The organism is Williamsia herbipolensis (genome assembly GCF_036153515.1).
GTDB lineage: Bacteria > Actinomycetota > Actinomycetes > Mycobacteriales > Mycobacteriaceae > Williamsia_A > Williamsia_A herbipolensis.
Genome location: NZ_CP108021.1, coordinates 2,819,972 through 2,933,732 on the forward strand (window position 1 = coordinate 2,819,972; position 113,761 = coordinate 2,933,732).

111 protein-coding genes and 1 riboswitch (2 of these 112 cut by a window edge) are annotated in these 113,761 nt (G+C 69.0%); of the genes, 59 read left to right on the top strand and 52 right to left on the bottom strand.

All coding sequences use genetic code 11. From position 1 onward, the window contains the following. On the bottom strand, positions 1 to 285 hold the start of the coding sequence (locus OG579_RS12705; protein WP_328856219.1) for an LLM class F420-dependent oxidoreductase. It extends 525 nt beyond the left edge of the window; the window shows 285 of its 810 coding nt (coding positions 1-285); its start codon is at positions 283 to 285; its stop codon lies beyond the left edge, outside the window. Positions 286 to 372: 87 nt separating this feature from the next. Here OG579_RS12705 and dinB point away from each other — a divergent pair, with 87 nt between their 5' ends. Next, positions 373 to 1,623: a DNA polymerase IV gene (dinB, locus tag OG579_RS12710; protein WP_328856220.1), complete on the top strand. Its 1,251-nt coding sequence runs from the start codon at positions 373 to 375 to the stop codon at positions 1,621 to 1,623. 73 nt (positions 1,624 to 1,696) lie between these two features. Further along, on the top strand, positions 1,697 to 2,956 hold the full coding sequence (locus tag OG579_RS12715; protein WP_328856221.1) for a lipase family protein: 1,260 nt from the start codon (positions 1,697 to 1,699) through the stop codon (positions 2,954 to 2,956). 72 nt (positions 2,957 to 3,028) lie between these two features. Here OG579_RS12715 and OG579_RS12720 read toward each other — a convergent pair whose 3' ends face one another. The 4 genes from OG579_RS12720 to OG579_RS12735 form a co-directional block, all read right to left on the bottom strand. Beyond that, a complete protein-coding gene (locus OG579_RS12720) occupies positions 3,029 to 3,952 on the bottom strand; it encodes an NADP-dependent oxidoreductase (RefSeq protein ID WP_328856222.1) in 924 nt (307 codons plus the stop codon). Between the two features lie 4 nt (positions 3,953 to 3,956). Then, the gene (locus OG579_RS12725; RefSeq protein WP_328856223.1) at positions 3,957 to 4,511 is read right to left on the bottom strand and encodes a dihydrofolate reductase family protein; all 555 of its coding nucleotides are present in this window, start codon (positions 4,509 to 4,511) and stop codon (positions 3,957 to 3,959) included. A gap of 131 nt (positions 4,512 to 4,642) precedes the next feature. After that, complete coding sequence (locus OG579_RS12730; protein ID WP_045824844.1) at positions 4,643 to 5,740, bottom strand: inositol-3-phosphate synthase; 1,098 nt, start codon at positions 5,738 to 5,740, stop codon at positions 4,643 to 4,645. Further along, positions 5,733 to 6,329 (bottom strand): PadR family transcriptional regulator, encoded by a 597-nt coding sequence (locus OG579_RS12735; protein WP_045824843.1) that lies wholly within the window; start codon positions 6,327 to 6,329, stop codon positions 5,733 to 5,735. The genes OG579_RS12730 and OG579_RS12735 overlap by 8 nt, the downstream gene beginning before the upstream one ends. A gap of 218 nt (positions 6,330 to 6,547) precedes the next feature. Between OG579_RS12735 and OG579_RS12740 the strand changes: the two genes are divergently transcribed. The 3 genes from OG579_RS12740 (at position 6,548) to OG579_RS12750 (ending at position 10,874) form a co-directional block, all read left to right on the top strand. Next, a complete protein-coding gene (locus OG579_RS12740; RefSeq protein ID WP_045824842.1) occupies positions 6,548 to 6,952 on the top strand; it encodes a DUF5318 family protein in 405 nt (134 codons plus the stop codon). Positions 6,953 to 7,065: 113 nt separating this feature from the next. Beyond that, the gene (locus OG579_RS12745; protein ID WP_408068674.1) at positions 7,066 to 9,228 is read left to right on the top strand and encodes a transglycosylase domain-containing protein; all 2,163 of its coding nucleotides are present in this window, start codon (positions 7,066 to 7,068) and stop codon (positions 9,226 to 9,228) included. Positions 9,229 to 9,242: 14 nt separating this feature from the next. After that, the gene (locus tag OG579_RS12750; protein ID WP_328856224.1) at positions 9,243 to 10,874 is read left to right on the top strand and encodes a glycosyltransferase family 87 protein; all 1,632 of its coding nucleotides are present in this window, start codon (positions 9,243 to 9,245) and stop codon (positions 10,872 to 10,874) included. Here OG579_RS12750 and OG579_RS12755 read toward each other — a convergent pair. The 3 genes from OG579_RS12755 to OG579_RS12765 are packed head-to-tail and all read right to left on the bottom strand — an operon-like array spanning position 10,867 to position 14,933. Beyond that, the gene (locus OG579_RS12755; RefSeq protein WP_328859236.1) at positions 10,867 to 11,448 is read right to left on the bottom strand and encodes a GNAT family N-acetyltransferase; all 582 of its coding nucleotides are present in this window, start codon (positions 11,446 to 11,448) and stop codon (positions 10,867 to 10,869) included. The genes OG579_RS12750 and OG579_RS12755 overlap by 8 nt on opposite strands. A 14-nt stretch (positions 11,449 to 11,462) precedes the next feature. Further along, complete coding sequence (locus tag OG579_RS12760; RefSeq protein ID WP_328856225.1) at positions 11,463 to 12,887, bottom strand: hypothetical protein; 1,425 nt, start codon at positions 12,885 to 12,887, stop codon at positions 11,463 to 11,465. 3 nt (positions 12,888 to 12,890) lie between these two features. Continuing rightward, on the bottom strand, positions 12,891 to 14,933 hold the full coding sequence (locus OG579_RS12765; RefSeq protein ID WP_328856226.1) for a phosphotransferase family protein: 2,043 nt from the start codon (positions 14,931 to 14,933) through the stop codon (positions 12,891 to 12,893). Between the two features lie 195 nt (positions 14,934 to 15,128). On the opposite strand from OG579_RS12765, the gene rpsF reads away from it, so the two are divergent. The 4 genes from rpsF (at position 15,129) to rplI (ending at position 16,904) form a co-directional block, all read left to right on the top strand. Further along, the gene (rpsF, locus tag OG579_RS12770; RefSeq protein WP_045824837.1) at positions 15,129 to 15,413 is read left to right on the top strand and encodes a 30S ribosomal protein S6; all 285 of its coding nucleotides are present in this window, start codon (positions 15,129 to 15,131) and stop codon (positions 15,411 to 15,413) included. Positions 15,414 to 15,580: 167 nt separating this feature from the next. After that, positions 15,581 to 16,105, top strand: a complete 525-nt coding sequence (locus tag OG579_RS12775) for a single-stranded DNA-binding protein (protein WP_045824836.1) — start codon at positions 15,581 to 15,583, stop codon at positions 16,103 to 16,105. A gap of 68 nt (positions 16,106 to 16,173) precedes the next feature. Beyond that, positions 16,174 to 16,434, top strand: coding sequence for a 30S ribosomal protein S18 (gene rpsR, locus OG579_RS12780; protein WP_328856227.1), 261 nt, complete (start codon positions 16,174 to 16,176; stop codon positions 16,432 to 16,434). A gap of 17 nt (positions 16,435 to 16,451) precedes the next feature. After that, positions 16,452 to 16,904: a 50S ribosomal protein L9 gene (gene rplI, locus OG579_RS12785; protein ID WP_045824834.1), complete on the top strand. Its 453-nt coding sequence runs from the start codon at positions 16,452 to 16,454 to the stop codon at positions 16,902 to 16,904. A 96-nt stretch (positions 16,905 to 17,000) separates the two neighbouring features. Here the strand turns inward: rplI and OG579_RS12790 are convergent, their stop codons facing one another. Next, positions 17,001 to 18,050, bottom strand: a complete 1,050-nt coding sequence (locus OG579_RS12790) for a DUF3089 domain-containing protein (protein WP_328856228.1) — start codon at positions 18,048 to 18,050, stop codon at positions 17,001 to 17,003. A gap of 7 nt (positions 18,051 to 18,057) precedes the next feature. Then, positions 18,058 to 18,615: a hypothetical protein gene (locus tag OG579_RS12795; RefSeq protein ID WP_328856229.1), complete on the bottom strand. Its 558-nt coding sequence runs from the start codon at positions 18,613 to 18,615 to the stop codon at positions 18,058 to 18,060. A gap of 685 nt (positions 18,616 to 19,300) precedes the next feature. On the opposite strand from OG579_RS12795, the gene dnaB reads away from it, so the two are divergent. Next, positions 19,301 to 21,511: a replicative DNA helicase gene (dnaB, locus tag OG579_RS12800; protein WP_328856230.1), complete on the top strand. Its 2,211-nt coding sequence runs from the start codon at positions 19,301 to 19,303 to the stop codon at positions 21,509 to 21,511. Positions 21,512 to 21,519: 8 nt separating this feature from the next. Then, a complete protein-coding gene (locus OG579_RS12805) occupies positions 21,520 to 22,158 on the top strand; it encodes a GNAT family N-acetyltransferase (RefSeq protein WP_328856231.1) in 639 nt (212 codons plus the stop codon). Here OG579_RS12805 and OG579_RS12810 read toward each other — a convergent pair. Beyond that, entirely contained in the window at positions 22,155 to 23,627 is a 1,473-nt protein-coding gene (locus tag OG579_RS12810) for a lipase family protein (protein WP_328856232.1), read from the bottom strand. The genes OG579_RS12805 and OG579_RS12810 overlap by 4 nt on opposite strands. Between OG579_RS12810 and OG579_RS12815 the strand changes: the two genes are divergently transcribed. Next, the gene (locus OG579_RS12815) at positions 23,626 to 25,290 is read left to right on the top strand and encodes an ABC-F family ATP-binding cassette domain-containing protein (protein ID WP_328856233.1); all 1,665 of its coding nucleotides are present in this window, start codon (positions 23,626 to 23,628) and stop codon (positions 25,288 to 25,290) included. The two genes, OG579_RS12810 and OG579_RS12815, sit on opposite strands and share 2 nt — an antisense overlap. On the opposite strand, the gene OG579_RS12820 is transcribed toward OG579_RS12815, so the two are convergent. Beyond that, positions 25,185 to 26,348 (bottom strand): AraC family transcriptional regulator, encoded by a 1,164-nt coding sequence (locus OG579_RS12820; protein WP_328856234.1) that lies wholly within the window; start codon positions 26,346 to 26,348, stop codon positions 25,185 to 25,187. The genes OG579_RS12815 and OG579_RS12820 overlap by 106 nt on opposite strands. Positions 26,349 to 26,467: 119 nt before the next feature. Here OG579_RS12820 and OG579_RS12825 point away from each other — a divergent pair, with 119 nt between their 5' ends. Then, complete coding sequence (locus tag OG579_RS12825) at positions 26,468 to 27,943, top strand: flavin-containing monooxygenase (protein ID WP_328856235.1); 1,476 nt, start codon at positions 26,468 to 26,470, stop codon at positions 27,941 to 27,943. A 24-nt stretch (positions 27,944 to 27,967) separates the two neighbouring features. Here the strand turns inward: OG579_RS12825 and OG579_RS12830 are convergent, their stop codons facing one another. Further along, positions 27,968 to 28,333 carry a DoxX family protein gene (locus OG579_RS12830; protein WP_328856236.1) on the bottom strand — a complete coding sequence of 122 codons (366 nt, stop codon included), beginning with the start codon at positions 28,331 to 28,333 and terminating at the stop codon, positions 27,968 to 27,970. A 135-nt stretch (positions 28,334 to 28,468) separates the two neighbouring features. Here OG579_RS12830 and OG579_RS12835 point away from each other — a divergent pair, with 135 nt between their 5' ends. Continuing rightward, complete coding sequence (locus tag OG579_RS12835) at positions 28,469 to 28,927, top strand: MarR family winged helix-turn-helix transcriptional regulator (protein ID WP_328856237.1); 459 nt, start codon at positions 28,469 to 28,471, stop codon at positions 28,925 to 28,927. A 4-nt stretch (positions 28,928 to 28,931) separates the two neighbouring features. Here the strand turns inward: OG579_RS12835 and OG579_RS12840 are convergent, their stop codons facing one another. Next, positions 28,932 to 29,498 (bottom strand): DUF305 domain-containing protein, encoded by a 567-nt coding sequence (locus OG579_RS12840; RefSeq protein ID WP_328856238.1) that lies wholly within the window; start codon positions 29,496 to 29,498, stop codon positions 28,932 to 28,934. 119 nt (positions 29,499 to 29,617) lie between these two features. Between OG579_RS12840 and OG579_RS12845 the strand changes: the two genes are divergently transcribed. From OG579_RS12845 to OG579_RS12860, 4 genes are all read left to right on the top strand, one after another. Continuing rightward, on the top strand, positions 29,618 to 30,715 hold the full coding sequence (locus OG579_RS12845) for a TIGR03857 family LLM class F420-dependent oxidoreductase (RefSeq protein WP_328856239.1): 1,098 nt from the start codon (positions 29,618 to 29,620) through the stop codon (positions 30,713 to 30,715). Beyond that, positions 30,712 to 31,785 (top strand): phosphotransferase family protein, encoded by a 1,074-nt coding sequence (locus tag OG579_RS12850; RefSeq protein WP_328856240.1) that lies wholly within the window; start codon positions 30,712 to 30,714, stop codon positions 31,783 to 31,785. The genes OG579_RS12845 and OG579_RS12850 overlap by 4 nt, the downstream gene beginning before the upstream one ends. A gap of 88 nt (positions 31,786 to 31,873) precedes the next feature. Then, positions 31,874 to 32,395 (top strand): hypothetical protein, encoded by a 522-nt coding sequence (locus tag OG579_RS12855; protein ID WP_328856241.1) that lies wholly within the window; start codon positions 31,874 to 31,876, stop codon positions 32,393 to 32,395. Positions 32,396 to 32,451: 56 nt separating this feature from the next. After that, positions 32,452 to 34,323 (top strand): NAD-binding protein, encoded by a 1,872-nt coding sequence (locus tag OG579_RS12860; RefSeq protein ID WP_328856242.1) that lies wholly within the window; start codon positions 32,452 to 32,454, stop codon positions 34,321 to 34,323. Positions 34,324 to 34,373: 50 nt separating this feature from the next. On the opposite strand, the gene OG579_RS12865 is transcribed toward OG579_RS12860, so the two are convergent. Further along, a complete protein-coding gene (locus tag OG579_RS12865) occupies positions 34,374 to 35,123 on the bottom strand; it encodes a dienelactone hydrolase family protein (protein WP_328856243.1) in 750 nt (249 codons plus the stop codon). A 279-nt stretch (positions 35,124 to 35,402) separates the two neighbouring features. On the opposite strand from OG579_RS12865, the gene OG579_RS12870 reads away from it, so the two are divergent. Next, positions 35,403 to 35,888, top strand: a complete 486-nt coding sequence (locus OG579_RS12870; RefSeq protein ID WP_328856244.1) for an SRPBCC family protein — start codon at positions 35,403 to 35,405, stop codon at positions 35,886 to 35,888. 46 nt (positions 35,889 to 35,934) lie between these two features. Continuing rightward, positions 35,935 to 37,185, top strand: a complete 1,251-nt coding sequence (locus OG579_RS12875; protein ID WP_328856245.1) for an FAD-dependent oxidoreductase — start codon at positions 35,935 to 35,937, stop codon at positions 37,183 to 37,185. A 695-nt stretch (positions 37,186 to 37,880) separates the two neighbouring features. On the opposite strand, the gene OG579_RS12885 is transcribed toward OG579_RS12875, so the two are convergent. From OG579_RS12885 to OG579_RS12905, 5 genes are all read right to left on the bottom strand, one after another. Continuing rightward, on the bottom strand, positions 37,881 to 38,651 hold the full coding sequence (locus OG579_RS12885; protein WP_328856246.1) for an SWIM zinc finger family protein: 771 nt from the start codon (positions 38,649 to 38,651) through the stop codon (positions 37,881 to 37,883). Continuing rightward, on the bottom strand, positions 38,648 to 41,575 hold the full coding sequence (locus OG579_RS12890; protein WP_328856247.1) for a DEAD/DEAH box helicase: 2,928 nt from the start codon (positions 41,573 to 41,575) through the stop codon (positions 38,648 to 38,650). Before OG579_RS12890 ends, OG579_RS12885 begins: the two co-directional genes overlap by 4 nt. A 119-nt stretch (positions 41,576 to 41,694) precedes the next feature. Then, entirely contained in the window at positions 41,695 to 42,810 is a 1,116-nt protein-coding gene (locus OG579_RS12895; RefSeq protein ID WP_328856248.1) for a GmrSD restriction endonuclease domain-containing protein, read from the bottom strand. A 16-nt stretch (positions 42,811 to 42,826) separates the two neighbouring features. Continuing rightward, positions 42,827 to 43,588, bottom strand: a complete 762-nt coding sequence (locus OG579_RS12900; RefSeq protein WP_045824822.1) for an SDR family NAD(P)-dependent oxidoreductase — start codon at positions 43,586 to 43,588, stop codon at positions 42,827 to 42,829. Between the two features lie 48 nt (positions 43,589 to 43,636). After that, complete coding sequence (locus OG579_RS12905) at positions 43,637 to 44,782, bottom strand: acyl-CoA dehydrogenase family protein (protein WP_045824821.1); 1,146 nt, start codon at positions 44,780 to 44,782, stop codon at positions 43,637 to 43,639. 229 nt (positions 44,783 to 45,011) lie between these two features. Here OG579_RS12905 and OG579_RS12910 point away from each other — a divergent pair, with 229 nt between their 5' ends. Beyond that, the gene (locus OG579_RS12910; protein WP_045824820.1) at positions 45,012 to 45,224 is read left to right on the top strand and encodes a TOBE domain-containing protein; all 213 of its coding nucleotides are present in this window, start codon (positions 45,012 to 45,014) and stop codon (positions 45,222 to 45,224) included. A gap of 103 nt (positions 45,225 to 45,327) precedes the next feature. Here the strand turns inward: OG579_RS12910 and OG579_RS12915 are convergent, their stop codons facing one another. From OG579_RS12915 to OG579_RS12930, 4 genes are all read right to left on the bottom strand, one after another. After that, positions 45,328 to 45,621 carry a transcriptional regulator gene (locus tag OG579_RS12915; RefSeq protein WP_045824819.1) on the bottom strand — a complete coding sequence of 98 codons (294 nt, stop codon included), beginning with the start codon at positions 45,619 to 45,621 and terminating at the stop codon, positions 45,328 to 45,330. Then, complete coding sequence (locus OG579_RS12920; RefSeq protein WP_328856249.1) at positions 45,618 to 46,082, bottom strand: hypothetical protein; 465 nt, start codon at positions 46,080 to 46,082, stop codon at positions 45,618 to 45,620. Before OG579_RS12920 ends, OG579_RS12915 begins: the two co-directional genes overlap by 4 nt. A 79-nt stretch (positions 46,083 to 46,161) precedes the next feature. After that, positions 46,162 to 48,015 carry an MFS transporter gene (locus OG579_RS12925; RefSeq protein ID WP_082080490.1) on the bottom strand — a complete coding sequence of 618 codons (1,854 nt, stop codon included), beginning with the start codon at positions 48,013 to 48,015 and terminating at the stop codon, positions 46,162 to 46,164. 59 nt (positions 48,016 to 48,074) lie between these two features. Continuing rightward, positions 48,075 to 48,536, bottom strand: a complete 462-nt coding sequence (locus tag OG579_RS12930; RefSeq protein ID WP_328856250.1) for a MarR family winged helix-turn-helix transcriptional regulator — start codon at positions 48,534 to 48,536, stop codon at positions 48,075 to 48,077. Between the two features lie 146 nt (positions 48,537 to 48,682). Here OG579_RS12930 and OG579_RS12935 point away from each other — a divergent pair, with 146 nt between their 5' ends. After that, entirely contained in the window at positions 48,683 to 49,612 is a 930-nt protein-coding gene (locus OG579_RS12935) for an alpha/beta hydrolase (protein ID WP_328856251.1), read from the top strand. A gap of 73 nt (positions 49,613 to 49,685) precedes the next feature. Beyond that, positions 49,686 to 50,954, top strand: a complete 1,269-nt coding sequence (locus OG579_RS12940; protein ID WP_328856252.1) for an APC family permease — start codon at positions 49,686 to 49,688, stop codon at positions 50,952 to 50,954. A gap of 19 nt (positions 50,955 to 50,973) precedes the next feature. Here OG579_RS12940 and OG579_RS12945 read toward each other — a convergent pair whose 3' ends face one another. The 6 genes from OG579_RS12945 to OG579_RS12970 all read right to left on the bottom strand — a co-directional run bounded on the left by OG579_RS12945 (position 50,974) and on the right by OG579_RS12970 (position 55,410). Continuing rightward, positions 50,974 to 52,437 carry an SDR family oxidoreductase gene (locus OG579_RS12945; RefSeq protein WP_328856253.1) on the bottom strand — a complete coding sequence of 488 codons (1,464 nt, stop codon included), beginning with the start codon at positions 52,435 to 52,437 and terminating at the stop codon, positions 50,974 to 50,976. A gap of 61 nt (positions 52,438 to 52,498) precedes the next feature. Further along, positions 52,499 to 53,290 (bottom strand): putative protein N(5)-glutamine methyltransferase, encoded by a 792-nt coding sequence (locus tag OG579_RS12950; RefSeq protein WP_328859237.1) that lies wholly within the window; start codon positions 53,288 to 53,290, stop codon positions 52,499 to 52,501. A gap of 28 nt (positions 53,291 to 53,318) precedes the next feature. Beyond that, the gene (locus tag OG579_RS12955; protein WP_328856254.1) at positions 53,319 to 53,486 is read right to left on the bottom strand and encodes a hypothetical protein; all 168 of its coding nucleotides are present in this window, start codon (positions 53,484 to 53,486) and stop codon (positions 53,319 to 53,321) included. 99 nt (positions 53,487 to 53,585) lie between these two features. Further along, positions 53,586 to 53,849 (bottom strand): hypothetical protein, encoded by a 264-nt coding sequence (locus tag OG579_RS12960; RefSeq protein ID WP_328856255.1) that lies wholly within the window; start codon positions 53,847 to 53,849, stop codon positions 53,586 to 53,588. Between the two features lie 2 nt (positions 53,850 to 53,851). Continuing rightward, the gene (locus OG579_RS12965) at positions 53,852 to 54,472 is read right to left on the bottom strand and encodes an HNH endonuclease family protein (RefSeq protein ID WP_328856256.1); all 621 of its coding nucleotides are present in this window, start codon (positions 54,470 to 54,472) and stop codon (positions 53,852 to 53,854) included. Positions 54,473 to 54,672: 200 nt separating this feature from the next. Then, the gene (locus tag OG579_RS12970; protein WP_328856257.1) at positions 54,673 to 55,410 is read right to left on the bottom strand and encodes a hypothetical protein; all 738 of its coding nucleotides are present in this window, start codon (positions 55,408 to 55,410) and stop codon (positions 54,673 to 54,675) included. 148 nt (positions 55,411 to 55,558) lie between these two features. Here OG579_RS12970 and OG579_RS12975 point away from each other — a divergent pair, with 148 nt between their 5' ends. The 7 genes from OG579_RS12975 to OG579_RS13005 all read left to right on the top strand — a co-directional run bounded on the left by OG579_RS12975 (position 55,559) and on the right by OG579_RS13005 (position 63,352). Beyond that, a complete protein-coding gene (locus tag OG579_RS12975; protein ID WP_328856258.1) occupies positions 55,559 to 56,272 on the top strand; it encodes a response regulator transcription factor in 714 nt (237 codons plus the stop codon). Continuing rightward, positions 56,269 to 57,933, top strand: a complete 1,665-nt coding sequence (locus OG579_RS12980) for a sensor histidine kinase (protein ID WP_328856259.1) — start codon at positions 56,269 to 56,271, stop codon at positions 57,931 to 57,933. The genes OG579_RS12975 and OG579_RS12980 overlap by 4 nt, the downstream gene beginning before the upstream one ends. Before the next feature lie 148 nt (positions 57,934 to 58,081). Next, positions 58,082 to 59,347 (top strand): ergothioneine biosynthesis glutamate--cysteine ligase EgtA, encoded by a 1,266-nt coding sequence (gene egtA, locus OG579_RS12985; protein WP_328856260.1) that lies wholly within the window; start codon positions 58,082 to 58,084, stop codon positions 59,345 to 59,347. Beyond that, complete coding sequence (gene egtB / locus OG579_RS12990) at positions 59,344 to 60,690, top strand: ergothioneine biosynthesis protein EgtB (protein ID WP_328856261.1); 1,347 nt, start codon at positions 59,344 to 59,346, stop codon at positions 60,688 to 60,690. Before egtA ends, egtB begins: the two co-directional genes overlap by 4 nt. Before the next feature lie 3 nt (positions 60,691 to 60,693). Further along, positions 60,694 to 61,470 carry an ergothioneine biosynthesis protein EgtC gene (gene egtC / locus OG579_RS12995; protein ID WP_328856262.1) on the top strand — a complete coding sequence of 259 codons (777 nt, stop codon included), beginning with the start codon at positions 60,694 to 60,696 and terminating at the stop codon, positions 61,468 to 61,470. Positions 61,471 to 61,526: 56 nt separating this feature from the next. Next, a complete protein-coding gene (gene egtD / locus OG579_RS13000; RefSeq protein ID WP_328856263.1) occupies positions 61,527 to 62,510 on the top strand; it encodes an L-histidine N(alpha)-methyltransferase in 984 nt (327 codons plus the stop codon). 50 nt (positions 62,511 to 62,560) lie between these two features. Beyond that, the gene (locus OG579_RS13005; RefSeq protein WP_328856264.1) at positions 62,561 to 63,352 is read left to right on the top strand and encodes a crotonase/enoyl-CoA hydratase family protein; all 792 of its coding nucleotides are present in this window, start codon (positions 62,561 to 62,563) and stop codon (positions 63,350 to 63,352) included. Here OG579_RS13005 and OG579_RS13010 read toward each other — a convergent pair whose 3' ends face one another. Beyond that, complete coding sequence (locus tag OG579_RS13010; protein ID WP_328856265.1) at positions 63,353 to 63,934, bottom strand: TetR/AcrR family transcriptional regulator; 582 nt, start codon at positions 63,932 to 63,934, stop codon at positions 63,353 to 63,355. Between the two features lie 259 nt (positions 63,935 to 64,193). On the opposite strand from OG579_RS13010, the gene OG579_RS13015 reads away from it, so the two are divergent. Together OG579_RS13015 and OG579_RS13020 are read left to right on the top strand one after the other, a co-directional pair. After that, positions 64,194 to 65,471, top strand: a complete 1,278-nt coding sequence (locus OG579_RS13015; protein WP_045821022.1) for a cytochrome P450 — start codon at positions 64,194 to 64,196, stop codon at positions 65,469 to 65,471. Next, a complete protein-coding gene (locus OG579_RS13020) occupies positions 65,468 to 65,623 on the top strand; it encodes a hypothetical protein (RefSeq protein WP_203225391.1) in 156 nt (51 codons plus the stop codon). The genes OG579_RS13015 and OG579_RS13020 overlap by 4 nt, the downstream gene beginning before the upstream one ends. A 711-nt stretch (positions 65,624 to 66,334) precedes the next feature. On the opposite strand, the gene OG579_RS13025 is transcribed toward OG579_RS13020, so the two are convergent. From OG579_RS13025 to OG579_RS13035, 3 genes are read right to left on the bottom strand one after another with little or no spacing between them, the layout of a single operon-like run. Then, positions 66,335 to 66,958 (bottom strand): lipocalin family protein, encoded by a 624-nt coding sequence (locus OG579_RS13025; RefSeq protein ID WP_408068675.1) that lies wholly within the window; start codon positions 66,956 to 66,958, stop codon positions 66,335 to 66,337. A gap of 10 nt (positions 66,959 to 66,968) precedes the next feature. Continuing rightward, entirely contained in the window at positions 66,969 to 68,360 is a 1,392-nt protein-coding gene (locus OG579_RS13030) for an NADP-dependent succinic semialdehyde dehydrogenase (protein ID WP_328856266.1), read from the bottom strand. Further along, positions 68,360 to 68,548 carry a hypothetical protein gene (locus OG579_RS13035; RefSeq protein WP_045821024.1) on the bottom strand — a complete coding sequence of 63 codons (189 nt, stop codon included), beginning with the start codon at positions 68,546 to 68,548 and terminating at the stop codon, positions 68,360 to 68,362. Before OG579_RS13035 ends, OG579_RS13030 begins: the two co-directional genes overlap by 1 nt. Before the next feature lie 241 nt (positions 68,549 to 68,789). On the opposite strand from OG579_RS13035, the gene OG579_RS13040 reads away from it, so the two are divergent. After that, positions 68,790 to 69,752, top strand: coding sequence for an AurF N-oxygenase family protein (locus tag OG579_RS13040; RefSeq protein WP_328856267.1), 963 nt, complete (start codon positions 68,790 to 68,792; stop codon positions 69,750 to 69,752). Here OG579_RS13040 and OG579_RS13045 read toward each other — a convergent pair. Both OG579_RS13045 and OG579_RS13050 read right to left on the bottom strand, forming a co-directional pair. Then, positions 69,738 to 71,504 (bottom strand): DUF7800 domain-containing protein, encoded by a 1,767-nt coding sequence (locus tag OG579_RS13045; RefSeq protein ID WP_328856268.1) that lies wholly within the window; start codon positions 71,502 to 71,504, stop codon positions 69,738 to 69,740. The two genes, OG579_RS13040 and OG579_RS13045, sit on opposite strands and share 15 nt — an antisense overlap. An 81-nt stretch (positions 71,505 to 71,585) precedes the next feature. Continuing rightward, positions 71,586 to 71,951, bottom strand: a complete 366-nt coding sequence (locus OG579_RS13050) for a DUF4873 domain-containing protein (RefSeq protein ID WP_328856269.1) — start codon at positions 71,949 to 71,951, stop codon at positions 71,586 to 71,588. Between the two features lie 134 nt (positions 71,952 to 72,085). Between OG579_RS13050 and OG579_RS13055 the strand changes: the two genes are divergently transcribed. From OG579_RS13055 to nadB, 5 genes are all read left to right on the top strand, one after another. Continuing rightward, positions 72,086 to 73,093, top strand: coding sequence for a diiron oxygenase (locus tag OG579_RS13055; RefSeq protein WP_328856270.1), 1,008 nt, complete (start codon positions 72,086 to 72,088; stop codon positions 73,091 to 73,093). Positions 73,094 to 73,205: 112 nt separating this feature from the next. Continuing rightward, the gene (locus tag OG579_RS13060; RefSeq protein ID WP_328856271.1) at positions 73,206 to 74,192 is read left to right on the top strand and encodes an AurF N-oxygenase family protein; all 987 of its coding nucleotides are present in this window, start codon (positions 73,206 to 73,208) and stop codon (positions 74,190 to 74,192) included. Between the two features lie 108 nt (positions 74,193 to 74,300). After that, a complete protein-coding gene (locus tag OG579_RS13065) occupies positions 74,301 to 75,134 on the top strand; it encodes an SDR family NAD(P)-dependent oxidoreductase (RefSeq protein WP_328856272.1) in 834 nt (277 codons plus the stop codon). Then, positions 75,131 to 76,210 (top strand): ferredoxin--NADP reductase, encoded by a 1,080-nt coding sequence (locus OG579_RS13070; protein WP_328856273.1) that lies wholly within the window; start codon positions 75,131 to 75,133, stop codon positions 76,208 to 76,210. The genes OG579_RS13065 and OG579_RS13070 overlap by 4 nt, the downstream gene beginning before the upstream one ends. 88 nt (positions 76,211 to 76,298) lie before the next feature. Continuing rightward, a complete protein-coding gene (nadB, locus tag OG579_RS13075) occupies positions 76,299 to 77,945 on the top strand; it encodes an L-aspartate oxidase (RefSeq protein WP_328856274.1) in 1,647 nt (548 codons plus the stop codon). A gap of 29 nt (positions 77,946 to 77,974) precedes the next feature. Here the strand turns inward: nadB and OG579_RS13080 are convergent, their stop codons facing one another. Beyond that, positions 77,975 to 78,835 carry an alpha/beta fold hydrolase gene (locus OG579_RS13080; protein ID WP_328856275.1) on the bottom strand — a complete coding sequence of 287 codons (861 nt, stop codon included), beginning with the start codon at positions 78,833 to 78,835 and terminating at the stop codon, positions 77,975 to 77,977. A gap of 234 nt (positions 78,836 to 79,069) precedes the next feature. Between OG579_RS13080 and OG579_RS13085 the strand changes: the two genes are divergently transcribed. The 6 genes from OG579_RS13085 (at position 79,070) to OG579_RS13110 (ending at position 84,456) form a co-directional block, all read left to right on the top strand. Continuing rightward, positions 79,070 to 80,212 (top strand): acyl-CoA dehydrogenase family protein, encoded by a 1,143-nt coding sequence (locus OG579_RS13085; RefSeq protein ID WP_328856276.1) that lies wholly within the window; start codon positions 79,070 to 79,072, stop codon positions 80,210 to 80,212. Positions 80,213 to 80,315: 103 nt separating this feature from the next. Next, positions 80,316 to 80,471 carry a hypothetical protein gene (locus OG579_RS13090; RefSeq protein ID WP_328856277.1) on the top strand — a complete coding sequence of 52 codons (156 nt, stop codon included), beginning with the start codon at positions 80,316 to 80,318 and terminating at the stop codon, positions 80,469 to 80,471. Between the two features lie 160 nt (positions 80,472 to 80,631). Further along, positions 80,632 to 81,450, top strand: coding sequence for a hypothetical protein (locus OG579_RS13095; RefSeq protein ID WP_328856278.1), 819 nt, complete (start codon positions 80,632 to 80,634; stop codon positions 81,448 to 81,450). A gap of 125 nt (positions 81,451 to 81,575) precedes the next feature. Further along, entirely contained in the window at positions 81,576 to 81,869 is a 294-nt protein-coding gene (locus tag OG579_RS13100; RefSeq protein ID WP_045821124.1) for a metal-sensitive transcriptional regulator, read from the top strand. A 29-nt stretch (positions 81,870 to 81,898) separates the two neighbouring features. Further along, positions 81,899 to 82,114, top strand: coding sequence for a heavy-metal-associated domain-containing protein (locus OG579_RS13105; protein WP_328856279.1), 216 nt, complete (start codon positions 81,899 to 81,901; stop codon positions 82,112 to 82,114). Continuing rightward, positions 82,111 to 84,456, top strand: coding sequence for a heavy metal translocating P-type ATPase (locus tag OG579_RS13110; RefSeq protein WP_408068676.1), 2,346 nt, complete (start codon positions 82,111 to 82,113; stop codon positions 84,454 to 84,456). The genes OG579_RS13105 and OG579_RS13110 overlap by 4 nt, the downstream gene beginning before the upstream one ends. A gap of 70 nt (positions 84,457 to 84,526) precedes the next feature. Here the strand turns inward: OG579_RS13110 and OG579_RS13115 are convergent, their stop codons facing one another. The 7 genes from OG579_RS13115 to OG579_RS13145 form a co-directional block, all read right to left on the bottom strand. After that, a complete protein-coding gene (locus OG579_RS13115; RefSeq protein WP_328856280.1) occupies positions 84,527 to 85,099 on the bottom strand; it encodes an Asp23/Gls24 family envelope stress response protein in 573 nt (190 codons plus the stop codon). Beyond that, positions 85,096 to 85,836, bottom strand: coding sequence for a DUF6286 domain-containing protein (locus OG579_RS13120; protein WP_328856281.1), 741 nt, complete (start codon positions 85,834 to 85,836; stop codon positions 85,096 to 85,098). Before OG579_RS13120 ends, OG579_RS13115 begins: the two co-directional genes overlap by 4 nt. After that, entirely contained in the window at positions 85,833 to 86,219 is a 387-nt protein-coding gene (locus OG579_RS13125) for an Asp23/Gls24 family envelope stress response protein (protein WP_045821042.1), read from the bottom strand. Before OG579_RS13125 ends, OG579_RS13120 begins: the two co-directional genes overlap by 4 nt. Continuing rightward, a complete protein-coding gene (locus OG579_RS13130; protein ID WP_045821043.1) occupies positions 86,212 to 86,394 on the bottom strand; it encodes a DUF2273 domain-containing protein in 183 nt (60 codons plus the stop codon). Before OG579_RS13130 ends, OG579_RS13125 begins: the two co-directional genes overlap by 8 nt. Before the next feature lie 88 nt (positions 86,395 to 86,482). Beyond that, positions 86,483 to 86,800 carry a hypothetical protein gene (locus tag OG579_RS13135; protein WP_328856282.1) on the bottom strand — a complete coding sequence of 106 codons (318 nt, stop codon included), beginning with the start codon at positions 86,798 to 86,800 and terminating at the stop codon, positions 86,483 to 86,485. A 4-nt stretch (positions 86,801 to 86,804) separates the two neighbouring features. Continuing rightward, entirely contained in the window at positions 86,805 to 87,170 is a 366-nt protein-coding gene (locus OG579_RS13140; RefSeq protein ID WP_328856283.1) for a hypothetical protein, read from the bottom strand. Then, positions 87,167 to 87,649 carry an Asp23/Gls24 family envelope stress response protein gene (locus OG579_RS13145; RefSeq protein ID WP_045821128.1) on the bottom strand — a complete coding sequence of 161 codons (483 nt, stop codon included), beginning with the start codon at positions 87,647 to 87,649 and terminating at the stop codon, positions 87,167 to 87,169. The genes OG579_RS13140 and OG579_RS13145 overlap by 4 nt, the downstream gene beginning before the upstream one ends. Before the next feature lie 223 nt (positions 87,650 to 87,872). Between OG579_RS13145 and OG579_RS13150 the strand changes: the two genes are divergently transcribed. The 3 genes from OG579_RS13150 (at position 87,873) to OG579_RS13160 (ending at position 90,665) form a co-directional block, all read left to right on the top strand. Further along, on the top strand, positions 87,873 to 88,682 hold the full coding sequence (locus tag OG579_RS13150) for an RNA polymerase sigma factor (RefSeq protein ID WP_328856284.1): 810 nt from the start codon (positions 87,873 to 87,875) through the stop codon (positions 88,680 to 88,682). Next, the gene (locus OG579_RS13155; protein ID WP_328856285.1) at positions 88,664 to 89,134 is read left to right on the top strand and encodes a hypothetical protein; all 471 of its coding nucleotides are present in this window, start codon (positions 88,664 to 88,666) and stop codon (positions 89,132 to 89,134) included. The genes OG579_RS13150 and OG579_RS13155 overlap by 19 nt, the downstream gene beginning before the upstream one ends. Before the next feature lie 76 nt (positions 89,135 to 89,210). Then, complete coding sequence (locus OG579_RS13160) at positions 89,211 to 90,665, top strand: FAD-binding protein (protein WP_328856286.1); 1,455 nt, start codon at positions 89,211 to 89,213, stop codon at positions 90,663 to 90,665. A 205-nt stretch (positions 90,666 to 90,870) separates the two neighbouring features. Here OG579_RS13160 and OG579_RS13165 read toward each other — a convergent pair whose 3' ends face one another. Next, positions 90,871 to 91,548 (bottom strand): fasciclin domain-containing protein, encoded by a 678-nt coding sequence (locus tag OG579_RS13165; protein ID WP_045821045.1) that lies wholly within the window; start codon positions 91,546 to 91,548, stop codon positions 90,871 to 90,873. A gap of 290 nt (positions 91,549 to 91,838) precedes the next feature. Here OG579_RS13165 and OG579_RS13170 point away from each other — a divergent pair, with 290 nt between their 5' ends. The 6 genes from OG579_RS13170 to OG579_RS13195 all read left to right on the top strand — a co-directional run bounded on the left by OG579_RS13170 (position 91,839) and on the right by OG579_RS13195 (position 97,979). After that, entirely contained in the window at positions 91,839 to 93,365 is a 1,527-nt protein-coding gene (locus OG579_RS13170) for a molybdopterin-dependent oxidoreductase (RefSeq protein WP_328856287.1), read from the top strand. Positions 93,366 to 93,397: 32 nt separating this feature from the next. After that, complete coding sequence (gene sigK, locus OG579_RS13175) at positions 93,398 to 93,973, top strand: ECF RNA polymerase sigma factor SigK (RefSeq protein WP_065973455.1); 576 nt, start codon at positions 93,398 to 93,400, stop codon at positions 93,971 to 93,973. Continuing rightward, positions 93,963 to 94,838, top strand: coding sequence for an anti-sigma factor (locus OG579_RS13180; protein WP_328856288.1), 876 nt, complete (start codon positions 93,963 to 93,965; stop codon positions 94,836 to 94,838). Before sigK ends, OG579_RS13180 begins: the two co-directional genes overlap by 11 nt. Before the next feature lie 230 nt (positions 94,839 to 95,068). Then, on the top strand, positions 95,069 to 96,151 hold the full coding sequence (locus OG579_RS13185) for a Re/Si-specific NAD(P)(+) transhydrogenase subunit alpha (RefSeq protein ID WP_045821047.1): 1,083 nt from the start codon (positions 95,069 to 95,071) through the stop codon (positions 96,149 to 96,151). Continuing rightward, positions 96,151 to 96,456 (top strand): NAD(P) transhydrogenase subunit alpha, encoded by a 306-nt coding sequence (locus OG579_RS13190; RefSeq protein WP_045821048.1) that lies wholly within the window; start codon positions 96,151 to 96,153, stop codon positions 96,454 to 96,456. Before OG579_RS13185 ends, OG579_RS13190 begins: the two co-directional genes overlap by 1 nt. Then, entirely contained in the window at positions 96,453 to 97,979 is a 1,527-nt protein-coding gene (locus OG579_RS13195; RefSeq protein ID WP_328856289.1) for an NAD(P)(+) transhydrogenase (Re/Si-specific) subunit beta, read from the top strand. Before OG579_RS13190 ends, OG579_RS13195 begins: the two co-directional genes overlap by 4 nt. A gap of 73 nt (positions 97,980 to 98,052) precedes the next feature. On the opposite strand, the gene OG579_RS13200 is transcribed toward OG579_RS13195, so the two are convergent. Beyond that, the gene (locus OG579_RS13200) at positions 98,053 to 98,469 is read right to left on the bottom strand and encodes a hypothetical protein (protein ID WP_328856290.1); all 417 of its coding nucleotides are present in this window, start codon (positions 98,467 to 98,469) and stop codon (positions 98,053 to 98,055) included. Between the two features lie 83 nt (positions 98,470 to 98,552). Beyond that, the gene (locus tag OG579_RS13205) at positions 98,553 to 98,927 is read right to left on the bottom strand and encodes a VOC family protein (protein ID WP_328856291.1); all 375 of its coding nucleotides are present in this window, start codon (positions 98,925 to 98,927) and stop codon (positions 98,553 to 98,555) included. 130 nt (positions 98,928 to 99,057) lie between these two features. Between OG579_RS13205 and OG579_RS13210 the strand changes: the two genes are divergently transcribed. Further along, on the top strand, positions 99,058 to 99,486 hold the full coding sequence (locus tag OG579_RS13210; protein WP_328856292.1) for a hypothetical protein: 429 nt from the start codon (positions 99,058 to 99,060) through the stop codon (positions 99,484 to 99,486). A 92-nt stretch (positions 99,487 to 99,578) separates the two neighbouring features. Here OG579_RS13210 and metE read toward each other — a convergent pair whose 3' ends face one another. Next, on the bottom strand, positions 99,579 to 101,846 hold the full coding sequence (gene metE, locus OG579_RS13215; RefSeq protein ID WP_328856293.1) for a 5-methyltetrahydropteroyltriglutamate--homocysteine S-methyltransferase: 2,268 nt from the start codon (positions 101,844 to 101,846) through the stop codon (positions 99,579 to 99,581). A 170-nt stretch (positions 101,847 to 102,016) separates the two neighbouring features. After that, positions 102,017 to 102,232, bottom strand: a riboswitch (cobalamin riboswitch). A gap of 90 nt (positions 102,233 to 102,322) precedes the next feature. Here metE and OG579_RS13220 point away from each other — a divergent pair. Beyond that, positions 102,323 to 103,708: a DUF2252 domain-containing protein gene (locus OG579_RS13220; RefSeq protein ID WP_328856294.1), complete on the top strand. Its 1,386-nt coding sequence runs from the start codon at positions 102,323 to 102,325 to the stop codon at positions 103,706 to 103,708. 3 nt (positions 103,709 to 103,711) lie between these two features. Here the strand turns inward: OG579_RS13220 and OG579_RS13225 are convergent, their stop codons facing one another. From OG579_RS13225 to OG579_RS13235, 3 genes are read right to left on the bottom strand one after another with little or no spacing between them, the layout of a single operon-like run. After that, a complete protein-coding gene (locus OG579_RS13225) occupies positions 103,712 to 104,497 on the bottom strand; it encodes an MBL fold metallo-hydrolase (RefSeq protein WP_328856295.1) in 786 nt (261 codons plus the stop codon). A gap of 1 nt (position 104,498) precedes the next feature. Beyond that, entirely contained in the window at positions 104,499 to 105,242 is a 744-nt protein-coding gene (locus tag OG579_RS13230; protein WP_328856296.1) for a metallophosphoesterase, read from the bottom strand. A gap of 11 nt (positions 105,243 to 105,253) precedes the next feature. Beyond that, entirely contained in the window at positions 105,254 to 107,638 is a 2,385-nt protein-coding gene (locus OG579_RS13235; protein ID WP_328856297.1) for an ATP-dependent DNA ligase, read from the bottom strand. 84 nt (positions 107,639 to 107,722) lie between these two features. On the opposite strand from OG579_RS13235, the gene OG579_RS13240 reads away from it, so the two are divergent. The 4 genes from OG579_RS13240 (at position 107,723) to OG579_RS13255 (ending at position 111,292) form a co-directional block, all read left to right on the top strand. Beyond that, the gene (locus OG579_RS13240; RefSeq protein WP_328856298.1) at positions 107,723 to 109,882 is read left to right on the top strand and encodes an MMPL family transporter; all 2,160 of its coding nucleotides are present in this window, start codon (positions 107,723 to 107,725) and stop codon (positions 109,880 to 109,882) included. 33 nt (positions 109,883 to 109,915) lie between these two features. Continuing rightward, entirely contained in the window at positions 109,916 to 110,326 is a 411-nt protein-coding gene (locus OG579_RS13245) for a DUF302 domain-containing protein (RefSeq protein ID WP_328856299.1), read from the top strand. Positions 110,327 to 110,376: 50 nt separating this feature from the next. Further along, positions 110,377 to 110,646, top strand: a complete 270-nt coding sequence (locus tag OG579_RS13250; RefSeq protein WP_045821135.1) for a metal-sensitive transcriptional regulator — start codon at positions 110,377 to 110,379, stop codon at positions 110,644 to 110,646. Positions 110,647 to 110,734: 88 nt separating this feature from the next. Continuing rightward, positions 110,735 to 111,292 (top strand): TetR family transcriptional regulator, encoded by a 558-nt coding sequence (locus OG579_RS13255; RefSeq protein ID WP_328856300.1) that lies wholly within the window; start codon positions 110,735 to 110,737, stop codon positions 111,290 to 111,292. 25 nt (positions 111,293 to 111,317) lie between these two features. Here OG579_RS13255 and OG579_RS13260 read toward each other — a convergent pair whose 3' ends face one another. Then, positions 111,318 to 113,761 carry the 3' portion of a cytochrome P450/oxidoreductase gene (locus OG579_RS13260; RefSeq protein ID WP_328856301.1) on the bottom strand. It continues 4 nt past the right edge of the window, so only the last 2,444 of its 2,448 coding nucleotides appear in the window; its start codon lies off the right edge, out of view; the stop codon is at positions 111,318 to 111,320.

Genomic DNA, 113,761 nt, shown 5'->3' on the forward strand with positions numbered 1-113,761 from the left:
GACCGTGCGGGCCATGTCGGCGAGCAGCTCGGGATTGCGGTAGCTGTTGCACGTCACCAGGGCGCCGATCTCGATGTTCGAGGTCTGCTCGGCCCACGCCGCGAGCATCGTCCAGCACTCGAGATGCGAACCCTCGGGGTCGCCGTAGAGCGGGAAGAAGTGATCCCAGTTGAAGGCGACGTCGACCCCGATGTCCTCGGCGCGGCGTACCGCGTCGCGGATCTGCGAGTAGTCGCTGAAGTGTTGTGGCTGGAGCTGGACACCGATGCGCACCTTGTTTGCCATGCTTCAGTCATACCGGCTCCGCCATCAGCGCGCCGCTGATCGCGCGACCCGGGCCCGGGTGTCGGTGCCGGGTGCGAACATGTGTTCGTGAGGGAGCGTGTCTCGACCGACGGTGCGGCGTCGATCCTGCACGCCGACCTCGACTCGTTCTACGCCTCGGTCGAGCAGCGCGACGACCCACGACTGCGTGGTCGCCCGGTGGTCGTCGGCGGCGGGGTGGTGCTCGCCGCGAGTTACGAGGCGAAGGCCTTCGGCATCCGTACCCCGATGGGTGGCAGTGCCGCGTTGCGACTGTGTCCGCACGCGGTGGTCGTCCCGCCACGGTTCGATGCCTACACCGAGGCCAGCCGCGCGGTGTTCGACGTCTTCCACGACACGACTCCGTTGGTCGAGGGCATCTCGATCGACGAGGCGTTCCTCGATGTCGGCGGTCTCCGTCGGATCAGCGGGACCCCCGTGGAGATCGGCCGAAGGCTCCGTCACCGCGTGGCCGCCGAGGTCGGGTTGCCGATCACCGTCGGCATCGCCCGTACCAAGTTCCTCGCCAAGGTGGCCAGCGCGGTCGCGAAACCCGACGGACTGCTCGAGGTCGCCCCGCACGCCGAACTGGAGTTCCTGCACCCGCTGCCCGTCGAACGGCTGTGGGGCGTGGGCACGGTGACCGCGGCGAAGCTGCACGACAGCGGCGTCCACACCGTCGGCGACATCGCCGACATGGGTCACGAGATGCTGGGCTCGGTGGTCGGCCGATCGGCGGGCGCGCACCTCTACGCGCTGTCGCTGGCGCGCGACCCGCGGCCGGTCCACGTCGGCAAGCGCCGCCACTCGATCGGATCCCAACGGGCCATCGGGCGAGGGCCCCATGCGATGAGTGACCTCGAGGCGACGGTCGTCGCCATCGTCGACCGGTTGGGCCGCCGCCTCCGCCACGCGAACCGGGTGTGCCGAACCCTGGTGCTGCGGTTGCGATTCGACGACTTCACCCGCGCGACGCGCTCACACACGCTCGATGAGGCGACGGCCTCGACACAGATCATCATGGTCGGCGCCCGACGGCTGCTCGCGGACGCGTCCGATCTCCTCACCGAACGCGGGTGCACCCTGATCGGCATCTCCCTGGCCAACCTCGACGATGCCGACTCGGTGCAGTTGGCCTTGCCGTTCGGCGAGCAGGAGAAGCACCGGGAAACCACCAGCGGCGCCCAGGTCACCCTCGACACGTCGGCGCTCGACGCCGCCGTCGACGGCCTCCGCGAGCGTTTCGGTGCCGGCGCACTCACCCGTGGTGTGTTGCTCGGGCGGGCCGATCACGGTGAGGTGCCGAAACTGCCGGACTGACCGGTGATTGTGGGGCTCTCCAACTCGTACCCGGCAGTAACAAGAACGCGTTGCAGTGCCCTATGGTGAGTGCGTGAAGTCACAACTACGCGCGATCGCCGTTGCGATCACCCTCGTCGCCGGTGTCGGGACCGTCGCCACGGGAACCGCGTCCGCCGCTCCCGGAGACACGTTCTACACGCCGCCGTCGAACTATTCGTCGGAGCCCGGCTCGGTCATCAAGTCGCGAGGGACGCCGCTGTTCCTCCAGATCCCGGGCGTGCCCCGCGCGTTCCCCGGCAACGGCAGCACCATCATGTACACCTCGAAGCTGCAGGATGGCTCACCGACCGCGGTCACCGGGACGGTCATCGAGCCCTTCGCGCCGTGGCGCGGCAAGGGGCCGCGGCCGACCGTGGTCATGGCACCCGGCACCATCGGCCAGGGCGATCAGTGCGCCCCGTCGAAGTTGTTCGGCCTGCCGGTCTCCATCGACCTCGCCAAGCCCTCCCTCGGAATCAACTACGAGGGCCTTTTCGCCAATCTGCTTCTGTACCAGGGCTACCGGATCATGATGACCGATTACATCGGTCTCGGGACGCCGGGCGTCCACACCTACGTGAACCGGGTCGAGGAGGGGCACGCCGTCCTCGACGGCGCACGAGCGGTCCTCAACTTCGCGAAGCTGCCGAAGAACTCGCCCATCGGGTTCTGGGGGTACTCGCAGGGTGGTGGAGCCACTGCGTCGGCCGCGGAGATGGCGTCGACCTACGCGCCCGAGCTGAACGTCAAGGGCACCTACGCGGGTGCGCCTCCTGCCGATCTGGAGAGCGTGTTGAAGAAGGTCGACGGGACGTCGATCGTGGGGGTGATCGGCTACACCATCAACGGTCTCGTGGCCCGCTACCCCGAGCTGGGGCCGATCATCGACCGTGAGGCGAGCCCGGCCGGCCGGCAGATCCTGAAGACCCTGTCGACCGACTGCATCGGCGACACCTTCTTCCGCTATGGCTTCCGGAACACCAGCGAATGGACCACCTCGAAGCAGTCGCTGTTCCAGATCTCGCAGAAGTACCCGGTGATCCAGAAGGCGCTCGACGATCAGCTGATCGGGAAGCTCAAGCCGAGCGCGCCGGTGCTCGTCGAGACGGGCGTCAACGACGACATCATCCCGAACGCCCAGGTGATGACGATGGTCAACAGCTGGCGATCGAAGGGGGCGAACGTCGTCGTCTCGACCGACCGCACCCCGCCGATCCTGTCGCGGCTGGCGCTGAACCACGCTCTGCCGTACCTGTTCAGCACCGTGCCTGCCTACAAGTTCCTCTTCGATCGGTTCAACTCGCCGAACTGATCGCGGATACAGGCGACGCCGACGGCGCCGACCCCTCGACCGAGGGGCTCGGCGCCGTCGTGCGTCACACGGTCAGGGGATCAGGGCGACCTTGCCGCCGGGGTGGCCGTCCATGACGAAGGCCAGGGCGTCGACGGCGTCGGCCAGCGGAACGGTGCGCGCGATCGGTACGTCGAGATCGCCGCGACCGGCCATCGCGATGAGTTCGGCGCGAACGGCATCGCGGAACGCTGCACTGGCCGGCATGGCGCCGGCGATGGCGCGCAGGCCCTCCCGCTCGGCACGCGGCATGTTCACCACGGTGACGAACCGGTCGGGGTCGACCAGCGCGGCCGAGACGTCGAACGCCTCGTCGGTGCCCGCGGCGTCGAGCGCGGCATCGACCGGACCGATCTCCCGGACCCGATCGAGCAGGCCGTCGCCATAGGCGACCGCGACACCACCGAACCGGCGGACGCGCTCGGCCCCGGACTCGCCGGCCGTGCCGATGACGGCGATCCCCCGCGCGCGGGCGAGTTGGCACACCGCGACACCCACGGCGCCGGACGCGCCGTGCAGGAGCACCGTCTCACCCTCGGCGGCGCCGACCACATCGAGCATCTCCGCCGCGGTGGTCCCGGCCAACAGGAGGTTGGCCGCCTTCTCGAAGGGCACCGACGCCGGCTTGGCGAACACGTCACGTGCGGGGACGGTGATAGCGGTCGCATAGCCGCCCCGGATGCGGAAGGCGAGCACCTCGTCGCCCAGCGACACCGGCCCCGAACCGATCTCGGTGTCCGGACCGATCGCCGAGATCACGCCCGCGACCTCGTACCCGACCGGCAACGGGAACTGCGCGCCGTCGCGCATCGTGTGTTTCAGATCGGCGGGATTGACGCCCGCGGCCCGGACGTCGATGGTCACCTGACCCGAGTCCGGTTGCGGCACCGCGTGATCGACGAAGCGGAAGTCGTCGAGGCCGCCGCCGCCGTGTGCTTCCCATCGCTTCGCGGTCATGGTGTCAGCCCCTGTCCTGTAATTCGGGTTCTTGTCGCGGTACGTACCGCATCGCGACGGCGCCCGACTCGTACTCCTGACGCCCCACCCATTCCAGATCGAGCGGTGTGCGCAGACCGTCGAACAGGCGCGGCCCGTGTCCCGCGACACGAGGGTGCACCACAAATTCGTATTCGTCGATGAGCCCCAGTTCGGCGAGCGCCATCGGCAGCATCACGCCGCCCAGGTAGATACCGTCGCCGGGCTCGTCCTTGAGTGCGGTCACCGCCTCGGCGAGGTCGCCGCGGATCAGCTCGGCGTTCCAGTCCACGCTCGACAACGTCGACGAGACGACGTACTTCTTCGCGGGATCGATGACCGCGGCGAACGGGTCGGTGTCATCGTCGGGGCCGCGGAACGCCGATTCCATCATCTCGTAGGTGACGCGACCGAACAGCAGCGCGTCGGCCTGCGCCAGCCTCTCGGCGGCGCGCCGGTGGAGTTCGGCGTCGGGGGTGATGCCGCGATGGTCGCAGCATCCGTCGAGCGTGACGTTGATCGAGTAGAGGAGCGGGCGCATTCGCCCAGTCTCGCGCGGATCATGCCTCGACACGCCGCAGAACGCAGGCGAGCCCGCACCCGGAGTACGGGTACGGGCTCGCTGCGAGCAGAGATCAGATCAGGCGTCGGCTCCGATCCCGATTCTGCTCGTCAGGAATCGGCTCCGATGATGAACTCCTCGAGCTGGGTGCGCGCGACGTCGTCGGCGAGCTGCTCCGGGGGGCTCTTCATGAGGTAGGCCGAGGCCGGGAGGATGGGTCCGCCGAGGCCGCGGTCGAGCGCGATCTTGGCCGCCCGCACGGCGTCGATGATGATGCCCGCCGAGTTGGGCGAGTCCCAGACCTCGAGCTTGTACTCGAGGTTCAGGGGCACGTCGCCGAAGGCACGACCCTCGAGGCGCACGTAGGCCCACTTGCGGTCGTCGAGCCACGCGACGTGGTCCGAGGGACCGATGTGGACGTTCTTGTCCTCGATCTTGTTGGCCAACGAACCGTGCAGGTTCGAGGTGACGGCCTGGGTCTTCGAGACCTTCTTCGACTCCAGACGCTCACGCTCGAGCATGTTCTTGAAGTCCATGTTCCCGCCGACGTTGAGCTGGTAGGTGCGGTCGAGCGCGACACCGCGGTCCTCGAACAGCTTCGCCATGACGCGGTGGGTGATGGTGGCACCGACCTGGCTCTTGATGTCGTCGCCGACGATGGGCACGCCCGCGGCGCGGAACTTCTCGGCCCACTCGGGGTCGGAGGCGATGAACACCGGCAGGGCGTTGACGAAGGCGACGCCCGCGTCGATGCAGCACTGCGCGTAGAACTTGTCGGCCTGCTCGGATCCGACGGGCAGGTAGGACACGAGGACGTCGACCTTGTTGTCCTTGAGCGCCTGCACGACGTCGCCGCCCTCGCCGTCGGCCTCGGTGATGGTCTGGCGGTAGTACTTGCCCAGGCCGTCGAGGGTGTGGCCGCGCTGCACGGTCACGCCGGTGGGCTCGACATCGGCGAACTTGATGGTGTTGTTCTCCGAGGCGAAGATCGCCTCGGAGAGGTCGAAGCCGACCTTCTTGGCGTCCACGTCGAACGCGGCGACGAACTCGACGTCGCGGACGTGGTACTTGCCGAAGGTCACGTGCATGAGGCCGGGGACCGTGGCGGTCTCGTCGGCGTCCTTGTAGTACTGCACGCCCTGGACCAGGGATGAGGCGCAGTTACCCACACCCACAATGGCCACGCGGACTGAGTTTGTGTCACCCATGGTCGGGATCTCCTTCTTTCTGTGGTGAAACTGATGTTGTATCCGGTTCGAGCAGCTGGGAATCGGGCTCGGCCGCCGATTCGGCGGCGATGAGCTCGTTGAGCCAGCGGACCTCGCGTTCGCTGGACTCCAGGCTCAGCTGGTGGAGCTGTCGTGTGTAGCGGTCGACGGCCCGGTTGGACCGGCCCACCGCCTCACGCAGTCCTTCACGGCGTTCCTCGACCTGGCGTCGACGACCCTCGAGAATCCGCATGCGAGCCACGGCCGGCGTGCGGCTGAAGAATGCGAGATGCACCCCGAAGCCGTCGTCGGTGTAGTTCTGCGGACCGGTGTCGGCGACCAGTTCGGCGAAACGTTCCCGTCCCGCGGGGGTCATCTTGTAGACCCTGCGCGCACGTCGCTTGAGAGTTCCCTGCGGTCCGGCGTCCTCTTCGATGAGGCCGTCGGTCTGCATCCGGCGGAGTGTCGGATACAGCGAACCGTAGGAGAAGGCGCGAAATGCGCCCAGCAGTCCGGTGAGGCGCTTGCGCAGCTCGTAGCCATGCATGGGTGCCTCGAGGAGCAGACCCAACACCGCCAACTCGAGCATTGCGTGACCCCTTTCCCGACCTGTCGAACGAACGTGTGGCACTGACACTACCCGCAATGTATCGCGCCGATATAATCGGGATAGGAAACCGCGTGTGAACTGGGGTTTACCGCGACCGGGTGTGCGGGTGTCCGGCAAGGGTCGTGCCGGCCTCGTGGCCGGGTGCACCCGAACCCGTGGGCAGCCGCGCGGCTGCACGTACTCTTGAGATCGTGCTTGTGCAGAGACAGACGGTGGATTACGCGCTGCAGCGCAGATCCCTGCTGTCCGAGGTCTACGCCGGACGGACCGCCGTCGGCGCGGTGTGCGACGCGGACCCGTATCTGTTGCGTGCCGCCAAGTTCCACGGCCGCCCCAGCACCGTGCTGTGCCCGGTGTGCCGCAAGGAGCAGCTGACCTTGGTCTCCTGGGTGTTCGGGGACAAGATGGGTACCGTCAACGGCTCGGCCCGGTCGACCGAGGAGATCACGCGCCTGGCCGCGAGCACCGAGGAGTTCTCGGTCCACGTGGTGGAGGTCTGCCGGAGCTGCCGGTGGAACCACCTGGTGCAGTCCTTCGTTGCCGGGCTGCCCGTACGACCGCGCGCCCGCCGGTCGCGGCGGGTGGCCGGTACCGGCGAGTGACGCCGGAAACGGCCACGGTGACCCGAACGATGTGACCGCCGCGGGACGACCGCGGCGACCTGCCCGCCCCGACGTCGGTGGCGGGCTCGAACTATGAGTATGGAGACGGTGTTGTGAGCAACGGAACTGGCGCCCAGCCGCGCACGGTCCGCGAGAAGAAGCGCTCGCGGCTGAATGTCGTGGCATGGACCCTCGGAATCCTCGGCAGCCTGGTGCCCCTCGGGGTCGTGGTGATGGCCGTGGTGTTCCTCTTCACCTACCTTGGCGCCTCGGTGCCCGGTCCCGACTCGATCAAGCAGAACCAGGTCGCCACGATCCTCAACGCCAACGGCGGCGAGATCGCCCGCATCGTGCCGCCGGAGGGCAACCGCACCGACGTCACGATCGACAAGATCCCCAAGGCCGTGCAGGACGCCGTCATCGCGGCCGAGGACCGGCAGTTCCGCACCAACGCGGGGTTCTCGCCCACCGGTCTGGCGCGTGCGGTGATCGGTCAGATCACCAACAACGACGACGCCGGCGGCGGATCGACCATCACCCAGCAGTACGTGAAGAACGCGCTCGTCGGCGACGAGCGCAGCTACACCCGCAAGTTCAAGGAACTGGCGATCGCGACCAAGATGTCCAACGAGTGGACCAAGAACGACATCATGGCCGCCTACCTCAACACCATCTACTTCGGTCGTGGTGCCTACGGCATCTCCGCGGCGGCGCGGGCGTACTTCAACAAGGACATCACCCAGATCAACGTGCCCGAGGCCGCGGTGCTCGCGTCGTCGATCCGGTCGCCGTCCTTCTACGACCCGGCGACCAATCTGGCGGCCGCGCAGGCGCGCTGGCGCTACGTCCTCGACGGCATGGTCACCATCGGTGCACTCACCCCGAGTGACGAGGCGACGCTGCAGTACCCGAAGGTCGCCGCCCCGCGCGACTCCTCGGGCACGACCACGACCGGACCGAACGGGCTCATCAAGCAGCAGGTGCTCGCCGAGCTCAGCTCGTTGAACATCTCCGAGCAGGACGTCCAGACCGAGGGTCTGAAGATCACCACCACCATCGACCCGAAGGTGCAGCGGTCGGTCGTCTCGGCGGCCAACGGCCAACTCGAGGGTGAGCCGAACAACGTCCGCGACGCGGTCGTGTCGATCGATCCGAACACCGGCGCGGTGAAGGGCTACTTCGGCGGCAACAACGGTCAGGGCTACGACTACGCGCAGGCTGCACTGCAGACCGGTTCGTCGTTCAAGGTGTTCGCGCTGATCGCGGCGCTCGAACAGGGCGTGCCGCTGTCGAAGGTGTACTCCTCGGCGCCGTTCGACGCGCCCGGTGGCCTCACCGTCACCAACTCCGACGGCGAGAGCTGCGGCTCGTGCAACCTCGCGACCGCGTTGAAGATGTCGCTCAACACCGTCTACTACCGCCTGATGATGGATCTCGACGGACAGGCCCAGGCCGTGGCCGACGCCGCACACCAGGCCGGCGTCGCCGAGAGCTTCGGCGACATCAAGAAGACGCTGCAGAACACCGACGGCACCGGCGTCGAGGGTGGCGTGGTGCTCGGCCAGTACCCCTCGCGGGTGATCGACATGGCCTCGGCGTACGCCACCCTGGCCAACCAGGGCGTCTATCACGCACCGCACTTCGTGCAGAAGGTCGAGACCTCCGACGGGACGGTGCTCTACGAGCGCAAGAACGACAGCGGCGAGCGTCGCTTCTCCGCTGCGGTGGCCAACAACACCACCGCCGCGATGCAGCCGATCGCGGCGTACTCCAACGGTCACTCCCTCGACGACGGTCAGCGGCCGTCGGCGGCCAAGACCGGCACCACCCAGCTCGGCGACACCGGCCAGAACAAGGACGCCTGGATGGTCGGCTACACCCCGCAGCTCTCGACCGCGGTGTGGGTCGGTACCGACGCCGGTGTCGCGTTGAAGAACTACAACGGCGCGATCGTCTACGGATCGGGCCTGCCGTCGGACATCTGGCAGGCCGCGATGGACGGGGCGTTGGCCGACGAGCCGATCGAACAGTTCCCGACACCGGCCGCCATCGGTGGCGTCGCCGGCGTCCCCGAGGAGGCGCCGCGCACCACCGCCACGCGCCGGTCGCGGGAACAGGACAGCGAGACCACCGAACCGGAGGCGCCGGTCACCACCTTCGCGCCGCCGTCGGCCACGCTGGCCCCCGGTGTCACGATCCCGCTCCCCGGTCCGCCGACCGAGACCGTGATCACCCCGACACCGCAGGATCCCGCCGGCGCCGGTAACGGGCCCTGACGGGTCACCGGCCGATGGGCGATCGCGAGACCGATCCGAGGACACCGGAATCGACGGATCCCGACTTCTGGGATTCGCCGACCCGCCTGTCGGACGATCTGCGGGAGAACACCTCTCGTGATCTGCCGTCGCGGACCGACTCCGTCGCCCGCGAGGCCTCGATCGCCGTGGGCGGCCCGCTGGGGTTGCACGCGGTCGTCGGCAGGTCGCGCTACCTGACCCCGCTGCGGGTCATCCTGCTGATGGCCCTCGTGGCGCTGGCGCTGGGGTGGTACGGGAAGGCGGGGTGTCTGCAGCAGGCGCCCGTCGCCGGGTCGGCCGCCTCGGGCACCGAGCGATTCGAACTGGACTGGAGCAACCACCGGCAGTACATCGCGCTGTGCTACTCCGACACGATCCCGCTCTACACCGCCGAACGGCTCGACACCGGTGCGCTGCCGTACAAGTCGTCGTGGGAGCAGAAGCGTCCCGACGGCTCCACCGAGACGCGCTACATGGAGTACCCGGTGCTCACCGGCATGTACATGTACGCCGCGATGGAGGTCTCGCACGGCTGGCGGTGGGCCCACGACAACTGGGGCGTGCCCGGTGCGCTCGACGTCGTGCTGTTCTTCAACGTCGTCGCCCTTGGTCTGGCGCTGTTCTGGCTGTTGACCATCTGGGCGACCGCTCTCACCGCGGGTGTGCGGATCTGGTCGGCCGCCATCGCGGCGCTGTCGCCGTTGGTGATCGTGCACATCTTCACCAACTTCGACGCCATCGCCACCGCGCTGCTCGCGCTGGCGATGCTGGCCTGGGCGCGCAAGAACCCCTGGGCGACAGGGCTGTTCCTCGGGATAGGCGTCGCGGCCAAGTTGTATCCGGGTCTGATGATCATCCCGTTGGCGGTGCTGTGTCTGCGGGCGGGTCGTATCCGCGAGTTCGCGGTGACCGTCGCGGTCGCGGTCGCGGCGTGGCTGGCGGTGAACCTGCCGTTCATGGTGACCGTCCCGACGGGGTGGTGGGAGTTCTTCCGCTACAACTCCGATCGCGGCACCGACCCCGACACCTGGTTCACGGTGGTCAGCAAGATCAGCGGGTACGCGTGGGATGCCGACGCGAACGGCAGGTCCGACCTCGTCAACGCGATCTCCCTCGGTGCGTTCGTCGCCGTGTGCGTGGGTGTGGTGTTCGTCGGACTGCACGCCCCGAGGCGACCGCGCCTGGCGCAGTTGATGTTCCTGACCGTCGCGGGGTTCCTGCTCGTGAACAAGGTGTGGAGTCCGCAGTATTCGTTGTGGCTGGTGCCGCTGGCCGTACTGGCCCTCCCGCGCACCCGTCTGCTGGTCGCGTGGATGGTCCTCGACGCCCTCGTGTGGATCCCACGGATGGGTCTCTATCTCCCCGCCGACGTGAAATGGCTTCCCGATCAATGGTTCACGGGAGCCGTGGTGATCCGTGCGTTCGCCGTGATCGGACTGTGCGCGGTGGTGATCTGGGAGATCTACCACCCCGAGCGCGATCTGGTGCGCAGGGGACCCGACGGCGAGTTCTACGACGACCCGGGTGGCGGCGTCCTCGACGACGCCGTCGACACGATCAGTCTGCGGCCCCGTGCCGCGGCACCGGCCACCCGAGGCCGCGCGAAGGCCGACGCGGTCAGCTGATCCGGCCCCGCAGACCCGAGCGCGCGGTCGGCCAGTCGTCGTCGGTCATCGCGAACTGCGCTGTGGTGCGCCACGACCCGTCGGGGAGCGGGCGATGCTTGCGGAGCAGGCCCTCGAACTCGGCGCCCAGCTTCGCGATCGCCGCACGCGACTGGGCGTTGCGCTCGTCGGTGTGCCACACCACCCGCACGGCGCCGCACGTCTCGAAAGCATGCTGCAGCAGAAGCAGTTTGGACTCGGGATTGACCGTGGTGCCCTGGACGCGACGCGAGTACCAGGTGTAGCCGATGGCCACCGAGCGGTTGCGGGGGTCGATGTCGTAGAAGCTCGTGGTGCCGACGATCGCGTCGGTGCCGTCGAGGGTGTCGACCACCGCGAACGCCACCCGCGCGGGATCGGCGTCGGCGGTGGCGATGTAACCGTGTGCCGCGGGTTCGTCGCCCGGGACGGTGGTCCAGCGGAAGGCGTCGGGCTCGTCGACGGCCGCGGCCAGCTCTGCAGCGTCGTCGTCGGTCAACGGGCGCAACCGAACACGGGTGCCGGGCAGAGTCGGGGCGCCGATCCAGGTGGAGATGTCGCTGTGCGCAGTCACACGGCGACGGTAGCGGGGACCCGTTCGAGAAAGCCATCGGGTTTCGGCGCGCGTACCCGCAGCGGCGCGCGCACGAACGCGACCATGAGGATGGCCAGCAACACCGCGTGCGTCCACACCCCGAACTGCACGCCACCCATCACCCACCACTTCATCGGCGATCCCGAGGTGTAGATGCCGAAGAGCCGGAAGATGGTCAGGTCCAACGACAGATCCGCCAGCAGGTAGAGCGCGATGATCGGCCAGGCCACCCGCAGGAGCACGAAGAACGGCAGGATCCACAGCGTGTACTGCGGCGAGTGGACCTTGTGGAACAGCATGAAACCGGCCAACATCGCCGCGCTGACGCCGATCCACGGGTAGGCCTCACCGCTGCGCCACACCCGTACCCCGAGGTAGATCACGACGGCGAACGACGCCAGGATCAGCAGGGGTGACGCGACACCGACGATCGAGTTGTAGGTGGAGTTCATCCCGCCGGTGAGATGGCGGACACCCCAGTACCAGACAGAGTTGGTGTCGACGTCGGATTTGCGGCGCCCCTGGAACGACAGGGACGCCTTCCACCCGTCGAACCCACCGATCATGAACGGCAGCTGGATGGCCACCACGGTGACGACGGCGGCGCCGATGACCCATGCCGCCCCGACGCGGTCGAGGGCGCGACGGCCGAGCGCGGCGGCGTCGCGTGGTGTGCCCCGGGTCAGGACATACGCCGCGAGGGGGAGCACGAACAGGCCCGGATAGAGCTTGAGGCAGAAGCCGATCGCCAGCAGCACCGACGCGATCACGCTGCTCGTCCGCAACGACAGGCGTGGTGCGCCCGTCCGCGGGGAGGTCTGCGCGCCGAAGACCATCACCGCCACGGCGCCGACCGCGGTGGCGACCACCGGCAGTTCCCAGTTGTGGAACGCGTAGAGGATCAGCGGCGGCGTCGCGGCCCACAGCAGCGCCCACCAGCGGACCAGCAGGCCGAGCAGCACCGTCACGAGGATGCCGAACGGCAGCAGGATGAGCGCCGAGTGCATGAAGAACTGGGTGTCGGTGTGGGCGCCGATCGCACCGAGGTACATCAGCAGGCCCGAGAGCACCGGGTACTCCACGACCCCGCCGTACAGCACGCCGTCGTCGGTGATGCCGCCGTGGATGTAGGGGAACACGTGGTTGTTGATGTCGCGTCCGACCCACAGGAACTGCAGGTCCGAGTAGCACGGCATCAGCAGTTCGTTCTTGCCCACCGGCCAGTGTTTGCTGCGGCCGTCGGGGAAGTACGGCGCGCCGCCGCAGTCGAGTTTGCCGAGGTAGCCGAGCCACATGAACACCAGGCTGAGCACCACGAGGACGAGCAGGACGACCGCGAGGTTGCCCTTCGCGGCGTGCCATCGCAGGCGCCACCGATCGGACGTGGACATCGCGGGCATGGGCTACAGGTTAGGTGATCCCGTGTTCCACTCCACCCAACCGACTCCCCGGCGACCGTCGGACCGGGTGAACTCGCCCCACGCTCGGGGCATGACCGCGACCGCTCCGGACGTCTGGCGGAGCAGCTGCGGTCCCTGCCCGAGGGCGCGGAACGTGACCGTCAGCGAGCCCGGTTCGAGGGCGAACGTCATCGCGGTGATCGCATGGCCGTCGGTGTCGGCGTCCACCATCCGGCAGCTGTCGATCGCGACGATCGGTGCCCCGGGAGTCTGGAGGTAGCCGGTCGAGACCGGTGGGAGCCCGGGGAGCCGGATGTCGACGCCGTGCGCGTGGGAGCCGTCGTCGAAGCGGGCCGCGAGCCAGTACCACTCGGTGTGCCACCAGTTCTGCGCGTCCCAGGCGTGATCGCGCTGACCTGGCCCGTCGATGGCGATCGGGGTGTCGGGCAGTCCCGCGCCGCGCAGCGTGATCGATCCGGTGACCATGCAGCCGACCTCGTACACGCGGGTGAGGTCGTATTGATAGGGCCGCGCCGAGGTGTACCAGTGCAGGTCGAGCCGGACACCGACCTCGCCGCCGATCGTCGACCGGGCCACCGACGCATCGGGCACCACGTGTCCGACGCCGTCCACGCCGATGTGGATGTGCGCGAGCGGATCGACCACCGAGCAGGTCACCGTGCCGGGTGCACCGGCGAGCACCCGCCCGATGTCGATGCTCGGTTCCGACAGCGTGATGGTCGGCAGGTCGGGTCCGCAGACGGTGAGACTGAACCACCCGGTGGGGTTGTCGGGCCCCACACCGAACCGCATCGAGGCCCCGACACCGGCGGTCGGGTCGGCCACGTCGAGGTACCAGGTCTCGTTCCACCCGTCGCCCGGCGCCGGCGGGTGCGGTCCCTCGTCGACGGGGGACACGACGGTGTGCGAGTCCCCGTCGGCCCCGAACTCGTCGTCGGGCGGGACACCCCGGGGAGCCGGGTGACGCCGTGCGCCGGCCCGGGACAGATCGGTGGCCGCGGCGAGGGTCGCGGCGTGCGGACTCGTCGTCGACTCGAGATCGATGAGGTAGCCGCACGCCCGATGGAAATGGGTCAGCCAGAGGCGTTCGGTGTCGTCGGTGCGTGCACCGACCGAATCGGCCCACGAGGTGATGGCGTTGACGACGCAGTGGAACGCCGCGTCGCGCACGTCGCGCCGCAGCGCCTCGAGGTCGCCGCCGACGATCCGGTGGTAGGCCGACAGGAGGGTGACGCCGAACTCGCGTCGCATCCTCGGGTCGAGCGCCGTACCCAGGAAGGTCGACAGGTCGGTGGCGCGCGACCCCCAGTGCGCGTGCTGCCAGTTCACGATCGTGATCGGCCTCCGCGTCCCCGACCAGCCGAACAGGACGTTGCCGAGACGGAAGTCGCCGTGCACCACCGCCTGCGGGGAGGTCGACTGGCGCTGATGGGCGATCATCGACTCGACCGAGGAGACGACCCGGTTGGCGACGCCGAGCGCGTGGGGCGCGATCTGCTCGCCGAAGTTCTCGACGAACCGCACGTACAGCTCGCCGAGGCCCCGTCGATCGATCGGCATCGGCTCGGTGATGGTGCCGGGCACCACGGCGCGGTCGTCGAGGGTGGTGTGCACGTCGGCGAGCGCCGCGATCACCAGCTGTGCCTTGCCGCGGGTGATGCCGGCCAGTTCGTCACCGACGGTGGCCCGACCCGAGTCGTGCAGTACCAGCCAGAAGTCACCGGTCGCGTGGTCGAGTTCGGCGGCGAGGCACCTCGCCACCGTGGGGATCGCCGCGGTCCGGGGCAGCGTGTGGAACGCGACGAGCCGGCGGAAGGGCTGGTCGGTGCCCTGCCACGACGGTGCGGCCGCGACCACCAGGACCGATGCCGGCAGGTCCGGGGCGTCGGGGGCGTCGATCGCGACGCGCACGGTGACCGTGGCGCCGGAGCGGGCGAACGGCTCGACGTCGACACCGGCGACGGGGGCGCCCAGGGCCTCGGAGAGCCACGGGGCCGTCAGCTCCTCGATCCGCCACCACGCCATCGGTACGACTCTAGGAGTTGCCCGACGGTTGTCAGAGTCCGATTCGGATACGTCCGTGCATCGATTCCCACGCGACCGTCGACGATTTCGCTGGTCACGGGTGCCTGCGGTAGCCTGGGCCGGTTGCCGACGCAGGCGACCCTCCTGCCACGGACAGTCCGTGGCCGATCAGCCCATAGGAGGTGATGTGGTCTTATGCGTCATTACGAATTGATGGTGATCCTCGATCCGAACCTGGATGAGCGCACCGTTGCCCCCTCGCTCGACACATTTCTGAACGTTGTCCGCAAGGACGGCGGGAAGATCGACAAGGTCGACATCTGGGGAAAGCGCCGTCTCGCCTACGAGATCGACAAGCACACCGAAGCGATCTATGCGGTCATCGACATCGATGCCGAGCCCAAGACGGTGTCCGAGCTCGACCGACAGCTGAAGCTGAACGAGTCGGTGCTGCGCACCAAGGTCATGAAGGCCAAGTAGACACCCGACTCGGCAGCCTCGCGTGGCCGGTTCTCGTCTCGACGGAACCGGATCGCGCGAAGCCGCGTCGTATGTCGGTACCGATCAATAGGGTCGGCGTCATCACGACGCCACCGCGATCGGTGCGCATCGACTTCGACAACCACACTCACGTTTAGGGAGCAGACATGGCCGGCGACACAATCCTCACCGTCATCGGAAACCTGACGGCGGATCCCGAGCTGCGTTTCACCCCGTCCGGGGCTGCGGTGGCCAACTTCACCGTCGCCTCCACCCCGCGGATGTTCGATCGTCAGACCAACGAATGGAAAGACGGCGAAGCACTGTTCATGCGGTGCAGCATCTGGCGCGAGGCGGCGGAGAACGTGGCCGAGAGCCTGACCAAGGGCGCACGCGTCATCGTGTCCGGTCGGCTCAAGCAGCGCTCGTACGAGACCCGCGAGGGCGAGAAGCGCACGGTCGTGGAACTCGAGGTCGAGGAAGTCGGTCCGTCGTTGAAGTACGCCACCGCCAAGGTCAACCGCGCATCGCGCGGCGGCGGCGGGGGTGGCGGCTCGATGTCGTCGGGCGGTGGCGGTGGGAACCGCGGCGGCTCCGGCGGTGGCGGCGGCGCCGCGCAGAACGACGATCCGTGGGGCAGCGCCCCCGCAACCGGATCGTTCGGCGGCGGAGACGACGAACCACCCTTCTGACGAGTCGCCACCGGGCGGGACCTCGTCCCACCGGTGGTTCTCGGCAAGCGAGACAGCGGAGTACGTACATGCCCAAGGCATCGGGAGGCGGACGCAAGATCCGTCCCGAGAAGGACGTCATGGCCAAGGCCTGTTCCTTCTGCAAGGAGAAAGACACTCAGATCGACTACAAGGAGACGTCGTTGCTGCGTCGTTTCCTGTCCGACCGCGGCAGGATCCGTTCGCGTCGGGTTACCGGTAACTGCGTGCAGCACCAGCGAGACGTCGCTGTCGCAGTCAAGAATTCGCGCGAAGTGGCGCTGCTGCCGTTCACCTCGACGGCCCGCTGAGCGGAAAGGACAACACAATGAAACTCATCCTCACCACCGAGGTCGACAACCTCGGCGTCGCCGGCGACACCGTGGAGGTCAAGGACGGCTACGGCCGTAACCTCCTGCTGCCCCGCGGCCTGGCCATCCCGGCCACCCGTGGAGCCCAGAAGCAGGTCGACGGCATCCGTCGCTCGCAGGAGGCCCGTGCGGTGCGCGGCCTCGAGCACGCCAACGAGCTCAAGCAGGCCATCGAGGGCCTCGACGCGGTCACCCTGACCGTGAAGACCCACGATTCCGGCAAGCTCTTCGGTTCGGTCACCGTCTCCGACGTCGCCGACGCCATCCGTTCCGCGGGTGGCCCGGCCGTCGACAAGCGCTCGGTCGAGCTGCCCAAGGGACACATCAAGTCCACCGGCAGCTTCCCGGTGGTCGTGAACCTGCACCCCGACGTCTCGGCGTCGGTCGACCTCACGGTCGTCGCGGGCTGACCCCACGCACCACACGCCTCGGCCCCCGACACCTGGTGTCGGGGGCCGAGTGCGTTCTGTGTGGTGACTGTCGGCGCCGTGTCTCCCGATGCCGGGTCAGCGGGCGGCGAGGTAGGCGGCGGTCTGCGCACCCACGAGGTCGATCAGGTCGCGCTGCGCGAGATTGACGTCGAGCAGATGCGTGCCCCACGTCGGGTTGGGCAGTCGCGGCAGCGCAGAGGCGGGGATCGGCGCGGCGCCACTCACCTGCAGCACGTGCGGACCGGCCCCGGTGGTGCAGCGCGCCCGGTAGCCGTCGACCTCGCGCCCGGCGATCAGGCCGCGGATCGGTGCGGTCGCGGTGCTGCCCAGGGCGGCCGGGTTGGTGCACGCCACCGACAAGTCGGGGCCTGCAGGGAACGGCGCGCCGGGCGTGGGTGCGCTGCCTGTGGCGGGCACCCGGCCGTAGCGGGTGTCGGCGGGAGGCGTGTTGCCGAACGTGGAATAGGCCACCACACAGCCGAACTGGCTTCGTTCGGTGCAGAGCGGGATCGTCGAGAAGTCACCGCCGGTGGTCGCGCCGGAGCGGACGAGCACGTTGCCGCCGAGCAGGATCGCCGAGACGATGCGGTCGCGGGTGGCCGTGCCGTCGATGGACTCGCGCATGAGTGCACGCAGCATCAGGGTGCCCTGTGAGTGGCCGATGAGGACCACGCCCCGGCCGGCGTTGTGGTGGGCCAGGTAGTCCGTCCACGCCGCTCGGATGTCGGAGAACGCCACGGCGAGTGCGGCATTGCGCTGCGGACCGCTGCCGGCGGAGAAGAGTCCGCGCAGCGTGCTCTGGCGGTACATCGGCGCCCACACGTTGCAGCGGGCGCCGAACGGTGCGGCCTGCTCGGCGGCGATCACCCGTTCCTCCGGCCCGATCACGCGGTTCGCATTCTGGCCGAGCTGCAGGGAGACGGTGGGATAGACGTAGAAGCAGTCGATCGGCGCGCCCGATCGGCCGCCGCAGGCGTCGCCGGGCTGACCGGGACGACACAGCCACACCGTGGACCCGCTCGCGCTCGGTGCGGCCGCGGCGGCCCCCACACCGAGCACGGTGGCGAGCACTGCGAGCACCGCGACGATGCCGAACGACGAGCGGATCACACGCAGACGGGCCATCGGTCGATTAGACCGCACGCGCCGTGCGCGCCACCACCCCTTCGGCCGATGTGCGCGGCGGTGTGTCGCCGACCGTGCAGGGCACCGCGATGCGGTCGCCGACGGCGAGGTCCTTCGGGAGGGGTGCGGTGACCGCGGCGGTGTCGGTGTCGGCCGCGAGAGTGTGGGGCAGTCGTGAGTGCGTCCCGTCGCCCAGCAGCTGCACCCGGTGCTTGTGGGCCACCGACACCCGGCCGATGAGGCGCGCGTGATCCCAGGCGATGTCGATGACCGGCGCGTCGGTGTCGGTGGGGATACCGCGACGAACATCGCAGTCCAGCAACAGGATCGGATCCACCGGGTCGTCGAGGACTGCGCTCACCGAGCACACGATGACGATCGTCGTCGAGCGATCGTCGGTCGCCCAGCGCATCGGGCTGCCCAACAGCGCCGATGCGGTGGACAGGGAGAAGCCCTGTACCGCAACGTCATCGATCGTCACGGAGGTTCCCGGCGGCCACTGACGGAGGTCGATGGGATCGGGGATCGACATGCGCAACGTGGGCAAGATGTCGGTGAGTGTCACATCCCCCGGTGTACCCGCGTGCACGCGCCGGGCGGCCCGCGATGACGAGTTCTCTACGCGGTGACCTGCGGATGTTGACGAAAACCATACGGGCGTCACGGTTTCGGCAGCGGGGTTGCCGGATGCCCGCAGGACGCGCGTACTGTGTGGGAGAGGGGCCGTGACCGGCGATGTGTCGACCACCGTCGCGCAACCTGCCATTCGTGCACGGTTCACCCAATCGACCGACGCTCGCAGTTGTGTTTCGGCGAACACGCCCGAAAACGCGCAAATCGCGACACGCCGAAAAGAATTCGATCCACATGACCTGAGGGCCAAAAGTGCGCGATGACCAGCGCGGACCACAGCAGCGCCGTTCGTGTTCCCCAGCTCCATGCACAGGAACACGGCATCTATGCCCACTCGGTCCACAGGTAGTTCACAAGTTGGTCCACAGGCCGGTTTGTGGCCGGTCACAACCGGCCCTAATGTCTCTCACCGTGCCTGTAGCCGCTGTTCGCCCGCCCGCTCCGACCGCTTTCGTGACCCGGTCGACAGGGCTGGGGTGTTCTCCCGTGTGGAGCTGTCGGACCGGCGGTGTACTACTCACCCACAGGTGACCTCGAGGTGGGGGGCGACGATGATCGCCCACGGCGGGACCCCGCCGGTGTAGTGGTAGCGCAGTGAGACGTCGGGAGGATGAGTCGTGGCAGTAGTGGACGATCGCGGGCATTCGCCGCGCGACGAGCCGCCGCCCTCGGAGGACTTCGGCCGCCAGCCGCCGCAGGACCTCATGGCCGAGCAGTCCGTGCTCGGCGGGATGCTGCTGTCGAAGGACGCGATCGCCGACGTCCTCGAGGTGCTGCGTCCGGGCGACTTCTACCGCCCGGCGCACCAGGCCGTCTACGACGCCGTGTTGGAGCTGTACGGCAAGGGTGAACCCGCCGATGCCGTCACGGTCTCCGCCGAGCTCGAACGGGCCGGAGAGCTCCGTCGGGTCGGCGGTGCACCGTATCTGCACACGCTGATCTCCACGGTCCCCACCGCCGCCAATGCCGGCTACTACGCGCAGATCGTCGCCGAGAAGGCGATCCTGCGGCGTCTGGTGGAGGCCGGCACCCGCATCGTGCAGTTCGGCTACGGCGGTGACGACGGTCAGGACGTGGCCGAGGTCGTCGACCGCGCGCAGGCCGAGGTCTACGAGGTCACCGAGCGGCGTACCGCCGAGGACTACGTCCCGCTCGAGGAACTGCTGCAGCCCACGATGGACGAGATCGATTCCATCGCCTCCCGCGGTGGTATATCCATCGGTGTGCCAACGGGTTTCACCGATCTCGACGCCGTCACCAACGGATTGCACGCGGGTCAGATGATCATCGTCGCCGCGCGTCCCGGTGTCGGCAAGGCACTCGCCCTCGACACCCCGTTGCCCACGCCCAACGGTTGGACCACCATGGGTGAGGTGAAGGTCGGCGATTCGCTGATCGACGCGAGCGGCACGCCCACCCGTGTGGTGGCCGCGACCGACGTGATGACCGAACGTCCCTGCTACGAGGTCGAGTTCTCCGATGGTTCGGTGCTCGTCGCCGACGCCGAACACCAGTGGCTCACCGAGTCCGACGGTGTGCGCTCGGTACAGACCACCTGTGCGCTCATCGGTCAGATCGGCGCGGTGTCGGTGCGCAACGCCGAGCCGTTGGAGCTCCCGCGGCGCCGTTTCGGCTACGGCCCGTACACCGTTGCGGCGTTGGCGGGCATGGCCTTCGACGATCCCGAGATCGCGATGCGCATCGACGCCGAGGGCCCCGTCGATGTGATGGCGTTGATGTCGGATCTGGGTGGACGCATCCCCTACGAGTACCTCCGCGGCTCGATCGCCCAACGGCGGGCTCTGCTCGCCGGGTTGCTCGACGCCCGCGGCATCGTGGACGAGGACGGCTGGATCACCGTTCCCGCCGCCACCCAACACATGAGCGCGGTGATCGCCGATCTCGTGGCGGGGCTGGGCTACTCCTACCGTCGTGCCGCCACCGGGTGGTTGCGCGTCGACGCCGACGACGACGTCTTCACCGTGCACCGCAAGGCGATTCGCCACAAGGAGCTGCGCCGTCCGTCGGGTCTGCGCCGCATCGTCGACATCCGTGCCGTCGACAGCGTGCCGGTCCGGTGCGTGCAGGTCGACAACGACGCGCACATGTACCTCGCCGGTGAGTCGATGGTGCCGACCCACAACTCGACCCTCGCCATGGACTTCCTGCGCAGCTGCTCGATCGCGAACCAGATGACCTCGGCGATGTTCTCGCTGGAGATGGGCAAGACCGAGATCGTGATGCGCCTGCTCTCGGCCGAGGCGAACATCAAGCTGGCCGACATGCGTTCGGGCCGCATGACCGACGACGACTGGACCCGCCTCGCGCGTCGCATGGGTGAGATCAGCGAGGCGCCACTGTTCATCGATGACTCACCGAACCTCACGATGATGGAGATCCGCGCCAAGGCCCGTCGCCTCAAACAGCGTCACGACCTGCGGCTGGTGGTCATCGACTACATGCAGCTGATGACGTCGGGTAAGAAGGTCGAGTCGCGCCAGCAGGAGGTCTCGGAGTTCTCCCGTCAGCTCAAGCTGTTGGCCAAGGAACTCGAGGTTCCCGTGGTCGCGATCAGCCAGCTCAACCGAGGCCCCGAGCAACGCACCGACAAGCGCCCGCAGGTGTCGGACCTTCGTGAGTCGGGCTCGCTGGAGCAGGACGCCGACATGGTGATCCTGCTGCACCGTCCCGACTCCATCGAACGCGACGACCCCCGCGCCGGCGAGGCCGACATCATCCTCGGCAAACACCGCAACGGCCCCACCGCCACCATCACCGTCGCCCACCAGCTCCACCTGAGCCGTTTCGTGAACATGGCCCGCGGCTGACCGGTGTCGTGACCTCGGCGCTGCGGATCTCCTCGGGCGCTGTGCTTCTGCACCCGCCCACCGACGACGAGGTTGCCGAGGTGGTGCGTGCCGCGAGTGCACCGGGCGCGGTGTTGCCTCCCGGCGACGAGCACTTCGTGACATGGCTGGCAGGGCGTGACCCGGACCGTCTGGTCCGTGAGCGCGTTGCGCGGGTGGCTCGCAACCGTGATCTGACCCGACGTCCGCAGTGGACGCTGGACCTCGTCGTCACGGTGTCGGGCGTCGCGGTCGGACTGCAATCTCTGTCGGGACTGACCGGGTGGCCGACCCAGCGGATCGTGGGTACCACATCCTGGCTCCTCGCCGATCATCAACGCCGCGGGATCGGCACGGCCGCGCGCATGGGTGTCCTCGCGTTCGCGTTCGAGCATCTGAACGCCGAAGCCGCCCGCTCATGGGCGTTGGCGCAGAACCGCGCGAGCATCGCGGTGTCGGAACGACTCGGCTACACGCTTCGTAGTCGCCAGGAGATCGTGGAGGACGGCCACGTCCTCGACGAGTGTGTCCACGAGATCGACCGGGTCGCCTGGATGGGGTCGCGCGGCGACGCCGGAGCGACGGTGGTCGTGTCCGGAGCCGCCGACGCCGTCACCGCCATCGGTTAGCGGTCGAGTTCGGACAGCTCGCGGCGGCCGATCGTGCGTCCGGTGACGACGCGTGCCGAGATCGCGCCCAGGCGCAGCATGCCGCGGAAGGTGCTCGGGTTGAGCAGCGTCGGCCACGTGGTGCGCTGTCGGTTCTCGTCGATCGGACGTCCCTCGATGCGCTCACGCAGCCACCGCAGCGCGGTGGGCGCCGCCATCGGGTGCATCAGCATGTGCTCGCTGAACCGGTCGCGGTGGTAGGTGACGCTGGTGCCGCCCGCGGCGTATGCGGCTGCGAGCGCATCGATGTCGTCGACCGAGACGATGCGATCGTTCACGGCCTGCACGATGAGGACCGGCATGGCCGGTGCCGAACGGCCCAGCCGGATCTCGTCGAACACCGCACGCACCTCGGGCGTGGCAAGGATCTCCGCCAGCGGCCGGTCGAGCATGTCGTCCATGTCGGTGAACATGAAGCGCAGCACCGCCTCGACGGTGGTCGCGCGTTGCAGACGCGCCAGCGCGATCTTGCCGCGTGGTGTCGTGTGCCGGTCGATGATGCGCTGCAGATCGGGGTAGACGTGCTGCAGGGCCCCCACCACGAGTGCGGGCAACCCGGAGAACAGTCCGCCGTTGAGACGGATGTAGGTGTTGCCCAGATCTCCCACGGGCGAACCCAGTACGGCGCCGACGACGTTGAGTTCCGGCGCATGCTCGGCGTACATCTCGGCGGCCCACGCCGAGGCGAGTCCGCCGCCGGAGTATCCCCAGAACCCCACCGGCGCGTCGTGGCGCAGACCGAGCGGGGCGTGGTCGAGTGCCGCCCGGACACCGTCGAGCACGATGTGGCCGGGTTCGCGCGGGATGCCCCACAGTCCGCGGGGACCCTCGTGATCGGGGATCGACACCGCCCACCCCTCGGCGAGCAGCGCGGCGATGAGCAGGAACTCGAACTGGGGCAGAGCGCCCACGGCCCGCGCCCGCAGACGCAGCGCGTAGGACGGGAAGCACCGGCCGGTGATCGCGTCGATCGCGCACTGGTAGGACACGATCGGACACTCCGCATTCCGATCCCGTCCGGGCGGGAGGAGAACTGTCGTCACCGCGACCATCGGCTCGCCCTGGGAGTCGGTCGATCGGAACGCCAACTGGGTGGCCCGGATGCGCTGACGGACGACGCCGAGGAACGCGAGGGTCACGTCACGGGAGCGCAGAACGGTGCCCGGAACCGTGTCCTCGAACCCGCCGGAGGCGCGATAGAACGGGTCGTCGGCGGGCAACAGCGGCCTGCGGTGCGCTGCGGCGTCGTCGTGCGGGGCGACGAACGGGCGCTCGGGCGAGGCGGCGGCGGAATCGTGAACGGAGATGGGGACGTCCTCGGTGTGTATCGGACACTCGGTCGTGTCGGTTGTTCGACGGTAACCCACATCACGCCCCTGACCGCGATCGCTGTGTGATGTCCCGACGAACGGGTGTGAGGATGGGGCCATGACCGCAACGCTCGTCGCGAAGGACCTGGTCGGCGGTTTCGCCCATCGCACGCTGTTCGACGGCCTCGATCTCACGGTCGCCCCCGGCGACGTCGTCGGTGTCGTGGGCGCCAACGGCGCAGGCAAGAGCACCCTTCTGCGCATCCTCGCCGGAGTCCTCGAACCGCTGGAGGGCACGGTGAGCCTGGCCCCGGCCGACGCGTTCATCGGCTGGTTGCCGCAGGAGCACGACCGTGTCCCCGGTGAGACCGTGGCGGCGTACATCGCCCGCCGGACCGGCTGTGCCGAGGCGACCACGGCGATGGATGCCGCGGCCGCGGCGCTGTCGGACCCGGCCGCGGCGACACCCGGTGTCGACCCGGCCGATGCGTACGGGGTGGCGCTCGACCACTGGCTCGCCACCGGTGCCGCCGACCTCGAGGAGCGACTGCCCGCGGTGTTGGCGGATCTCGGTCTCGACTCGCACGCCGTGGATCCCGCGACCACGACCATGACCTCGCTCTCGGGTGGTCAGGCCGCGCGCGTCGGGCTCGCGGCACTGATGGTGTCGCGCTTCGACATCGTGATGCTCGACGAGCCGACCAACGACCTCGACCTCGACGGTCTCGAACGCCTCGAGACGTTCGTCCGGGAGCTGCGGGGCGGGGTCGTCCTCGTGAGCCACGACCGGGAGTTCCTCGCGCGCAGTGTGACCCGAGTGCTCGAACTCGATCTGGCCCAGAACACGACGACGGTCTTCGGAGGCGGCTACGACAGCTACCTCGAGGAACGCGAGACCGCCCGCCGGCACCGCCGCGAGGAGTACGAGGAGTTCGCCGAGAAGAAGGCCGACCTCGTCGATCGCGCACGGACACAACGTGAGTGGTCGAGCCAGGGCGTGCGCAACGCGATGAAGAAGTCGCCCGACAACGACAAGATCCGCCGCAAGGCCGCCGCGGAATCGAGCGAGAAGCAGGCGCAGAAGGTGCGGCAGATGGAGAGCCGGATCGCGCGCCTGGAGGAGGTCGCCGAACCCCGCAAGGAATGGGAGCTGCACTTCACCATCGGTGCCGCGCCGCGGTCGAGTTCGGTGGTCGCGACCCTCAGCGAGGCCGTGGTGCACCAGGGTGACTTCACCCTCGGCCCGTTGTCGCTGCAGGTCGACGCCGGCGAACGCATCGGCATCACCGGACCCAACGGGGCAGGCAAATCCACTCTCCTCCGTCTGCTCCTGGGCCGGCAGTCTCCCGACTCCGGTCGGGCGAGTCTCGGTGCGAACGTCGCGATCGGCGAGATCGACCAGGCCCGTGCGGAGTTCACCGGCGCGACGCCGCTGGTCGACCGGTTCGAGAGCCACGTACCCGACTGGCCCACCGCCGAGGTGCGGACCCTGCTTGCGAAGTTCGGACTGCGCGCCGACCACGTCGAACGCGCCGTCGACGACCTGTCGCCGGGGGAACGCACCCGCGCCGGCCTCGCACTGCTGCAGGCCGTCGGCACGAACGTGTTGGTGCTCGACGAACCGACCAACCACCTCGACCTGCCCGCCATCGAACAACTCGAGCAGGCGCTCGACAGCTATGAGGGCACTCTGTTGCTGGTCACCCATGACCGGCGCATGCTCGACACGGTGCGCTGCGACCGTTCGTGGTCCGTGCTCGACGGCCAGGTCAGCGAGCGCTGACCGGAGCCGGCCCCACGACCCCCGCCCCCACATCCTGCCTGCAGGTGGCGGTATGCCCTCGGGCTCATGCCCTTCCAGCGTCGGAACGCCTGGGAGAAGCTCGACACCTCCGCGTAGCCCAGCCGCCGTGCGGTCTCGGCGACCGACAGGCCGGTGACGCAGAGCAGCTCATCGGCCATGTCCTCGCGGACCTCGTTGACGATGCGCCGCAACGTGGTTCCCTCGTGCGCGAGTTGGCGGCGCAGGTGCCGCTCGGAGGTGTGGAGCTCGTGGGCGGCCCGGGACAGGGTGAGGGGTTCCGACGGCGCCCCCGACACCAGGTCCCGCACGCGCGCCGCCGTCCCCACGCGGACCCTGCGCTCCTGCAGGAGCGCTCGGCATTGTTCGTCGATCTCGGCGGCGACCAACGCGTTGGCCTGCGGCAGCGGCGTGTCGAGCAGCTCGGCGGAGAACCAGATCGCGTTCTCGGCTGCGTCGAATCGTGGTGTCACACCGAGGGCTGACTCGTAGGCGGAGGTGTCGGACGGCTCGGGGAAGGTGGACGTGACCTCCTCGGCGAGCAGTTCGCGTCCCATGATCTCGTGCGCGATGACCCGGATGGCGGCGATGTCGCGGTCGCAGACGATGCGATGGACCCGGTCGGGTACGCCGTGTTCGACGGTGAGGACCAATGCGGCGCGTCCGTCGGCGTCACGCAGCCGGATGTGGCAGAACGCAAAGGTGAGGTTGACCAGTCGGAGACCGACGGCGATGGCCTCGCGGAGCGTCGCGCTGCTGATCATGGCGAAGCCCCACAGCCCGTAGGTGGTGAGGTGGTAGCGCTGTCCGAGCAGGGCGCCGAGGCCCTCGACCGCACCGAGCCGGTCAGCGAGTGTGCCGAGCATCGACAGTTCCTGCTGGGCGGTGATCGCACCGACGACGTCGTCGCCGTCGATCCCGGCGGCGGCCAGCATCTCCTGTTCGCCGATTCCGTGCTCGGCCGCGAAGTCCAGGAGCAGCCTCGATCCCGGCGCCGACCTCAACACCGTCCAGGTGGCGTCGTCGGCGGGGCGGGTCATGGTGGTCAACTCTAGTAACTTCTTGGCCGCCAATCGCATGTTCGGGCGGGTCGCGGATGGCTAGCCTCGAAGGGGACATCGCACGACGCGGTGTCGTCTACGTGACGAGGTTGCAGCAGATGAGCGTTCGAGGACAGTCGGTGGCCATCATCGGGACCGGCTTCGCGGGCCTGGGCATGGCCGCGACCCTGCGCCGCGCCGGCCACGACGACTTCGTGTTGTTCGAGGCGGCCGACGACGTCGGTGGATGCTGGCGGGAGAACACCTACCCCGGAGCGGCATGCGACGTGCCCTCGCATCTGTATTCGTTCTCGTTCGCGCCGAGCGCGACGTGGTCGCGGCGGTTCGCGCCGCAGCCGGAGATCCTCGACTATCTCCGGTCGATCGCCGACACCTTCGCGCTGCGTCCGCACATCCGCTTCCGCAGTCGGGTCGCCGCGGCGACCTTCGACGACACGAGCGCGTCGTGGACCGTCCGTCTCGACGACGGCACCGAGACCGTGCACGACGTCGTCGTGTTCGCGTGCGGACAGCTCAGCAACCCGGTGATCCCCGCGATCGAGGGCGCGGAGTCGTTCCGCGGCAACCTGTTCCACTCGGCGCGCTGGGATCACGACGCCGACCTCACCGGCGCGCGGGTCGCAGTCATCGGCACGGGTGCCTCGGCGATCCAGTTCGTGCCGCGCCTCGCCGAGCAGGTCGGCCATCTCACGCTGCTGCAGCGCAGCGCCCCGTTCGTGATCCCCAAGGCGGACTACGCCTACCCCCGGTGGGCTCGAAGCATGTTCGCGCGAGTGCCTGCGCTGCAACGACTCTCGCGCTGGCTCACCTGGGCGACGCTGGAGCCACGGTCGATCGGGTTCACCAAGATCCCGGCGTTGCTCAAGATCGTGGGCCTCCGGTCGCGGCTGCACATGCGGCGCCAGATCACCGACCCCGCCACACGGGCCGCGGTGACCCCCGATCATCCGATCGGCTGCAAGCGCATCCTCATCTCCAACGACTACCTGGCCTCGTTGGACCGACCGAACGTCACCGTCACCACCACCGGCATCGACCGCATCACCCCCGACGGCGTGCGTCTCGCCAACGGGTCGACCGTGGAGGCCGACACCATCGTCTACGGCACCGGCTTCCATGCGACCGACTTCCTGCGCGGGATCACGGTCACGGGCGCAGAAGGCCGAGACCTGCACCGTGAGTGGGACGACGGCGCGCAGGCCCACCTCGGGGTGAGCGTGCACGGGTTCCCCAACATGTTCCTGCTCTACGGGCCGAACACGAACCTCGGCCACACGTCGATCATCCTGATGCTCGAGGCGCAGATGAAGTACGTCGTGCAGGCGGTCGAACACCTCGACGCCGGCCGGGCGCGAGCGGTGCAGGTGCGCGCCGACGTCGAGCGGCGGTCGAACCTCGCTCTGCAGTCGGCGCTGTCGAAGACCGTGTGGGAGCAGGGCTGCACCAGCTGGTACCGCACGGCCTCGGGTCGCAACACCAACAACTGGCCGGCGTCGACCGCCCACTACATCCGGGTCATGCGCTCGCTCGACGAGTCGGAGTTCGAGTGGACCCCGACCGACCGGAGCGCGTGACCCGACCCGGCGGCGCCGCGGCGATCAGGCGGCGGCGAGGGTGAAGATGACCGCGAGCGACACGATCGCGAGCACCACCGACGGCAGCGATGCCCCGCGGGTCTCGGAGTTGGCGTAGTCGCCGTTGCGGGCGTGGAACACCGTGGCGCCGATGAACACGATGAGCAGTCCGATCGCCGCGGCGATGCCGAGCGGATGCCAGGCGAGGCCGATCAGCAGGCCCGCCGCGCCGGCGACCTCGGCTCCACCGATGAACCGGATGAGCGACGCGCTGAGCCCCCGTCCGGAGAGCTGCTCGACCGCCGGTCCCTTCAGCAGGGCCTTGGGCGCGCCCGCACCCAGGCTGACCAGGGCGAGCACGACGCTGAGGATGACGGCGGTGATGAACATGGGACTCCTGTCGACGGCACGTCGGTCGTGGGGGACACGACCACATGTATTTGCGTAGGCAAGTACTGTCGCAGGAAATACTTGCCCACGCAAGTACGATCGGCACCGCAGGACGACGATCCGGAGGTGGTGGGAGTGACCGAACCGCTCGACGATGTCGAGGGCCGGGTGTGGCGTGCTCTCGCGCGGGCGTTGGTCGTGGTGCCCCGCGATCTGGAGACCGACCTGCAGAGGGAGTCGGGCCTCACCCTGGGCGAGTACCAGGTGCTCGTCATCCTGTCCGAGTCGCCCGAGAGGCGATGTCGTATGACCGAGCTCGCATCACTGGTGGGTCTGTCGGCGAGCCGGATGACGCGGCTGATCGCGGCGTTGACCGCACGCGGTGACACGACCCGGATGCGTGACGGGTGCGACCGACGGGGGATGAGCGCCGTGCTCACCGACGCCGGGTTCGCGCGACTCGAGCGCGCCTACCCCGCGCACCTCACGAGCGTGCGTGCGCGGGTGCTCGATCCGCTGCGGGCCGTCGACGCCGAGGCCCTCGCCGCGGCCCTCGAGGAGCTCGCAGGGCCGATCCCGCAGCTCAAGGGGTGACGCGTCAGCCCAATTGTGCTGCGAGGGCGCGCAGTTTCGGGATCTGGGTGGTCGGCGCGGTCGCGATCGAGGTCGCGAGTTCGCGGGCGGGGTCGTACACGCCCGCGGCCAGCTCGCGCTGAGCCATCGCCGCGGCCCCGGTCTCGCTGTCGGCCGACGCGAGCAGGACCGCGCGATCGAACGCCACCCCCGACTGGGCTCGCAGCCCGGCCAACGTCGCGTCGGTGATGTACCCGTCGGGCATCGCCTCGCCCGCGGCGGCCGAGGGCAGAGCCCAGTGGCCGCTCCATCCGTTCAGCTTCTGCAGCTCCGGCGTCTGCTGCGACACGATGAGCTTCCCGTAGTCGACGACCCGAGGGTCGGTTCCGCGATCGGCCGCGAGCTGTCCGACCTCGATGGCCCGCTGGTGATGACGGGCCATGGCGGTGACGAAGGCGTCGTCGGTGGCGTTGTGGGTGGCGGCGGGCCCGGGGTCGCTCCCGCACGCCGCCATCAGCATCACACCGATCACGGCGAGGACGGCGGCGGCGAACGCCGATCGGTGACGAGCGGGACGGCCGACGGTGCGCATGGCTCCAGTGTGCCCGCGTGAAAAGGCCCGTGGCTCGCCCCCGACATCGCTAGACTCCTGTCCAGTCGGTTGTCCAGGGTCGGATGCGCGGCCGGACGTGACGAGAACGGAGGTACGGGGTGTCCATCGACGGTCCTCGTCCCCAGCACGCGGAACTGGGCTTCTACGGTCTCGCCGGCCACACCGACTCGCCGCGGGATCTTCTCGACGAGGTGCGCACTGCCGACGACCTCGGACTCGGATCGGTGTTCCTTTCCGAGCGGTATTCGACGAAGGACGCCGGCGTTCTCACCGGCGCGGCCGCCGCCTCGAGCGAGCGGATCGGCGTCGCGACCGCCGCCACCAACCACAACACCCGCCATGTGCTGGTGACCGCGACGATGGCGGTCACCGCCCACCGCATGAGTCACGGGCGGTTTGCGCTCGGCCTCGGCCGCGGCTTCGACGTCCTGTTCGACCTGATGAACCTGCCGCGGATCACCTCCGCGCAGATGACCGACGCCGTCGACCTGCTGCGGCGGTTGTGGCGGGGCGAGTCGATCATCGACCACGACGGGCCCGCCGGCCGATTCCCGTTCCTGCGGTTGCAGATCGACGCCGACGAGGACATCCCGATCGTGCTCGTCGCGATCGGCGACGCGACGCTGCGCCTCGCCGGACAGATCGCCGACGGGGTCGTCCTGCACACGTTCCTCACCGACGACACCGTCGGGCGGCAGGTGGGTGTCATCCGCGACGCCGCCCTGCGTGCCGGACGTGATCCGGGTGCCATCCGCATCTGGTCGGTGCTGGCGACCGTCGGCGACTGGGTGCCCGAGCCCGACCGCACCCGCCGCATCGTCGGTCGGCTCGCCGCCTACCTGCAGGGCTACGGCGATCTGCTCGTACGCACCAACGGGTGGGATCGGCAGCGATTGGCGGAGTTTCGCGCCGACGAACGGGTGCAGGCCTTCCGTGGCGCGTTCGACGCCGACGCCACACCCGACGACATCGCCCATCTCAGTGCGCTGCTCCCGGCCGAGTGGACCTCGGCTGCGGCCACCGGATCGGCCACACACTGCGCCCGCCGGATCCTCGACCAGTTCGACGCCGGCGTCGACAGCGTGATCCTCCACGGCGCCACACCGGCCGAGATCGCGCCGCTGCTGCCGTCGTGGTCGACCCTCGCGCCCCAGAAGTGCGCCCGCGCCGCAGCGAACCCGGGGCGGCTGCGATGACCGTCCCCCTCGTGACCGACGTCGACGCCATGACGCCGGACTGGCTCACCGACCTGTTCGGCGCACCCGTCGAGACCGCGACGGCGCACCGCATCGGCACCGGACAGATCGCGTCGTGCCACCGCATCACGATGACCGGAGCCGGCGTCGACGCGGGTGTGGTGCCGCGCGCCGTGGTCGCGAAACTCCCCGCCGCCGACCCCGCCGCACGCGAGATGCTCGCCGGGGCCTACGCCTCGGAGGTCCGCTTCTACGCCCACCTCGCCGACACGGTCGAGATCGCCGTCCCGGCATGTCATCTCGCGATCATGAACGACACCGGCAGCGAGTTCACCCTGGTGTTGACCGACCTCCACGCCCACCACCAGGGCGACCAGATCGCCGGGTGCTCCACCGCCGCGGCCCTCGTCGCCGTGCGCAATCTCGCCGGTTTGCACGGCCCCCGGTGGTGCGACCCGACACTGCTCGCCCCGACCGCGCCGGATGTCCCCGCACTCACCGTGAACGGTCCCGCGGAGGCGGCGATGCTGGCGGAGCTCTACCCCTCGACGGTCGATCTGTTCCTCGATGCGGTCGGCGAGCAGCTCACCGCCGCCGACGTCGAGACCCTGCGCGAGGTCGGCGACGTCATCGAGCGGTGGAGCCTCGCGCGTCCGGAACGGTTCGCGCTCATCCACGGCGACCACCGTCTCGACAACCTCATGTTCGACGCCGGCGACACCGAGGTACTGGCCGTCGACTGGCAGACCGTCGGGATCGGTCTCCCCGCGCGCGATCTCGCGTTCTTCGTCGGCACCGCCCTCGAGCCGGGTGCGCGGAGGGCGGCGGAGACCGATCTGGTCGACGCCTACCACCAGGCGCTGCTCGGGCACGGCGTCACCGACCACGACCGGGACGAGTGCCACGACGACTACCGGTTCGCGATGATCCAGGGACCGCTGGTCTCGGTGTTCGGCTGCGCGTACGGCACCCGGTCCCCGCGCGGAGACGAGATGTTCGCGACCATGGTGCGCCGCTCGTGCGCGGCGATCCGGGACCTCGGCACCCTCGACCTCGCCCGTCACTGCTGAGCAGGCTTTGCGGATTCTTGACGTCGACCGCGGATTCTTTACGCGGTGACGCCTCCCGGAGGCGTCGGCGTCCGCGTACCCATGAGACATGACATCTTCGGTCGCCCCCGCCGTCTCGCCGAACATCCACCGCGTCCTCGCCGCAGCCGACGGCCCGCGGCACTTCCGGCTCCGCCCGCCTGCACCGATCCGGCTGCTCACGGCGGCGTGGGATCGCACCCACAACCCGGCGCGCGCCCTGTCGGGTCACGTCGCTATCGAGTACCCGATCACGACCGCGGTCGTCGCGACCCGCAACCTCTACGCCGTCACCGATGAGCTCCGCACCGCCCTCGAGGCGTCGGACCTCACGGGATTCACCTTCGGCGCTTTGGCCTCCACCCGCGACCGGCACCTGGTGAGCCACTGCGACACCGCCCTCGCGGGCACGCCGCGTCTGCACACCCTCGTGCTCACCGGCCGGGCCTGCTGCGCCGACATCGCGCCCTGGCGCTGCGACTCGCTCGCCCTCTCGCGCGCGGCGGCGACCTTCCTGTGGCGCCACGACCCGTCGCTGCTGGCGTTCACCCACGTGCTCGATATCGCCGAATCGTCCTCCACACCGCGCTGATCACCCATGTTCCGTCGTAAGGTCACTCCACCGGGAGTGACGGCGGAGGTGGACACGTGGCGCAGTGGCAACCGGAGCGTGGGCCGCACACGGTGTCGCCGGCCGGCGAGGGGTCACCGTCCGGGCACGTGATCGTCTGCGGCTTCGCCGGCATCGCGGTGCCGATCATCGACGGATTCCTCGACGCCGGCGAACAGGTGGTCGTCGTGGTGCGCACCGCCGACCCGGCCCTCGACGCGGCCGTCGCCCGGTGGGGCATCACGGTGCACACCGCGGTCGTCGGTGTAGCCGACGCGCTCGTCGACGCCGGGATCGCCGGAGCCGTCGCGGTGGTGTGCGTCGAGGAGAACGAGCTCCACAACCTCGAGACCGCCCTGGTGGCAGGGCAACTGCGTGCCGACGTCCGGGTGATCACCCAGCTCTCGAACGCGACGGTCGCCGGCGCGATGGACGACGGGTCGACCCCGGGGGCGGTACTCGACGTCGCCGACCTCGCCGCGCCCTCGGTGATCGAGGCGTGCCTCGGCATCGGCGACCACCACATCGACGCCGCCGGCATCGATTTCGTGGCGACCACCGTCACCGCCGGCCGGGCGGGCACGCTGCGCGAACGCTTCGGGGACCTCGCGCCGCTGGCGGTCTCCACCCACACCTCGGCGATGTCGCAGGCAGCCACACCGGCGACCGTGCTCTGCCCGGGGCGTGATCACCCCGTTCTCGCAGGCGATGTCGTGACGTTGCTCGGCACCGCCGACGAGTTCGCCGCCCAGGGCATCGCCACCGCCGCCGACGACACCCCGGTCGCGCCCGCACGCCGCCCGTCGCGGCCGCAGCGCGTGCGCGCCGCCGTCCGTGGATTCCGAGAAGATGCGAACCCCAACTTCTTCCGCATGATCGGCGTGCTGTTCTTCCTGCTCGCGTTGTCGACCACCGTGCTGCGACTGGGATACCAGAAGCCGGGCATGAGCGTTCTCGACGCCGTGTACTTCAGCACCGAGACCGTCGCCACGGTCGGGTACGGCGACTTCAACTTCGCCGATCAGCCACCGGCTCTGCGCATCTGGTCGATCATCCTCATGTTCGCGGGCCTCACCACGACCGCGATGATCATGGCGTTCCTCGCCGAACTGCTCATCTCCCGACGCATCGCCGAGGCGGCCGGACGACGACGTGCGCGGTTCATGACCGGACACGTCGTGGTGATCGGGCTGGGAGCGTTCGGGATCCGGGTCGCCCGCGAACTCCGCTCGCGCGGGCGGGACGTGGTGGTCATCGAACGGTCGTCGTCGAACCGCTTCCTCTCGGCCGCCGCCAAGGCGGGGATACCGGTGATCGTGGGTGACGCCACCGTCGCCGAGACGCTCTCCGACGCGCGCGTGCATCGCGCGGCGGCCGTCGCCGTTCTCACGAGCGACGACGTGATCAACATCGAGACCGGCATCGCCGTGCGCGGCGCTCTCGGCGACCGCTTCGCCGACGGGTCCCGTCGCGGCGTCCCCGTGGTCCTGCGTGTGTTCGACCGCGGCATGGGTGACGCCGTCGCCGCGCGATTCGGTTTCCGACATGTGCGCTCGACCGCGGAGCTGGCCGCGCCCTGGTTCATCGGCGCCGCGCTGGGTCTGGAGATCCTCGGCACGTTCTCTGTGCAGTCGACGTCGTTCATGGTCGGTCGGGTCCGGATCCGGGCCGACGGCGGACTCGTCGGGGTCGAGATGCGCGAGTTGTCGGCGAACACCCGCGTGATCGCCATCCGCCGTGCGTCCGGTGCGAGCGGGGCGGGCGACCTCGAGTACCCGCCGCGCCGGGGCACGAAGTTCGCGTCGGGTGACGACGCCTTCGTCGTCGGCCCCTACCAGGAGCTGCTCGCCGTGCTCGAACACCAACGCGCCGTCATCGACACCCCGCATTCGCCGTCGATCGGGCAGTGAACCCGCCGGGTCGGCATCGTCGTCGATCGTGCAGTCGTCCGGATCCCATCTCAACCGCGGGCTGCGCCGAGATGGCGGACGAAGAAGCGGGTCGCATCGTCGCCCGCGAACTGCGGGACGCCTGTGTGGCCACCCATGTTGGCGTGGAGGGTCTTCTGCGTCGATCCGAAGGCGTCGAACAGATCGAGAGACCGCGCTCGGTCATTGCCCTCGTCATCCCACTGGAGGAGAACGTGCAGCGGGATCGTGACCCGCCGGGCCTCGTGCATTGTCCGCTCCGGAACGTGGCTTCCTGCGAAGAGCGCAGCGGCTGCGATGCGCGGGTCGATCGCAGCCAGACGTACTCCGACTGCGATCACCCCGCCGGAGAACCCGATGCGTTCTCCGATCTCGGGGAGGTGGACGAGTTCGTCGAGTGTGGACTGCCATTCCGGTACGGCTTCATCGACGAGCGGAAGTATCAATCGATCGATGACGTCGTCCGCGGGTTGCTCCCCCGCGGCGATCGCACGCGTGAGATCCGCTCGGGCTCGCTTCGCGCCGGGCAGCGGGGTTCGGTCGCCCGCTCCGGGAAGCTCGACGGAGACCGCCGCGAAACCGTGCGCCGCGGCGCTGCGCGCTCGTGCCACGAGACGCGGGTACATCCGACGCATACCGAGTCCACCGGGTTGGCCCAGCAGGATGAGAGGAGCCGGTGCAGATGCGGCAGGAGGCGTCCAGAGGATGCCGGAGATGTCACCGATGGTGAACGTGCGCTCGGTGGTGCGCGCGTCGAGGGTGTGTTCAGACGTGACGTGCATGGTCGTGCCTCTCGGAATGCTGCTCGATGTGCGGCGCTCCCGGACGACCTATCGCCCGACCGTGACTTCCCAGAGGAGCACCATCGTCAATTTCTTCACGGTGTCACCTCCTGAGATTCCGATACGGACCCCGCTGATGGTATCAGCGCGGCGTAGCCTCAGACATGTTCTTGCCGAGCGGATTCGGCTGGTCGACGCCGTACACGAGGCAACAGAGCTGTCGAGCAAATTGTCCGCTGTGCTCAAACACCGGCGCGCCGTGACCCGCCCGCGGGGATGATGGCGTTCGTGAATCCTGTCGTCGTTCAGCGATCTCGAGACATACCGGTGAGCCCGTCGGCGGCGTTCGCCGCGACCATCCCGATCGACCTGACGGCGGTGTTTTGTCGCTGGTTCGGACCCATCCCGCCGATCCGCGAGGTGCGCGATCAGACCGGTGAGTGGACGTCGGCTCCGCAGCGACGCACGGTGCTCCTCACCGGAGGAGGGTCGATGCGCGAGGAGCTGGTCTCCGTGGACGCGCCACGATCCTTCGAGTACCGGCTGACCGACATCACCGGGGCCATGGCGCCCCTCGTCGACCATGTGGACGGCCGGTGGCGGTTCGACGCCACCGGGACAGGATCGACAGTCGTGACCTGGTCATGGACGTTGTATCCCAGGTCTGCCCTGGTCCGACCGCTGGTCGTCGCACTCGGATGGGTGTGGTTCGGCTACGCGCGTCGTGGCCTGGAACAGCTGGAGCGACTGATCACCCCGAACTGACGCCGCGCGACCGGCTCACGTTCCGGGGAGGTGGTATCGATGAGGCATGAGTGGCATCGATGCGGACGTGATCGTGGTGGGGGCGGGGATCGCCGGTCTGCGGTGTGCCGCGGCGTTGCGGTTGCGCGGGTTGTCCGTCCGCGTGCTCGAGGCCGACGCCGTGCCCGGTGGTCGGATCCGTACCGACGTGATCGACGGATTCCGCTGCGACCGCGGCTTCCAGCTGCTCAACCCTTCGTACCCTGCGGTGAAGCGACACGTCGACGTCGATGCGCTCGACCTGCGGGTGGCCGGGCGAGGCGTGCGGATCGTCGATGACTCGGGCGACGCGCGGACGATCGCCGATCCCACCCGACACCCCCGACTGTTGCCGGAGACGGTGCGGTCGGCGTTCGGTGTGGGCCTGCTGCGTCCGCTTGCGGTCGCCGGTGCGGTGCGGTGGGCGGTGCCCGCGGTCGGACCGGTGCGTCGTCTGGCGGCCGCACCCGACGCCGCGCTCGCCGACGACTGGGATCGCCTCGGACTGCGCGGACCGTTGCGCGACTCGCTGTTGGCGCCGTTCCTCAGTGGTGTCCTCGCCGACGGGGTCGGTGACACCTCCGATCGCTACGTCCGCCTCGTGCTGCGCAGCTTCCTCCTGGCGACACCCGGCGTGCCGAACGCCGGCATGCAGGCGTTTTCCGAACAGCTCGCCCGCACCGCCGGTGTCGACATCGCCTACTCGACCCGCGTCGAGGAGATCTCCGACGGCGCGTGCCCCTCGGTCCGGACCGCCGACGGCGCGGTCGTGCGTTCACGGGCGGTGGTGGTGGCGACCGACTCGGTCGACGCGGCGGCCCTCAGCGGCTCGGCGACGTCACCGATGCGCGGGCTCTCCACGTGGTGGTTCGAGGCCGACGGCCTCGCCTCCGACACCTTCCTCCGGGTGTCGGGTGTCGGCGGTGTCGTGGTCAACACGGCCGAGATGAGCTCCATTGCAACGGGATACGCGCCACCGGGGAAGACCCTCGTGCAGGCGACGACCCTGCTCGACGACACCGGCCCCGCGCCGGAGACGCAGGTGCGTGCCGAACTCGATCGCCTCTGGGGCACGACCACCGCGTCGTGGCGGGTCATCACACGCCACGACATCCGGCGCGCCCTGCCCAGACAGGAACCCGGAACACCCCTGCGGCGACCGCTGCAGGTGGGTGAGCGGCTGGTGTTCGCCGGCGATCACCGCGACACCCCGTCGATCCAGGGCGCGCTCGTCTCTGGCGGCCGCGCCGCGGCGCGGGTCGCGCGACTCATCGCCTGACCCCCACCCGCCAGTTGGGCAGGTAACGACCGCAGTTGGGCAGGAGACGCTCGCAGTTGGGCAGCGTCGTGTCGGATACCGGTCGACGGCGTGCGATCTGGGTGTTGACCTTGACGCAGCGTCAAGGTCGGACGCTGTGCGCATGACAACGACAACCGACCACGGTGACCCGGCCTCCGCGCCCGCCATCGCCATTCGTGGGCTCACGAAATCGTTCGCAGATCTCCGCGTGCTCGACGGCGTCGACCTCGAGGTCGCGTCGGGCAGCATCGTCGCGCTCCTCGGCTCGAACGGCGCTCGCCCCCGAACGAGACCTCTGGGTCATGTTCGCCGCGCAGTGGCCCGACTCGATCGGTCCTCGATCGGCAACGGAAGTATGTGTCGGACCGTCGTTTCGTGAACCTGATGGACGCGATGGCGCAGACCGCACATCCCTCGGTCGCACGGGTCCGGCAACAGGTGGCCGAGCGTGGGTGGACCGGCTGGAGCTGGATGGAGAAGCGCTCCACCTGCGGCGATCGCCGACGTGCGAGCCCGACTGACTCGACCACGTGCCCGAACCGGTGCGTGTAGGTGCCCAACTGCGGTCGCTACCTGCCCAACTGGGGTCCTTACCTGCCCAACTGCGGTCGTCACGTGCCCAACCGATGGGGTTATGTGCCCAACTGCGGTCGTTATGTGCCCAACTGGGGTGGTCAGGTGCCCGACGGGGGTGTCTGCGGGGTGCGGATGAGGCGGGCGTAGAGCTCGGCGAGTTCGTCGGTGACCTCGCCGAGGTCGAGAGGACCGACGCCCGACATCCGCAGTGCCCGGTTGAGGCCGGCGACGTCGAGATCGGCGAACACGTCGATCGACGGCGGGCTCGGCAGGGGCGGCGGTGTGAACCCGGAACCGTAGAAGTCGACCACCTCGGGCGCGCGGACGCGGACCGGCCGGGTCGGCTCGTCGGTGTCGTCGCGCAGATGGGCCAGGAGCGTGGCGATCTCGGCGCCCATCATCGTCAGCGCGATCGACGGCGACTTGTCGATCTGCGCGGCCATCTCGTACCCGAGCGCCAGCACGTGGATGCAGCGCGGTTCCTCGTCGGGACAGTTGCAGTCACCTCGGACGTCGGCGGGCTCGGTGGGCAGCACCAGCGAACCGAGGATCCGCGGCTGTTCACCGCGCGCGACGGCCAACAGGTCGTCGGTGGCGTCCCTCTCGCGCAGCAGGGCAACGACGGTGTCGGGTTCGACGGTCCGCATCGTCAGCGAGGTCTCGAACGGTTCGACCTGGCTGCCCTGCACGAGGGCGGTCACCGTGCCGGGTCGAACGCGCACGTCGAGGATCGTGCGTTCGCGGAAGTAGGTGCGCGCCTTGCCGACCCGACGCGTGTCCTCGGGGCGGTCGATGACGGCGAGTACCGCTCGCGACCACGCGGTGAGCCCGTATCCGCGGACGGGTGCGTCCTTCTTCCGGGGGCTCACTCGCCCACCGCCTCGTCGCGCAGGCGCATGAGGTCGTACAACTGGTCGTCGTCGATTTTTCCGAGCCAGCTCTCGCCGGCGGTGACGGTGAGATCGGAGAGCGCGCGTTTGTCGGTGATCATCGCGTCGATGCGCTCCTCGATCGTCCCGACGCACACGAACGTGCGCACCTCGACCCGCTTGGTCTGTCCGATGCGGTAGGCGCGGTCGGTGGCCTGGGCCTCCACCGCGGGGTTCCACCACCGGTCGAGGTGCACGACGTGATTCGCGGCGGTGAGGTTCAGCCCGGTCCCGCCGGCCTTGAGCGACGCCATCAGCACCGGTGGGCCCGCCGCGTCCTGGAACTCGGCGACCATCCGGTCGCGTGCTGTCCGCGAGAGTCCGCCGTGCAGGAACGACACGTCGTCGCCGCACACCTTCGACAACCACGGCGCGAGCATCTCGCCGAACGCCGTGAACTGGGTGAAGATCAGGGCGCGTTCACCGTCGGCCACGATGTTCTCGAGGATGTCGCCGAGCAACTCGAGCTTGCCGGACCGATGGGCGTTGCGCCGGAGCAGGGCCGATCCGTCGCCGAGGAAATGCGCGGGGTGGTTGCACACCTGCTTCAGCCGGGTCAGCGCGGCGAGAACCGTTCGCACCCGGTGTCCTTCGTCGCCCGAGGCCATCGACTGCTCCCGACCGAGCGCCTGCATCAGGTCGTCGGTGACGGCGCGGTAGAGCGCCGCCTGCTCGACGGTCAGGTTGGCGCGCACGGTCAGCTCGGTCTTCTCGGGCAGGTCGGCGATGATCGTCGGATCGGTCTTCACCCGACGCAGGATGAACGGCGAGGTGATCGCGTTCAGTCGGCGCGCGGCCTCCGGATCGCGCTCGCGCTCGATGGATTCGGCGAATCGTGCCTTGAACACCGACGGAGACCCGAGCAGACCGGGGTTGACCAGATCGATCACCGCACGCAGGTCCTCGAGGCGGTTCTCCACGGGCGTGCCGGTCAGCGCGATCCGTTGCCGCGCATCGATGCTGCGGACCGCGCGCGACGCGGCCGTGGCGACGTTCTTGATGTGTTGCGCCTCGTCGACCACGACATGGCGCCAGGCCACCGTCCGCAACGACTCCGCGTCGCGGGTGGCGATCGCGAACGTGGTGATGGTGACGTCGGTGTCGAGTGCCGCGGCGGTGAAGGGGTCGCGTCGTGCGCGGCCCGGGCCGTGGTGCACCATCACGCGCAGATGCGGTGCGAAGCGCGCGATCTCCCGTTCCCAGTTGCCCACCACCGACATCGGGCAGACGATCAGCGTCGGCCCCGGGCGGTCAACGACTGCATCCGCAGCGACGGCCTCGCGCTCACTGCACAGCAGCGCGATCACCTGGACGGTCTTGCCCAGGCCCATGTCGTCGGCGAGAACGGCACCGATGCCGAGCGATGCGAGGTGTGCGAGCCATTCCATCCCACGGTGCTGGTAGGGCCGGAGTTCGGCGGCCAGCGTCGACGGGGTGTCGAGCGGCTCGGGTGTGAGAGTGCCGCCGGCCGCGACCTCGTCGAGCCACGACAGGCCCGACACCGACGTCACCGGCACGCCCAGGCGGTCGGCACCGCCGGTGACGAGTCCGAACAGCTCGCCCATGTCGGCGGGATGGCCGGAGGCGGCCAGGGCCCGCTGGGTGGTGATGAACTCCGCGGCCCGGCTCAGCGCGGATCCCTCCGCGCGGATCCAGACGCCCCGCACCCGGACGAGACCGCCCTTCTGTTCGGCGAGGGACGCGAGCTCGCCGTCGTCGAGGACGTCCTCACCGATCGCCAACTGCCACTGGAACTCCCGGATCTCCGACAGCCCCACCATCACCGACCGCTCGACGGTGGCGCCGACGCCGGTGCGGCCCCGCAGCGACAGCGCCGGGGTGACCGCCGCCAGGGTGCGGGGCAGCAGCACGACGATGCCCGCGCGCCCGAGCTGCTCGGCCCCGGTGTCGAGAAGGTCGGTGACGAGGTCGGTGTCGAGCAGGAAGTCGAGGGTGGCGCGATCGTGCCCGGCACGGGACAGCCCGGCGAAAGCCCTTACGGCACCGGCGATCTCGGTGGTCACCTCGTCGAGCTCGTGCGGTCCGAGCCGGTGCAGATCGATGGGCACGTCGAGGCCGTCGGTGCTGCGACGACACACCTGCAGCCGCCATCGATCGTCGGGAACGGTGTACGGGTCGTCGTCATCGGGGTACTCGGGCTCGTGGAGTCGGAGCACCAGCGCGCTCTCGTTCTCCCGTACGCCGTCGGCCCACTCCTGCCATGCGGTCGAGGCCGCCGAGGCGCGGTCGGACGACATCGGGAGCTCGTCGTCGGAACCCGGCAGCAGTGAGCGGACCAGCGACGACCGGAACACGCCGTGCGACAGGCCGTCACAGCGTCGTCGGCACTCGTGGTCGGTGATCTCGCGGCAGAAGTCGGCCACCGCCTCGGCGCCGCCGTTCGCGATCACCACCGGTGGTGCCGCCGAGACCGCCCCCGACATCCACGCTCGCCACGGGATCCCGGGCAGCGGCGCCCATCGGTTCGACCAACTGCCCGCCGACCACGCCAGCGCCGGCGTCACCGAACCGGCCGAGACGAAGCGCCGCACCGACGCCGCGAGGTACGCGTAGTAGCCGAGCTCACCGGACGACGGCAGGCCGGGGGCGTCGAGGAGGTCGGTCGCGGCCGCCGGCCCCAGCGTCAACGACGCCACCTGACGCACCGTGCCCTCGCCGGGGCCGTGCACGGTGATGGTGCGCCGCAGGGTACGGCCGGAGACGATATCGGCGACCGGCCCGGGGATCGAGGCCTCGTCCGGGGTGGCGGTGGGTGCCCCGTCGGAGTCGGTGAACCACAGTGACAATCCGACGCCGGGACGCCACAGTGCGTGCGTCGATCCAGCGGAGGTCACGGATTCCATCCTGGCACGGGCCACCGACGCCGGATCGTCGTCACCGAGATCGTCCGAGCCGGGGCCCAGCTCCGGCAATGTGCCGGAGCTGTCGGTCAGGACGGACGATGTCGGTCGATCTTCTGCGATCAACCCCTGTCGCAGGCCGTCCCGTCGCCGTCCCCGTCCAAGCCCGCGCGATAGCCGGGCTCGCCGGCTCGGATCGGAGCGGCGCCCGCGGCCCTGGCGGCCGCGCAGTTCCGGTAGTAGACGTCGCCCCCGTCCGGAATTACCGGCGCGGCCGGCGCAGGGGGCGGCGGTGTGTAGCGGGGAACGGGTCGCGGCACCGGCGTCTGGGTGCGGGTCTCGGGAACCGGGGCCGGGGCGGCAACCGCGCCGCAGGTGGTGAGCACGCGGGTGATCGCGTCCTTCTCGGCCTGGGTGACCCAGAGTCCGTACACCGACTTCACCTGTACCTGCCTGCTCACGTATGTGCAGCGGAACGCCCGGGAGGGCGGCAGCCAGGTGGCAGCGTCGCCGTCGCCCTTGCGCTGATTCGTGGGTCCGTCGGTGGCCTGCAGGTTGCGGGGGTCGTTGGCCAGGTCGCGACGCTTGTCGGCCGAGAGTTGTTGCGCACCTTTCTGCCACGCGTCGCTCAGCGCGACCACGTGGTCGATCTGGACGTCGTCGGAGGTCTGCGCGCCGCGGGTGAACGCGATGGACGTCCCGGTGTACGGGTCGGCGAGCGTCCCGGTCAGCACTACGCATCCTCGGGTGCCCGGCCGCACGGTGATGGCGGTGAGGTCGCGCCGCAGGATGTCGTTGCGGGTGTCGCAGCCGTTGTGGCCACCGTCGACGTCGACGTCGTCGCTCCACGCCTGCCCGAATTGCGTTCGGCTGTAACCGGTCTTGGGCGCACGGCCCTTCACGGCCAACCCGTCGAGCTGCGTCAGGGCCGCCTGGGCCTGGGTGGTCGACCCGACGGCCGCCGCGGTCGACGGCGCCGGTGCCGGCCTATTCGAGTTCGTGGTCACAGGGGCAGAACTCGATGGGGCAGCGCTCGACTCGGTGCCGGACGACGGCGTCGCGACCACTGCTGCGGCCTGGTCCGACGACTGCTTGGTGTCATCGGGGGCGATCAACCCGACGGCGACGACCGCGCCGATCGCCCCGACTGCGATCCACGGCCATCGACGCCGCCGGCGCGGCGGCGATCCCTGGCCGGACTTGTAGCCGGCGGGGCGGGTCCAGTCGGGTTCGGTCATCGGTGGGCCCTGCGTGTCAGGTGATCGACACGCCGCCGTCGACGACGATGGTCTGGCCGGTGACGTATCCGCCGGCGGGCGAGGCGAGCCACACCGCGGTCGCGGCGAGCTCGGCCGGGTCTCCGGTGCGGCCCAACAGCTGTCGCGGCTGCTGCGATTCGAGGTAGCCGTCGTGGTACTGGTCGGTCATCTCCGAGGCGAAGAAGCCCGGCGCGATCGCGTTGACGCGAATGCCTTTTCGGCTCCCCCACTGCTGGGCGAGGTCGCGGGTGAGCCCGATGACGCCGGCCTTGCTGGCGGCGTAGGCGGCCTGCGGCAGACCGGCGGTGGTGATGCCGAGGATGCTTGCGATGTTGATGATCGAGCTGCCCGGGGCCATCACCTTGCCCGCGGCCTGCGCCGTCCAGTACGAGCCGTTGAGGTTGATGTCGATGACCGAGCGGAACTGCTCGACGGTCTCCCGCGTCGCGGGCACCGCGGTCCCGACGCCGGCGTTGTTGATGAGCACGTCGACCTGACCGAACTCCGCCATGGCGGCGTCGACGAGCGCGGCGCACGCCTCGGGATCGGCGACGTCGGTGGCGACGGTGAGCGCCTTCGCGCCGGCCGACTCCACCAGCGACTTCGTCTCCGCGAGCTTCTCGACCCGGCGCGCGGCGAGGACGACCGATGCGCCCGCCTCGGCCGACGCCTTCGCGAACGCGACACCGAGACCGGCGGACGCGCCGGTGACGATGACGACCTTGCCGTCGAGTCGGAACATGTCGAGAACGGACACCAATGTCTCCTCGTGTGGTCGGGCCCCTGCGAGGGACGCTACCGGAGACTACAAACCGAGATCGCGGCCGATGATCTCCTTCATGATCTCGTTGGAGCCGGCCCAGATCTTGGTGACGCGCGCGTCCTTCCACGCCTGGGCGATGCGGTATTCGTTCATGAACCCGTAGCCGCCGTGCAGCTGCAGGCAGGTGTCGAGGATCGAGTTCTGGATCTCGGCGGTCCACCACTTCGCCTTGGCGGCGTCGGCGGCCGAGAGCTCACCGTCGGCGTGGGCGCTCACGCACGCGTCGACGAACGCCTGCGTCACGTCGATCTTCGTGGCCAGTTCGGCGATCGTGAACTTGTTGAACTGGAACGACCCGACGGCCTGGCCGAAGGCCTTGCGCTCGCTGACGTAGGTGAGGGTCTCGCCGAACAACGCCTTCGCGTGCGCCAGGTTCGACACCGCGCAGTTGAGGCGCTCCTGCGGCAGGAACGTCATCATGTGGATGAAGCCGCGGTCGACCTCGCCGATCACGTTCTCCGCGGGGACGCGGACGTCGGAGAAGAAGAGCTCGGCGGTGTCGGACTCGGGCTGACCGACCTTGTCGAGTTTGCGGCCCCGCTCGAACCCGGGCATGCCCTTCTCGATCGCGAACATGGTGATGCCCTTGGACTTCTTCTCCGGCGAGGTCTTGACCGCGGCGACCACGAGATCGGCGTTGTAGCCGTTGGTGATGAAGGTCTTCGACCCGTTGATGACCCAGTCGGTGCCCTCCTGTCGGGCGGTGGTCTTGATGCCGGCGAGGTCGGATCCGGCGGCGGGCTCGGTCATCGCGATCGCGGTGACGATGTCGCCGGTGCAGAAACCGGGCAGCCAGCGCTCGCGCTGCTCCTCGGTGGTCAGCTGGGTGAGGTAGGGCGCGACGATGTCGACGTGGATGCCGAACGCCGACGGCAGGGCGGCGCTCACGCCCGAGAGCACCTCGGTGAACATCGCGTTGAACCGGTAGTCACCGGCCTCGGAGCCGCCGTAGGTCTCGGGGACCTCGAGACCGAGGAAGCCCGATTCGCCCGCGCGCTTCCAGATCTCGCGGTCGATGTAGCGCTGCTCGATGATCGACTCGTGCCGCGGCATGACGTAGCGGTCGACGAATTCCTGGGCCGACTCACCGAAGGCGACGTGGTCGGGTCCGTACAGGGTCCTGCGCATGGTTCTCCTCGAGGTGACACGGGGTTACCGACGGGTAACCACATGTGTGACCATGCTGCGCGACCGAGGAGCCAGCGTCAAAACGGCAGCGCCATCGCGCAGATGCGGTCGCTGCACCGCGCGGTGCCCGCGTGAGCGGAGACGATGGCCGAGGCCGTCGGGGGGTTGCTAGATTGCCGCTGTGAACTGCGGTTTCGTGGTTCCCACGCGACGAGAGGAAACGACACCGATGAGACTGTCCACGCGCAATCAGCTGTCCGGTGTGATCACCGAGATCACCCTGGGATCGGTGATGGCGACGGTGAAGATCGCGCTCGAACCGGGCGGCCAGACCGTGGTCTCGTCGATCACGAAGGAGGCCGTCGAGGAACTCGGCCTCACCGTCGGGCAGGCCGCGACCGCGCTCGTGAAGTCGACCGAGGTCACCATCGGCGTGGAGTGACCGCCGGTGGTTGCTGAAAACTGCCCCGTGGTGGCGCTCCGAGGGAACATTCCCCTCGAGGCGCCGCCACGGGGCAGTTCTCAGCAGAGCCGTCGGTCGCCGCTCAGCTGTCCCCGCCCACGATCGCCTGCAGCGCGGCGACGTGACCGCGGAACGCGGTGCGCCCACCGTCGGTGATGCGGGCACGCACCGTGCGACGGGAACCGGTGGTCGGTCGTTCGGTGGCGACGTATCCGGCGCCCTCGAGGGTCGAGAGTTGTTTCGACAGAGCGGAATCCGACATCGACAGCCGCTCGCGGAGGTAGGAGAACTCCACCCAGTCGGCGGCGGCGAGCGTCGCCATCAGTGTGAGCCGCGTGCTGGGGTGGATGAGTTCGTCGAAGCGCGCGTCGGTCATGCGCCCAGCCGGCGCCGCAGTGTGCGCAGGATCTCGGGTCCTCCGAAACCGACCACCGCCGCGACGAACACCGCCGCCCACAGTTGCGGGTGGCGGGCGCCGTCGGCGTCGAGGGCCAGCGCGGCGGCGACGGTGAGGGCGACCAGCGCGAGCAGCATCGCCACCACGACCACCGGCACCCGCCGATCGGCGACCTCGCGGCTGACCTGGAGTTGCGCGGTGCGGCGCCGTCCCTCGAGCAGCCGCGACGCCGCGATGGAGTGCCCGACACCGAAGGCGATGGTCGCGACCGTCGCCGCCCAGGCCGGACCGTAGGCCCCGATCACGCCGAGGACGAGCCACGCCGCAGCGAGAATCCACCAGTAGGAGCGGGGGAGGCCGATCTCGGCGGCCACGTGGTCGCGTGCCCGTCCGATCGAATCGAGTGCTGCGCGAGCCTGTTCGGGATCGATGTCGTTCATGGGAGCCTCTCTTTCCTGGTTGGAAAGTAGCGTCTACTTTCCAACCAGGAAAGTCAAGAGGTCTCCCGGTGGAGGGCGTTTAGCGTCGCGCCTCGGCATGTTCGGAGTCGCGACCCGCGACCCCACCGAAGCCGACACTCGCGAGTTCCTCGCCGACGGTCTCGCGGTGGTCGGACCGCTGCTCCGGGGCGACCTCGACCTCGGCCTTGTCGCCCGACCGCCCGGTGAACACCGAGGCGATCGCACCGAGGATGCAGCAGACGATCGCGAAGGTGAACGCCGCCGACAGCCCGTTCGAGAACGGCTCGGAGATGAGGTGCGGGAAGAACTTCAGTCCCGTGAGCGTGTCCTGGTTGGTCTGCGACAGCGTCGACAGGTGCGGACCCACGAGCTCCTTGATCGGGTTGTACCCGAGGAAGGCGGCGAACAGGATGCCGACGGTCGGCAGGTTCGCGACCGAGTTCGCATCGGCCTGCGAGACACCGTTGGCCACCAGGCCACCGTGCATCGCCGACGGCAGGTCGCTCGACAGACCGGCGATCATCAGGCTGAAGAACAGGCCGATCGACAGCACCATCGCGGCGTTCTGGAACGTGGTCATCATGCCTGCGCCCGACCCACGTGCGTTGGCGGGCAGGCTGTTCATCACCTCGGCGCGGTTGGGCGACGAGAACAGTCCCATGCCGACGCCGTTGATCAGCAGGATGACCGCGAAGGCCCAGTAGTTGAAGTCGACCGGGATCACGATCAACGCGAAGAAGGTCGCGGCGGTGATCGCGAGCCCGCTCGTGGTGAACCACTTCGTGCCCACGCGGTCGGACAGGTATCCCGAGACCGGCGCCGAGAGCAGGAACCCGATCGTCATCGGCACCATGTAGATGCCCGCCCAGAGCGGGGTGCGGGTGTAGTCGTATCCGTGCTGCGGCAACCAGATTCCCTGTAGCCAGATGATCAGGATGAACTGCAGACCACCCCGGCCGATCGACGCCATGAGGTTGGCGAGGTTGCCGTAGAGGAACGAGTGGTTGCGGAACAGCGACAGGTTGAACAGCGGGTTGGCGACACGGGTCTCGATCACCGCGAATGCCGCCAGGACCACGAGACCACCGATGAGGCAGCTCAACACCATCGGGCTCGTCCAGCCCATGTTCGACGAACCGTAGGGCTGGATGCCGTAGGTGATGCCGACGAGGATCGCGATCAGACCGACGGCGAAGGTGAGGTTGCCCCACCAGTCCATCGATGCCTTCTGTCGAACTCCGGTGTCGTGCAGCTTCATGTAGGCCCACACGGTGCCGACCACGCCGAAGGGGACCGAGACCAGGAAGATGAGGTTCCAGTCGATCGGGGCGAGGACGCCGCCGACGAGAAGGCCGAGGAACGATCCGGCGATCGCCGCGACACCGTTGATGCCCAGCGCGAGTCCGCGCTGGTGCGCCGGGAAGGCGTCGGTGAGGATGGCCGACGAGTTCGCCATGAGGAAGGCGCCGCCGACACCCTGGATGACGCGCCAGAAGATCAGCCAGATCGCGGCCTTGCTGCCGTCGAACCACGTCGCGGCGAGGAACACCGACGACACGGTGAACACGAGGAACCCGATGTTGTACATGCGCGCCCGGCCGAACATGTCGCCGAGACGACCGAAGCTGACGACGAGCACCGCGGTGACGACGAGGAACCCCATCATCATCCAGAGCAGGTAACTCGTGTTGTCGGGCTCGAGCGGGTTGAGCTTGATGCCCTTGAAGATGTCGGGCAGGGCGATCAGCACGATGGAGGAGTTGATCGTCGCGATCAGCATCCCCAACGTGGTGTTGGACAGGGCGATCCACTTGTAGTGCGGACCGAGTTCCTCGAGCGAACGGACGCGCCGGCGCCCCGAGGGTTCGGGTGCGGCGCCCTTGTCGAGCACGGGGGTGGAGCTGCGGGTCATGGCTTCCTCGGATCTCTCGCGGTGAAGAACGAAGCGGTGGTGTGCGGTTGCGCCGTAGGTCAGTCGGGTCGGGGCCGGACCGTCTCGATCAACGACTCCGCGAGCAGGGCGATGGAGCGCTCGGCGGCGGCGCGGTCGTCGGGGGACAGGCGGGAGAGCGCCTCCTCCATCAGTCGCGCACGGCGCGAGGTGGTGGAGGTGATGAGCTCGATCGCCGCGTCGGTCGCGGTGATCAGGCTGGCCCGGCCGTCGAGCGGGTCGGCGGTGCGGGCCACCATCCCGTCGCGTTCGAGCCCACTCACGATCCGCGACATCGTCGGCGCGGTGACGCGTTCACGTGCCGCCAGTTCCGACAGGCGCATCGGCGGGCTCGACACCAGCACCCAGAGCGCCGACGTGGAGCCGAGCGTGAGCGATCCCGAACCCGCCTCGTGGCGGAGCGTTCGGGAGATCCGGGCGAGCGCGGTGTAGACGTCGACCGCGCTGCCGGTGCCGGTGGCAGCGGCGTGAACGGAGGTCATGAGCAAGGATATTAGTTGCGTAGTACTAAGTAATCGAATCGTAAAAGCGATATGTCCGATAGCAGACCAGCGATTCTGCCGACCCGTTATCCGGCTGTTACTGTGCTGGGGTCTACCGCCTCGCGAGAACCTAAGGACCAGATTCGATGTCGATTCGCAGCCTCCGAACCCGCCTGTTGGCCGGCGTTCTGGCAACCGCATCCATTGCGGGGTTCGCCACCGTCACCGCGGCACCCGCTCAGGCGCGACCTGCCTCGAACGCCGTCTACTCCGCAGCGATGCAGCGCACCATCCCGGTGCAGATCCTCAACCGTAAGCAGGGCGCGCCCACCCTGTACCTGCTCGACGGTCTCCGCGCCCCCAACAACGACAACGGTTGGCTGATCAACACCGACATCGTGCGGTTCTTCGCCAACAAGAACGTCAACGTCGTGCTGCCGTTCGGCGGTGCGGGCAGCTTCTACACCGACTGGGAGCGTCGCGATCCGGGCCTCGGGCTGAACAAGTGGGAGACCTTCCTCACCCGCGAGCTCCCCGCCTACATGGCCAAGAACTTCGGCAGCCCCGCCGGCCGCAACGCCATCGCCGGTCTGTCCATGAGCGGCACCAGCGCGCTCAACCTCGCGACCCGCCACCCGAGCATGTACCGCGGTGTCGCCTCGTACAGCGGCTACCCCGTCGCCAGCGAGCCCGGCTTCGCCCAGGGCATCGGCGTGGCCGTCGGCCAGGTCGGCGGCGACGTGAACAACATGTGGGGCGTGTGGCCCGGCGGCGAGTGGCTCGCCAACGACCCGGCGCTCAACGCCGGCAAGCTGCGCGGCAAGCGCGTCTACATCTCGTCCGGTTCGGGCGGCTCGAACATCAACCCGGTCTCCGACCCGGTGAAGTTCGCGCAGCTCGTCCCGCTCGAGGTCGCCGCGTCCATCGCGAGCGTCCAGTACGTCGACACCCTGCGCCGCAACGGTGTGAACCCGGTCGTGAAGATCACCGCAGAGGGCGTCCACTTCTGGGACTACTGGCAGGCCCGCCTGCACGAGTCGTGGTTCTCGACGCTCGGCCCGGCGCTCGGCGCCTGACCCACCGACACACCTCCGCCCCGGCACATCGATCGCGATCGACGTGACCGGGGCGGAGTCGTCTGGACCGCCGATGACCGTCGCGGGGCTGGCGCGGCGGCTGGGCACCGGCGACGCCATCGTGATCGGCCTCGGGTCGATGATCGGCGCCGGGATCTTCGCGGCCTTCGGCCCGGCCGCCTCGGTCGCCGGATCGGGGCTGCTCATCGGTCTGGCGATCGCGGCGGTGGTGGCGTTCTGCAACGCGACGTCGTCGGCGCAACTCGCCGCGCAGTACCCACTGTCGGGCGGCACCTACCTCTACGGGCGCGAGCGACTCGGCGACTGGGCCGGGTTCCTCGCCGGGTGGACCTTCGTGATCGGCAAGACCGCGAGCTGCGCGGCGATGGCCCTGACGTTCGCGACCTATGCCGTCCCGGCCGGGGCGGCGCCCTGGGTCGCCGCGGCCGCCGTGATCGCGCTGGCCACCGTGAACTGTTTCGGTGTGACCCGCACGGCCACCGCGACGATGGTGATCGTGTCGGTGGTGCTGGCCGTTCTCGTCGCGGTGGTCGTGGTCGGTGTCGCCGGCGGTGACCCCGATGCGTCGAATCTGACCGGTGATCTGCTCGGCCACGGGTGGTACGGCATCGCGCAGTCGGCCGGGCTGCTGTTCTTCGCGTTCGCCGGCTACGCCCGCATCGCGACCCTCGGCGAGGAGGTCCGTGATCCGCGGCGGGCCATCCCCCGCGCGATCGTGACCGCGCTCGGGATCACGCTCGTTGTATACGTCGCCGTCGGGATCGCCGCGTTGGCCGTGCTCGGTGTCGACGATCTCGCGTCGAGCCGATCACCGCTGGCCGATCTGGCGACCGCGGGTGGGGGAAGTGGGTGGGCGACACCGGTCCGCGTCGGTGCCGCGCTGGCGGCGCTCGGCGCGTTGCTGGCCCTCATCGCCGGGATCGGACGCACCGCACTGGCGATGGCGCGCAACGGTGATCTCCCGCGGGCATTGTCGAGAATCGCGCCGAGGCACCACGTCCCGCTGCGGGCCGAGGTGTCGCTCGCCGCGGTCGTCGTCGTCCTCGTGCTGACCGTCGATCTGCGTGACGCGATCGGGTTCTCGTCGTTCGGGGTGTTGCTCTACTACCTGATCGCCAACGCCGCGGCATGGACCCAGGGCGGCCACGACCGACGCTATCCGCGCGCACTCCAGGCGCTCGGCGCCGTCGGCTGCGTGGTGTTGGTGGCGACGCTGCCGGTCATGTCGATCGCCGTCGGGGTGGGTGTGGTGATCGTCGGTGTCGGTTACCGCATGGTGGTGCTGCGCCTCGCGCGTCGGGACCCGGCCGCCGAGGTCTGAGGAAGGTCGAGGTCTGAGATCAGCTGCGCGACTCGGCCTTCGCGACGATGTTGTGCAGCATGCGCGAGAAGACCACCTTGTGGAACGGCAGCTGTCCGTACCAGTGTGCGAGGCCTGCCAGGCCGCGTGCATAGAAGATGGTCTTCTGTTCCAGCCGCGACCCGGAGCCGTCGGGGACCACCCGCAACTCGAGCCATGCGGTGCCGGGCATCTTGGTCTCGGCGCGCAGTCGTAACAGTGCACCGGGCTCGATGGCCTCCACGCGCCACCAGTCGAGGGCGTCGCCGACCTCCGGTGTGCCCGAGGGGCGGGTGCGGCGGACGCCCGGTCCACCGGCCACCGAGTCGATCAGTGCGCGCGCGGTCCAGGCGGATTCGAGTGAGTACCAGCCGTTCTCGCCGCCGAGACCCTCGACGACATCCCAGAGCGCCTCGGGCGTGGCCGAACTCGACAGCGAGCGGGTGTCGGTGAACACGTCCTCGCCGGCCCACGTGGGATCCGACGGAAGGGGTTCGGCGGCCGCCACGGAGGCGTCGGCGTTCGACCAGTCGTTGTCGGTGTCGGCACGACGGACCCGGTCGAGCGCGGCGTCGAGAGCCTCGCGGTAGGTCTGCAGTCCGCCCTCGGGTCGGGGGATCACGGTGTCGATGTCGTGGTCGTGCATCACCGCGTCACACTCGAGCGACTCGATGAGGGGACGGGCCAGACCGCCGGGTACCGGCGTCACCAGGCGCACCCAGCGACTCGCGATGGACGGGGTCAGATACGGCAGCACGATCATCCGGCGCCGCCGGAGTCCGGCGGCCTCGGCGTAGATCTGCATCATGTCGCCGTACTCGAACACCTCGGTGCCGCCGATGTCCCACGTGCGGCTCTCCGGCACATCGGCGGTGGCGGCCTCGACGAGGTAATGCATCGCGTCGTGCACCGAGATCGGTTGGATCGTGTTGTGCACCCAGCGCGGTGTCGTCATCACCGGCAGGCGATCGGTGAGGTGACGGATCAGTTCGAACGACGCCGAACCCGTGCCGATCACCACACCGGCCTGCAGCACGATCGTCTCGATGCCCGAGGCCATGAGGATCTCACCGACCTCCACCCGCGAGGTCAGGTGCTGCGACAGGTCCTTGCCCGTCGGGTGCAGGCCGCTGAGGTAGACGATCCGCGAGACGCCCGCGTGCTGCGCGGCCTTGGCGACGTTGGTGGCCGACTCGCGCTCCTCGGCCATGAAGTCCTCGGACAGGCCCATGGAGTGAACCAGGTGGTAGACCACATCGACACCCTGGAAAGCCCGGTCGAGGGAGTCGCGGTCGGAGAGATCGCCCTTGACCACCACGTCGTCGCCGGCCCACGGGGCGTCGGCGAGCTTCTCCGGCGTCCGCGCCAGGGCGCGCACGGTGTGGCCCGCGGCGATGAGCCGGGGCGCGAGGCGGCCGCCGATGTATCCGGTGGCGCCGGTGACCAGGCAGGTCCGAGGATTCATGATTACTCCGTTGTCGTGGCCTTCGCGCGGTGGCGCGACGTGATGGCCTTCGGCGTCCAGCCTACGGACGGACGTCGGGCCGACCGGCCCGAAGAGGCGAACCGACGCCGCGACGGACACCGACCACGGCGCACCCGTCGACGGCGTCGTCGGTGACCGTGGTGGCGGTAAGTCCCGCCCGGGCGAACGCGGCCTCGAGATGCGGGGCCTGTGTGCGCGAGGTCTCGATCGCCAGGGTGCCGCCGTCGGTGAGCCACCGTGGTGCGTCGGCGACGATGCGGCGGGCGATCGCGAGACCGTCGTCGCCGCCGTCGAGCGCATGACGGGGTTCGTGGTCGCGGGCGTCGCGCGGCATGAAGGCGATCGCGTTCCCGGGCACGTACGGGGCGTTCGCGACGATGACGTCGACACGGCCGGTGAGGTCGCCGGGTAGGGGGTCGAAGAGGTCGCCGCAGACGATGTGGGCGTCGGGGGCGTTGTCCGCCGCGCAGGCGACCGCGACGGGATCGATGTCGCACGCCGTGGCCGATCGGACACCGGTGCGCTCGGTGACCGCCCGCGTGACCGCGGCGCTGCCGCAACACATCTCGATGAACACCGAGTCAGGTGTCAGCCGGGCCGAGGCGATGGTGACCAGCAGCTCGGTGCGGCGCCGGGGCACGAACACCCCGGGCCGCACACCGATTCGCAATCCGTCGAACGCGACCCATCCGACGACGTGTTCCAGTGGTTCCCCGCCGATCCGGCGATCGAGGAGCGTGCGCAGTGCGCCGGGCGAGTCCGCGGCGTCGGTGAGCAGGCGCGCCTCGTCGTCGGCGAACACGCATCCGGCCCGCTGCAGCGCAGCGACCAGTGCGGGGTGATCGAGGGGGGTGTCGCGGTCAGGTTCCGTCGGTCGTCCCCTCGGAACCGCCCAGCGCGTGGTCGGGCCTCGTCGTGTCGGAGTCGTCGTCGGTGGGCTCCTGCGACGCGGCGTACGCCTTCTCCTCCTCGGCGATCTCTTTCGTCTCGCCGATGGGGGTCTCGTTGTCGTGCGGGAAATCGCTCATGGTCGCCGGCCTCCTCGAGTGGCGTCTGCGCTGCTTCACCGTGTCACGGCCAGCCCCACCGTACGTCGCCTCCCGCCGCCGACCCCGCACTCGGGTGGGTCAGGGGGTGGCGAAGCGGTCGACGACCGAGCGGTGGAAGTCGGGGAGCTCATCGGGGCCCGAGAGGGCGCGGGCGACGTCGGTGATCGTGTACCACTCGCCGGCGTCCTGGTACCGGACACGGGCGATGCCCCGGTCGCCGTCGTCGCAGCGACAGGCGATCTCGACCGAGCCGGTGATGACGCCGACCTCGTCGGTCATCACGCCACCCGGTGCGGCGGTCACGATGGTGGACAGTTCCCCCGGAGCGATGTCACCTGTCATGGTCAGCAGCCGTTCAGCAGGGTGGTGAGTGCGGACTTCTCCGACGATTGCAGGCTCAGGCCCCAGGCGTGCTTCGACCCGACCCACATGCGGGCGTAGGTGCAGCGATACGCCGACACCGGCGGAAGCCAGGTCGAGGGATCCTGATCGCCCTTCGAGCGGTTCGAACTCGCCGACACCGCGATGAGCTGAGAGTTGGTGAGGTCGTTCGCGAACTGTTGGCGGCGGGCGGTGGTCCACGATGCCGCACCGGAGCGCCACGCCTCGGCGAGGGGGACCACGTGGTCGATGTCGACACCGGACGACTCGGCGATGGTGACGCCGTCGTACGGCGAGTACCAGCTGCCCGCGGTCGGGGAGCAGTCCGAGCCGGTCGTCACGCCGCTGCCGTCGCGCTTGAGCACGGTCTCGCGGGTGTCGCACGTGCCCGATTGGGCGATCCAGTGCGGGAACTGGTCGCGTGAGTACCCGCTCATCGAGCCCTCGGTGGCGACCTGCAGGTCGGCCAGCTCCGACCGTGCGGTCGCGGCCGACGGGATCGCCGGCGGGGTGGCGCCCGCGACACCGGGTGCGGTCACGACACCCGCGGCGGCGGCGCCGATCGCAGCGGTGACGATCAGCATTCGAATTCGATTGTGCGCAAACATCTGTTGGTCTCTCGGCTCGCCCCCGAACCCCCGCGAGGGGCGACGCTAGGGGTGCCGGGTGGACGCGACGCGACCACGACACAGATGTGACGCTAACTAAACATTACGGTCGATCGACGAGACCGCGGGTGACGCTCGTGCGACGAGCGCCACCCGCGGTGGTCGATGACGGTCGTTCAGGAACCGGCGGGAGGTGCAGGCGCGCCGCTCGGTGCCGGCGGACGCTGCCCACCGTCGGTCGGGGCCTTGCCGTCGGGTCCACCCTTGGCGTCGGGACCCGCGGGTCCGCCCTTCGCATCCGGTCCACCCTTGGCGTCGGGTCCGGCGGGTCCGCCCTTCGCGTCGGGTCCGCCCGGGGCGGGGGGACCACCCGGGGCGCACTTCGCGCCGTCCGGGCCGCCCTTGGCATCCGGTCCGGCCGGGCCGCCCTTGGCGTCGGGACCCGCGGGTCCGCCCTTGCCGCCGGGGCCGGCGCCGTCACCGGGGGCCGCGGGTGCTCCCGACCCACCCGGTGCCGACGGTGCGCCGGAGGCATCGGGTGCCTGCGGCTGGTCGCCACCGGAGCGGGGCAGCGCGCTCGACGACGATGCGTTGTTCACGTTCTGCTCCACCGGGTTGGCGAGGAAGATCGCCGACACCACGACGGCGCCGATGAGCGCCCCGCCGACACCGACCGCGGTGAGCGGCAGCCAGGGCTTGGCGCCGGCCTGTGAGCGGACGCGCGACCAGCGCGACCCGGTGGGGGCGGCCGGTGCTGCCGCAGCGGGTGCGGGCTGCCCCTCGAGGGGGCTGGTCGACGGGTTGTTCGCGCTGTAGGCGACCGTCGGCGTGTGGGGGTCCGCCGGGGTGGCGGGGCGGTCGATGCGCCCGGTCGGGGTGTCGTCGCCGGGCTTGTCTGGAGTCTTGTCAGCCATCGCTGGTCCTCGTCTCGTGTCTCGTGGGAGTCGAGCGGTGAGCCCGACATCAACGACGGTGACGGCCGCAGCTGAAGCCATCCTGAATCGAGCGACCCCACAGCGGGTCTTCAGCGTCACTTCAGGCAGTCGTGAGCACAGTGGTGTCATGGCAGACCACAATGGGCCGGTGACCCAGGGCGACTTCAGCACCGCGCAACGCGTCGTGGTCGTCGAGGACTCCGACGCGATCCGCGAACCGGTGGTGGAGGCCTTCGTCGACGCGGGGTACGCCGCCACCGGCGTCGCCGACGGCGGCGACCTCGAACAACTCATCGCCGCGCGCCGTCCCGATCTGGTGATCCTCGACGTGATGCTGCCCGGCGGGCGCGACGGATTCGACCTCATCGACATCGTCCGTGAGCGTTCGGATGCGGGCATCATCATGGTGACCGCCCGCGACCACATCGACGACCGGCTCCACGGGTTGCGCAGCGGGGCCGACGATTACGTGATCAAACCGTTCCTGCTCGACGAGCTGCTCGCCCGGGCCGACGCGGTGCTCCGCCGACGCGGCCGGACCGAGGCCGCGGTGTCGGTGGGTGATCTGCTGGTCGACCCGACCGCGGGCACAATCACCCGCGGTGGCGCGGTCCTCGATGTGACGGCGACCGAACTGCGGCTCGCCGAGTTCCTCGTCACCCAACGCGGGCGCACGGTCACCAAACCGCAGATCCTGCAGGCGGTGTGGGGATACGACGCCTACGACGTGAACCTGGTGGAGGTCCACATCAGCGCGTTGCGCCGCAAGATGGAGGCGCACGGACCGCGCATGATCCACACGGTCCGAGGGCTCGGTTACGTCCTCCGGGTCGTTTCGTGACCGCGACCTCCCCGAGCGCCTGGTTGCGTCGCATCGGTGGGCGGCGACACCCCGTGGACCCCGACGGCATCCCGACCACCCCGACACCCTCGTTGCGTCGCCGGGTGCTGGTGCTCGTGGTGCTGTTGTTCGCCGTGCTGCTCACCCTCGTCGGGGTCGCGATCGACATCGCGCTGGGTCATCAACTGCGCAGCGATCTCTCGGCCCGTCTCACCGACCGCGCCGACCGGTCCACCACGCTGGTGGCCGAGGGCTACTCCCCGCAGCAACTCGCGAACGCGTTGCAGGGCGACGCGATCCGGGTGCGCGTCACCACCTCCGACGGTGAGGTCTACGGCGGTCCCGGGCCGTTCCCCGACGCCGGTGCCGGTGACGTCCCGGCCCCGCCGTCGGGTCGACCGGGTCCTGGTGGTCGCGGTGACCCCGGCGGACGGGATGCCGTCGACCCGAGTGACGGTCCTCCGGCGCCGGGGGTGGGCCCCGATCGAGGCCCGCCGCGACCCCCTGCGGACTCGCTGGTGGTGACCCGGAGGTTGCCGGGCGGCACCACCGTCACCCTCCTCGGCGACACCACGTCGATCGCCGAGGTCCGGACGCAACTGCGGTGGTTGATGCTCGGCGCGGGCGCGGCGACGCTCGTGGTGGCCGCTGCACTGATGCTCCTCGTCGTCCGGCGTGCGCTGCGGCCGCTCGATGCGATGGTCGCCGTCGCGCGCGGCATCACCTCCGGCGACCGCGGTCGACGTCTCCGCCCCCGTGCCCCCGACACCGAGCTCGGACGCGCGGCGGGGTCGGTCGACGAGATGCTCGACGCCCTCGAGGCGGCCGAGACCGCACAGCGGGCCGCCGCCGACACCGCCCGGAGGGCCGAGGCCGACACCAAGCGGTTCCTCGCCGACGCGGCGCACGAACTGCGCACCCCGATCGCCGGGTTGTCGGCGGTGGCCGAGTCCCTGCGCCGCGACGGGACCGACCGCCCCGATCGCATCCCGCGGTGGACCGAGCTGTTGGTGCGGGAGTCGCAGCACGCGTCGCGACTCGTCGCCGACCTCCTCGACATGGCGCGCATCGACAGCGATCCGCAGCTCAACCTCGCCGACACCGACCTCGTGGAGGTGGTCGCCGACGTCATCGACCGGTGGCGTCTGCTCGGCGGTCCGGTGACCATCCGCCGCACCGGTGCCGCGGCCGTGCCGATCCGTGTCGACGCGGGGCGGATCGGGCAGGTGGTGTCGAACCTCGTGGACAACGCGGTGCGCGCGGCCACCGACACCGCGCGTGCCCTGGTCACCGTCGACGTGTCGGTCGACGGCTCGACGGCACGGATAACCGTGACCGACAGCGGTCCCGGGGTGCCCCCGGACGCACGGGAGCGGATCTTCGACCGGCTCGTCCAACTCGATTCCGCGCGCGACTCGACGGGCGCGGGACTCGGCCTCCCGATCGCCCGGGCGCTGGCCCGCGCGCACGGCGGCGACGTCACCCATGCGATCGCGGGCCAGGAACCGACCACGGGCGAGTCGTCGCAATCGTCCGATTCGGCGGGAGGCGGGGTCGGGCACGGTGTCGGCGGCGCCACCTTCGTCGTGACGCTCCCCGTCGCCACGGACGCTCCGCGGTCCGTTGCGGAGGGGGATGTACGTCGGACGGAAAATCCGTAGCATCGGTGTGCAGCACTCCTCGTCGCCCGATCCCCGCCCCTGAACAGCACGGGATCCGGCGCCACCGATACCGAGCAGCCGAGTATCGCGACGATCCGAGAGGTGGCGCCGGTCCGAAGGCCGGTCGCCCTGACACGAGAGTTCGGACATGACAACCACCTCCGGCGAGATCACCTCTCGCCCGGCTGCCGCCGCACACCTGACCCGGGTGTGCTTCAAGCTTGGGCCACCGCGACTCGTCGGCGCCGAACTGGAATGGTTCACCCGCGTCGCCGAGGAGAGCCCGCTCGGTCCCGTCTCCGACGCACGACCGGCTCTCACCGCCGAGGCCGCCCGACCCGAGCTGCGTGACCTCGCCGCAGCGCTCGGTCAGCACGCCCCCCGCTCCATCGCACCTGATTCCCCCGAACTGCCCCTGGGCTCCGGAAGTGTCGTCTCCGTCGAGCCCGGCGGCCAGATCGAACTCTCCAGCGTTCCCCTCGCCGACACCGGCGCGCTACGTCGTGCCCTCGCGGCCGACGAGGCGCGGCTGCGGGCATTGCTCGCCGCCCGCGGCATCGCGGTGGTCGCCGGAGCGGCCGACGGGTTCCGCCCACCGCAGCGTTTGCTGACCACCGAGCGGTACCGCGCGATGGAGGAGAGCTTCGGCCGCAGCGGCCGCTTCGGCGCCCTGATGATGTGCAACACCGCCGCGGTCCAGGTCGCGCTCGACGCCGGAGTCGACGCCGACCACGCGGTCACCCGATGGACGCTGCTGCACACCATCGGGCCGGCCCTCATGTCGGCGTTCGCGAACTCCCCGGATCTGCACGGTGTCGACGGGTCGCCGTGGGCGTCGCAGCGGATGCGGACGTGGCTCGAGACCGACCGCACCCGGATCCCCCCGCCGGCGCAGACCATCGACGACTACACCGACTGGGTGCTCGCGGTCCCGCTGCTGTGCGTACGCACCGCGGCGGGCACCCTGTGGACACCGCCCGCGGGTGCGACGTTCGCTGACTGGATGGACGGGCACCTCGATGCCGCCGTCGGCCGCCGCCCCGACGCCGGCGACCTCGCGTACCACGTCAGCACCGTCTTCCCCATGGTCCGGCCGCAGGGATACCTCGAGGTGCGCTACCTCGACGGTCAGCCCGCCGGCATGTGGTCGGTACCGATCGCCGCGGTCACCGCGCTGCTGTCGACCGACGAGGTCGGGGCCGCGGCCGCCGCCATCGCCGAATCCACCGCCGATGCCTGGCTCCGCGCCGCGCAGTGCGGTCTGCGCGACGCCGAGCTCCGTTCGGCGGCAAGCCATCTGCTGTCGCTGGCCGCCGAGGCCACGCCCGCAGGAACCGACCACGACGACCTCGCCGCCGCCGCAGCGCGCTGCGCCCGCGGCCACACCCCCGCCCAGGAGGCGATTCCGGCATGACTGCTTTCCATCCCGCTGTGGACACCCCGTACGGCGAGACCCCCGCGGCGACCCGTGCACGCCTCGCCGAGGTGCTGGGTCGGGCGCGCAGGCGTACCGCCGTTCTCACCGACGCGGTCACCGACGCCGATCTGCGGGCGCAGCACTCGCCTCTCATGAGTCCCCTCGTGTGGGACCTCGCCCACATCGGCAACCAGGAGGAACTCTGGTTGATCCGCGAGGTCGGTCGCCGCGAGCCGCTGCGCCCCGACCTCGACGACCTCTACGACGCCTTCCGTCATTCGCGCTCGTCGCGTCCGGGGCTGCCGATCCTCGACCCCACCCAGGCGCGTGCCTACGCCGCCGCGGTCCGCGACCACGCGATGAGCGTCCTCGACACGACACCCCTGACCGGCGACCCGCTCGTCGACCGGGGATTCGTGTTCGCGATGATCGCCCAGCACGAGCAGCAGCACGACGAGACGATGCTCGCCACCCACCAGTTGCGTTCCGGCGAGCCGGTTCTCACCGCACCCGCCCCACCGCGCGCCGGCCGGGTGGTCGCCGATCAGGTCATCGTCCCCGGCGGACCGTTCGTGATGGGCACCGACACCGACCCGTGGGCCCTCGACAACGAGAAGCCCGCGCACACGGTCATGGTCCCGACCTTTGCGATCGACCGATACCCCGTGACCAACGGGCGCTACGCGGAGTTCATCGACGACGGCGGGTACACCCGGCGCGAGCTGTGGTCGGATCGCGGGTGGGCGCATCGCGCCGAGGCGGGCCTCGTGGCCCCGCAGTTCTGGGACCGCGACGCCGACGGGTCATGGTGGCGCACTGCTTTCGGCGTGCGGGCACCGATCCGCGAGAACCAACCCGTCGTGCACGTCTGCTGTTTCGAGGCCGAGGCGTTCGCGCGCTGGGCCGGGATGCGCCTGCCGACCGAGGCCGAATGGGAGAAGGCCGCACGTTTCGACCCGGCCACCGGGGGATCGGTCGCCGGCCCCCGATACCCGTGGGGCGACGCCGATCCCACGGCCGATCACGCCAACCTCGCGCAGCGACACCTCGAGCCCGCCGACATCGGTGCGTACCCCGCGGGCGCCTCGGCGCTGGGGGTGGAGCAGATGGTGGGCGACGTGTGGGAGTGGACCTCCAGCGGCTTCACCGCCTACCCGGAGTTCGCGATGTTCCCCTACCCCGAGTACTCCGAGGTGTTCTTCGGCGGGGACTACAAGATGTTGCGCGGCGGGTCGTTCGGCACCGATCCGGTCGCGGTGCGATCGACGTTCCGCAACTGGGACCACCCCATCCGGCGGCAGATCTTCTCGGGCTTCCGACTCGCGCGAGACGTCGACTGACACATGTGTCGACACCTTGGTTACCTGGGGCCCGCCGCGGCCGTGGGTGACGTCCTCCACCACGGGGGACACTCGCTGATCGTCCAGTCCTGGGCGCCGAACGACATGCGCTGCGGCGCCGTCGCCAACGCCGACGGGTTCGGTGCCGCCTGGTGGCCCGAGTCCGGTTCGGTCGGCGACCCGTCGGAACCCGTTGCCGCGACGTCGTATCGGTCGGCCGCCCCGATCTGGACCGACCGCACCGTCGACGACGTCCTGACCCACACCCGCTCGACCGCGGTGCTCGCCGCGGTCCGGTCGGCCACGGTGGGGATGCCCGTCGTAGCGACCGCCTCGGCCCCGTTCGTCGACGGCCGCTGGGCCTTCAGTCACAACGGTGTCGTCGCCGGATGGCCGCACAGCCTCGCCGGCCTCGCTGCCGAGGTGCCCGTCGAGGACCTGCTGCGGCTGCCCGCGGCCACCGACTCCGCCGGGTTGTGGATGGTCGTCCGTCACCTCCTGCGCGACCACGACCCCGTCGAGGTGCTGCGCCGCGTCGTGACCGTGCTCGACGAGTCCGGGCCGGGCTCGCGCCTGAACCTCCTGCTCGGCGACGGGACCACGTTGTGGGGCACCGCCGTCCACCACTCGCTGTCGACGTCGGTCACCGACGACGACGTGTGGGTGGCCTCGGAACCCCTCGATTCGGACCCACACGACGGGGACCGCACCTGGGAGCCCGTGCCCGACCGATCGCTGATCGTCGCGACCGCGGGATCGGTGACGACGCACCCCCTGTGAAGAACCGTTCGATTCCTTCGACCTGCTCCACCCTGAGCCCCCTGAGGAGGCAACCCGTGTCCCATCCCGTCTCGACCGAGGCACTCGAGATCCACATCAACCCCGACGAGGTCGACGAGGCCCTCGTCACCGATGTGCGTGCCGGTCTCACGGCATCGCCGAAACACCTGCCGCCCAAGTGGTTCTACGACCAGCGGGGCAGTGAGCTGTTCGAGGTCATCACCACGCTCGATGAGTACTACCCGACCCGTACCGAGAAGGCGATCCTCGCCGCCCACGCCGACGACATCGCCGCCGCGACCGGCATGACCACGCTCGTCGAGCTCGGCTCGGGGTCGTCGGAGAAGACGCGCCTGCTCCTCGACGCCGGGATCCGCGCCGGGACGTTGACCACCTATGTGCCGCAGGATGTCTCGGTCACCGCGTTGCAGGGTGCGGTCGACGAGCTGGCGGTGGAGTACCCCGATCTGCGCGTCGCCGGCATCGTCAGCGACTTCATCGACACCGCCGCGTCCATCCCCGATCACGCCAACCGGACCGTCGCGTTCCTGGGCGGGACGTTGGGCAATCTCGTGCCCGCCGACCGGGCGGCTTTCCTCGCCGGTGTCGCCGCCGCTCTGCGTCCCGGTGAGCACCTCATCATCGGCGTGGGCCTCGTGGTCGACCCGTCGATCGTGGTGCCCGCCTACGACGACGCGCGTGGTGTGACCGCCGACTTCAACCGCAACGTGCTCGCCGTCATCAACCGCCGCCTCGGTGGCGACTTCGATCTCGACGGCTTCGACCACGTGGCGCTGTTCGACACCGACAACGAGTGGATCGAGATGCGGTTGCGGGCGCGACGGGCCATGACCGTCCACGTGCGCGACCTCGATCTCGAGGTCGAGTTCGCCGAGGGCGAGCAGATGCGCACCGAGATCTCCGCCAAGTTCCGGCGCTCGGGGATCACCGAGGAGCTCACCGCCGCCGGTTTCGGGGTCGAGCAGATCTGGAGCGACCCCGACGATCGGTTCGCCGTGGTGCTCGCCGAGAAGCACTGAGTCGGTCGGTCCGAACCATTTATGGTGAGAACCATAGTATGGTTCGGGCCATGACCACGGATCCCTCTCTCGCGACCCTCACCCTCGAGCGCGACGGCCACCTCCTGCTGATCGGGCTCAACCGACCCGAGAAGCGCAACTCCTTCAATCGGGATCTGCTGGCCGATCTGGCCCGCGCCTACGCGATCGTGGAGGACGACCCGGATGTGTGGTGTGGGGTCCTCTTCGCCCACGGCGCCGACTTCACGACCGGGCTCGATCTCGCCGACGTCGGTGCGGCCGTGCTGGCCGGCGAGGTTTTGGTGCCCGAGGGCTCGCGCGACCCGTGGCGCCTCGACGGGCCGTGGACCACACCCGTCGTCGCCGCGGCGCAGGGCTGGGTGATGACGCTGGGGATCGAACTGCTGCTCGCGGCCGACATCCGTGTCGCCGACACCACCGCGCGCTTCACGCAGCTCGAGGTCCAGCGCGGCATCTACCCGTTCGGGGGCGCGACACTGCGTTTCACCCGCGAGGCGGGGTGGGGCAACGCGATGCGGTGGATGCTCACCGGCGACGAGTTCGGCGCCGACGAGGCGTTCCGGATCGGCCTCATCCAGGAGATCGCCCCGGAGGGCACCGCCCGTGAGGCCGCTGTGCGCATCGCGCGGTCGATCGTCGACAAGGCCGCCCCGTTGGGCGTCCGGGCCACCCTGGCCTCGGCGCAGTCGGCGCTTCCCGACACCGCCGCGACCGTCGAGAAGCTGCAGCCGACCGTCGCGGGACTGTTCACCACCGCCGACGGCGCCGAGGGCATGACCTCGTTCGTCGAGCGCCGCGCGGCGAGGTTCACCGGGGCCTGATCAGGCCTTCTGCTCCCCGTCCTGCGCGTCCCCGTCCCCGCCGGCGACCTCGCGACCGATCATGTGCAGCAGTTCGTCGATGCGTTCGCGGATCGGGTCGGTGGTGATGTCGGTCGCGAGCACGCTGGCGAACATGGCGGTCCCCGCGGCGATGATGATCATGGCCAGGGCGTCGGTCTCGGCCTGATCGCGCCGCGCCGGTGAGCCCTGGACGGCATACCGCTCGGCGGCCGGACCGGCCAGTCCGCTCCACAGCTGGTTCCGGAGACCCGGGTCCTGCTGGAACGTACTGAGGAGACCGGGCAGGGCCGAGCGCAGATCGGGATGACCGAAGATCTGATTGCTCTGTCGGATGAGGTCGTCGATCCAGCCGCCGGGCTGGTCGGTGCCGATGTCCTCCATCACGAGCCGGTCGTTGAGGACCGCGTGCAGCACCAGTTCCGCCTTCGTCTCCCAGCGGCGGTTGATGGTCGCCCGGGCCACGCCCGACTTCGCCGCGACCGCGCGCACACTCAGGTCGTTCCAGCCGACCTCGACGAGCAGATCGCGGACCACCGGCAGCACGCGGGCGTCGATCGTCATGTCCCTCGGCCGGCCGCCACGCGGTGTCGGTGCCGCGGGCGCGCCGCCCCGACGAGCCGGTTCACCGGCCGATCCGAGAGCGGTCGAAGTATTCGACGTGACCACGCACACACCTTCCTGATCCAGTGGTATCGTATCCATCGGTATCGGTACCACTGGCATCGATACTACGCAGGCCCGTCCCTCCGACGGGCCGCTCCCACCGCCGCCGCGATCTCGGACAGAGAGATCGACGGCGGGCCGTACCACCAGGAGACGAATGACCTCCCTCGATCGTATTGCCGGCGCCGCGACCGATCCCGCCGCCTGCCCGTTCATGCATGACGGGTTCGACTTCACCGACCCCGATCTGCTCGAGAAGGGCCTCCCGATCCACGAGTTCGCCCAGCTGCGCAAGACCGCGCCGGTGTGGTGGAACGCCCAGAAGCCGGGCAAGGGCGGTGGCTTCACCGACGGCGGGTACTGGGTGGTCAGCAAGCACGAGCACGTGCGTGACATCTCGAAGAACGACGCCCTGTGGTCGACCAACGACAACGGCGTCATCATGCGGTTCGAGGACACGATGCCGCCCGAGGCCCTCGAGATCACCAAGGCGCTGCTCATCAACCACGACCCGCCCGAGCACACCCGCCTGCGCAAGCTGGTGTCGCGGCTGTTCACCCCCCGCGCCGTGCACGGCCTGGAGGAGAAGCTGGCCGCCGCGGCCGAGACCATCGTGAAGGACGCCGCCGCGAACGGTCGGGGCGACTTCGTGCACCAGGTCGCCGTCGAGCTGCCGTTGCAGGCCATCGCCGATCTGCTCGGCGTCCCGCAGGAGGATCGGCACAAGCTCTTCGAGTGGTCGAACTCGATGATGAACGCCGACGACCCCGAGTTCACCGTCGATCCGACCACCGCGTCGGCGGAGGTGCTCGGATACGCCTACCAGATGGCCGAGGCGCGCAAGACCTGTCCGGCCGAGGACATCGTCACCGAGCTGGTCAACGCGGACTTCGACGGAGAAGCGTTGTCGGAGATCGAGTTCGGATACTTCTTCATCCTGCTGTCGGTGGCCGGCAACGAGACCACCCGCAACGCGATCACCCACGGCATGAACGCGTTCCTCGACCACCCCGATCAGTGGGAGCTCTACAAGCGCGAGCGCCCCACGACCGCGGCCGACGAGATCGTCCGGTGGGCCACCCCGGTCAACTCGTTCCAGCGCACGGCGCGTGAGGACCTCGTGCTCGACGGTGTGCAGATCAAGAAGGGCGACCGCGTCGGCATGTTCTACGGCTCGGCCAACTACGACGAGGACGTGTTCACCGATCCGTTCACGTTCGACATCCTGCGAGATCCCAACCCGCACGTCGGTTTCGGTGGCCACGGCACGCACTACTGCATCGGTGCGAACCTGGCGCGCATGGAGATCAACCTGATCTTCAACGCCATCGCCGACCACATGCCCGACATCACCAAGCTGGCCGAGCCCGAACGACTGCGGTCGGGGTGGCTCAACGGCGTGAAGCGCCTCTCGGTCGACTACGGGACCTCATGACGATCCTGGGACTCATCCTGATCGTCATCGGTCTGATCATCCCGATCCAGTGGATGTGGATCGTCGGCATCGTGCTGGCGGTCATCGGTGTCGCACTGGCCTTCTCGGGCAGCCACGGTCGCGTGGTCGCCGGCCGGTCGCACTACTTCTGACTCGCTGCTGAAAACTGCCCCAGCCGGGTGTCCGAGGGACCATTCCCCTCGAGACACGCCCTGGGGGCAGTTTTCTGCGCTCGGTGACGTCAACGCCACGGCATCCGCCGGTTCCACCATGGTCTCGATCGGTACGAGGGGATCTCCGTGGTGACCGCGCGGTATCGCTCGTCCAGTCGGTCCACCTCCACGGCGAGTCGGTGGGCGCGACGGCCGCCGTTCGCGATGAGCCCTTGTAGGCGAGCGCGCGAGTCGCCGAGCAGCTCGCCGTCGCACGCGGGGCACCCGGTCTCCCCTGCCCAACGACGCTGTGCCGCAACGGGCGAATCGCTGCCGCGACGGATTCGGTGCTCGGTGCTCTCGACATGGTCGCGCCATAGCGCCAGCAGCGCGAGGGCGCCGACGTCGGTACGAGGCCTGCGTGGCCGATGGCGGTTCACCCGCGTCGGGGCGCTCCGAAGGATGGAGTGTTCATGTGTCATCCCTGCGCACTGGGGGACCGATCAGGCGAAGCTGTCGGGCGCAAGGTCACCGAGGAGCAGCCAACTACGTGTCCGCAGCGGCGTCAAGGCGCGCTGCTGAGATCGTCCCCCTGAGCGGGTGCCGAGGGCATATCGCCGTCGGAGGGTCGTCACGGGGACGATCTCGGCCACCCACGACGCACAGAGCCCCGCCGGGCGGACCCGGCGGGGCTCTGTGGTGGAACGGGTGTCAGCGAACGAGCGCGAGGGGCGTCACGTTCGGGTACGCACCGTCGATGGGCGTGGTGATGAACAGGTTCAGGTTGTAACCGCGCGAGACGATCACGTTCTTGATCTGCCGCCACTGTGCACTCGACACCTGCTTGTCGCGCTTGAGCACGAAGCCCGAGAGACGTTCGGGGCTACCGACCAGGGCCCAGGAGAAGTCGGGCGCGATGTAGGTGACGATGTAGTTCGTCGGGCCCGACTTCGAGCTCTGGAACGGCACCCCCGGGAAGCTGACGTGCAGCTGCGCCTTCGTCCTCTGGTCGTTGACGCGGGCGTTGCCGGTGATGCCGCTGCGCTGACCGGTGAACTTGGTGCAGGTGTTCTCGACCTTGATGTTGTTCGGGTCGATCAGGGTGTAGCGGGCCTGGGTGTTGCGCAGGCAGTCGATGTTGAACGGCTGCGGGATCGCCGCGACCTGATTCCACACACCGAGATAGCGATCGACGTCGAGCTTCGCGATCGGGCCGAGCGGTGCCGCACTGGCACTCGCCGTGCCGGCGACGAGACCGAGCGCGGCCATCACCGCGACGATCATCGACATCACGATCGGGCGCCGACGCCCCCTGTTGACCTGCACCGTGCTCACGCTCTCTCCTTCACTCGTTCTTCCCCGTGGGGCCCACCCAGACGGTCTTGACGTTACAGAACTCGCGGATACCGAACGTGGCCAGCTCGCGCCCGTGACCACTGTTCTTGATGCCCCCGAACGAGATCTCCGGGTACGACGTGGTCATGCCGTTGACGAACACCTGGCCGGCCTCGAGTTCGTCGATGCAGCGCTCGATCTCGGCGTCGTCGGTGGTCCACACGTTCGACCCCAGACCGAAGTCGGTGTCGTTGGCGATCCGCAGGGCGTCGTCGATGTCGGTGGCGCGGTACAGCGATGCCACCGGCCCGAAGACCTCTTCGCCGTATATGTCCATCTCCGTGGTGATCTCGGAGATGACCGTCGGCGGGTAGAACCAGCCCGGACCGTCGGGCACGGTGCCGCCGGTGAGCACCTTCGCGCCCTTCGCGACGGCGTCGTCGACGAGATCGGTGACGTCGGTACGGCCCTGCTCGGTGGCGAGGGGTCCGATGTCGGTGTCGTCGGCGGTCGGGTCGCCGACCTTCTGTGCGGCCATCTCGGCGACGAAGAGTTCGGCGAACTCGTCGTAGACGTCGGTGTGGACGATGAACCGCTTGGCCGCGATGCACGACTGTCCGTTGTTCTGGCAGCGCGCGGTGGTCGCGGTCTTCGCCGCGGCGGGCAGATCGGCCGACGGCAACACCACGAACGGATCGGATCCGCCGAGTTCGAGCACGACCTTCTTCAGCTGGGCGCCCGCGGTCTCACCGACCGCGCGGCCTGCTCCCTCGCTGCCGGTGAGTGTCGCCGCGGCGACCCGGGGGTCCTTGAGGATGTCCTCGATCTGCCCCGACGAGATGAGCAGTGTCTGGAACACGCCCTCGGGCAGGCCCGCCCGCCGGAACAGCTCCTCGAGGTACAGCGCCGTCTGCGGCACGTTCGACGCGTGCTTGAGCAGCCCGACGTTGCCGGCCATGAGGCCGGGACCGGCGAAGCGGATCACCTGCCACAGAGGGAAGTTCCACGGCATGACCGCGAGGATCACGCCCAGCGGTTGGAAACGGTGCAGCGCCCGCGAGGCGTTGACGGCGTCCGCGTCGGCGATGTCGTCGGCCAACATCGCCGGCGCGGCGTCGGCGTAGTACCGCAGCCCCTTGGCGCACTTGCCGATCTCGGCCTTGGCCGCGGCGATGGTCTTGCCCATCTCCGCGGTCATGGTGGCGGCCAACGTGTCGGTGTCGGCGTCGAGGATGTCGGCGGCCCGACGCAGTCCCGCGGCCCGCTCGTCGAAACCGGTGTGGCGGTACTCCCGTGCGACCCGCGCGGCGGTGGCGAGCTTCTCCTCGACCTCGGAGTCCGACAGCGCGTCGAACTCCCGGATCGTCTCCCCGGTTGCCGGGTTGGTCGATGCGATCGCCATCAGTTCGAGGTGCCCTCGGAGTCGTCGACGAAGGCCCATTCGCCGTCGTGGTCGACCTCGAGGCGCCACCCGAGTTCGGTGTTGTCCTCCTGGCTCTCCTTGAACCACGAATACGCGTCGTCGGCGCTGTCGATGTCCTTGGTCGCGACGACGTCGCCGGTGGGGTTGATCACTCGATAGCTGGCCATGGGTGCCTCCTGTGGATCGGACGCCGAACCGTGATCTCGAGTCGGTGATGGTGATGCGTGACGTACTCGATCCACCCTACGGACCGCCGGTGACGTGCTGAAGTCCACCGTCGGCACCGGTTCGTCGGAGTTCGTCCAGAGCGGCGTTGTGACCCTTGACACGCGAACGACAGCGGCGCAGGGTTGGCGCTCAACTGATGTTGAGAGGCGTCGTGGGCCGGCGTCGGGGAGGGGATCGACCGTGAGCGTCGACTTCGACACCGCTCGTCACCGAGTCGGGTCGGCGGGTCCGGGTGACCCGCGCACCACCGCGGAACGGTTGCTGCGCTCGACCGCCGACAACGCCCTCGACGGAGAACTCGACATCGACTGGGACGCTCCCCTCGACCCCACCAAGGCGTGGCTCACCGAGCGCCGCGGCACGCTGTTCGGCACGAAGATGTGGGACGCGCTGACCCCCGAACAGCAGCTGACGCTGGGGCGTGCCGAGGCGGTCGCGGTCCTGAGCTACGGCATCGTCGCCGAGATGGGACTGTGCAACAACCTGCTGCGCAGGGTCTTTCACGTCGAGGACTTCACCGAACCGCAGATGCTCTACTCGTTGACCGAGGTCGCCGAGGAGACGCGGCACTCGACGATGTTCGGGCGCCTGATCAACAAGGCGGAGATGCCGGCCTGGCCCGCGCCCGCACCGCTGAACTGGGCGCTGCGCCTGATGGGTTTCGTGCCCCACGGGCCGCTCATCTTCGCGATCACCCTCATCGTCGAGGAGATGCTCGACGCGGTGCAGCGCGAGGCCACCCGCGACGAGAACGTGCAGCCCCACGTCCGGCAGATGATGCGCATCCACATCCTCGAGGAGGCGCGTCACATCACCTATGCCCGTACCGAACTGGTGCGGGCGATCGAGAACTGCGGGCCGATCTCGCTCGCGGTCAACCGGGTGCTGATCGGGCTGCTGGTGTTGATCGTGATGCCGACGCTGATAGATCCCCGCGCCTACATCTCGGTCGGCATCTCACCGACCCGCGGCTGGCTGGTGGCGCAGCGCTCGCCGCACTACCGCGAGAACGCGACGTTCGCCTGTGGACCGATGCTGCGGTTCTTCGGCGAGGCCGGTCTCATCCGCGGCCGCGTCACCACGCTGCTCTACCGGGCGTCGCGGTCACTTCCCGAGGGTCTGTTGGCGTCACTGCGCCGCTGAGCTCGGCGGGCCGGCGGTGAGATCGGCGACATGGGTCTGCGACAACCGTTGTGCGCCATCGTCGTCGACGAAGGCGTGCTCGACGCGGACGCTGATCCGCTCGCCGCTGACCGTCAGCGACATCACGCCGTTGTCGAACCAGGGACCGGCCGTGGCCTTCCACGACATCGGTGACGGACCCGCCCCGGCGCGCTTGGCGAGTGCCCGCATGAGCTTCACCATCGGTGCCTTCACCGCGATCCGGTTGACCGCGCGCACGGGACGCTCCAACGGGTTCCGGAACGGCGACATCGTCAGCTGGCACAGCGTGGTGTCGGGTGTGGCGCGGCCGACCAACTCCGCCTCGGCGACGTAGGAGCAGTGCACGTCGCCCGAGAGCCACACCACCGAGGCCGGTGGTGTGGCGCGTGAGGTGAGGTCGCCGACGAGGTCGGCCATCGCGTCGAAGGAGTTGTCGAACGCCGCCCAGTGTTCGAGATCGAGTTCCAGGCGCAGTTTCTCGCCGAGCTTCGCCGCCCGCGGACCCCAGGCACCCTGGGCGACGGCCTCGTTCCACTGCTCGAGGTGATGCAGCGCAGGCAGCATCAGATAGGGCAGCGACGTGCCGAACACGATGTGGCGCGCGTCGGTCTCGGTGGCGACCGTCCGCAGCCACTGCCACTCGGTGTCGTCGAGCATCGTGCGACGCTCCGGATCGAGATCGCGGGAGCACCGCGAGTCGATCACGATCAGGCGTGTGGTTCCCAGATCACGAACGAAACTCCATCGGGCGGAGTCGGGTTCGGCGTCGGCGCGCAGCGCGAAGTCGGCGAGGATCTGCTCACGTTCGGTGTCGGTGGCCGCCCCGCGCACCGCCGCGTAGACGGGGTCGGCGGCGAGTGACTCCGGCGAGAGGTTGCCCAGGTGCTGGTAGATCCAGTACGAGGTGAAGGCTCCGACGACCCGACGCGGCCACCAGGGCGCGGCGGTGACGGTGCGCCGCCAGTCCATCGACGAGTTCCAGTCGTCGCGCAGGTCGTGGTCGTCGAGGATCATGCAGCTGGGAACCGCCGCCATCAGTGCGCGCACCTCCGGCGTCCCCCACGACTCGGCGTAGAGCCAGGTGTACTCCTCGAGATCGCAGATCTCGTCGGCCACCTCGTCGTCCAGCGCGCCCCGACCCGGGACCGCACCACCCTGCCCGCCGGTCTGCGCGCGATGCCGGTGCAGGCGCGCGAGGATCTCCGGTGACGGGTCGTCGGCGTACACCTGGTCGCCGAGCAGCATCAACAGATCGGGGCGGCGTTGCGGCGCTTCGGTGTTCACCCGGTGCGCGAGACCGACGAGCGCGTCCGCGCCGATCCGTCCGAGTGACTCCTCGTCGTAGGTGTCACCGCGACGGCAGGAGCCGAACGCGATCGTGACGTCGGCCCCGACGGCCGCGGTGCGCAGTCGGCACTGCTCCCCGTCGGGCGGCCACACCGCGTCGGAACCGGTGTCGTCGCCGAGGACGACCGAGTAGTCGACCTGTGTGTCCGCAGGCAGGCCCTCCAGCACGACGATCGCGTAGTGGTGTCCACCGACGCCCCAGGTGTCGGTCTGCGCGGAGACGCCGACGGAGGTGTCGATGCGCACCGCGGTGGCCCGGTCGGTCTCGACCCAGATGGTCGCGCGCGACTTGTCGACGAACCGGAGGAGGGGTCCCAGCACCAGTGCGGGGGCACCACGGTCGGTGCGGTCGTGGCGGCTGGGATCGGTGTGCGCGAGCGTCATCACCCCACGTTTCCATCGAATCGGGCATTGCGCACACGCCTCGCCCACATCGGCCCACCGAGGGGTGTCGTGCGGAGGGGGTCAGGCGGTCGCGGCGTCCGGATCGTCGGCGTCGATGTCGGTGGCGACCGCGAACGGCGGGGTGCTCTTGCCGTTGATCCGGAAGCGGTCCCAGAAATCGGGATCGCCCAGGTAGGCCTCCTGCGCGCTGTGCGGCGTCTTCACGATGACGCGGATCCGCTTGGCGTCGCCGACGGCGGCGGTGAGGCGCTCGTTCTTGCCCACCCGACCGATCCAGCGGTAGATGCCGTCGATCGGTTCGCGGTACCCCTTCATCTCGACCGTCACGGGGATCTCGACCCCCTTGATCACGATGGCCGCGTCGCCGCGATAGTCGGAGTCGTCGTGCGGCGAGCGTGGCGTGGCACGTCCCAGATCCTCGGTCATGGCGCTGTCCCCTCTCCAGAGTGCGGTGATGTGTCTCCCACGTCCGCCCGCATGTGCCTTGAATTACATATGAGGCCCGCATTACGTAGGATTCGGGGTCATATCGTGCAACAGATCCGCGAATGGGGAATGTGATGACTTCGAACATCGGAATCGACCGGGTCGGCGCGACCGACGCGGCCCCCGATACCGATCGCCGGCCCCGTCGTCGCTCCATCGCCGACCGGGAACGTGCGGCGCAGCGGTTCCTCATCGCCACCGTCGACGAGCGCTTCGACGCCGACCTCGACATCGACTGGTCGGCCACCCCGTCGAAGACGGCCGCCTGGCTGCCCGAGCACCTCGTGTCTGTGTCGGGCACGCGGCTGTGGGAGCGCATGCCCGCCCCGAAGCGGGCCGAGCTCGCCCGCCGCGAACTGGTGAACCTCCTCACCCTCTGCGTGTTCGCGAACACCTCGCAGTCGATGCTCGAATTCCGCCGCATCGGCGAGGACCAGACCCTCGCCGACGACACCGCGCGCTGGGGTTTCGCCACCATCAACATCCGGACCACGAACACCGCGATGTTCGGACGACTCATCACGGTGACGGGACTGCCCCCGCACCCGCACCCCCGGCTGGCCTGGCTCCTCGAGCGCTACACGCTGCTGATCCCGGCGGGTGCGATGACCGCGTCGATCTACCTCATGGCCGAGTCGTGTACCCGTGCGCTGGTCACCACCCTCGCCGCCGACCGGTCGGTGCAACCGCACGTGCGCCAGGTCGCTGCCCTGCACGAACGGTCGACCCGTCGTCTGAGCGACTTCGCCCGCCTGGACTTCGAGGCGTCGATGGACCGCAAGGGACCGCTGCGCACCTTCTTCTACTCGGTGGTCTCGGGTCTCGTGCTCCGTATGGTGGCCCGCACGCTCATCGCACCCGAGGCCTACCGCGAGACCGGCCTCATGGTGCGTCGCAGCCAGTGGGCCGCGCGTCGCAGCAACCGACGCGGTGCACGCCTGGACCTGTTCTTCGCCGAATACCTGGACCTGGCGAAAGCGCACGGCCTGTTCGGTGACGCTCTGAGCCGTCGGCTCGTGCGGATCGTCCCCGCCGCGTCGCGGCGCCCGGAGACCGTCCTACCGGGGTCGGTGGATCGCTGATGGACGTCTTGACACCCTCTGTCAGCCCAGTACCGTTTACTCAACAACTGTCATGCCCACGCCCTGCGTGCGGTGTTCGAGCTCGTCAAACCCTGTGTGAGAGGAACTCATCGTGACTGTCGACAACCACGCGCCCGCCACCAGGCCCGCAGGGCCCACGCCGTCGGAGATCGACGAGCGCATGGCCATCGCCGAGCGTCTGCTGCGGTCGACCGCGGATCGCGCCTACGACGGTGAGCTCGACATCGACTGGGACGCCGACATCGACCCCGAGAAGGCCTGGTCGACCGAGAAGCGCGGCACGCTCTTCGGCACCGAGCTCTACGAGGGGCTCGACGACGCGCAGAAGCTGACGCTGAGCCGCGCCGAGGCCGTCGCGATCCTCACCTACGGCATCAACGCCGAGGTCGGCCTGTGCACCAACCTGCTTCGCGGGGTGTTCACCAACGACAACCTCGCCGACGAGCACACCCTGTACTCGCTCACCGAGATCGCCGAGGAGACCCGGCACTCGACCATGTTCGGTCGCCTGATCAACAAGACCGAGATGGAGCCGTACCGCCGCCCGAAGCTGCTGTCGATGCCGCTGCGGCTCATCGGCTTCATCCCCCACGGCCCGCTCGTCTACGCCGGCACCCTGCTCGTCGAGGAGGTGCTCGACCGTGTGCAGCGTGAGTCGATGGCCGACGAGACCATCCAGCCGCACGTGCGCCAGCTGATGAAGATCCACGTCCTCGAGGAGGCGCGGCACATCACCTTCGCCCGCAACGAGCTGATCCAGGCCACCGAGAAGTGCGGCCCGATCGCGCTCGCGGTCAACCGCGTCCTCATCGCATTGCTGACCCTGTTCGTAATGCCGACCCTCGTCGACTCGCAGGCCTACCGGTCGGTCGGCATCGGTCAGCTCGCCGGCTGGAAGGCCGCGCAGCGGTCGCCGCGCTACCGCGAGAACGCCACGTTCATGTGCGGACCCATGCTGACGTTCTTCTACGAGGCCGGTCTCATCAAGGGGCGACTGACCACGAAGATCTACAAGATGTCGCGGTCGCTGCCCGACGATGTGCTCGCCGAGCTCGAAGGCGGCCGCCGCCGTCGTTGATCGGCCCGTTCGCCGACACATCCGTCCGGGTCGCCCCGGACGGGCATCTGGCTCTGCCGTCCGGCGGAGTGGTACGAGAGCTGGTCTACGAGAAAGCATGACACTGCGTTGAAGACACTTGCGGGCAAGACGGTCGTCGTGACCGGAGCGGGATCGGGGATCGGCCGCAGTCTCGCCGTCCAACTCGCGGGCAAGGGTGCGCGCCTGGCCCTGTCCGACGTCAACCTCGACGCGGTGTCGGAGACGGTGGCGTTGTGCGGGAAGGCCGGCGCCGAGGCCGCCCCGTTCACCGTCGACGTGGCCGACCGCGACGCGGTGTACGCCCACGCCGAGGACGTCCGCAGCCGCTTCGGTGGCGCGAACGTCATCATCAACAACGCAGGGGTATCGCTCAGCGCCTCCATCGTCGACATGACGTGGGACGACTTCGACTGGATCATGGGCATCGACTTCTGGGGTGTCGCGCACGGCACGAAGGCCTTCCTGCCCGACCTCATCGCCTCCGGTGACGGTCACGTGGTGAACGTGTCGTCGGTGTTCGGTCTCATGTCGATCCCGGCCCAGAGTGCCTACAACGCAGCGAAGTTCGCCGTCCGCGGGTTCACCGGTTCGCTGCGGCAGGAGATGATCAGCGCCGGTCACAACGTGGGCGTGACGTGTGTGCACCCGGGCGGCATCAAGACCGGCATCGTCCGCAACGGCCGACAGAGCGGCGAGTTCGCCCAGGATCTGAAGGTCAAGGACGACAACTTCCAGAAGATCGCCTTCACCCGCCCCGAGACCGCGGCGAAGAAGATCATCAAGGGCATCGAGAAGAACAAGCCGAAGGTGCTCATCGGGCCCGACGCCCGTCTGTTCGACGCCCTCCCGCGACTGCTCGGCGGCCGCTACCAGGACGTGATGGCCCGACCGATGGCCGCAGGCCAGCGCATCGGCCAGTGAGCACGTCCGACACGCCGCAGCAGGCGGCGGCGAGCCGGCTCGAGAGCCGCGCCCACGAACTCGAGGTCGTCGACGTCATCCGCGAGACGCCGGATTCGGTCTCCATCGTCTTCGAGGTCCCCGACCGCATCCTCAGCCGGTTCCGGTACCACCCGGGGCAGTTCCTCACCCTGAAGATTCCCGGCGCCGACGGCTCGGGAACCGCAGTCGCGCGGTGCTATTCGATGTCGAGCTCACCTCATCTCGACGACGACCTGATCGTCACGGTCAAGCGCGTGAACGGCGGTGTCGCCTCGGGATGGTTGTGCGACAACGTCACCGTCGGTGAACGCATCACGGTGCTCAGCCCGTCGGGGTCGTTCTACCCGCGCTCCTACGCCAACGACCTCCTGCTCGTCGGCGCGGGCAGCGGCATCACGCCGCTGATGTCGATCGCGAAGTCGACCCTCATCGGCGGCCTGTCGTCGGTGCACCTCATCTACGCCAACCGCGACGCCGACTCCGCGATCTTCTCCGCCGAGATCGACGAGATGGTCGCCGAGTTCCCCGACCGCTTCGCCGTGACGCACTGGTTCGAGAGCGAGCGCGGTCTGCCCGACGCCGCGGCCATGGCCGACCTCATGCGCGACGAGGCCGATCGAGAGCTGTTCATCTGCGGGCCGCCGCCGTTCATGGCGGTGGTCGAGGAGACCGCCGAGCAGATCGGTATCCCGGCTGCGCTCACCCACACCGAGCGGTACATCTCCCTGTCGGGAGATCCGTTCAGCGACATCGAGGTGTCGGTCTCCAGCGGCGACGACGACGCGTCGGTCGCGGTGACGCTGGCCGGGACGTCGATCGACCTCGCCTGGCCGCGGTCGGCGACACTGCTCGACGTGCTGCTCGCGGCCGGACACGACGCCCCGTTCTCGTGCCGCGAGGGGGAGTGCAGCTCGTGCGCCTGTCGTGTGGTCAGCGGCGAGGTGCACATGCGCAAGAACGACACGCTCGTCGACTCCGACCTCGCGATGGGACTGACCCTGGCCTGCCAGGCGGTGCCGGTGTCCGACGAGGTCACGGTCACCTTCGACACCTGAGTCACCCGGATCGCCGCACACTGGCGTAGCGTGGACCCTGTTTTCGACTGACAGTCGAAAACCGGATTCGATGCAGCCGGGAGGCGACATGGCACACGACGGGAATCGCGCCGACCTCGTGGTCGTCGGCGCCGGCGTCGCGGGTCTCACCGCGGCGATCCACGCCGCGGAACTCGGGTTGTCGGTGATCGTCGCGACCAAGGGATCCCGGCGGACCCCCGGATCGGACACCTCCACGCGCTACGCACAGGGCGGGATCGCCGTCGTCGACCCCACCGATCCCGCCGACTCGGTCGATGCACACCTCGCCGACACCCTGGCCGCGGGCGCCGGCCACACCGACCCCCTCGCCGCCCGGTCGATCCTCGCCGACGGACCCGATGCCGTCGCGGCGTTGATCGCCTGGGGTGCGCGGTTCGACGCCCACCTCGACGGGACACTGCTGCGGACCCGCGAGGGTGGACACTCCGTGCGGCGGATCATCCATGCCGGTGGCGACGCCACCGGGGCCGAGGTGGAGCGCTCGCTGTGGGAGGCGCTGCGTCCGCACATGGTGTCCGGGCGCGTGGGTGTCCGCGCCGAGACCATGGTCATCGCCGTCGCCACCGATCCCGAGGGACGCGCGGTCGGTGTGACCGCACGCGACGGGACGGGACGCGCGGTGACCATCCATGCGCCGAGCGTGCTGCTCGCCACCGGCGGCATCGGCCAGATCTATGCGGCCACCACCAATCCCGAGGGATCGATGGGCGACGGGGTCGCGCTCGCGCTGCGTGCCGGTGCCGCGGTCGCCGACCTCGAGTTCGTGCAGTTCCACCCCACGATGCTCTACACCGCGGGTGCACGGGGTCGGCGCACGCTCATCAGCGAGGCCGTCCGCGGGGAGGGTGCCCGTCTCGTCGACGCGGCCGGTGTCTCGATCACCGCGGGCGTCCATCCGCTCGGCGATCTCGCCCCGCGTGATGTCGTCGCGCACGCCGTGCACTCGGCGATGACGGCCTCGGCCCGGTCGTGCATGTACCTCGATGCCCGCGACGTACCCGATGTCGCACAACGGTTCCCGACGGTCACCGCCGGCGTACGCGCCATCGGCCTCGATCCCCGCACCGACCTCATCCCGATCGTCCCCGGGGCGCACTACCTCTGCGGCGGCGTGGTCACCGGCGAGCGCGGCGACACCACCGTCGACGGACTGTTCGCCGCGGGGGAGGTCGCACGAACCGGATTGCACGGTGCGAACCGTCTCGCCTCGAACAGTCTGCTGGAGGGTCTGGTGATGGGACGGCGGGTCGCGCAGGCGGCGGCCGATCGTGCCGGTGTGCCGACGGCCCCGGTCGGCTGTTCTCCGAGGTTCGATGCCGAGATGCTCACCCGCGCAGCACGATGCGACCGCACGGTGTTGCAGGACGCGATGTCGGCCGGAGCCGGCGTCACCCGGGACGCCGCGGGTCTGGCCGCCGTCGCGGATCTGGTCGCGGGCGCCCCGGTGCGACCGTTGCGCTCGTTCGCCGATGTCGCCGACGCCGCGGCCACGATGGTCGCCGGCGCGGTGGTGGCGGCCGCGCTGCACCGCGACGAGTCCCGCGGATGTCATCGGCGCGCCGACCGTCCGTTGACCGATCCGGTGTCACGCCTCGACTGGGCGCGCATCGGCGATCCGGACGCGGCGACGCCCGGGATCGACGGGATGCACTGGGTCGCAGCGTCTCCGGTCGAGAGTCCGGTCGTCGCCTGACACGTCCCCCGTGATCCGCCCGGCAGCCGTCAGTCGCGCAGATCGCCCACGAAGTCGACGACCGCGGCGGTGAACGCGTCGTTGTCGTCGCCGGCCGCGGTGTGCCCGGCGTCGCGGAGTTCGGCGACCCGGGCGTGGGGCACCCGCTCGCAGAAGGCCTTCAGCACGTCTTCGGGCACCACGTCAGAGAGTTTGCCGCGTACCACCATGATCGGGATGTCGAGTCCCGCCGCGGCGTCGTCGAGGTAGTCGGTGGGGATACGGTCGAGTGTCTTCTGGTCGATCACCCGCGGATCCCAGTGCCAGTACCAGCGGCCGTCGGACCGCTGTCGCAGGTTGCGGGTGAGACCCGCTGTGCTGCGGGGCCTCTCGCGATGCGGCAGATACCCGGCGACGGCGTCCGCGGCCTGCTCGAGGGAGTCGAAGCCCTCCATGCCGCTGCGCATGAAATGTCGGATGCGGGCGCTGCCGGCGCGGTCGTAGCGCGGCACGACATCGACGAGAACGAGGGCGGAGACCGCCTCTGGCCCGAAGCGGTCGGCCACGGTGATGCCGGTGAGCCCGCCGACGCTGGCGCCGATCAGGGTCACCGGTCCACCGATCTCGGTGATGACCGTGTGGACGTCATCGGCGAACATCTCGATGCTGTAGAAGCCGTCGGGCGACCACCCGCTGTCGCCGTGTCCGCGACAGTCGAGGGTGACCACGCGCATGCCCGCGGCGGCGAGCAGTTCGCCCGTCGCCTTCCAGGACCACCGGGTCTGCCCGCCGCCGTGCAGCATCACCGCGGTGCCCCAGGCGGGTCCCGACGGTTCCCACCGCGTACCGCACAGGCGCACTCCGTCGGGCGCGGTGAACTGGACGGTTTCCGATGTCGCGGTCGCGCTCACCGCCACCCCCTCAGGTGCTCTGTGGATCCTCGCCTACGCCCCGTGACGCGGCATCGGATCGTCACGCTATTGCACGGCGGCGGCGGGGCGAAACAGGCGGTCGGGAGCCCGGCGGCCGGGCCGACCGAAAACTGAAACGATTGTCAGGAACTGTGTCTTCGGCGTACCGTGAGGGCGACAGAGCGAGCGCTCGGTGAAGCGACCTCGCGGCAACGATGTGAAGGTGATCCCACGATGAAGCGTCTTATCTTCGAGTCCGAACACGACCAGCTGCGCGCGTCGGCGAAGGCTTTCGTCGAGCGTGAGATCGCCCCGTACGCCGATCAGTGGGAGCGCGACGGGATCATCGACCGCGAGGTGTTCAAGAAGGCCGGCGAATCCGGTCTCGTCGGCTTCTACATGCCCGAGGAGTACGGCGGCTCCGACATCGACGACTTCCGGTTCAACGCGGTCGTCATCGAGGAAATGGCGAAGTTCGGTTCGCGCGCTCCGGCGTTCACGCTGCAGAACGACGTGATCGGCCCCTACTTCAAGAAGCTGTGCACCGACGAGCAGAAGCAGCGCTGGATCCCCGGGTTCGCCTCGGGCGAGATCATCGGCGCCATCGCGATGACCGAGCCGGGTGCGGGCAGCGACCTCGCCGGTATCAAGACCTCCGCAGTCCTGGACGGCGACCACTGGGTCCTCAACGGCGCCAAGACGTTCATCTCGTGCGGTATCAACGCCGACCTCGTCATCGTGGTGACCCGCACCGATCCCGAGGCGGGGCACAAGGGATTCACCCTGCTGGCCGTCGAGCGCGGTATGGAGGGCTTCGAGCGCGGTCGCAACCTCGACAAGATGGGCCAGCACGCCCAGGACACCGCCGAGCTGAGCTTCACCAACGTGCGGGTGCCCGTCGCGAACGTGGTCGGCGAGGTGAACAAGGGCTTCTACCATCTGATGCACAACCTGCCCTCGGAGCGACTGGCCATCGGTGTCGGCGCGGTCGCCGGTGCCCGCAAGGCGTTCGAGGACACGCTGACCTACGTCGCCGAGCGCAAGGCGTTCGGTCAGTCGATCGGGTCGTTCCAGGCCAATCGCCACAAGATCGCCGAGATCGCCACCGAGCTCGACATCGCACAGGCGTTCGTCGACCGCTGCATCCAGGGCGCGGTCGACGGTGAGCTCACCGCCGTCGACGCCTCGAAGGCGAAGTGGTGGTGCACAGAGCTCGCCAAGCGCATCGTCGACACCTGCCTGCAGCTGCACGGCGGCTACGGCTACATGGCCGAGTACCCGATCTCGCGGATGTACACCGACGTGCGGATCGAGACCATCTACGGCGGCACCACCGAGATCATGAAGGACATCATCGGTCGCGATCTGGGCTTCTGACGGCCGCGGATGACCGTCGAGATGTGATCGAACATCTATCTCCGCGACAGCGTTCTCTCAGGATCGATCCTCACAATCGAGGGCGACGAGAGAGGACGACCCGATGGACATCACCCTCATCGCGGCGATCGGCACCACCGTCGCCGCGGGCTGGTCGGCGGTCGCTCTCGGTGTCGGTGTGGTGATCGGTCGCGGCATCCGGATGGCCGAGCGCGCTGAACACCCAGAACGCGACGCCAGACTTCAGCCGATCGATTGAACTTTCGGCGAGCTGCCGGAGGAATCGGACACCGACGGTCCCGTCTGTGGTCTGTTCGCACTAGTCTGTCCGGCAGGGGGCCGTGGTTTCGCCCTGATCCCGGTCCTGTCACGGCCCGGGGCAGACGAGCCGTGGGTATGTGGGTCTGGGGGTATCGACAATGCACGACGGATGTTGGTCGACGGTGATCTGTACCGGCGCGGAGAGGTCCGCGCTGGGTGACACCACCGACACGGGTTGGGTGCTGGGCTGCCGTCTGAGCATCGGGCACCGCGGCGATCACGCGACCGATGCGGAGGTCGTCCCGCGCTTCGACCGCCGGCTCTGGCTCGAGTGGAACGACCGCGACCAACACGCGCAGTCGCTCATCGACCGCAACCCGTGTACGTCGCCCGGTCGGTGCATGTTGTTCGAGGGGCACGGCGGCGACCACTGGTTCGCCCCGGCCAACGGCCACGCCCCGTCGGTCGGCGGAGGACGTCGGCACGTGGGCGGCCCGACCACCCACAGTCCGAATTCCCACAGTCCGAATTCCCACAGTCCGAATTCCCACAGTCCGAATTCCCACAGCCAGGACACCCACACCCCGAACATCGACACCGTGAACACCAACGGACACGGGTCGGTCAGCACGATGGCCCGGTTCGCGCACGCCGAGCGCCCCGAGGCACTCGCCCCCACCGATCCCCTCGCCGATCCGCCCCGCGTCGAGGCGAGCCGCCCCCCGGCCTCCGCGGGTGACATCCCCGGTCGCGAGTTCTCGAGCGGTGACATCCTCGCGGGCGATTTGCCGACCGGCGACATCCCCAACCTGCGTAGTCGTGCCGTCCGCACGACGCCGGATGTCGATGCGCACCGCGATGTCCCCGCGGCGCGCTCGGTGCCCGACGCGCTCGACGACGTCGTGGCAGCGCTGTCGCGCCTCGCCGAGGCCATGCGCCTCGAACGCTCCCGATCCGAGGGTCGCACCGACCGCTGACGCCCGCGCCATGAGCGCGACGTGTCATCTGCCGCGTCGGTCTCTATACCGTAGGGGGGTACCGTACTTTGCGATCGAGGTGTATACCTGATGGGGGTATCACGCCGGTGAAAGGGATCGCGGTCATGGACGGTGCACAGCACGGCTACATCCAGCGCAAGGACGACTACCTCAAGCGTCTGCGCAGGATCGAGGGCCAGGCCCGCGGACTGCAGCGGATGGTCGACGAGGAGGCCTACTGCATCGACATCCTCACCCAGGTGACCGCGATGACGAAGGCTCTGCAGGCGGTCAGCCTCGGGTTGCTCGAGGAACACATGAACCACTGCGTGATCAACGCCGCCCAGGAGAGCGACGACCTCGGCCAGGTGAAGGTGCGCGAGGCGATGGATGCCATCACCCGACTCGTCAAGTCCTGATTCCAGCTCAAATCTCGAAGGGACACAGCATGAATGACGACACGACGACGTACACCGTGCGCGGCATGACCTGCCAGCACTGCGTCGCCTCGGTGACCGAAGAGGTCTCCGAGGTGCCCGGCGTCCGCGAGGTCGCGGTCGACCTGGCCTCGGGCGCGGTGACGGTACGCGGTTCCGGCCCGATCGACGACGCGGCGATCGCCGCGGCGGTGACCGAGGCCGGGTACGAGCTGGTCACACCGTGACCGCCTCGGGCGAGGCCGCCGTCGACACCGACGACCGGTCGGAGGCCGCCGTCGACGCCGGCACGATCACCGATGTCTTCGACATCGCGGGCATGACCTGTGCCTCGTGTGCGTCGCGCATCGAACGCAAGCTCAACAAGGTCGACGGCGTCGAGGCGACGGTGAACTTCGCCACCGAGACCGCGCAGGTGCATCACCCGGAATCGGTGAGCACCTCCGACCTCGCCGATGTCGTTGCCGCCGCCGGGTATTCGGCGTCGACGCGTCGGCCGCCGCACACCCGCGGTGACTCCGACGCCGAGCACGGCCACCACGACTCCGAGGCCGGGCACGGCGGTCACATGGACCACGGCGGCGACGCTGCCGCCCTACGGCAACGCCTGATCATCAGTGCGGCGCTGAGCATCCCGGTGGTCGCGCTCGCGATGATCCCGGCGATCCAGTTCGACAACTGGCAGTGGCTCTCGCTCACCCTCGCCGCACCGGTGGTGGTGTGGGGGGCGTGGCCGTTCCACCGTGCCACGTGGACCAACGCGCGCCATGGCGCCACCACGATGGACACCCTCGTCTCCATCGGCATCCTCGCCGCGTTCGGTTGGTCGCTGTACGCACTGTTCTTCGGCTCGGCCGGGATGACCGGTATGCGCCACGGGTTCTCGTTCACCCTCGAACGCGGGGACGCCTCGGCGAACATCTATCTCGAGGTCGCCGCGGGGGTCACGACATTCCTACTGGCCGGTCGATTCCTCGAGGCCCGTTCGACCCGACAGGCCGGTGCCGCCATGCGCTCGCTCGCCGAGCTGGGTGCGAAACAGGCCACCGTTCTCGTCGACGGGCCCGACGGTGTGGTCGAGAAGACCATCGACACCGCTGATCTCGTCGTCGGCGATCAATTCGTCGTACGGCCCGGGGAGAAGATCGCGACCGACGGTGAGGTCGTGTCGGGGACGTCTGCGGTCGACGCGTCGGTGATCACCGGGGAGTCGGTGCCCGTCGACGTCGGCCCGGGGGACCGGGTGGTCGGCGCCACCGTCAACACCTCGGGTGCCATCACCGTCCGGGCCACCACCGTCGGTGCCGACACCCAGATCGCACAGATCGCCCGCCTGGTGGAGGACGCGCAGAACGGCAAGGCGAACGTGGCGCGTCTCGCCGATGCCATCTCCGCCTGGTTCGTCCCGGTGGTGCTGGTCCTCGCGGTCGTGACCTTCTCCGCATGGCTCATCGCCGGCGGCGGGCTCTCGGCGGCGTTCACCGCGGCGGTGGCCGTACTGATCATCGCGTGCCCGTGCGCCCTCGGTCTGGCCACACCCACCGCGCTGATGGCCGGTACGGGGCGTGGTGCGCAACTGGGCATCCTCATCCGTGGACCGCAGGTCCTCGAGCGCGCCGGCCGCGTCGACACCGTGGTGCTCGACAAGACCGGCACCGTCACCACCGGCGTCATGACCGTCACCGACGTCGTCGGATCTGTCGGCGCGGATGCCGACCGGGTCCTCGAGGTCGCCGCGTCGGTCGAGAGCCTCTCGGAGCACCCGATCGCCCACGCCATCGCGGCGGCCGGACGCACGAGCTTCCGCAACCTCACGCAGGCAACCGATTTCGACAACGCCGCCGGCCACGGCGTGCGTGGCCGCGTGCACGGGGTGGACGTCGTCGCCGGGCGGGTCGGTTGGGTCGCGAGCGAGACCGGAGGCGACATCGACACCGACCTGCGCGACCGGATCGACGCGGCGGAGGCCTCCGGCGCGACCGCCATCGCCGTCGGATGGGGTGACGCGGTCCGAGGTGTCGTCGTGGTGGCCGACGAGGTCAAACCCGGTGCCGCCGATGCCATCGCACGGCTGCGGGAGCTCGGTCTCACGCCGATCCTGCTGACCGGTGACAACGACGGTGCGGCACGATCGGTGGCCGCCGAGGTCGGCATCGACACCGTGCACTCCGGCGTCGTGCCGGAGCAGAAGGTGTCGATCGTGCGCGACCTGCAGTCGCAAGGGGCGCGGGTGGCGATGATCGGAGACGGCGTCAACGACGCCGCCGCCCTGGCCCAGGCCGACCTCGGCCTGTCCATGGGTACCGGCACCGACGTCGCCATCGAGTCGTCCGACCTGACGTTGATGTCGGGGGACCTGCGGGTCGCGGTCGACGCCATCCGGTTGTCGCGCCGGACCCTGTCGACGATCCGGGCGAACCTGTTCTGGGCGTTCGGTTACAACGTCGCCGCTCTGCCGCTCGCCGCGTCGGGTCTGTTGAACCCGATGTTCGCGGGGGCGGCCATGGCGTTCTCGTCGGTGTTCGTGGTGGCGAACAGCCTGCGGCTGCGCAGCTTCGGACGTCGATAGGTATCGCGACGGAACGACACGAGGGGCCCGAGGCGTGATGCCTCGGGCCCCTCGTGCGTGACGGTGATCGTCAGTCGACGCGTGTGGCCTTCTTCGGGGTCGACATGTGGATCTGGAAACGCGGACGGACCTCGCTGCCCGGCAGTGCGGCGGCGATCTGCTGCTCGGCGCGGCCGACGACCTCGGTGATCTCCGCGAAGTCCCGATTCGATTCGGCCTCGACAGTGATCTCGAGCATGACCCGCTTGCGGTCATCGATCGCCCGCGAGCGCGTGGAGGTGATGAGGCGGTGCCGCGCGAGATCGTCGGCGACGGCGTTCGCGATCTTGCCGGGGTTGACCGCCAGGGTGCCCGATCCGTCGCTGCCCGGGAGGACGACGGTTCCGGTCTTGCGGGGGCGGCTGTTGAGCGCGAGCAGCAGCAGTCCGATGAGGATCCCGCCGACGGCGATCCCGATGAGGACGTACAGCCACCAGCTCTCGTCAGGAGCGCGGTCGAACCACCCCAGGTCGATCTTGTCGAGCTGATCACGGACCTGGTGGACCTTGAGCTCCCACGCGATGGCGACAGCGCCCACGGCGACGAACACGAGTCCGAGAAGCAGTGTGATGAGCCGGTTCACACCGGCGGGCAACACGTTCACGAGTGCACCTCCTTGGTGGTCGAGACGGTGGCGCCGGCGGATGTCGTCGCCGGAGCGGTCTCGTCGTCAGCCGAGCTCTCCACGATCGGTTCCGGAAGGCTCGGTCGGCCGGACGCGGGTGGTGGCGTCTGCGACTTCGGGGTCTTGATCGTGATGGTCTTGACCCTCACCGTGTGCTTCGGCAGAACCGTCGCGATGGACGTGGCGATCGACGCGCGGACCTCATCAGCCGAGGCCGGGGCCTCGTCGGTGGTGGTGATGCGTGTGACCACCTTGCGGCGCTTCACCGTGCTGTCGGCGCGGGTGACCCCGGCGCTCTGGCGTGCCACGGCACTTGCGCGGCGGGCGATGTCGACCTTGCGGGTCCACGTGCTCGGCGAGTAACCGTCGACGGTGCCTGCCCCGTCGAGGGCGATGTGCGTCTTCGACCGCGGTCGTATCGCGGTCCACACGAAGAACAGCCCGACGACGATAAGCGCGATCGCGACGGCCCAGAACCACCCCTGCCACGACAGGTCGCCGATCCACCGCGAGGCGGCGGCGATCCAGCCCGAGCCGGTGATCCACTTCTGGTCGACGCAGATGTCGCGGATGGCGACACCACCGAGGGCGATGAGCGCGATGGCGAACAGTGACGTCACCCAGACCGCACCAGGGGTGGCGGTGGGCGGGACGATCTTCTTCAAGCGGGGCGCCGGACCGGGGTCGGGTGTGCCCTGCGACGTGGGTGTGGTCATCGCACTCTCCTCTGCGAACTCGTCTCGGCGACAATCACGTCGGCGATCGTGACGTCCACCCGGTGCGGGGTGACGCCGGTGAGTCGCGCCAGTTCGGTGTGGACCAGGGCCCGCACCTCCTGACAGAGGGCGGTCACCTGGGTGGGCCAGCGGACGGCGATGTCGACCTTCACGTCCGGGTGGGGACGCGACATGTCGATCGACACCTTCGGGTGGTCGCCGCCGGTGATGAGACCGAGTGATCCGCGGTGGCGCAGAACGCCTTCGATGGACAACGCGGCCGCGCGGCCGATCTGCTCGCCGACCCGGTCGTGGATCGTGGTGGTTCCGGGACCGCCGCCGTCGGTGACGCCTGGGGCGGCTCCGGTGGTCGGGTCAGCCACGGTTGCGGCTCCGCAGGAGCCCGGAGAGATCGATGGTGCCGTCGCGGTGGAGACCCACGGCGAGGCCGACCGCGCCGAGCACGATGGCGAGGATGAAGCCGCCGAAGCCGCCGGTGGTGGCGGCGATGGCCAGCAGCAGGCCGACGATGAGACCGATGGTCGCGTTGTTGTTCATGTGGTTCCCCTGATGGGTCGGTGTGACGGTGGATGGTGGGTGATCGGCACCGGTGCGACTCGCCGGGGGCGAACCGATGTGCGGTGGATCAGATCTCGAAGTATCGCTTGGCGCCGGGGACCGAGCGCGGGAGTTTGGCCCGCACCGCGTCGATGGTCCTCACCGTCGAGCGTCGGAGGCGGCGCATCCGCGAGGTGGGTCGCACACGAGGACGCGGCGACGCCGACGCACGGGGCGCAGCACCGGTGGGCCGGGAGGTGCCGGGGTCGACACCGGTGGTCCGACCGAATTCCCGGTCGAGTCGGGCCAACTCGCGATGCAATGCCTGCGGATCGCCGCCGACGTCGGGGTGGTACTGACGTATCACGGCCCGACGTCGGGCGGCGTAGTCCGAGGGCGGAGGCATCGGGTCAGCGATCACCGTCGGCCGCGGAGAGACCGGACGGATCCTGCGCGCCGGGCACGTTCTCGTGCTCGGTGTGTTCGCCGGCGGGCGGGTCGGCGACGGTCACGTCCTCGACGATGACGGTCATGGTCCGCCCGGAGGCCTTCTCGGTCGCGGCGCGGACTCCCTCCGCGGTGTCCATCACGTTGCGTGACAGATCGACCTCGATGTGTACCTCGCCGCTGAACTCCTGGAGACGGACACCGACGATGCGACGACCGGCCGCGTACGTGGCCACCTCGCCGAACCGGCCCGAGTTCAGGCCGGTCACGCCGGGCACCGACGTGGCGGCGGCGACCACCGCGTCGGCGACCTCGGCGTCGGAACTCACTGGACCCGGGGCTCCGCGGTCTCGCCGGTGGTCTCGTCGTCCTCGAAGTGGATGTCGTGGATGGCGATGTTGACCTCGGTGACCTCCAGGCTGGTCATCTGCTCGATCGAGTTGATGACGTTGGAGCGCACCGCGGCGGCGAGATCGTGGATCGCGACGCCGTAGTTGGCGACGAGGCCCAGGTCGACTGCGGCCTGCTTCTCGCCGACCTCGACCGAGATGCCCTGGGTGATGCTCTGGCCGCCGCCGACCGGGATGGCCTCGCGGACGCGGCCGACGATGCGGGCGGCCTGGCCGCCGAGGTCGTAGACGCCCTCGATCTCTCGGGCGGCGATGCCGGCGATCTTCGAGACGACCTGATCGGCGATGGTGGTGCGGCCGTGCTCACCGACGAGGTCACGGTGCGATTCGGAGACCTCCTTGCTCGGGGAGACCTTCGCTGCGGCCGAAGAGGTCGTGGTGGTGGACGGTGTGGTCATCTGCACTCCTTCATGTCAACACATGAGAGCGGTCTTTTCGACAGACCGGACTCGATTGGATCGAACGTCGTGCACCGGGTCGGATCGAACGTCCTGTCACGGACGCGGGTGCGATCCGGTGTAATGGTTGAGTCGGTGGCCGCGCCGGTTCTGCACGCGGGGTGAGACGTGACGTGGCCCACACCTTCGGCGAGAGGCCCACGACGTGCAGACCGAGGATCCGGTGGCTCCGGCAGACCCCGCCCGCAGCAATCCCGACCCCCACGATCTCTCCGGTGCCGAACGCTCCGGTGTCGACATCGCCGACGAGTCCGACGAGACCCTCGCGCGGGCGGCCGCGGTCGGCGACCGGGCCGCCTTCGACGAACTGGTCCGACGAACCCTGCCGATGCTGCTGCGGTACGCGCGGCGCATGGTCTCCGATGCCGGCAACGCCGAGGACGTGGTACAGGAGGCGTTGCTGGCCGCGTGGAAGGGGCTACCGCGGTTCGGATTCCAGAGCAGTTTCCGCACCTGGGTGTTCTCGATCGCGCACCGCAAGATCATCGACCTGCGTCGTCGTCGCAGTGACGTGGCCGCCGACGACGAGTTCCTGACCGCGATCCCGTCGTCGTCGCCGACCCCTCTCGACGACGCGATGGGCACGTCCCTGCGTGACGCACTCGAACGCGAGCTCGCCGAGCTGCCCTATCTCTCGCGCGCCACCTGGTGGCTGCGGGAGATGGAGGGGTTGTCGCACCCGGAGATCGCCCGCGTCCTCGACATCACGCCCAACTCGGTGCGGGGACACCTCCAGCGCACCAGGGCGCGCCTCGCCGAACGGATGGAGCCGTGGCGGCCCGGACGCGACCCTGCCGGGCCGGATCGCCCCTCGCAGTCAACCCATCCCCCGAAACGCCCGGATCCACCGGCCGGACGTGCCCCGCGCCGACAGGGCAGGGCGTCGACCACCGCCGACCCACCGGACACCGCACCTACACCGACCACCCAGGATCCACCGACATCGGAGACCACATGGCAATCACGGACGTGAGCGATCAGGGGTCGGAGAAGTGGATCGTCGAGGCGGGCCGTGAGCTGGATCCACCGGCGTCCGACGTCGAGCGGCTCACCGCGCGGGTCATCGACTCGGCGCGCAGACTCTCGCATTCCCGCTCGGAGTTGGCGACCGACCGCACCTCGGTCGTCGTCACCGACCGCGTGGTGCGTCGGGTGATCATGATCGAGATCCGTCGCCAGGTGTCGCGGCCGGTGCTGGAGGTCGCGGTGACCTCGGAGGAGCGTGAGGTGACCGGAGTCCGACTCGGTCTGATGTGCCGCTACGACGACGACCTCGGCGCGCTCGCCGACCGGGCCCGCGGCGTGACCAGGGAGGTCCTCGCGGCCACCCTCGGAGAGGTGCGGGGTGCTCGCGCGGCGAGCCGAGTCGACGTCGACTGGATGGATCTCGACTGGCGCCCGCCCTCGACCACGGAGAAGAACTAGAACCTGTTCTAGTATCTCGCTAGTCTTGACGGATCGGGCGGTACCACCGCCTCGACGACGAGCGAGAGGACATGTGGTGCGCGCCGAACTCCCCGAGGTCATCCGTCACACCGACATCACCGACTGGTCCGACGAGGTCGACGTCCTCGTCGTCGGATGCGGTATCTCGGGTGGGTGCGCCGCGGTCGAGGCGGCCACCGCGGGAGCCTCGGTGCTCGTCCTGGAACGCGCCGGTGTCGCCGGCGGCACCACATCGCTGGCCGGCGGCCATTTCTATCTCGGTGGCGGGACCGCGGTGCAGCAGGCGACCGGTCACGCCGACTCGGCCGAGGAGATGGAGAAGTACATCACCGCGGTCAGCCGCGATCCCGAACCCGACAAGATCCACGCCTACTGTCGCGACAGCGTCGAGCACTTCGACTGGCTCGAGGCGCTCGGCTTCCACTTCGAGCGCAGCTTCTACGACAAGAAGGCCGTCATCCAGCCCGGCACCGAGGGGCTCATGTTCACCGGCAACGAGAAGGTGTGGCCCTTCTGCGACATCGCCATCCCCGCGCCGCGCGGCCACAAGGTGCCCGTCCCCGGTGACACCGGGGGCGCCGGGATGGTGATCGACCTCCTCGTGAAGCGCCTCGCTGATCTCGACGTCGAGATCCGCTACGACACCGGCGCACGACACCTCGTGGTCGACGACGTCGGCGCCGTGGTGGGCGTGGGGTGGAAGCGGCTCGGGGAGACCGGGGCGATCCGGGCGCGCAGCGTGGTGATCGCCGCCGGCGGGTTCGTCATGAACGAGTCGATGGTCGACGAGTTCGTGCCGTCGCTGTCGGAGAAGCCCTACACACTCGGCAACACCTTCGACGACGGGCTCGGCATCCGTCTCGGTGCGTCGGTCGGCGCGGCGCTCAAGCACATGGACCAGACGTTCGTGACCGCGCCGGTCTACCCGCCCTCAGTGCTCATCACCGGACTCATCGTCAACGCCGACGGTGATCGCTTCGTCGCCGAGGACTCCTACCATTCGCGCACATCGGGTTTCGTGATGGAACAGCCCGGTGCGGTGGCCTACCTGATCGTCGATGAGGCACACATGGAACGGCCCGCGTTCCCGCTGATCTCGTTCATCGACGGCTGGGAGACCATCGAGGAGATGGAGGCCGCCCTCGAGATCCCGGCCGGACGTCTGGTCGCGACGATGGAGCGGTACAACACCCACGCCGCCGATGGCGAGGACCCCGATTTCCACAAGCGCCCCGAGTGGTTGGCGCCGCAGACCGAGGGCCCCTGGGCGGCATTCGACCTGAGTCTGGGCAAGGCGCTCTACGCCGGCTTCACGATGGGCGGGTTGGCGACCAGCGTCGACGGCGAGGTCCTCAGCGAGGCGGGCGCACCGATCGCGGGGCTCTATGCGGCGGGCGCGGGCGCGGCCAACATCGCCCAGGACGGCAAGGGGTACGCCAGCGGAACCCAGCTCGGCGAGGGCTCCTATTTCGGTCGCCGCGCGGGTAGGCACGCAGCCGGTCGAGCCTGACGCTTGGCGTCTCATCTCGCACCATCGATGCGAACAACTGCCCGCTCGACGGCGATAGGTACACGGTCGATGGGGCGGTGGCTGGACACACCAAAACGGACCGAAGCCAAGGGGTAGATGGCTTCGGTCCGTTGTCCGTGGGTGACGTACCGGACCCGGAGGTCCGATACGTCAGTTCACAGCTGGTACATCAGTGATCAAGTGATCAGGCCGGGGGCATGAGCACCGAGTCGATGAGGTACACGGTCGCGTTGGCGGTCTTGACGCCACCACAGATGACCGAGGCGTTGCCGGATCCGACCTTGAGGTCGTTGCCCGAGCCCGAGACGGTGACGTCCTGGCCCTCGACGGTCTTGTGGGTGCCGGCGATCTGCGACGGCGAGAGCTGACCCGGGATGACGTGGTAGGTCAGGATCTTGGTCAGCAGGGCGTCATCGGTCTTCAGGGTGTCGATGGTGGCCGCCGGGATCTTGGCGAACGCATCGTCAACCGGCGCGAAGACGGTGAACTGGCTGCTGTTGAGGGTGTCGACCAGGTTGACCTTGGGGTTCAGCTGTCCGGAGACGGCCTGGGTCAGGGTCTTGAGCAGCGGGTTGTTCGAGGCTGCGGTCGCAACCGGGTCCAAAGCCATGCCACCGACCGAGCCGGGGCCGCTGGCGTTGGCCTCGGCGTAGGAGGCGCAGCCCGAGCCCACGAGATCGGCGGCCGGATCGGCGCTGGCGGCCGAGCTCTCGGCGGCCGACGACGCGGCGGTCGAGGTGGCGGCGGTGCTGGACGATGCGGAGTCGGAGCTGTCGTCGCTGGAGCAACCGGCGACGAGGCCGACTGCCATGCCCAGGCTTGCAACTGCTACGGCGAATCGTTGGGTCCTCTTGAGGGCCATTGCCTATCCAATCTTTTGGTGTTGTCGGTCACTTGCCATTCGGACCCTACGGGTAGCCGGATGGGTCCGGTCCGAAAATTGTTGTCTCGAATCCGTCAACACCCATCTGACATGTCACGGCCGGATAACGGTCGTCGGAAACTGACCTCGACGTTCAGACATCCGTTCGGGGATCGGCGTCGAATAGCTTGATGAACCTTTGACACATGCATTTCGCCGGGTCGGACAGCAATTCCTCTCGGCGCGGTGACGCCATGCGTCTCAAGCGATCTCCAACCGAGAGGCCCATCATGCGAATCGAGAAGACCGCCCGCGGCGCCCTGGCCGGCCTCGTGGCCGTCGGGTCCGCACTGGCGGCCGGCGAGATCGTCTCCGTCGCGGTCTCGTCCTATGCCTCTCCGTACTTCGCGGTCGGTTCCTATCTCGTCGACAACGCGCCGGCTCCGGTGCGCGAGTTCGCGATCCGGCAGTTCGGGACGAACGACAAGATCGCGCTGCTGACCGGCATGGCCGTGGGCATCGCGGTCCTCGCCGTCGTCGCCGGTCTCGTCGAACGCCGCACCCGTCCGATCGGCTCGGTGCTCATCGTGCTGTTCGGTGCCTTCGGTGTGTTCGCCGCCATGGCCCGACCCACCGCCGACGCGAGCTACTCGATCCCGTCGATCGTCGCGGCGGTCGTCGGCATCATCGTGCTGCGCGCGTTGCTCGGCTTCTTCGGCCGGACCAATGCCGCGGCGCCGGAACAGAACGGCCTCTCGCGCCGACTCTTCTTCTCCTCGGCGGTGACGGTGGCCGTCGTCGCCGGGGCCGTGGCCTTCGCGGGCAAGAAGATCGCCGAGGCCGGCGACGCCATCGCCGAACGCCGCAAGCTGAAGCTGCCGACGCCGGTCAGCAAGGCCGCGCCGATCCCCGCGGGCGCCGACCTGAAGGTTCCCGGTGCGACACCGTTCGTGACCTCGAACTCCGACTTCTATCGCATCGACACGGCGCTGCAGGTCCCGAACCTCAAGACCGCGGACTGGCAACTGCGCATCCACGGCATGGTCGAGAACGAGATGACCCTCACGTGGGAGGACCTGATGGGGATGCAGGCGGAGGAGAAGGTCATCACCCTCACCTGTGTGTCCAACCAGGTCGGCGGCATCCTCGCCGGCAACGCCACCTGGATCGGCTACCCGATCAAGTCGATCCTCGAGCGTGTCGGGGTCAAGAGCGACGCCGACATGCTGTTCTCCACCAGCGTCGACGGCTGGACCTCCGGGTCCCCGATCTCGGCGCTCACCGACGGACGCGATGCGATCCTCGCCGTCGCCATGAACGGGCAGCCCCTGCCCCTCGAACACGGGTACCCCGTCCGCCAGGTGGTGCCGGGCCTCTACGGCTTCGTCTCGGCGTGCAAGTGGGTCGTCGACTGGGAGATCACGCGGTTCGACAAGGCCGAGGCGTACTGGACCAAGCGCGGCTGGGGCGCGCAGGGGCCGATCAAGACCGCGTCGCGCATCGACCGGCCCGAACCCTTCTCGAACTCCCCCGCCGGCGAGGTCATCCTGGCGGGCACGGCCTGGGCGCAGCATCGAGGTATCTCGAAGGTCGAGGTGCGGATCGACAACGGACCGTGGGAGCCCGCAGATCTCACCGAGGAGTACTCGAACGACACCTGGCGACAGTGGTCGTACCGATGGCAGGCCACACCGGGCCAGCACACCGTCTACTGCAGGGCCACCGACAAAACCGGACAGCTGCAGACCGAAGAACGCACGCCCCCGATCCCGGGTGGCGCCACAGGCTGGCACAACCGTGTCCTCACGATTGCGTAGGGCGATGAATCAGACAAGCTACTGTCGGTCCTGTGACCGACCGTTCTCTCGCGCGTCTGCCGGAACTGGCAGACCTGTTGGAGAGGACGGCTGCGCGCGACCGGGCTGCCTTCGCAGCGCTGTACGACGCGACCAGTCCACGGATCTACGGCCTCATCCTGCGGGTGCTGCGCGATCCCGGGTACGCCGAGGAGACGCTGCAGGAGGTCTACCTGCAGGTTTGGCAGAACGCCGCGAACTATCGACCGGACATGGGCTCGGTCGTGTCGTGGATGCTGACGATCGGTCACCGTCGTGCGGTCGATCGCGTCCGCTCGGAGGAGGCGTCGTCGCGGCGTGGGACGCAGTACACGGTCTCGAACGCGATGACCGAGGTCGACGAGGTCGTCGAATCGGTGGTCACCCGCGAGGACCGGCGCGCGGTCATCGCGTGCCTGGGAACCCTCACCGACACCCAGCGGGAGAGCATCGAACTGTCGTATTACGGCGGGCTGAGCTACCCGCAGGTGGCCGAGAAGCTCGGGGCGGCGCTGCCCACCGTGAAATCACGCATCCGGGACGGGCTGCGTCGACTCAAGTCGTGCCTGGAGTCCTCCGATGAGGCCTGACCGAGATCCTCGCGAGCTCGTCGACGACCTGCTCGAGCTCTACGCCATCGACGCACTCGACCGATCCGAGCGCGCGTCCTTCGAGGCCGCGTTGCAGGCCATCGATCCCGAACGTCGCGTCGCCGCAGTCATCGAGATCCGTCGCACGCACGACGCCATCGCGCGCATGGCCGCCGAACACACCGTCGTGCCGCCGTCGGCGGTGCGTCGATCGTTGCTCGACGCCGTGAGTGCGGATCGTCCCGGAGCGGTGCGGCCGCTGCGCTCGGTCCCGGCGGATGCCGCCGGTCCGGCGTCGCGGGACATCCCCGCCCTCTCCGTCGACGAGGCGCCGCACGCCGACGGCCCGTCCCACGGCGACGAGCTGGCCGCTCGGCGCACACGGCGACGCCGGCTCGCGATGTCGGTGGCATCGGCCGCCGCGGCGCTGTTGCTCGTCATCGGCGGTGTGGTCATCGGGCGCTCGTCGGTGTCGAGTCCGGAGCCGTCCAGCCCGGCCGTCGCAGCGGGTTCGGTCGAACTCGAGCAGCTCCGATCGGTGATGAGTGCGCAGGATGCCGAGATGCATCGCACCCAGCTGACCGGGATGCCCGGGACGGTCGTGGTGGCGTCGTCGCGGTCGATGGACACCGCCGTGGTGCTGCTCGACAGTGCGCCGGTCCCCGCGAACGCACAGACCTATCAGCTGTGGCTCATCGGGAACACGCACGCACCGAAGTCGGCCGGCCTGATCACCGACGCCTCGGCGTCGACCCCGGTGATCGTCCACGGACTCGATCAGTCGCGGACGGTCGGCATGACCATGGAGCCCCGCGGGGGATCACCGCAGCCGACCGGCGACGTCCTCGCCGCTGTCTCCATCTGACACGTTTCGTCCGTGCGACTGTTTCCGCTGACAGTCGTCATCTGGCGGCCCTCGGGTGGGCACCTCGCCCCGCGATGTCCGGTGCTATGTTTCGTTCAACCTTCGGTCGCCGATCGTGACCGTTCGCCCTTCGAAGTGCCTGCGTCGGTGACCCCTCGGACGCGGCCTCACGCGGTGTCGTCGTGACGCCGTCGTGAACACGTGTGCAGCAGTGTGAGACAGGTGGGTATATGAGCGTCGGTGTCGTGCGCGAGATCGCGGAGGGGGAACGGCGCGTCGCGCTGGTACCCAAGGTGGTCGCGTCGTTGGTGAACAAAAAGGTCGACGTGATCGTCGAATCGGGAGCGGGCCTGGGTGCTCTCATCCCCGACTCGCTCTACACCGACGCCGGGGCCACCATCGGTGACCCGTGGTCGGCGGATCTGGTCGTCAAGGTCGTCGCCCCGACCGACGACGAGGTCGCGAAACTGCACTCGGGTCAGACCCTCATCGGGTTCCTCGCGCCGCGCAATCAGACCAACCAGATCGGCGCCCTCAAGTCCGCCGGTGTGCAGGCGTTCGCGGTCGAGGCGATCCCGCGCATCTCGCGCGCCCAGGCCATGGACGCACTGAGCTCTCAGGGCAATGTCTCCGGCTACAAGGCCGTGCTTCTCGCCGCCGAACAGTCCACCCGCTATTTCCCGATGCTGACCACCGCGGCCGGCACGGTGAAGCCGGCGACCGCGCTGATCCTCGGCGTCGGCGTCGCGGGCCTGCAGGCGCTCGCCACCGCCAAGCGTCTCGGTGCCCGCACCACGGGGTACGACGTGCGGCCCGAGGTCGCCGACCAGGTGAAGTCGGTCGGCGCGCAGTGGCTCGATCTCGGCATCGACGCCGCCGGTGAGGGCGGCTACGCCCGCGAGCTCACCGAGGACGAGCGCGCCCAGCAGCAGAAGGCCCTCGAGGACGCGATCAAGGGATTCGACGTGGTCATCACGACCGCACTCGTGCCCGGTCGTCCCGCCCCACGCCTCGTGACCGCCGCCGCGGTCGAGGGCATGAAGCCCGGCAGCGTGATCGTCGACCTCGCCGGCGAGACCGGCGGCAACTGCGAACTCACCGAGCCCGGCGAGAACGTCGTCAAGCACGGCGTGACGATCTGCTCGCCCCTCAACCTCCCCGCCGGTATGCCCGAGCATGCCAGCGAGCTCTACTCCAAGAATCTGCTCGCCCTCATCGAGCTGATGCTCGACGAGAACGGCTCGATCGCACCGGATTTCTCCGACGAGGTGCTCGCGAAGTCGTGCGTGACCCGAGAGGCAGGCGACGCCTGATGTACACCGGACTCCTGGCCAACCTCGCGATCCTGGTGCTCGCCGGATTCGTGGGCTTCGCCGTCATCTCCAAGGTGCCCAACACCCTGCACACCCCGCTGATGTCGGGCACCAACGCCATCCACGGCATCGTGGTCCTCGGCGCGCTGGTGGTGCTCGGCGCCCTTCCCGCCGACGCGAACTGGGGCGTACGGATCATCGCGTTCGTCGCTTTGGTCTTCGGCACGCTCAACGTCATCGGCGGCTTCGCCGTCACCGACCGCATGCTCGGGATGTTCAAGGGCAAGAAGGAGGTCACCAAGTGACCACCGTCCTTCTCGCGGCCGATCTGCACTCGCCGAACCAGAACATCTCCTATGTGGTGACGGCGCTCTACATCCTCGCCTTCGGCCTCTTCATTTACGGCCTCTCGGGGCTGACCGGTCCGAAGACCGCCGTGCGCGGCAACTGGATCGCCGCCGTCGGCATGGGTATCGCGGTCGCCGCGACCCTGCTCTATGTCTGGAACGAGGGCGCCCGTGCAGACGAGGGCGCCGGCCGCGTCGAGGTCCCGACAATCAACTGGATCCTCATCGCCGCCGGCCTGATCATCGGTGTCGCACTGGGTATCCCGCCGGCGCTCAAGACCAAGATGACGGCGATGCCCCAGCTCGTCGCGCTGTTCAACGGTGTCGGTGGCGGCACCGTGGCGCTCATCGCTTGGTCGGAGTTCATTGAGACCTCCGGCTTCTCCGAGTTCGGCGACAAGCAACCGGCCTCACCGCTGGTCGTCGGATCGCTGATCGCGGCCATCATCGGGTCGATCTCGTTCTGGGGCTCGCTGATCGCCTTCTCGAAGCTGCAGGAGATCCTGCCCAAGGGTGTCGAGAAGTTCTTCGTCGGCAACGCCAAGCTGTTCCAGGCGGCGAACATCGTCCTGCTCATCGGGTCGATCGCCATCGCGGTGTTCCTCGGCGTCCAGGCCACCGACGGCGGTGGCGCGAGCGTGTGGTGGATCGTCGGCCTGCTCATCGCGGCCGGCGTCATGGGTCTGTTCGTGGTGCTACCCATCGGCGGTGCCGACATGCCCGTGGTCATCTCGCTTCTCAACGCCATGACCGGGTTGTCCGCTGCCGCAGCGGGTATCGCGCTCGACAACACCGCACTCATCGTCGCCGGCATGATCGTCGGCGCCTCGGGCTCCATCCTCACCAACCTCATGGCCAAGGCCATGAACCGATCGATCCCCGCGATCGTCTTCGGCTCGTTCGGTGGTGGCGCCGATGGTGCCGCGGCCGGACCCGCCGGCGACGGTGGCACGGTCAAGGCCACCTCGGCCGCCGACGCCGCGATCCAGATGGCCTACGCCAACCAGGTCATCGTGGTGCCGGGCTACGGTCTCGCGGTCGCGCAGGCGCAGCACGCGGTGAAGGAGATGGCGTCGCTGCTCGAGGGCAAGGGGGTCGAGGTCAAGTACGCGATCCACCCGGTCGCCGGTCGTATGCCCGGGCACATGAACGTGCTGCTGGCCGAGGCCGATGTCGAGTACGACGCCATGAAGGAGATGGACGACATCAACGGCGAGTTCAGCCGTACCGACGTCGCCATCGTCATCGGCGCCAACGACGTCACCAACCCCGCGGCCCGTAACGACCCGAGCTCGCCGATCCACGGCATGCCGATCCTCAACGTCGACGAGGCGCGATCGGTGATCGTGCTCAAGCGGTCGATGTCGTCGGGTTACGCCGGCATCGACAACCCACTCTTCGGCGCATCGGGGACCTCGATGCTCTTCGGCGACGCGAAGAAGTCGGTCGGCGAGGTCATCGAGGAGCTCAAGGCCCTCTAGACCCCGCACCACCACCAGACGAGGCGATTCTTCCCGCTCAGCGGGAAGAATCGCCTCGTTTGTCCTCGTCGGCTCAGCCGACCAGGAACCGGAAGCCGGTGATCGTGTTGTTCGCCGGGTTCGCATCCCTCTCGGCTTCGCGCGCGGTGACCGTCGACTGACCGATGTAGAAGCGACCCAGCAGGCTGCGGGTGTGCACGGTCATCGTCTGTCCGGGCCGGATCGCCTCGATCGTGAAGCCATCGCTCGCGGTCGGCGGGATGCCGGACACCGCCACCGCGATGTTCGTCGCGGTTGCGGTGCCGCGGTTGACGATCCGGATCACGAACGGCACCTGCGGCGGGAAGTTCCGGGGGCCCAGCTCCGGCAGCGACACCACCAGGTCAGGGCGCGCTGGTGCGGCCGATGCGGACGACACCCCCGCCACGAGCGCGGATGCCGCGCATGCCGTGGCGAGGACGGTGGTGAGGGAGCGGCTCCAGCGGCGCATGGGTCTCCTGTGATCGACGGTTGCTCGTACAGCTGTACCAGACGCGTCTCTACGCGGGAGCCCGTATCGCTCGAGCGTGTCGTTCAGTGGGTCTCCTGCCAGGTGCGGCCGAGGATGCAGAACTCGTTGCCCTCGGGATCGGCGAGAACGGTCCAGGTGACCGAGGGGTCCTGGCCGATGTCGACGCGCGTGGCACCGAGCGACTCCACCCGGGCGATCTCCTCGGCGGTGGTGACCCCGTCGGCGCGCAGATCGAGATGGAGACGGTTCTTGATGGTCTTCGCCTCGGGGACGCGGAGGAAGTCGATGGTCGGCGTGGATCCGTCGGCCGGTCCGATGCTCAGGTAGTCGTCGCCCTCGATGTCGGTGATCTCCCAACCCAGGACCCCGGTCCAGAAGTCGGCCACGAGTCGGATGTCGTGACAATCGATGGCGATGACGTCGATTCTGCTGGTCATGGCGGCCACCCTACGACCCGATGGATGTCGGGAGGTTGCGATTCCATATCGGGTACTGGACATCCTTCGCGGCGCAAAGCATGCTGGGACGGGAAGTTGGTACGCACACGTTCCACCAGGAGGTCCCTCGATGAGAACACGACGCATCGCACTCGCCGCAGCGGCGGCCGCGGCGCTGTCGGTGGCCGCGGCCCCGAGCGCCGGCGCGGCACCGGAGGCGACCCCCGAACCGTCCGGCGCACCCGACGTCACCATCTCGCGCCCGCAGGTGTCGACCGATCCGGCCACCCGCGGCGAGATCTCGGTCGTGATCAGCAACGTGGGTACCGCCCGGGCCACCGGGATCGTCGCGTACATCAACTCGTTCCCGAACCGGTTCGGCGGCACCGAGTTGATCGACGGCATCGACCCGGGGAAGTCGGTGCGACAGCGCGTCGGCACGCTCGGCTCGACACCCTTCACCGGGATCGTCGCCTCCGCGGTGTACGCCGACGGTCGAGACCCACAGCCGCTGAACAACTACTCCTTCAGCGTCGAGGTACTGCGCCCTCCCCGCTGACACACCGACCCCAGGCGTGCCCCGCCTCCCCCCGGGCGTGGGCAGGTCGGGTGGGATCGAGACCCCCGATCCCACCCGACCACCTCAACCGGTCACAACTCGGCGCGCACGATGTGTGCCGCGGTGACCAGATTGCGCAGTGACGCCTCCACCTCGTCGGTCGACCGCGTCTTCAGCCCGCAGTCCGGGTTGATCCAGAGTCGCTGCGCAGGAACCGCATCCAATGCAGCTCGCAGTGACGCCACGATCTCGCCGACCTCGGGAACACGAGGCGAGTGGATGTCGTAGACCCCCGGCCCCACGCTGTTCGCGTACCCGATCGAGTTGAGGTCGTCGAGCACCTCCATGTGCGACCGCGCGGCCTCGATGGAGGTGACGTCGGCGTCGAGATCGGCGATCGCACTGATCACCGCACCGAACTCCGAATAGCAGAGATGAGTGTGGATCTGCGTCGCATCAGCCACGCCCGCCGTCGACAGCCGGAACGCGTCGACCGCCCAGCGCAGGTACGCCGGTTGATCCTCCGCGCGCAGCGGCAACAGCTCCCGCAGCGCCGGCTCGTCGACCTGGATGATCCCGACACCCGCCGCCTCGAGGTCGACGGTCTCGTCACGGATCGCCGACGCGATCTGATTCGCACTGTCCCACAACGGTTGGTCGTCGCGGACGAACGACCACGCGAGGATGGTGACCGGACCGGTCAGCATGCCCTTCACCGGTCGATCGGTGAGCGACTGCGCGTAGTCGATCCACGTCACCGTCATCGGATGCCGCCTGCGGACGTCGCCGTAGAGGATCGGCGGCCGCACGCAGCGCGTCCCGTACGACTGCACCCACCCGTTCTCGGTGGCGAAGAACCCGTCGAGCTGTTCGGCGAAGTACTGCACCATGTCGTTGCGTTCGGGCTCGCCGTGCACCAGTACGTCGAGCCCGAGGTCCTCCTGCAGCGCGATGATGCTCGCCACCTCGCCGCGCATCCGACGCTCGTACTCGTCCACACCGATCTCGTTCGCACGCAGGGCCGCTCGCGCCCGCCGGATCTCCGATGTCTGCGGATACGACCCGATCGTGGTGGTGGGCACGACGGGAAGTCCGAGCCGTTCGTCCTGGGCGGCACGCCGTTGCGCCGCCGGCCCGCGGGCGACACCCGCGTCGACCGCGGCCGCGATGCGTTCCCGGATGCCGTCGTCGTGGACACGTGGATCCGAGCGGCGGGCCGCCAGCGCCCGCGCGCAGGCGTCGAGGGCCTGGTCGACGGAGTCGCGTCCGTCCCGCAGCGCGGTGGCCAGGGTGACCACCTCGGCGACCTTCTCCGCGCCGAACGCCAGCCAGCTGCGGAGGGTGTCGTCGAGCCCGGACTCCCGGTCGAGGGAGTACGGCACGTGCAGCGTCGAGCACGACGTCGACACCGCCACCGAGGCGGCCGAGCCCAACAGCGTCGCCAGGGTCGCGAGCGACGCCGACAGATCGTTGCGCCAGATGTTGCGACCGTTGACGATTCCCGCCACCAGCAGCTTCGAGGTCAGCGCTGGTACCGAGGCCACCGGGTCGGCGGTGCCGCGCACCAGGTCGACCGCGATTCCCTCGATGTCGGTGGCCGCGAGCGCAGGCAATGCCTCCCGGAGATCGCCGAAGTAACTCGCGACGAGGATCGCCGGTCGGTCGGTCGCTCGGGCCAGTTCGCCGTAGACCCGCGTGACGAGGCCGGCCGGGTCGTCGTGCAGGTCGGTGACCAGTGCGGGTTCGTCGATCTGCACCCAGTCCGCGCCGGTCTCACGCAGCGTCGACAGCAGTTCGCGATACAGCGGGAGCAGCTCGTCGAGTCGATCGATCGGCGCGGTGCCGTCGACGCCCTTGCTCAGCAGCAGGAACGTGATCGGGCCGATGACCACCGGCCGCGCCGGGACCCCCAGTGCCAGTGCCTCGGTCAGTTCATCGAGCACCTTGTCCGGGTGCAACGAGAACGTCGTCGACGACGAGATCTCCGGGACGAGGTAGTGGTAGTTGGTGTCGAACCACTTCGTCATCTCCAGCGGGGCGACCCTGCCGGTGCCCCGCGCCGCGGCGAAGTACCGGTCGAGGTCGTCGGCGATGCCGGCGACCCGCGGCGGTAGTGCGCCGAGAAGCACTGCGGTGTCCAGCATCTGATCGTAGAACGAGAACGTGTTGACCGGGATCGAGTCGAGTCCGGCGGCGTGTAGTTCCCGCAGGCCGGCGACGCGCAGGTCGGCGGCGAGAGCGTGCAGCTGGGCCTGGTCGGTGCGACCGGCCCAGTACGCCTCGACGGCGCGTTTGAGCTGCCGATTCGGTCCGATGCGGGCCGAGCCCAGAGTTGTTGCGGTGAACGGTGTACCAGTCATGTGTGACGATCCTTCGGTGCGTGCGGATGGCCATCACCAAGGGACGTGGTACCGACGAGCCGGCCGGGTGCCGAGGGCACGCGGCCTGGAGCCGTACCCCTCACGAGGGCACGGCCATGGGCTCTTGCGGTCACACGCCCAGTCCACGAGGCGATGATCCGCCGGGTGCGGCGCACCCGGCACAACTGGCAGGTCTTCGGACTCGTGGGCGTGACACTCGCGGCCTACTGGCCGACGCTTCCCAGCAGGTCCGCTCTCGCGGACCCGCCAGTGCTTATTGTCGGCGGTCGTTCCCACTCACCGCTGCGGGACAGTCCCGGATTCTCACCGGGTTCCCTCTCGACCGGCCGCCACCGAGGGCGGTGACCGGGCTCGATGCCGCACGACAGACTCAGGGGCTCCTGGGTGTCACTCGTACGGCAGACCAGCTGCGATCGCGACAGTACGCGCCCGTGCGCCGGCGTTAGCATCGCGGTATGCCCTTTCATCGATTCCTCGAACGCCATGACCACGACGAATCGTTCGCGATGGGCAAGGCCATGCGGGAGACCCGCGGTCGGTCGACGCTGGCACAGGCGCCGTCGGGCGAGCGCGACCTGATCGACCTCGTCCGGAGGCAACACGAGGGTCGGATCGCCGAGCTGATCCCGCTGCGTATCGAGCGGATGAGCGAGTCGCCGTTCGCGTTCTTCCGCGCGACCGCCGACATCATGGCCACCGACCTCTCGTCGATCCCCGTGACCGGGATCGACGTGGTGATCAGCGGCGATGCCCACATCGGCAACTTCGGCTTCTACGCCAGCCCCGAACGCCGCATCCTGTTCGACCTCAACGACTTCGACGAGTCCGGCGTCGGTCCGTGGGAGTGGGACGTGAAGCGGCTGGTGACCAGTGCGGTGCTGTGCGCCCGTGCCGACGGTGCCGATCGCGACGACCAGGCCGAGCTCGCCGCCGATGCCGCGCAGGCCTACCGCCGGGCGCTGCGCGTGGCGGGGTCGCAGTCGGTGATCGACCGCTACTACACCTCGGTCGACGCAGAGGTGTTGGCCGACAACGCCGGTGGCGTGGTCGCCGATGTCATCGACTCCGCGCTGGTTAAGGCACGGCGACGTACGGCGAACAGCATCGTCGACAAGATCACCGAGATCGGACCCGACGACCGGCGCCGCATCACGCCGGACCCGCCCATCGTGGTCCCGTTGTCCGCCCAGCACCCCGAGCGGATCGAACTCGCCGGCCAACGCGTCGACGAGATCTTCGACCACTACCTTTCGTCGGTGCGCACCGACGTGGCGTTGCTGTTGTCGCAGTTCGAGATCGTCGATGTCGCACGACGCGTGGTGGGGGTAGGTTCGGTCGGCAACGTCGCCCTGATCGTCCTGCTGCAGGGCCCCTCGGATGAGCCGATGGTGCTCCAGCTCAAGCAGGCCGCACCGTCGGTGCTCGAGACGAACGGTGGTCTCACGTCGGTGATACCCGAGACCGAGCACACGCCGACCGATGCGCGTGACGCGATTCGTGTGGTGGCGAGTGCGCATGTGTTGCAGGCCAACTCCGACCCGTTCCTCGGATGGACCGCATCACGTGAGGGCGCGTTCTACTGGCGGCAGTTCCGGGACATGAAGGGATCGATCGACGCCACCGACCTGAAGGCGCGGGAACTACGCCGCTACAGCGAACTCTGTGCGCGACTGCTGGCCCGTTCGCACAGTCAGAGCCCGGCGTTCGCACAGATCGCCGGCTACCTCGGGAAGAACGACACCGCCGACACCGCCATCGCCCGATGGGCGGTCGACTACGCCGATCAGGTCGACCGCGATCACGCGGAGTTCCTCGTCGCGGCGGCCGACGGGGTGATCTGAGGGTCAGGCGGAGGCGACCGCGCGGTCGAACAGCGTGCGGTCGTGGGCGTTGACGATCACCAGATCGGGATCCGCGCGGCGGCGCAGTTCGGCGATGCGTTCCTGGTTGCGCCGCAACTGCTTGCGGTCCATCGCGAGCGCGGTCTCGGTCACCCGCATCGTCCACGGCGTCGAGGTCTCGTCCTCGATGGCGCCCCGATGATGAAAGGCGTCGCCGCAGTGCAGGACCCAGCGGTTGCCGGCGTCGACGGCGATCGCGGCGTGCCCACGGGTGTGGCCGGGCAGCGAGATCAGGACCACCCCGGGGGCGATGGCGGTGAGTTCACGCGCCGCGGCGAATCCCCGCCAGGACTCGCCGACGGGTTCGTGGGTGACCAGCGAGGGTCCGTGGGCCCACTGGCGTCGGCGGTAGCGGCCGTGCTCGAGCGTGGTGCGCGGGCGTTGGGCGGCGGTGACCTCGGTGGAGGTGGCGTGGACGGTGGCGCCGGGGAAGTCGGCGATGCCGCCGACGTGGTCGAGGTCGAAGTGCGTGACGACGATGTGGCGGACGTCGTCGGTGGAGTAGCCGAGGTTCTCGATCTGGCAGGCCGCGGTCTCCTCGGGGTCGAGCACCGGACGGATGACGTGGCGCAACGGCCCCAGACGTCGTGCGGGCGAGGCACAGTCGGCGAGGCCGTAACCGGAGTCGACGAGGACGAGGCCGTTGTCGGTCTCGAGCAGCAGCACGTGGCACACCAGTGAGTCGCCGGGGACGGGCATCGTCCCGCAGTTGAGGTGACGGACACGCATGTCAGACCACCGCGCGGAAGTGGGTGATGAGGCGCCAGCCGTCGAGCTGGTGGAAGGCGAGACCCGGTGGCTGGGAGGCGTCGACGACGTCGGTCCCCTCGAACGAGAGGTTCAGAGTCGACGAGACGCCCGGGGCGAGGCACACCGGACGACCGGCGAAGCTGGTGACGGCACCGGTGTGCGCGTGACCGCAGAGGAAGCCGACGATGCCGGGGTGCTTCTCGACGAGCCGCACCAGGCGGTCCTCCCCGGTCTGTCGGATGGAGTCCATGAACGGCATACCCAGCACCACCGGGGGATGGTGGAAACACACGATGACCGGGACGCCCTGGCCCACGGCGGTGATCTCGCGATCCATCCAGGCGAGGGTGTCGTCGGACAGGTATCCGTCGTTGCGCCCGGGGATGGTGCTGTCGCACATGAGGAACAGCGCGCCGGCGATCATCGCCGAGCGGTTGAGCGGCATGTCGTGCGTGTGGCGTCCGAACAGGCCGAAGCCGAACTCGTCGCGGCGGTCGTGGTTGCCGGGGATCAGCAGCGTGGTCGGCAACGGCACACCGCGCAGCACCGCCGCGGCCTCCTCGTACTGGGCCGGCGAACCGTCGTCGGTGATGTCACCGGTCACCACGAGGGCGTCGATGCCGTCGGCGCGTGCGGAGATGTGGCCGAGCACCGCCTCCACTCGCGCGCGGTGGTCGGCCTCCCCGCTGAAGTGGAGGTCGCTGATGTGGGCGACGGTCAGCATGCGATTCATGATCACAGATCGCCGGGAAGCTTGTCCCTGCGGATGCCCCGCCAGCTCGGATGCCTCAGGTGGCCGGTGCTGGTCCAGTCCATGAAGCGCACCTCGGCCACCACCTTCGGCAGTACCCACACAGCGTCGTGTTCGACGGGCCGGTCGAGTCGTTCCACGAAGGGGGAGGTCTTCCGACGCAGCGGCGCGAGTTCCTCGGCGAGGGCGGTGAGCTGCTTGTCGGTGAACCCGGTGCCGACACGGCCGATGTAGCGCAGGCCGGTGTGCTCGGGGAGTCCGACGAGCAGCGAACCGATCGTGTTCGAGCGGTTGCCCTTGCCGGGACGCCAGCCTCCGACGACGACCTCGATGTCGCGCCAGTTCTTCTGCTTGAGCCACGTCCGCGACCGGCGCCCCTGCTGGTAGACCGAGTCGCGGCGCTTGGCGATCACCCCCTCCCAGCCCTTGTCGCGGCTGTGGTCCATCGCCTCGGCGCCCGACCCGCTGAGCAGCGGCGGTACCTCGATCGCCGGGTCGCGGGCGAAGACCGGTGCGATCTCGTCGAGCAGCGAACGGCGTTGCTCCCACGTCATCCGCAGCAGCGACGATCCGTTGAGGTACAGGATGTCGAACAGCATGAGCTTGAGGGTGAAGGGCTCGGACGTGGAGTCGCGGCTGGCGAGCAGCGTGAAGTTGGTCTTGCCGGTGGCGTCGACGGCCACCACCTCGCCGTCGAGCACTGTGTCGATCAACCCGAGATCGTCGGCGAGGGAGCTCAACTGGGGGAAGTCGGCGGTCATGTCGATGCCGGCGCGGCTGGTGAGCCGCAGTTCGCCCCCGATGTAGCGGGCGATGATCCGGTAGCCGTCCCATTTGCCCTCGAAGGCCCAGGTGTCGGCGGAGAGCTTCTCGACGGGGTCGTCGGTGGCGAGCATCGGGCGGGGATCGCGCAGGCTGTCGGGGACGATCGGTCGCGGCTCGTCGGACATGAGATGTGCGAGCCAGTTCTTCTCGCCCGTCTTGATCAGTGCGTAGCGGCCCTGGATGCGGTCACCGTGCAGTCGCACGATCACCTCGTCGTCACGCCACTTCTCGGTCTCGTAGGTACCGCGGTCCCAGATCTCCACGTGTCCGCCGCCGTACTCCCCGGCCGGGATGTCGCCGGCGAAATCGGCGTAGTCCATGGGGTGGTCCTCGGTGTGGACCGCGAGACGGTTCTGGTCGCTGTCGGTGGGCAGGTTCTTGGGTACCGCCCACGACACCAGCACGCCGTCCCGCTCGAGCCGGAAGTCGTAGTGCAGTCGGCGCGCGTGGTGTTCCTGGATCACGAAGATCGGCAGACCTGGGCCGGCGTCGTCCTCGACGTCGGTGTCGTCGGATCGCGTTGTCGCCCGGTGTGTCTCGTCGCCGAACGGTTCGGGGGTCTTCGATTCGTCGCGCTTGCGCCGGTATTCGCTGAGGCTGACCACCGCCGGCGTATCGGCGGCGACCGCGGCATCGGGTGCGACCGCGGCCGGTGCCGTGATCGCGTCGTCGAGACCGGCGAGGATGTCGCCGTGCTCGGCGACGCGCGCGAGGACCTCGGTGAAACCGAGTTGCGCGATGTCGGGATCGGACAACTCGTCCCAGAACCGCGGTGCCGCGGCCCACGGATGCTCACGACCGCGCAGAGAGTAGGGCGCGAGAGTGGTCTTCGCGCTGGAGTTCTGGCTCCAGTCGATGAACACCTTCCCCGCGCGCACCGCCTTGGCCATCACCGCCGTCACGTCGTCGGGGCGCTCGGCGGCCAGTGAGGTCGCGATCTGCTTCGCCACCGCCCGGGCGCCGTCGCTCGACACCGCGGCCGGCAACGGGGCGTACACGTGGATCCCCTTGCTGCCGCTGGTCACCGGGTAGGAATCGAGGCCTGCCCCGGCCAGGAGTTCACGGACCAGCAGGGCGATCTCGGCGCAGTGGGCGAGGCTGACACCCGGGCCGGGGTCGAGATCGAGCACTAGGCGGTTGGCACGGCGGTCGGGTTTGGCGACGGGGGCGTCGGAATCGGGCGGGAACGTCCACTGCGGCACATGCAGTTCGAGGGCGGCCTGCTGCCCGAACCACACGAGGTCGGCGCGCGAGGTGGCGATGGGGTAGATCGCGTCGCGGTCGCTGTGTTCGATGACCCGGCGCTCCAGCCAGCCCGGGGCGCTCGAGGGCAGGTTCTTCTCGAAGAAGGGCGCCGACTCGACACCGTCGGGCCAGCGCTTACGCGTGATCGGACGCCGCCACAGATGCGGCAGCATCACCTGCGCCACCCGGTTGTAGTAGTCGATCACCTCGGCTTTCCGGGTCCCGGTCGCCGGATACAGGACCTTGTCGAGGTGCGTGACGCCCACCGATCGTCCGTCGACGTCCAGTGAATCGGCCATGGTCCCGATCCTACCGACAGCTGGACAGATACCCCGGGGGGTGTGTATACCCATGGGGGTATCGACACACCGAGAGGACATCCCATGCGCGCCGCAACCCGCTCGTCTTCCGACCTCCGTCGGCCCGACACCACGCCGCGTCCCGGACTGCTCGGGCGGGTCGGTGGCTGGGGTACCGATCACCGCCGGCTGGTCTTCGGGCTGTGGCTCGCCGCGATCGTCGTCCTCGGTGCGTTCGCACCCTCGGTGTTCTCGTCGCTGGCCGGGGCGGGGTGGCAGGCGAACGGCTCGGAGTCGGTCGCCGTGCGCGAGCTGGCGCAGGAACACTTCGGCGGGAACTCCTCGGCCGCGGTGCAGATCGTCGTCCACTCGAACTCCTCCACCGTCTCCGAATCGAGCATGCAGGCGGTGTTCACCCAGATCGGTCGTGAGCTCGGATCAGACCCGCGCTTCGGTGAGATCGTCACGCCGCAGGCCGGTAGGACGATCAGCCGCGACGGGCACACCGGCATCCTCATCGCCGGCGCGAACGCGTCGACCGACGAGATGGTCACGGCCGTCGACGACCACAAGTCACCGCTGACGACGCTGTCCCGCAGCGGTATCGAGGTCTATCCCACCGGGGCGTCGGCACTGTGGGCGGACTTCAACAAGGCCAACCACGACGCGATGATCACAGCCGAGCTGTTCTCGTGGCCGGTGACGCTCGCGATCATGGTGCTGGCGTTCGGATCACTGGTCGCAGCCGGGCTTCCGCTGCTGCTGACCATCGCGGGACTCGTCGCATCCGCGGGCGGACTCGTGCTGCTCAACCACATCACGCCGATCTCGGTGTGGGCGATGAACTTCGCGATGATGTTCGCCCTCGCGCTCGGCATCGACTACGCGCTGTTCATCGTCTCGCGGTTCCGTGACGCGCTGACGCAGCGCGGCGATCGGCGTCAGGCCGTCGTCGACACCATGGACACCGCGGGCAAGGCCGTGGTCCTGTCGGGCCTCACCGTCCTCGTCAGCCTCTCGGCCGTCCTGCTCGTCCCGGCGCCGGCGGTGCGGACGATGGCGGTCGGGATCATGCTCGCGGTGGTCTTCGTCCTTCTCGCGACCCTGACCCTGCTGCCCACCGTGCTCGGTGCCCTCGGTCCGAGGGTCAACGCGGTGTCGTTGCCCTACGCGAAGAAGCAGGAGCACCGGTCGCCGGTGTTCCACCGCTGGGGGTCGCTGCTGCACGAGCACCCGTGGCCGTTCGCGGTCGTCTCCCTGGGGATCCTGGTGCTGCTGGCTCTGCCGGTGTTCGGGCTGAAGGTCGCGATGCCCTCGATCTCGGTGGTGCCGGAGGATGCCCCGGTGCGGCAGGGGTACGCGCTGGTGCAGCAGCAGTTCGGTCCGGGTGCTCCTGGCGCGCTGCAGATCATCTCCCCGGCCGCCGAGGCGCAGGCCGCAGCGACCACCGCATCGTCGAGCCCGGGTATCGCGATGGTCACCCCGCCGCAGCCCGCGCGCGACGGTTCGGGATATGCGCTCATGCAGGCGATCCCGACCGTGGACCCGTCGAACGCGCAGATGGGGTCGATCCTCGACACACTGCGCAACCGTCTCCCGGCCGACGCTCTCGTCGGCGGGGCACCCGCGGAGAACCTCGATCTGCAGACCGCACTGGACGACTACCTGCCCGTGATCGTCGGCGTCATCCTGATCATGGGGTTCCTGCTGTTGCTCGTCGCAATGCAGGCGCCGCTCATCGCCCTGATGGGAACCGTGGTCAGCCTGCTGTCCACCGGGGCGGCGTTCGGTGTCGCGAAGCTGATCTTCCAGGACGGACACGGGGCGTCGCTGCTCGGGTTCACGCCGCAGGGATTCCTCGACGGATGGGGTCCGGTGTTCTTCTTCCCGATGATCTTCGCCATCGCGATGGACTACACGGTGTTCCTGCTGGCCACGGCCAAGGAGCACTACGAGAAGAGCGGTGACCCGCACACCGCGCAGATCGACGGGATGGCCCACTCGGGGCGGGTGATCTTCGCGGCGGCCGCGGTGATGGTGGCGGTGTTCTTCAGCTTCGCTCTCGCCGATCCGCTCCCGCCGAAGGAGATGGGCATCATCCTGGGCGTGGCGGTGCTCCTCGATGCCGTCCTCATCCGCCTCATCCTGCTGCCGGTGTTGCTGCGACTGACCGGCCACGCCGGCTGGTGGTCACCCGCGTGGCTCCGGCGGGTCCTGCCGTCGATCAGCTTCGCCCACAACTGACCCCACCGTTCCCGAACAACGAAGGAGACACCCATGGAACCGGGACTGAGCACGACCCTCACCGACACCGACCTCGCCACCGCGAAGCAGAAGGTGACCGACGCCCTCGACGAGCAGGGCTTCGGGGTTCTCACCGAGATCGACGTGCAGGCGACGATGAAGAAGAAACTCGACGAGGACATGGAGACGTTCACCATCCTCGGTGCCTGCAATCCGCACATCGCCCACCGCGCACTCGGTGTCCGACCACAGATCGGGATGCTGTTGCCGTGCAACGTCGTCATCCGTGCCGACACGGCCGACGACACCGGTCGCACCCTGATCGTCGAGGCGATGAACCCCGACCTCATGGGATCGGTGACGGGGGAACAGGCGCTGACGCCCATCGCGGCGGAGGCGGGTGAGCTGCTGCGCAGGGCGATCGCGACGATCGCCGCCCCCTGATACCCCCGGGGCTATGCTGGGTGATCACCATCCGCGGCGAGGAGAAACTCATGATCGGCGACGACGACGCAATCGCGCAGGTGCTCAACCGGTTGCGGCGCGCACAGGGCCAACTCGGCGGGGTGATCGCGATGATCGAGGCCGGGCGTGACTGCAAGGACGTGGTGACCCAGCTCGCCGCGGTGTCGAAGGCCCTCGATCGGGCCGGCTTCAAGATCGTGGCCACCGGACTCCGTGAGTGCATGACCGACAACGCCGAGGGAGTGCGGGAACCGATGACCGAGGCCGAACTCGAGAAACTGTTCCTCGCGCTGGCGTAGATCATCACGCCCGACGTGATCGGGCGGTGACGGTCTCCGTCGGTGTCCGCGTCGCACCGCAGGTCATGGTCTGACCTAGGCTCGACCCATGACCGGGGCAGATTTCTATTCCGAACTGCGGGCCCTGCGTCTCGAGCGCGTGCTCGACGCCTCGGTGGAGATCATCACCGATCAGGGCTGGGACGCCCTGAGCATGACCGCGGTCGCGAAGCGCTCCGGGGTCCCGCGGCAGAGCCTCTACAAAGAGGTGGGTACCCGAGAAGAGCTCGGCAACGCGGTGGTGCACCGAGAGGTCGATCGCTTCCTGGAGCGCGTGTCGGCCGGCCTCGCGGCGCATCCCGATGACTTCGAGAAGGGTGTCTCGGCGGCCGTGCGGAATGTCCTGGAGCACGGTCGGTCGAATGCCGCTCTCGCAGCCGTCCTCCGGCCGGGCCACGACGCGGGCCTCCTCGCACTGCTCACCGTGAACCCCGACGCCGTACTGGGTCAGGCGACCGGCGCACTCCGATCGCTGTTGGGGGACACGGTGTCCGAGGCGCTCGTCGATTCCGTTGTGCGACTGACGATGAGCCACCTCCTGCAACCGACGGTGGACGTCGACGAAGCGGTCAGCCGCATCGACCGGGTGGTCCGCGGATTCGACTGACCGCTTCGTCGGCAGGTCCTTCGGCCTACAGGTCGAGGACCAGCTTCGACGACAGCGACCGCGACACGCACAGCATGACCGAGTCGCCGCGGTCGCGCTCCGCGCGTGTCAGCACGGAGTCGCGGTGGTCCGGGGTCCCGTCGAGGACCTCGGCCTGACAGGTGCCGCAGATGCCCTCCATGCACGACCCCATCACGTCGACACCGGCGTCGGCGACCGCCTCGAACATCGACGTCCCCGCAGGCACGGTGACCGTCACACCGGAGTCGACGCACTCGACCTCGAACGAGTCGAGCGCACCCTCGGGGGCGTCGATCGCCTTGGGGGCGAACCGTTCCAGGTGCAGGCTCTCGGCCGGCCAGACGGCGCACCTCTCCTCGACGGCGTCGAGGAGGACGTCGGGGCCGCAGCAGTAGACGAGCGTGTCGGGCCGGGGGTCGGCGAGAAGCGTGTCGAGGTCGAAGCGTGTGCCGCGTTCGTCCCTGGCCCACACCGTCACCCGGTCGTCACCCTCGAACTCGTCGAGGAACGCCATCGTCGACCGGGACTTGCCGACGTAGACCATCTCCCACTTCGCGCCGTGGGCTTCCGCGGCGGCGATCATGGTGCGGATCGGGGTGATACCGATACCGCCGGCGATGAACAGGTACCGCGGCGAGTCGACGAGAGCGAAGTGGTTGTCGGGACCCGTCACCCGGAGGGTCGTCCCCTCGGTGAGCTCGTCGTGGACGAAAGCCGACCCACCACGGCCGTCCGGTTCGCGGAGGACCGCGACCGTCCACGACGACCGGTCGGCGGGATCACCACACAGCGAGTAGTGCCGGGTCATGTCCGAACGGAGGTGGAGTTCGGCGTGCGCACCCGGAGCCCACTGCGGCAGGGGTTCTCCCGACGGGGCGGTGAGCGTCAGCTCGACGACACCGTCGGCCGCATCCCGTCGCCGGGAGACCTGGACGTCGAGCACCGTCCGCTCGACGCGTCCCTTGCGCTGCGGTCGTGCCGGAGCCGGCGCCGGCGTCTCCGCGGCTCGTGCCTGCTCGCCCCGGCGCCGTTCCTGGTGCATCGCGCGGTAGGTGCCGTGCTGTCGCCGCTGGGCGCCCTTGGGGGTGAGCTGGACCATCATCGAGCTGTAGCCGCGAACGAAATTCGACTGCACCCGTTCGGGTTCGGCGAGGACCTCGATGTCGTCGAAGCGCTCGAGCAGCTCCTCCCACAGGATCCGTAGCTGCAGCTCGGCCAGTCGGCTGCCCATGCAGCGGTGCGTGCCGATACCGAACGCCAGGTGGTGGCGCGCGTTGCGTCGGTCGACGATGAAGCTGTCGGGATCGGCGAACGTGCGCTCGTCCCGGTTGGCCGAGGCGTACCACATCACGACCTTGTCGCCCTTGCGGATGAACTGGCCGTTGAGGACGGTGTCGCGCGTGGCGATCCGGCGCATGTAGGCGAGCGGCGTCTGCCAGCGCAGCATCTCGTGGACCGCCTTCGACACCAGGCTCGGGTCGTCGCGCAGGCGGTCGAACTGCTCGGGGAACTGGTTGAGCGCGAGCAGGCCACCGGTCATGGAGTTGCGGGTGGTGTCGTTGCCGCCGATGACGAGCAGGACGATGTTGCCCAGGAATTCCATCGGGCGCTCGATGAGGTCCTTGGTGTCCTCGGACATCTGCATCAGCGTGATCAGGTCGTAGCCGGGCTTCTCGCCGGCGTTGCGACGCGCGGCCTTGTCGTGCCACAGGTCGCTGAAGCTCTTGGCGGCCTCGGCCGCGGCCCGGTACGCCGCATCGGTGTCGGTGGAGCCGCCGGTGGCCGACGCGCTGGCGGCCACCAGATCGGTCCACTCGACCAGCTTGCGCCGTTCCTCGTAGGGGAAGTCGAGCAGCGTCGCGAGCATCCGGGAGGTCAGTTCGATGCTGACCCGATCGACCCAGTCGAAGGGTTCGTCCACGGGGAGTTCGTCGAGGACCTCTGCGACCCGCTCGCGGATGAGGCTCTCCATCTCCTCGAGGTTCTGCGGGGCGACGACTCCCTGGACCGCGCCGCGCTGCTGATCGTGTCGCGGGGGGTCCATGGCGATGAACATCTCGATGTCGAGCCCCTCCGGCGGTGTGCCGAGGATGATCTGCGGTTCGGCGGAGAAGGTCTCGAAGTCCTTGTCGACGGTGACGATGTCGTCGTAGCGGGTCACCGACCAGAACGGGCCGAACTTGCTGTCGCCGCGATAGTGCACCGGGGCTTCATCCCGCAGCCGTCGGAAGTAGGCCTCCCACTGCCCCTGGCGCCAGAGGAACGGGTCGCTGACATCGATGTCGGTGAGATCGAGGTCGTCGACGTCGGGGATCGCGGACTCGGTGAATCGCGGTTGATCGTCGCCGATCAAGCGGCTCTTCGTGTGCTGAAAGAGATGGAGCGCCTGGATCTGGCGCTGCATCGGCACCACTGCCTGGGCTTTGGTGATCACCTGGTCGAGTACGC

Coding starts and splice junctions, on each gene's coding strand:
- OG579_RS12965 (WP_328856256.1), bottom strand. CDS start 54,472: ATGCTGATCGTCACCGCTGCGATCGGCGCCGCCGCCGCGGGTGTCGTG.
- OG579_RS12910 (WP_045824820.1), top strand. CDS start 45,012: ATGAGACTGTCCACGCGCAATCAGCTGTCCGGTGTGATCACCGAGATC.
- OG579_RS12760 (WP_328856225.1), bottom strand. CDS start 12,887: ATGCCCGCGATGTCCACGTCCGATCGGTGGCGCCTGCGATGGCACGCC.
- OG579_RS13050 (WP_328856269.1), bottom strand. CDS start 71,951: ATGACCGAGGATCTGGGACGTGCCACGCCACGCTCGCCGCACGACGAC.
- OG579_RS12875 (WP_328856245.1), top strand. CDS start 35,935: ATGAGTGGCATCGATGCGGACGTGATCGTGGTGGGGGCGGGGATCGCC.
- OG579_RS13255 (WP_328856300.1), top strand. CDS start 110,735: ATGACCGGGGCAGATTTCTATTCCGAACTGCGGGCCCTGCGTCTCGAG.
- OG579_RS13035 (WP_045821024.1), bottom strand. CDS start 68,548: ATGGCCAGCTATCGAGTGATCAACCCCACCGGCGACGTCGTCGCGACC.
- metE (WP_328856293.1), bottom strand. CDS start 101,846: ATGACTGGTACACCGTTCACCGCAACAACTCTGGGCTCGGCCCGCATC.
- OG579_RS13235 (WP_328856297.1), bottom strand. CDS start 107,638: ATGGCCGATTCACTGGACGTCGACGGACGATCGGTGGGCGTCACGCAC.
- OG579_RS12940 (WP_328856252.1), top strand. CDS start 49,686: ATGACCGTCGCGGGGCTGGCGCGGCGGCTGGGCACCGGCGACGCCATC.
- OG579_RS13230 (WP_328856296.1), bottom strand. CDS start 105,242: ATGCTGACCGTCGCCCACATCAGCGACCTCCACTTCAGCGGGGAGGCC.
- egtB (WP_328856261.1), top strand. CDS start 59,344: ATGACTGCTTTCCATCCCGCTGTGGACACCCCGTACGGCGAGACCCCC.
- OG579_RS12905 (WP_045824821.1), bottom strand. CDS start 44,782: ATGCGCAGGACCCTGTACGGACCCGACCACGTCGCCTTCGGTGAGTCG.
- OG579_RS12930 (WP_328856250.1), bottom strand. CDS start 48,536: ATGACCTCCGTTCACGCCGCTGCCACCGGCACCGGCAGCGCGGTCGAC.
- OG579_RS13165 (WP_045821045.1), bottom strand. CDS start 91,548: ATGGCCCTCAAGAGGACCCAACGATTCGCCGTAGCAGTTGCAAGCCTG.
- OG579_RS12945 (WP_328856253.1), bottom strand. CDS start 52,437: ATGAATCCTCGGACCTGCCTGGTCACCGGCGCCACCGGATACATCGGC.
- OG579_RS12840 (WP_328856238.1), bottom strand. CDS start 29,498: ATGCGCACCGTCGGCCGTCCCGCTCGTCACCGATCGGCGTTCGCCGCC.
- OG579_RS13210 (WP_328856292.1), top strand. CDS start 99,058: ATGAGAACACGACGCATCGCACTCGCCGCAGCGGCGGCCGCGGCGCTG.
- OG579_RS12735 (WP_045824843.1), bottom strand. CDS start 6,329: ATGCTCGAGTTGGCGGTGTTGGGTCTGCTCCTCGAGGCACCCATGCAT.
- OG579_RS13055 (WP_328856270.1), top strand. CDS start 72,086: ATGACTTCGAACATCGGAATCGACCGGGTCGGCGCGACCGACGCGGCC.
- OG579_RS12960 (WP_328856255.1), bottom strand. CDS start 53,849: ATGACAGGTGACATCGCTCCGGGGGAACTGTCCACCATCGTGACCGCC.
- OG579_RS13250 (WP_045821135.1), top strand. CDS start 110,377: ATGATCGGCGACGACGACGCAATCGCGCAGGTGCTCAACCGGTTGCGG.
- OG579_RS12850 (WP_328856240.1), top strand. CDS start 30,712: ATGACCGTCCCCCTCGTGACCGACGTCGACGCCATGACGCCGGACTGG.
- OG579_RS12810 (WP_328856232.1), bottom strand. CDS start 23,627: ATGGCCCCATCCTCACACCCGTTCGTCGGGACATCACACAGCGATCGC.
- egtC (WP_328856262.1), top strand. CDS start 60,694: ATGTGTCGACACCTTGGTTACCTGGGGCCCGCCGCGGCCGTGGGTGAC.
- OG579_RS12730 (WP_045824844.1), bottom strand. CDS start 5,740: ATGGGTGACACAAACTCAGTCCGCGTGGCCATTGTGGGTGTGGGTAAC.
- OG579_RS13155 (WP_328856285.1), top strand. CDS start 88,664: ATGGCAATCACGGACGTGAGCGATCAGGGGTCGGAGAAGTGGATCGTC.
- OG579_RS13170 (WP_328856287.1), top strand. CDS start 91,839: ATGCGAATCGAGAAGACCGCCCGCGGCGCCCTGGCCGGCCTCGTGGCC.
- OG579_RS13135 (WP_328856282.1), bottom strand. CDS start 86,800: ATGCCTCCGCCCTCGGACTACGCCGCCCGACGTCGGGCCGTGATACGT.
- OG579_RS12790 (WP_328856228.1), bottom strand. CDS start 18,050: ATGGCCCGTCTGCGTGTGATCCGCTCGTCGTTCGGCATCGTCGCGGTG.
- OG579_RS13245 (WP_328856299.1), top strand. CDS start 109,916: ATGGAACCGGGACTGAGCACGACCCTCACCGACACCGACCTCGCCACC.
- OG579_RS12970 (WP_328856257.1), bottom strand. CDS start 55,410: ATGGCTGACAAGACTCCAGACAAGCCCGGCGACGACACCCCGACCGGG.
- OG579_RS13190 (WP_045821048.1), top strand. CDS start 96,151: ATGTACACCGGACTCCTGGCCAACCTCGCGATCCTGGTGCTCGCCGGA.
- OG579_RS12820 (WP_328856234.1), bottom strand. CDS start 26,348: ATGACCCGCCCCGCCGACGACGCCACCTGGACGGTGTTGAGGTCGGCG.
- OG579_RS13015 (WP_045821022.1), top strand. CDS start 64,194: ATGACCTCCCTCGATCGTATTGCCGGCGCCGCGACCGATCCCGCCGCC.
- egtA (WP_328856260.1), top strand. CDS start 58,082: ATGACAACCACCTCCGGCGAGATCACCTCTCGCCCGGCTGCCGCCGCA.
- OG579_RS12890 (WP_328856247.1), bottom strand. CDS start 41,575: ATGGAATCCGTGACCTCCGCTGGATCGACGCACGCACTGTGGCGTCCC.
- OG579_RS12825 (WP_328856235.1), top strand. CDS start 26,468: ATGAGCGTTCGAGGACAGTCGGTGGCCATCATCGGGACCGGCTTCGCG.
- OG579_RS12855 (WP_328856241.1), top strand. CDS start 31,874: ATGACATCTTCGGTCGCCCCCGCCGTCTCGCCGAACATCCACCGCGTC.
- OG579_RS13105 (WP_328856279.1), top strand. CDS start 81,899: ATGAATGACGACACGACGACGTACACCGTGCGCGGCATGACCTGCCAG.
- OG579_RS12830 (WP_328856236.1), bottom strand. CDS start 28,333: ATGTTCATCACCGCCGTCATCCTCAGCGTCGTGCTCGCCCTGGTCAGC.
- OG579_RS12920 (WP_328856249.1), bottom strand. CDS start 46,082: ATGAACGACATCGATCCCGAACAGGCTCGCGCAGCACTCGATTCGATC.
- OG579_RS13030 (WP_328856266.1), bottom strand. CDS start 68,360: ATGGCGATCGCATCGACCAACCCGGCAACCGGGGAGACGATCCGGGAG.
- OG579_RS13010 (WP_328856265.1), bottom strand. CDS start 63,934: ATGACGATCGACGCCCGCGTGCTGCCGGTGGTCCGCGATCTGCTCGTC.
- OG579_RS12720 (WP_328856222.1), bottom strand. CDS start 3,952: ATGACCGCGAAGCGATGGGAAGCACACGGCGGCGGCGGCCTCGACGAC.
- OG579_RS12765 (WP_328856226.1), bottom strand. CDS start 14,933: ATGGCGTGGTGGCGGATCGAGGAGCTGACGGCCCCGTGGCTCTCCGAG.
- OG579_RS13095 (WP_328856278.1), top strand. CDS start 80,632: ATGCACGACGGATGTTGGTCGACGGTGATCTGTACCGGCGCGGAGAGG.
- OG579_RS13145 (WP_045821128.1), bottom strand. CDS start 87,649: ATGACCACACCGTCCACCACCACGACCTCTTCGGCCGCAGCGAAGGTC.
- rpsF (WP_045824837.1), top strand. CDS start 15,129: ATGCGTCATTACGAATTGATGGTGATCCTCGATCCGAACCTGGATGAG.
- nadB (WP_328856274.1), top strand. CDS start 76,299: ATGGCACACGACGGGAATCGCGCCGACCTCGTGGTCGTCGGCGCCGGC.
- OG579_RS13240 (WP_328856298.1), top strand. CDS start 107,723: ATGCGCGCCGCAACCCGCTCGTCTTCCGACCTCCGTCGGCCCGACACC.
- OG579_RS13120 (WP_328856281.1), bottom strand. CDS start 85,836: ATGACCACACCCACGTCGCAGGGCACACCCGACCCCGGTCCGGCGCCC.
- OG579_RS13100 (WP_045821124.1), top strand. CDS start 81,576: ATGGACGGTGCACAGCACGGCTACATCCAGCGCAAGGACGACTACCTC.
- OG579_RS12935 (WP_328856251.1), top strand. CDS start 48,683: ATGTCGATTCGCAGCCTCCGAACCCGCCTGTTGGCCGGCGTTCTGGCA.
- OG579_RS12915 (WP_045824819.1), bottom strand. CDS start 45,621: ATGACCGACGCGCGCTTCGACGAACTCATCCACCCCAGCACGCGGCTC.
- OG579_RS13090 (WP_328856277.1), top strand. CDS start 80,316: ATGGACATCACCCTCATCGCGGCGATCGGCACCACCGTCGCCGCGGGC.
- OG579_RS13180 (WP_328856288.1), top strand. CDS start 93,963: ATGAGGCCTGACCGAGATCCTCGCGAGCTCGTCGACGACCTGCTCGAG.
- OG579_RS12895 (WP_328856248.1), bottom strand. CDS start 42,810: ATGACCGAACCCGACTGGACCCGCCCCGCCGGCTACAAGTCCGGCCAG.
- OG579_RS13205 (WP_328856291.1), bottom strand. CDS start 98,927: ATGACCAGCAGAATCGACGTCATCGCCATCGATTGTCACGACATCCGA.
- OG579_RS13225 (WP_328856295.1), bottom strand. CDS start 104,497: ATGCGTGTCCGTCACCTCAACTGCGGGACGATGCCCGTCCCCGGCGAC.
- OG579_RS12925 (WP_082080490.1), bottom strand. CDS start 48,015: ATGACCCGCAGCTCCACCCCCGTGCTCGACAAGGGCGCCGCACCCGAA.
- OG579_RS13185 (WP_045821047.1), top strand. CDS start 95,069: ATGAGCGTCGGTGTCGTGCGCGAGATCGCGGAGGGGGAACGGCGCGTC.
- OG579_RS13130 (WP_045821043.1), bottom strand. CDS start 86,394: ATGAACAACAACGCGACCATCGGTCTCATCGTCGGCCTGCTGCTGGCC.
- OG579_RS13200 (WP_328856290.1), bottom strand. CDS start 98,469: ATGCGCCGCTGGAGCCGCTCCCTCACCACCGTCCTCGCCACGGCATGC.
- OG579_RS12750 (WP_328856224.1), top strand. CDS start 9,243: ATGGGCGATCGCGAGACCGATCCGAGGACACCGGAATCGACGGATCCC.
- rpsR (WP_328856227.1), top strand. CDS start 16,174: ATGCCCAAGGCATCGGGAGGCGGACGCAAGATCCGTCCCGAGAAGGAC.
- OG579_RS12815 (WP_328856233.1), top strand. CDS start 23,626: ATGACCGCAACGCTCGTCGCGAAGGACCTGGTCGGCGGTTTCGCCCAT.
- OG579_RS13220 (WP_328856294.1), top strand. CDS start 102,323: ATGCCCTTTCATCGATTCCTCGAACGCCATGACCACGACGAATCGTTC.
- OG579_RS13005 (WP_328856264.1), top strand. CDS start 62,561: ATGACCACGGATCCCTCTCTCGCGACCCTCACCCTCGAGCGCGACGGC.
- OG579_RS12775 (WP_045824836.1), top strand. CDS start 15,581: ATGGCCGGCGACACAATCCTCACCGTCATCGGAAACCTGACGGCGGAT.
- rplI (WP_045824834.1), top strand. CDS start 16,452: ATGAAACTCATCCTCACCACCGAGGTCGACAACCTCGGCGTCGCCGGC.
- OG579_RS12955 (WP_328856254.1), bottom strand. CDS start 53,486: ATGAGCGATTTCCCGCACGACAACGAGACCCCCATCGGCGAGACGAAA.
- OG579_RS12870 (WP_328856244.1), top strand. CDS start 35,403: ATGGCGTTCGTGAATCCTGTCGTCGTTCAGCGATCTCGAGACATACCG.
- OG579_RS13085 (WP_328856276.1), top strand. CDS start 79,070: ATGAAGCGTCTTATCTTCGAGTCCGAACACGACCAGCTGCGCGCGTCG.
- OG579_RS12865 (WP_328856243.1), bottom strand. CDS start 35,123: ATGCACGTCACGTCTGAACACACCCTCGACGCGCGCACCACCGAGCGC.
- OG579_RS12725 (WP_328856223.1), bottom strand. CDS start 4,511: ATGCGCCCGCTCCTCTACTCGATCAACGTCACGCTCGACGGATGCTGC.
- OG579_RS13045 (WP_328856268.1), bottom strand. CDS start 71,504: ATGACGCTCGCGCACACCGATCCCAGCCGCCACGACCGCACCGACCGT.
- OG579_RS12975 (WP_328856258.1), top strand. CDS start 55,559: ATGGCAGACCACAATGGGCCGGTGACCCAGGGCGACTTCAGCACCGCG.
- OG579_RS13020 (WP_203225391.1), top strand. CDS start 65,468: ATGACGATCCTGGGACTCATCCTGATCGTCATCGGTCTGATCATCCCG.